Origin of the sequence: Ruminococcus sp. AF17-12, assembly GCF_003479245.1 — a bacterium.
Taxonomy (GTDB): Bacteria; Bacillota; Clostridia; order Lachnospirales; family Lachnospiraceae; genus Blautia_A; species Blautia_A fusiformis.
Map to the genome: position 1 here is coordinate 138946 of NZ_QUGY01000003.1, position 115343 is coordinate 254288.

The window sequence follows — 115343 nt, forward strand, 5'->3', positions numbered from 1 at the left end:
AGAAGAACCATACCTTTAACAACCTTCTGGATATTCTGGTCAATACCCATGATACTCATGCCAAGATTCAGAACACCCATCAGAAGTGCACCAATGATAACACCAGGAACTGTACCGGTACCACCATAAGCAGAAGCACCACCAATAAGTCAATCACAGTCCTTCTCCTGTATGTTTTTCCTTACTGCTCGAATCTGCCCTTCATCTTCACTTCCTGCTCCCACACAGCGACCTTGCCGCGGGCAAACAGGCTGTTGATGTTGAGATTCTCATCCAGTACCAGAAGGTCTGCGTCTGCGCCTTCCGCTACACAGCCCTTGATTCCTTCTTTGCCAAGGAGTACGGCCGGAGTGCTGGTCAGAAGCTGTAAGGCATCCTCCAGCGGCATGCCCTCTCTTACCAGGATCTGGATGGTACGGTGCAGATACTTCGGGGACGCGTAGGTCAGGCCAATGCACTCGCCCTCTTCGTTGAAGCGCGGCTGGCTTCCGAACGCGTCACTGGACATGGTTACATGATCCAGGCTCACATCTTCGCGGTGCAACAGCTCATAGAGCTTCAGAGCATCGGATTCGACCTCCACATCATCGGCGCCGGCGGTGCAGTCAATGTAGCCGCCACGGCGCACCAGATCCGCGCCGGCATCAATCAGTCCAGGATTGCGTAAGATGTGGGTCGGCAGCAGGTTCTTGGCTGGAACGTCGGAATGATCCAGCACATAGAAAATCGGATCCAGTCTTCCCTCTCCGTCACCCATGTGCATGGTTACCAGGCCAGGGGTATTGCTGAGTAAGCCGGCTCTGCGCGCTGCAGTAGCCAGCGCGATCAGCTCTTCTCCGCCTGGGTTGGAGCTTCTGTGGTCCGATACCGCTACCTTCACACCGATCATCGGTGGAACCAGGATGATATCGCGCTCTACACTTCCGGTCAGGGTGGTCGGCGGGTAACCATAGGAACTGGTCAGAGTGTACACGGTCATGCCCTCTTCGGTCAGGGCGCGAGCTTTTGCGACCAGATTTTCCACACTGCGGGTTACGCCATCGGTTCCCAGAAGTCCGACTACCGTGGTAATACCATTTTTGAAGAATTCACTGAGCTGGGATTCCGGTACACGGGATGCCGGCCCCTGCTCTCCGCCGCCGCCTGTGATATGCACGTGCATGTCAATGTAAGCCGGAACAACGGTCTTTCCCTCCAGATCATAGGTTTCCACTCCCGGAAGTCCCTCATATCCCTCAATAGTATCCTGCATCAGAAGGATTTTTTCCCCCTCAATAAGGATATCTTTCTTTCCCAGTTTCTCCGGTGCGTACACATTCGCGTTTTTCAGTAACTTGATCATAATGTCAATTCTCCTGTCTCTTTCTTTTCCGCTTTTCTATTTCAAAGCTTCTGTCAGTCTGTCTCAAAGGTGCCTTTTACCAGTGCTTTTCCATACTCCACCATTTTCTGTCCACGGACAAATACCGTATCTACCAGAAATTCCTCATCCAGGATCACAAGATCCGCGTCGCTGCCCGGACGGATGCAGCCCTTTTTCGGGAATAATCCGTTGGCTCTGGCCGGGTTCTCCCCGCAGATGCGGATGGCTTTTTCCACCGGAACCCCTGCCTTTACAGCATCACGCACTTCCTCATGCAGGGAAGAAAGCCGTGTAACCAGAAGCTTTGCGCCGCCCCCGCCAATCACATGAACATGCTGGTCCACATAACCAGGAATTACCATTTTTCCATCTGCAGAAACAACTTCCACCGGAGCAGAAAGTTCCGGTGGATCGATGTGTTCTGCCACAGAAAATACTTTTTCATCTACGATCAGGATATCACGGATTCCTTTTGGATCCGGATCATACAGATTCGCGTTTTTAATCAAAAGCACTCTGGACATCGTATTTAGTTCTCCTTTTTCTTCTCATCATCGAGCTTGGCAATACCAAATCCGGTAAAGCCCCAGATGATTGCAAAAATCCAGCCGGTGTAGCACAGGATTGCCCATGGAAGGTAATCCAAAGTCTCTACGCCAAGGGTGGAAGCCATGTAAGCACCTGCTGCGGACCACGGGATCAGCGGTACAACTACGGTACCGGCATCCTCAAGGGTTCTGGACAGGTTCTTTGCCGCAAGCCCGCGCTCTTTGTAAGCGTCACGGAACATCTCGCCCGGAATCAGAATGGCAAGGTAAGAGTTACCGGTGGTCAGTGCCATGGTAATGCAGGCTGCAACGGTTGCGGTGATCAGCGCACCGGTACTCTTTGCCACGCTTAAGATCTTCTGGAGTACCACATCCAGACAGCCAGCCCGGCTCATGATACCTGCGAAGCAGAATGCGCAGAATACCAGAAGTGTGGTGCTCATAATGCCGTTCATACCGCCGCGGTTTAACAGCTTGGTTACGGCCTCGGAACAGGTCTCGGTGTCAAATCCTGCACGGTGGATCATGGATACATCAAAACCGTTTACGGTTGCCTTTAACACATCTCCTAACGCTACGTGCTGAATGAAGACACTCTCCAAGCCTGCTACAAAAGTAGAAAGAAGCATAACCGGAATGGTTGGCTTCTGAAGCAGGGAGCCGCCCAGCACGATCACTACCGGAATGATGATCAGCAGGTTCCAGCTGTACATGGAAGAAAGCTGGCTTAATAAAGTAGTAACGGTGTCAGAAGTAATATCTGCGCTTACATCTGCGTTCATACCAACAATGGCATATACCACCAGGGAAACGATGGTTGCTGGGACAGTGGTGTAGAACATATGTCCGATATGCTCATACAGTGTGCTGCCTGCCGCGATCGGAGCCAGGTTTGTGGTATCGGACAGCGGAGACATCTTGTCACCAAAGTAGGAACCTGCGATGCAGGCGCCTGCAGTAGCCGGAAGGGATACGCCAAGGGCGCTTGCGATTCCCATCAGGGCAACACCCATGGTTGCAACGGAACCCCAGGAGGTACCGGTAACAACCGAAACCACTGCCTCGATCAGGAACGCGGTAACCAGCATGAATTTCGGGTTTACGATCTGGACGCCGTAATAAATCATCATCGGAATGGTACCGGATGCCATCCAGGTACCAACCATAGCGCCAACACATACAAGAATCAGGATGGCAGGCATGCCCTTTGCGATCTTGGTGCAGATCTCATCCATCATCTCATCCCAGGTAATGCCTACACGGAACGCGATAAATGCTGCGATTGCAGCTACCATGATCAGAAGCGGCTCTGTGCTGTAGCCGAATACGCCTTTTCCGATGGTAAGGATCAGGAGCATTGCGACGATCGGTGTGATCGATTCCGCAAAAGTGGGCAGACGTTTGGCCCGTTCTTTCTTTTCTTTCATTTGTAGTTTCTCCTTTTAGCCTCCTTCGTGACAGTTTCACATTTTATCACGGCAGAGTATTAAGATTTGGACTTATTATATCAGAAAAGATAACGGGCAACAACTAAAACTTTATATTTTTTTATTTTCTTGTTACACGGGAGTTTGACACATTGAAATTCAAAAAAGTACCGCAAAGCCTTGAAACAGGCTTATTTTTTTGTCAAATTTTTATTATATAGTAATATTTAGTGATATGTACTATAACAGTGGAAGCGGTAATTATTGTGCGTATAACAACATCAAAATCAAAAAATTCCGAGTCCTTTTATATCACTCAGTCCTATACAAATCCGGTTATTAAACCGCGCTTTGAAAGGAACTTATACTACAGAACAATTGCTCCATATTTTAAAAGACATAAAATTTGCAGATGTAGAAGAACAGGGTTTCATGCCGGTATATGAACGTCAGAAAATCACTGACGATCTCCACGAAACCTGTGGATTCAGAACAGACTATCAATTCATAACAAAACGGAAAATGAAAGGAATTCAGAAAAAAAGTAAGCGGAGATAAAACATTACTATGTTTCGTGTATGCAGATAAAAGTGCCACACCCCTTGTATTTGAAGGGCACTGAAAAACTTCCATTTCTTCTTAAGTGGAAGTTTTTCTTTTATATTATTTTCAAATCTTTACTTAGGAAAATCATAAAAAGCTATGGTTTACTCCATAGCCAGCTCATCTAATCTTACTATTCGTTTTACATTTGCTGTAAATGCCGTAAAATACATTTGCAGATGCATAGCAAATAAACCTCTCGAATCTGCTTTACGCAAACCGTGAGCTTCCTTTAGTTCTCCATTCTTTTCTTCTATCCTGTGCCGAATCTTCATTCGCTCCTGAAAATATTCGCTTTCTTCAAATTTAAGCCTTTCAAGATTTTTCTCGCTTGCTTGCGTGATACTGTAGCTTCTTGTTTTAGCGTTTGATCTTCCTACACGGCATTTTTCTCTTTGGGGACATTTCCGACACGTTACTTTGCTAAATATATATCTTAAATAAGTATTCCCATTTTTTGCCGTTCTTTTTTCTACACGCGTGGAAAGCTCTCCGGCAGGACACTGCAGCATCCCAGCATCTTTATTAAAGCAGAAACCTTCCTCAAGGTTCCCGTTTGCTGCAGCAGCTACTGCTGTATTGGTTCTGGCAATCAATGTAATCTCTTTTCCGCAGACTTCCAGATTGTCATCACTGACATATGCCATATCGCCTATAACTTCTGTAACTTTTATTCCATTTTCCTTCGCGTTTTCTATCAGTTTTGGTAATTCCTGCCCATCTGGTGCTCCTCCATCTGTTACAGTGATCCCCGCAATGAGACGTTCTTCAGTCATCGCAAGATGATTCTTATATCCATAGAACGTACTGGTTGCCGTTTTATGTCCAAACCGTGCATCTTTATCATCTTTGGATCGGATCTCTTTGAGCCGCTCATCTTCTAGTAGTTCTTTCATTTCATGAGAAAGTTTCTGTATCTTTTTATTTCCACAGGATTTTATTCCTTCCTCCAGAACCTGGAGTAGTTCCCTAGTATAGGCAATTTCTTCATCCAGTCCTGCTTCCAAAGAGGGTTTCTCAGGAAATCGCTCTGATAATTCAAAAGCTGTTTTATAAACCTCTTTCCGAAGTTGTTTGCTCATATCCCGCAGAATCTGCGTTGGAGATTTTGCCCAGACAGAAGCAATTGTATGGGTGGAATCAACGATAATGGTTCCCGATTTGATCAGATTTTTATCCAAAGCCTGTTGAATGGTTTCTTTTAACATTTCTTCCAGAATATCTTCTGTAATACGAGTTTTTCTGAATTTTGTGAGAAGACTGGGATCTATCATTTTTGCTTCTGGTTCCAGGTCAAGGAAAAATTTATATGCCATGTCCGTCTGGGCGCTGCTAATCAGGGCTTCGTCAGAAAGATCGTACAGTTTTTTCAGGAAAAGCAGTTTAAACATCATTTCTGGTTCCTTTGCCGGGCGACCGAAATTTTCACAAAAAAGCCCAATTCTTTTTTAGAATCAGACTTTTTCAGTGCCCTTTTAAATATGGTTTTGATTTGGTTTTGTAGCATAAAAAAATCTCCTTGTAGTTGTATTTGCATCGTGCAGATGCTTCTTTAACTACAAGGGCCGCTCTCACTACTTCTAAAAACCAATCAGTAGTGAGAGCGGCCGCACATTTGAGTTGAAGTGTCAACCCCTATTTAGGGAAAAACTAAAAAAGAGGTTAGACCTCATGTATAAGATCTAACCTTGAAAATTAACTAAATGACATTGACCAGTGAACAGTAACAAAATAACCTTACATAAAACAACAGTATATACACCCAAAAACAGCAGGTTCCGGATCACTCCGAAAACCTGCTGTCCTGATTCGCTGACTATTATTATTTTACGATAAAAGATTTTCTCTTGCTGACAACATCGAAGATAACCGCTGCCAGAAGAACCATACCTTTAACAACCTTCTGGATATTCTGGTCAATACCCATGATACTCATACCAAGGTTCAGAACACCCATAAGGAGGGCACCAATGATAACACCGGGAACTGTACCGGTACCGCCATAAGCAGAAGCACCACCGATGAAACATGCACCGATCGCATCCATCTCGAAGTTTGTACCTGCCTGTGGGTTGGATGAGTTCAGTCTGGCCATTGTCACCATACCTGCAATAGCTGCCAGAAGGCCCATGTTCAGGTAAGCAAGGAAATAAACCTTGTTTGTGTCAATACCGGAAAGCTTTGTTGCCTTCTCATTACCGCCAACTGCATAAAAATAACGACCTGTTGTAGTCTTGGAAGCAATGTATGTATAGATTGCGATGATCACTACAACCCAGAGAAGGGAATTCGGGATACCTTTGTACTGAGCAAGTCTGAACATGAATGCAAGAACAACTGCACAGATCAGAACCATCTTCACTGCAACACCACCGAAAGACTCAACACTGTAGCCTTTTTTTGCACGGTCTGCACGGTTTTTCATAACAAGTGCAACATAGACGATGCAGACAATAATGCCAACTACAAAACATGTTCTGTTAAATCCTTCACCTCCACCAAGGAAGTCCGGAATATAGTTATTGAACAGAGCCAGATAAGCATCCGGCATCGGGGCCAGGGTCTGTCCTTCCAGAACTACGTTGGAAAGGCCACGAAAAGCAAGCATACCTGCCAGAGTAACAATAAATGGAGGAATTCGTACATAAGCGATCCAGAATCCCTGCCATGCACCAATGGCAATACCCACAAGAAGCATCACGATCATAGTGAGATACGGGTTCATACTGTTGAGAACCATCATCTTACCACCGACAGCAGCAACAAAGCATACAACAGAACCAACTGACAGATCGATGTTACCACCTGTTAAAATACAGAACAGCATACCGGTTGCAAGAATAAATACATATGCATTCTGGGCTACCAGGTTATTTACATTCTGCGGAAGAAGCATAACGCCCTTTGTGTTCACAGAAAACATGATCACAACAAATACCAGAACAATGACCATGGTATATTTTTTTAATATTTCTGAAAAACTAATCTTTTTCTCCATCTTCTTACTCTCCTTTACCTGACTTCACGATCCTGGACATGATCAGCTCAGATGTAGCTTCCTCACCACTTACCTCACCTACGAATCTGCCCTCGTTCATGATATAGATTCTGTCTGACATTCCAAGCACTTCCGGAAGCTCAGAAGAGATCATGATCACAGATTTTCCTGCTGCGACCAGGTCATTGATGATACAGTAGATTTCATATTTGGCACCTACGTCAATACCTCTTGTAGGTTCATCCAAAATCAGAATATCCGGCTCTGCAAACATCCATTTTGCAAGAAGGACCTTCTGCTGATTACCACCGCTCAGGTTTCCGACATTCTGCTCAACTGTCGGACACTTGGTTTTCAGTTTCTTCCTATATTCCTCAGCAACTGCGTATTCTTTATCCGTATCGATCACTTTTCCATTACTGATACCGGACATGTTTGCAAGCGTAGTGTTCATCTTTATGGACTTGGAAAGGATCAATCCGTTTCCTTTTCGATCCTCTGTAACATAGGCGAGCTTGTTGTCAATAGCCTCCTGAACTGTATTCAGCTTCACTTCTTTTCCATTCATGAACACCTGGCCGGAAATCTTAGTTCCGTAGCTCTTGCCAAAAATACTCATGGCCAATTCTGTACGTCCTGCTCCCATCAGTCCTGAAATACCGACAACCTCTCCTTTATGTACTTTAAAGGATACGTTATTTACCACCTTACGTTCTGTATACAGAGGATGGTAAACATTCCAGTTCTTAACTTCCATGGAAACATCGCCGATCTTTACATTTGGACGTTTCGGGAACCGGTCTGTCATCTCACGTCCAACCATTCCCTGAATGATCCTCTGCTCAGAAAAATCGTCCTTCTTTTTATCCAGTGTTTCAATGGTAGATCCATCTCGGATAACTGTGATCTTATCTGCCACATAGGAAATCTCATTTAATTTATGGGAAATGATGATAGAGGTCATTCCCTGCTTCTTGAATTTCAGAAGAAGATCCAGAAGAGCTTTGGAGTCATCTTCGTTCAGTGATGCGGTAGGCTCATCCAGAATGAGCAGCTTTGCATTCTTTGCAAGTGCCTTTGCGATCTCAACCAGCTGCTGTTTACCTACACCAATATCCTTGATCAAAGTTCTGGAGGATTCCTCCAGTCCCACTATTTTCAAATATTTATCTGCTTCCCCATAAGTTTCATTCCAGTTAATGGAAAAGCTCCTGCCTCTTTCATTGCCCAGGTACATGTTTTCACCGATAGTCATATACGGGATCAGTGCCAGTTCCTGGTGAATGATCACAATTCCTTTATGTTCACTGTCTTTGATGGTGTTAAATTTACAGATCTCACCATCGTAAATAATATTTCCTTCATACGAGCCGTACGGATATATACCACTTAATACATTCATTAATGTAGATTTACCGGCACCGTTCTCACCTACCAGTGCGTGGATCTCGCCTTCCTCGACCTGGAGATTAACATTATCCAGTGCCTTTACACCTGGGAAAGTTTTGGTGATATTTTTCATTTCCAGAAGTATCTTAGCCAACTCAATTTCCCTCCCTTTCCACTGTTCATGCAGGCGGTTATATTCCCCGCCTGCATGTGATAAATTTCTTTCTTAAAAATTCTGATTATTTGATCTGATCCTCTGTGTAGTATCCGGAATCGATCAGGATTTCTTTGTAGTTATCTGTTGTAACAACAACCGGATCGCAAAGGTATGTCGGGATGACACCTGTTCCGTTATCATAGGATTTTGTATCGTTCACTTCCGGCTCCTCACCTTTCATGATGGAGTCAACCATTTTTACTACTGCAGATGCAAGAGCTCTTGTATCTTTAAATACGGACATTGCCTGTTTTCCTGCTACAAGGTTCTTAACGTTCGGTGTATCACAGTCCTGACCGGTGATGATCGGATATTCTCCTGTGTAGGAAGCTGCCAGTGCATTCTCAACACCAAGGGCTGTGGAATCGTTGGAGCAGAGAACTGCGTCAAGGTTTGTTCCGTCAGAGTAGTTACCTGCGATGATGGTATCCATTCTGTCCTGTGCTTTTGCACTATCCCAGTTTGCGGTAGCAACCTGCTCGAACTCTGTCTGTCCAGATTTTACTACCAGCTTACCGTCATCGATGTATTTCTGGAGAACATCCATTGCACCACCGAAGAAGAAGTTACAGTTATTATCACCAGGATCTCCTGTGAACAGCTCGATGTTAAACGGTCCATCCTGATTATCAAGATCCAGTGCGTCTACCAGGTACTCGCCCTGTTTCTGTCCTACTTTGTAGTTATCAAATGTTGCATAATAGGAAACTGCATCAGAATTCATAAGAAGACGGTCATAGGAGATAACCGGAATTCCTTTTTCTTTGGCCTGTTTTAATGGCTCGCCAAGGCTGCTTCCATCGATGGATGCCACAACCAGAAGGTCGCATCCGTTTGCTACCTGGTTCTCAAGCTGGGAAACCTGTGTGCTTACATCGTTGGATGCATACTGAAGGTCTACTTCATATCCTGCTGCCTCCAGCTCTTTCTTCATGTTCTCGCCATCCTGGTTCCATCTCTGGAGATCCTTGGTCGGCATGGTAACACCGATCAGTTTCTTGTCTGCTGCCTGTGCTGTTGCTGCCGGAACTACCACCATACCAGCTACCATTGTTGCGCAAAGAAGTGCAGATACCATTTTTCTTTTCATTGTAAAATCCTCCGTTTCATTATTTGTTTTTGGAATCACGTTTCCTTCGATGATGTTACTATAGCACAGGACTGTCTGGACATAGTTGGCAATGACAGAGACATTTTTTTGCAAAAGAAAAATGCCCTGCATCAGGCAAGACATTTTTGCACCAAAAATCTGCTATTGATTTTTGTCATAATTGTGTATTATTGCACATATGGCTACACTGCCACATTACTTGCAGAATTTCACCACCACATATATGCCGGTATGCAATCTGTTCTGCATTACTCTGTATCATAATCTGTATTGAGATATACTTCATCCCTTCTGTGGAAACCGCCGTCAATGATCACCTCATCAATATTATCCCTTGTAACGGCAACCGGTTCCAGCACCTTCGCCGGGATATCGTAGCTTCCATCGTTCATGGTATCTGTCACATCTGACGGAAGCTTTCCCTCTTCTGCCATCTTCACCGCATATTCAGCTGCCTGGCATGCCAGATCTTCGATAGATTTAAATGCTGTCATGTACTGGGTTCCTTCTACAATACGCTGACATGCAGCCAGATCACCATCCTGGCCTACCACGATCACCTGTCCGGCAAGCTGGTTTTCCGCAAGAACCTGTATCACCTGGCTGGCAATATCATCATTTCCACACATAATTCCCTTTACATCGGGGTACTCTTCCAGTGCCTCCTCCACATAATCTGCTGCCAGCTCCGCGACCCAGCCCTCACAGTTGGCTTCGTAAACCACCTTCAGATCACTGTTTTTCAGAGTGTCTTCAAATCCCTCTTTTACCATGTTCACATTGTTATCTGAAGCAGATCCCTGGACCATAAAAATCTTTCCGCCATTAGGGATCGCTTCCATCATTGACTGTGCCATGACCTCTCCGACTTTCCGGTTATCAAAGGAAATATACATGTCTGTATCCGCATCATTTACCATACGGTCATAGGAGATCACCCTAATCCCTACATTGTGGGCACGCTCCACAGCCTCAGATAATGCCTTGCAGTCTCTGGCAATGATCACGATCACATCCATATGCTTCTTGATAAAATAGTCGATCTGGCTGATCTGCTCTTTTGTATCTGCTCCCGCATCCTGAACATTCACTTCCGCTCCCAATTCCCTTGCGGTTGCCACGAATGCATCCCTGTCACGAATCCACCTCTCAATAACAAAGGAATCCACTGTAAGACCGATCTGAATTTTCTTTTCACCACTGTCTTCCTCTGTATCGTTTTCCTGTGCAGCTGTCTGCTTTGTTTTTTCGGAAGCGCAGCCATTCAGCATCAATGTCAACAGACACAGCAAGATCAACAGCTTCCTGATCATTTTCCCCCCGCTCATATTGTCTACCTCAACCTCTCTCTGAATTCACTTGGTGTCACGCCTTCGTATTTTTTGAATATCCTGCTGAAATAATTGGGGTCGCTGTATCCGGATTCCGCACAGATCTCCTTGATGGAAAGCCCTGAATCCTTGAGAAGTTCTCTTGCATTCCGAAGCCGCACTTCTGTAAGATACTCGATAAAATTTCCTCCGGTCTCCTGCTTAAAAAGCTTGCTGAAATAATAAGGGCTGATATCCACCTCCCGTGACACCTCATCCAGTGAAATATCTTTTTTGTAATTGTCCCGAATATAGGACTTTGCTTTTTCGATAATAGAAACCGCTTCTTTTTCCCTTGCACTTTCCATGTTACTGCAGATTTCTGATGTTTTGCCCAGGAACCATTTTTTCATTCCTTCTATATCTGTATATTCCTGGATCTCATGAATATAATTTCTGCGGCAGCTGATCGCATATTTCACGGTACCTGCAAAAAAGGCCTTTTTTTCCACTCCCATCACAAGCTCCAGGATCTTGATGCGCATGTCCTCCAGATCTACTCCCGGCTGCTTCTCCATCCACCGGATAAATTCCTCGGCACAGCTTAAAGCTCCTGCCACATCCTTATCCATCACCCGCTTTTCATAGCGACGTTCCAGATCTCTTGGATATTCGCCGTCATATTTCTGTGCAGCCGGAACATCCTCAATATGTATAACATGGCTGGTGCTTTCCCGAAGTGCGATCATAGCCTCCTTGAAGGATTCTTTCATGGTGCTTCCCATCTCCTTCACCCGGCCGATACCACAGCGAAATTTACTGTCGATCCTGCTTTCCAGCTTATGTACCATGTTTCTGGTTCTTGTTACAACCTCCACACGTTCCTCATAGGACTCCCTGGAATTACGGTACGGAACAAGCAGTACAATACGGTTTCCCATAATGGGTCCTACCAGACATTCAAAAAATCCTTGAGCGATTTCCCGGAATGTGGAATAAAATTTGTTTGCCTTCACACTGGCCCCCACCGCATTGGTAAGAACGCCATTTTCCGTGGAATCCCCGAATTCAGCCACGATCATATATCCATATTCTTCCCGGATATCCAGAAGCTCCCTGTAATTATCCTTATATGTCTGAAAATCATCCTGCAGAAGAATATTATTGATATATCCGCTTTCGATCATGGGCACAACTGTCTCCAGTTTTTCACGGATACGGAGATCATCGCTTCGCTTCTGTCTTGTGGAATCTACCTTTTCCATAGCTTTGGAGCATATTTCCAGAATCACCTTTTTGTTTACCGGCTTGGTAAGAAATTCCATAACTCCAAGATTTACCGCTTCCTTGGCATAATTAAATTTATCATAGGCTGTAATGATCACAAAGACCACAGATCTGTTAAATTTCTGAATTTCCCGGATTGCCTGGATTCCACTTAAGCCCGGCATCTGAATGTCCATAAAGCAGATATCCGGCGGATATTTCTCCGCCTCCTCCACAACCACACGGCCTGTCTTGGCTGTATGGATCTCACATTCATTTCCATAGTTGGAACTTATAATATTTTTCAGGGATTCCAGCATGATCCCCTCATCATCAGCAATCAGGATTCTGTACATTTTTTTCGCTCCTCTCCAGAGGAATATTGATCACTACCTCTGTTCCCATTCCTTCACCTTCACTGTATATTTCCATTAATCCATCCCGCTCATAATACAGTTCCAGACGGCTGATCACATTATTCATTCCGATTCCCGTGGAATCACCCTCGCCTGAACTGCTGTGGACTTTTTTTGACAGTACTCTTTGTATCTGTTCTCCGGTCATGCCCAGTCCGTTATCCCGAACACTGATCTCAATATGGTCGTTCCATCTCTCCACACTGAGATCAATATGTCCTTCCCAATCTATATTCCGGATTCCATGATTGACTGCGTTTTCCACAACCGGCTGCAGGATCATACTGGGAACACGTACATTTTCCACATCACATTCCACTTTTTTTGAAAAATGGATGTCCCCGGCAAACCGTACATTCAGAATATAAATGTAATTGTCCACAGCCTCCAGTTCTTCCTCCAGTGTGGCATCTTCCTCACCCTTCTTTACATTGTAGCGAAAAAAATCTGCCATCTTTTCCACAAAGATACTGGTTTTTTCTGCATCCTCCATCATTGCAAGCTGTACTCCTGCATTCAGGGAATTAAAAAGGAAATGCGGGTTGATCTGAGACTGGAGATACTTAAGCTGTGCCTCCTTGAGATGTGTTTCCATCAAAAGCTCCCTCTCTATCATCTGCTGTTCTTTTTCCATGCTGGCCTTTGTCCTGGCAATGTAAAGACCAAGATTATCCACCATGGTATTAAAGGCTCTTGTTACCGTTCCAAGCTCATCCCTGGAATCTGCTGGGGGCATCTTTACATTAAAATTCCCCTGACCTACCAGCTGTGCAGTTTCTGCCATATTAGTCAGCGGCAGGAACATCTCCCTTGTTGCCATGATCAGAAGGAACATTCCACAGATCACCACCAGAAGCATGATCATCATATTACTGATCTCCAGATATCTCATAACCGCCCGGAGAGCTGCATAAGTCTGGGAATTTTCTTTAAAAAGCTGCTTGTTCAGCTCATCCATAGAACTCTGGATATAACTGTAAAGCTCCAGACTTTCATCATATTCCTGCTTATATTTCTCCACATTCCTGCCTCTCTTGGCAGCTACAGTTCCTGCGGTACAGGAAAGATATGATTCCGACATCTTACGTATCTTCTTCTCCAGAAGTTTTACGGAATCATCAATATTCCGTTCATTTAACTTCTCCAGCTCCTGCCTGTATTTCGCCTCATTCTGATAATAATCCATCAGTGCCTGAGAGTTTTTTACCTTCAGATACTGGTACATACTGTCCTGCACATCGTCAAAAACCTGCCCAAGCTCTGTGATCTGGGCATTGCTGGCATACACATCATCCATCTCCTGCATGGAGTTGTTGATCCGCGCATAAAACAGCATGTTAATGCTGAACAGTAAAACTGCCAGCACGCCAACCTCGATCATGATCTTGCTTACAAGAGAAAAGTCACTCCAACGGATCTTTTTCATCTGTGACTGCCTCCCTCCTCATCTTCTTCACTGCTGTTCTGTCAAGAAAATTAATGTCTACGTTGTAGAAAGAATTGGTTCTTCCATCTTCTATATAGCTGGTAACTGCCTCCACACTGTACTGTCCCAGCTGGGTCGTGTCCACATCACAGGTAACTGAAATAACACCTTTTTCAACTGCCGCCAGAATATCCTCAGATGTATAATAACCAATGATCTTCACTTTTCCTGCAAGGTTGAAATCCAGAATTGCCTGTCTTGCACACTCCGTTGTCTCCTCATCCATACACACAAGGATATCCGGAACATTCCGCTTCTGCTGAAAAATATCAGTAACTGCCTCCTCTGTTTCAAAGGTTCCTGTTGACAGAAGATTCCTTCCCTTGATCTCAATATCCTCAGAACCAGCTGCCATCTTCACCGCATTGCTGATCTGAGTGTATATCTGACTTTCGTTCATATCATCAATGTCCCGTTTCTGCAGGATTAGGATCTTCTTCGTGTTCTCATCCACGTATTTGGCAACAATTTCCCCGTAAGCCATGCCAAGCTGATAATCGCTGACTCCCACAAAGCTCTGGCGGCGGCTGTGCACCGCATCACTCATGACTGTAACCACCGGTATTCCGTTTCTTACTGCAGTATTGATTGCTTCTTCCAGACCGGCTTCTCCATTATACTGCAAGATAATACCATCCGCCTTGGCCGCAATGCTCATATTCATATAATCAAGTTTATCATAGGATGTTTCTCTGTCCGGCCCCATGATCTCAATCAGTACATTATTGGGAGCTGCTTTTTTCTTCGCACTGTCATATACTGCCTGCCAGAACTGGGAATCGGGGCTGTCCACGATCATGTCGTACTGGTATTTATATATTTTCTCTTCCTGTTTATCCAACCCTGCTTTTTCACTGATTCCTCTGTAATAGGATTCTCCTGTCACATAAGTAAGTACTATCACGGCAGCAAAGATCAGCAGGATACAAACTGATTTTTTCTTCATAGTACACTCCGTTCTGTTTCACAAAATATTCAAAGTTTAGTTTATCATAATTCCACAGAAAAGTCACTGCTTAACATGGATTTTCTGTGCACTTTCATGTTATATTAATAACTATAACATTGCCAAAGGAGGCCGCAAGACATGACAAACGCAACCAAGCTTGCCCTGGAAGAATCCCTGAAACATCTGCTTCTTAAGAAGCCTTTAGATAAGATCACCATCAACGACCTGACTACGGACTGCGGGATCAGCCGCATGACTTTTTACTATCATTTCAAAGATATCTATGATCTTGTGGAGTGGTGCTGTCTGGAAGATGCCAGAATTGCCCTTCAGGGCAAAAAAACCTCTTCCACCTGGCATGAAGGGCTTCTGCAGATCTTTGATGCCGTGATGGAAAACAAGCCTTTCATCTTAAATGTATATCGGTGTGTGGGACGGGAACAGATCGAGAATTATCTGTTCCAGCTTACCTGCGATCTTCTTATGGGCGTGGTAACAGAAAAATCAAAAGATATCCCCATCACGGATGAACAGAAAATTTTTATCGCAGATCTGTATAAATACAGCTTTGTAGGGATCATGCTGGACTGGATCAAAAACGGCATGCGCGAAGATTATCGCGAAATCGCAGATGATATCGCAACCGCACTGTACGGAAGCATCGACAACGCCATCCGCAATTTTGCCGCCAGAAACAAAACAGCAGAAATGCATACAGAATAAAAACTTATCAAAACAGACATAATGATAAAAAACTGAACACTTTCGGTATTTTGTAAATAGAATCTTTTTTCCGGATGGGCTATCATAGCCTCAACAGCAACAAAGAACAGTTAATCCGATACAAACAGGTATCTCATTTACGAAAGGTGGATGTCATATGTCAGATAAAAAAGGATTCATGGGACTTGCAGCACTTGCGGCAGCCGGAGCCGGCGCAGCCATGCTGATGAAAAAAACAAGAGAGATCAACGAAGAGGAAAACCTCCATGTGAAAGAAACTACTGCAAACTACCGCAACACCGAGCGTGGAAAACATGACAAAAACAGCAAAGGGATTTATTATTCCAACGGTAACTACGAAGCCTTTGCCCGTCCGGAAAAACCGGAAGGTGTGGACGACAAGCATGCCTACATTGTAGGAAGCGGTCTTGCTTCCCTGGCTGCTGCATGCTTCCTGGTAAGAGACGCACAGATGCCAGGTGATCATATCCACATCCTGGAAGCCATGGATATTGCCGGCGGTGCCTGCGATGGAATCTTTGATCCGTCCAGAGGCTATATCATGCGTGGCGGTCGTGAGATGGAAAACCATTTCGAGTGCCTGTGGGATCTTTTCCGCAGTATTCCTTCTCTTGAAAAACCGGGTGCTTCTGTTCTGGACGAGTTCTACTGGCTGAACAAGCACGACCCGAACTATTCTCTCTGCCGTGCAACCGTCAACCGTGGACAGGATGCCCATACCGACGGAAAATTTAACCTGAGCCAGAAGGGCTGCATGGAGATCATGAAGCTGTTTATGACAAAGGATGAGGATCTTTACGATAAAACCATCGAAGATGTATTTGATGATGAAGTGTTTGATTCCACCTTCTGGCTGTACTGGAGAACCATGTTCGCATTTGAAAACTGGCACAGTGCTCTGGAGATGAAGCTTTACTTCCAGCGTTTTATCCACCACATTGCAGGTCTTCCGGATTTCAGCGCCCTGAAATTCACCAAGTACAACCAGTACGAATCCCTGATTCTTCCCATGAAAAAATATCTGGAGGATGCAGGTGTTGACTTCCAGTTTAATACTGAGGTCACAAACGTGATCTTTAATTTTAAAGATGGCAAAAAGATCGCCACTGCTATCGAGTGCAAGGTAAAAGATGTGGAGCAGGGCATCCTTCTTACAGAAAATGATTATGTTTTCGTCACTAACGGAAGCTGTACAGAGGGTACGATCTACGGCGACCAGAACCACGCGCCAAACGGCGATGCGGAGGTCCGTACCAGTGGCGTTTGGTCCCTGTGGAAAAATATCGCAGCTCAGGATCCGTCATTCGGACATCCGGAGAAATTCTGCTCAGACATTTCCAGAACAAACTGGGAATCCGCTACTGTCACCACTCTGGATGACCGTATCATCCCTTATATCACCAACATCTGCCAGCGTGACCCACGTACCGGCAAGGTTGTTACCGGTGGTATCGTAAGCTGCCAGGATTCCAAATGGCTCTTAAGCTGGACCATCAACCGTCAGGGACAGTTCAGGGAACAGGATCCGAAGAAGGTCTGTGTATGGGTTTACGGATTGTTCACAGATGTTCCCGGTGATTATATCAAGAAGCCGATGAAGGATTGTACCGGTAAGGAAATTACCGCCGAGTGGCTGTACCACCTGGGTGTTCCGGTAGATCAGATCGACGATATGGCAGAAAACAGCGCTGTCTGCGTTCCGACCATGATGCCGTACATCACCGCCTTCTTCATGCCGCGTACCAAAGGTGACCGCCCGGATGTTATCCCGGATGGCTGTGTAAACTTTGCATTCCTGGGCCAGTTTGCGGAAACTCCTCGTGATACCGTATTCACAACAGAATATTCCGTACGTACTGCAATGGAGGCTGTATACGGACTTTTCGGTGTAGACCGTGGGGTTCCGGAAGTATGGGGAAGCGTTTACGATATCCGTGAGCTTCTGGACAGCAGTGTGAAACTGATGGACGGAAAATCCCCGCTGGAGATCCAGCTGCCAGGGCCGCTAAATGCACTGAAGAAGCCACTTCTTAATGTTGTGAAGGGTACTGTGGTTGAGAAGGTACTGCGGGATCATGATGTGCTGAAGGATTATATGTAAGATATACAGCCTGCCAGACAGATATTCTCAATCCGAAAATTAAGATTTGAAAACAGTAACGGAGCCTCCGGTTCTATTCGTGCAGCAATCCCCCGGAAATACTTCTCGCGCGGTATTTCCGGGGGATTATTTTATTTTCTGATACTTATTTTCCCAGTGTTTCATTCATACTTCCGGAACGGAAGCCCTGAAGATCCAGAGTCACGTAAGAAAATCCCAATGTGCGGAATTTCTCTGTGATCTTTGTTCTTGTTTCATTATCTGCAATTTTCAGGATCTCTTCTTCCGGAACCTCGATCCTTGCCATGGTACCGTGGATGCGAACACGGAACTGATGGAATCCCAGATCCATCAGAAACTGCTCGGCCTGATCTACCATGTGAAGCTTCTCCTCGGTAATGGTCTCACCGTATACAAATCTGGAAGCAAGACAGGCAAAGGATGGCTTGTTCCAGGTTGGAAGATTCATGTCTTTTGACAGCTCCCGGATCTCTTCTTTATAGAGGCCTGCTTCCTGGAGCGGACTGCGGACCCCAAGCTCCTGGATAGCCCTTTTTCCCGGACGGTAGTCGCCCAGATCATCCATGTTGGAACCTTCCACGATCATGTTCATATGGCGCGCCTTTGCAACTTCCCAAAGTCTGGTAAAGATGGCTTTTTTACAGATATAGCAGCGGTCCGGCGGATTCTGACGGAACCCCGGGATGTCGAATTCGTTGATCTTGCATATCTCCTGGCAAATGTGATTTTCCTGGCAGAAATCTTGCGTTTCTTTCAGTTCTCTGTCGGTGAAGGAGCATGGACATGCGGTAATGGCCATAGCTTTGTCACCAAGTGTTTCCTGTGCAGCTTTCAGTAAAAATGTGGAGTCCACTCCACCGGAAAAAGCTACGGCTACACTTCCCAGGGAACGGAGGATTTCCTGGAGTTTTCTGTATTTTTTTTCAAGTGTGATGTTATCTGTTGCTGGCATATGTTCTGTCACCTCGTAATTTGTAAAATCTTATTTTTGCCGGATCCGAATCTGTAATTTTCAGATCTGTTCTTATTGACATGCTCTTGCAATGCTATGTGTGTATTCTTTATTGTAAACGATACCTTTTTGCCATACAAGTATTTTTCTACCTGACAGATGTACTATGAAATTTATTAGTATCCTCTCTGTTTCCAAACATAATAAGACCGGAAATACAGCATATGCCATACTTCCAGTCTTTCTTTTTACAGTTATTACATTTCGATCACATCAAGATCATCCGGAACAAACAAATTTCCGTGATAATACTCTCTGCCTTCTGCTCCGTAAAGCTCTTTACGTTTCTTAATGTTCTTATCCTCTGTGTGATACAGGACAAGATTCTTAACTCCAAGGTTCTCAGCCAGCTCACTGGCATCCTTAACTGTGGAGTGATGCTTCTCATATGGATTGAAGATATCACGCTGTCCATACAGGCAGAATACTTCGTGGAACATCCAGTCGCTGCCTTTTGCGTATTTCTCTTCACATTCATTGTATGGCTCGTCTCCGCAGCAGGTAAGCACCTTACCGCCGTCGTAGATCATCTGGAAACCGAACTGTTTCGCCTTGGTGGAACCGATATCAAAGAAGGTCACTTTCTTATTAAGAATTGTTTTTTCCTCGCCGTCTTTTACCTCGATCAGATGAAGTCTGTCACCGATGTACTGTGTCTCCTTCTTATTCAGAAGCTTAAATGCCATGTCTTTGAGAAGTCCGATCACTTCATCATGAGCATAGATGTTTGCCTCGCCCTGATAAGTGCCTTTTTTCATGTTCTGGCAAATGATGCGGATCACCCACACGATCCCCATGATATGGTCTACGTGCTTATGTGTAACAAAGATCTCATGAACATCCATCAGATCAACGCCAGCCTTCTTCAGCTGGGAAAGCACCGTATTTCCGCCGCCTCCGTCAACCAGAAAATGGCCGTACTCATCGCTGAGCACAAAACATGTATTGTAGCACTCTGTTACCAGTGCGTTACCTGTTCCAAGCATGGTTAATTTCATTCTGTTCTCCTCCTGTATAGCCCTGGTCATCAAACATTCAGCCACCCACCATTCTGCTCTCTGACACTCTGACCGGCTATCTCTGGTCATATTACAGACAAATATACAACCGTTTAATTTTTTGTTTTCTTATTTTTTCTGTGTTTTTCGTGTCCAATGATAACATTATGAAGAACTATTTTCAATAAGATCCATTCATTTTCATAGCAGAAAAATCAATCCACAAATCTTCATATATTTCTGTTTTCACAGAATCCAGTCCGGTGCTCCCTTGCATCCTCTGTCATCCAGTTTATCTGCATCGCAGATAACAGAAATATATAATATATGGATCCTGTACAAAAACAGGAGCAGTCACATGGCGTACCATGTCTACTCCTGTTTTATATTTTTGTTATTCCAGCATCTCTATCTCTGTCTCAAAATACTGTTCCTGAAACCGGACCTGTTCTTTGATCTCCTGAGCTGTCATGGTCATATCTTCCGGAACTGCCACCCATTTGTCTTCCACATCATTAAGGCGGTGGATGATGGCTATCACTTTTCCTGTAAATTCTTTTACCGGATGATCGATCCCCAGAACGTAAACATCCTGTTCCTCGCCGTCCGGAGCGATGATTCCTTCGATGTAGCCGTAATTTACCGGATAAAAAAGCTCTTTGTGTTCCGGATGATAACTGTTCATTGGACGGTCGATCATGATATGTACAAGCTGGCCCGGAGTCGGTTTCTTATTCTCATAAACCATCTGCTTCATTTATATTCCTCTTTAAGCACATACAAGAAATTAACAGATTTTTCTATTATGCCAGTAAATCGAAGATTTTTATTTCAATCTATTCTTCGTTTTACCAGATTTCAGACTCTACAGCCGCACGCTCAATGCCAAGACCTTTCATATAGCGATCCATAAATGCGTTGAATCCTTTCACACCTTCAGCTTCCGGCGCAAGTGTACTGCCTTCGTTTCCTTTGAAGACATTCTCATCCAGGAAGTCTGCAAGGTCTTCACCATCTTTTTTGTTGATCAGATAGGAAGCCAGAAGCGCGATTCCCCAGGCTCCGCCTTCTCCTGCTGTGGACATTACAGATACCGGTGCATTTACCGCATCTGCAAGGATCTGCTGGCCGACACCCTTTGTCTTAAAGAGGCCGCCATGGCCCAGAAGCTTATCAATCTTTACATGCTCCTGATTCAGAAGGATATCCAGACCTACACGCATGGCGCCGAGGCAGGTGTAAAGATTATTTCGCATAAAGTTTGCCAGTGTAAATTTACTCTCAGGAGAACGTACAAACAGTGGGCGTCCCTCTTCAAAACCAGTCATATGCTCACCGGAGAAATAGCAGTAGGAAAGAAGTCCGCCACAGTCCGGGTCGCCTTCCATGGCTTTGTTATAAAGAGTTCCGAACAGTTTGTTCATATCTACTTCCATGCCCATAGCTTCTGCAAATTCCTTAAACACATTTACCCATGCGTTCAGATCCGAAGTACAGTTGTTGGAATGTGCCATGGCAACCGGATCTCCTGCCGGAGTAGTAACCATGTCGATTTCTTTATACGGTTTGGAAAGTGCCTTCTCCAGGACGATCATGGCAAATACAGATGTTCCCGCAGAAACATTTCCGGTACGCCGGCGGACACTGTTTGTGGCAACCATACCGGTTCCTGCGTCTCCCTCAGGCGGACACATCGGGATTCCAGCTTTCAGCTTTCCACTTACATCCAGAAGCTTTGCGCCTTCCTCAGTAAGAACTCCTGCATCCTGACCTGCCACCAGAGCTTTCGGCATAATATCGCGAAGCTTCCATGGGAAACCATAAGGCGCAACCAGTTCATCGAACTTCTGAACCATCTCCTCGTTATAGTCCTTCGTTTCACTGTCGATTGGGAACATACCTGCCGCATCACCGATACCAAGAACTCTTTTTCCGGTGAGTTTCCAGTGCACATAGGCTTCCAGAGTGGTGATATAATCGATATCTTTTACATGCTCCTCACCGTTAAGGATCGCCTGATACAGGTGTGCGATGCTCCATCTCTGAGGGATATTGTAATGGAAAAGCTCTGCCAGCTTCTCAGAGGCTTCTCCTGTGATGTTGTTTCTCCAGGTACGGAACGGTACCATCAGCTCTCCCTCTTTATTAAACGGCATATAGCCATGCATCATGGCACTGACACCAAACGCACCTACGCTTGTAAGCTCCACTCCATATTTTTTCTGAACATCTTCTGCCATATCCTGGTAACTGCCCTGGAGACCTTTCCAGATCTCCTCCAGGCTGTATGTCCAGATACCATCCACATACTGGTTCTCCCATTCATAGGCTCCGGATGCGATGGGCTGGTTCTTATCGTCCACCAGAACTGCCTTGATCCTTGTGGAACCAAACTCAATACCAAGAGCCGTGCGATTCTCAAGAATTGCTGTTTTTGCCTCATTTACTCCCATTGTAAAAAACCTCCCATATTATTTGCTGAAATACATGCTGTTCCATCTCAGCTCATTCTGCAGATTCCGGATCGTTGTATCGCCATCAATATAAACCGCTTCAATACCCATAGCTGCTGCCCAGTCACCCATCTGCTCTGCAGTAAGGTCATAGGTAAATGCAGTGTGATGTGCGCCGCCGGCAAGGATCCATGCTTCTGCTGCTGTGGAAAGATCCGGCTTCGGTGTCCAGAATGCAGTACCTACCGGAAGTGCAGGCATCGGCTTCTCTGTTTTCTTACACTCAACCTCATTGATCAGCAGACGGAAACGGTCACCAAGGTCAACCAGGGATGTTGCGATTCCAGGACCTGTCTTAGAAGTAAATACCAGTCTTGCAGGATCTTCACGATCTCCCATGGAAAGCGGGCATACACGCATGCTGACCTTGCCATCAGCAACGGATGGGCAAACCTCCAGCATATGTGCCTCAAGGATTCCCTCTTTACCCGGTACCAGGTTATAAGTGTAGTCCTCCATAAAGGAAGTACCCCTGGCGTCCTTTTTTCCTGCTGCCATGATCTTCATCAGGCGAACCATAGCTGCTGTTTTCCAGTCACCCTCGCCACCGAAGCCATAGCCTTTTTCCATCAGTCGCTGGATCGCAAGTCCCGGAAGCTGTTTCAGGGAGCCCAGATCACCAAAGTGTGTTACGATAGCCTGATAATTTTTCTCCTCGAGGAAGCGCTCAAAACCGATCTCGATCCCTGCCTGGACTGCTACATGCTTCTTAAATTCCTCAGGGTCACGTCCATCCAGAATCATATCGTATTTATTATAATATTCTTCTACCAGAACATCAATATCTCCCTGGCTTACATCCTGAACATATTCTGCGATCTCATTAACCGGATAAGCATCGATCTCCCATCCGAATTTCATCTGAGCCTCAACCTTATCGCCCTCTGTTACGGCTACGTTTCTCATGTTATCCGCAACACGGCATACACGGATATGGCTGCTTTCCATGATACCAACTGCAGTACGCATCCAGGATGCCAGACGCTCCTGGACCTTTTTGTCTGCCCAGTGTCCTGCAATGACCTTACGCTCGATTCCCATTCGGGTTACCATATGGCCAAACTCACGGCCGCCATGTGCGGACTGGTTCTCATTCATAAAGTCCATATCAATGGTGTCATAGGGAATCTCCACATTGAACTGTGTATGAAGGTGACACAGCGGTTTACGATACTCTTTGAGACCAAGGATCCAGGATTTTGCCGGGGAAAATGTGTGCATCCATGCGATCACGCCGGCACAATTTTCATCTGCATTGGCATCATTAAAGGTTTTACGGATCAGCTCATTTGTGATCAGCGTTGGTTTCCATACAACCTCAAACGGAAGTACACCGGATTTATTCAGCTCCTCTACGATGATCTTGGAATGCTCGGCTACCTTGCGGAGACACTCATCTCCGTAAAGATCCTGTGAACCTGTGCAAAACCAGAATTTATAATCTCTTCCTGTTTTCATGTGAAAGATCCTCCTTAAAATAAAATTAATATCATATGCATAACATTCCTGAAAATCTGCAGTCCATTTCTGCTGCCAACATGCGTCCGATCTTCTGAAATGTTATAAGGCTCTCTGTAAGGTATATTGCTTCATTCTCTAATAAAACGATCTGATAAAACGGTTATGTATCTGTGCTCATGCCCCTGCTTTCACGCTGCTGCCCCGTATGATCAGTTCCGGACGGATCAGACGTTCTACGGTACTTTCTTCATCAGGCACACCGCCTAACTTTTCCAGGAGAAGCTTTGCCGCCATCTCTCCCAGTTTTTCCTGGGGATGGGTGATAGTGGTAATGCCCTGTCCCTGTCTTGCATATAGTGAATTATCATAGCCGGTTACCGCAACATCTTCCGGGATCTTTTTGCCCTGACGTTCCAGTTCTTCCATAACCTGGACAGCGATCTGGTCGTTGTAACATACAATTCCCTCCGGAAGGCTGTTCTGACGGATCATGTTCCGGACCATAAGAGCCGGCTTTTTTCGCCGGTCCTCGGTGTGAAACCAGACCACCTTATCCGGATCATAGGCAATTCCATGCTCCTGCAAAGCCTTCACATAACCCTTATGCCGTTCGATTCCCTGACGGTCATCTGCCTTGAAAAATCCTGCAATGTTACGTCTGCCAGAATCCAGGAGATGCTTTGTAACAAGATAACCACCACCTGCATCATCCATGAGGATATGGGGTTTTTCCTGCATCTCCGTATACAGTCCCTGGATAAAAATATATGGGATCTGATACTTGTCCAGTGTTTCATACAAGCTTACATGTCTGCACAACACCTCGCTTTTGCTTGGTTCAATGATCAATCCGTCAATTCCCTTACTGATCAGCTCTTCCAGGAATCTTGCCTCCTTCTGACGGCTGTTTCCTGTATTTTTGAGGATGATACTGTACCCATTATCGGACAGCACCTCATCGATCCCCTGGATCAGCCTGGGAAAAATATAATCCGAGATATATGTAGTCACCACTGCGATGTTTCCGGTCCCGTGGATCTGACGGAGCACATCCGCACAGAAGGTTCCCTTTCCCTGAAAGGATTCTATGTATCCATCTCCTGCCAGGATCCCCAGAGCCTTTCGCACCGTATGCCTGCTCAGCCCATATCGTACACTGAGCTGGTTTTCAGAGGGAAGCTTCTCACCCGGACGGATCTTTCCGGAAAGAATGTCTGTTTTCATTTCTTCCATCAGTGCATAATATTTTGCTTTTCCGTTTTCTGCCATAAGCTCCTCCCTTCGTTTGTATTTTGATCTGTATTTATTCTGTTCGTTTCATCTGTAATTATTTTATAACTTGTATATACATGCAAACAAGTTGTTTTTATTATTTATCAAAAGTTCCATATAAAGAAAGGCCGGAACACCCTCTACATTCTGGTGTTCCGGCCTTTCTATTCCGCCTTGCATATTTATTTCAAAGTTTTTGCTGCCTTCCGATCATTTCCTGCCTTAGCGGTACATCTTCATATAATCCCCATGTGCCTCGATCAGCTCATCACACATTGCCTGGATGTCTTTGATATTCAGCTCTGCACCTGTGTGCGGGTCCATCATGGCTGCCTGATAGATTTTCTGGCGGTCTTTGGTCACTGCTGCCTCAATAGCAAGGAGCTGCGGGCTGACATTGGATGAATTCATAGCTGCCAGCTGTGTAGGAAGCTTGCCCACTTTTACCGGATGTACACCGGTTCCGTCGATATAGCATGGAACCTCTACGCAAGCATCCGACGGAAGGTTATCAATGTAACCGTTGTTAAGAACATTTCCACCGATCTTGTACGGTGTGTTTGTAACAACAGCCTCCATGATATAAGAAGCATACTCTTTACTTCTCTCATGGCCGATCTTGCCATCCTTGAGGATATCCTCGCGCTCTTTTTCCCAGCCCTCGATCTGTTTGATACATCTTCTCGGATATTCGTCAAGCGGAATATTGAACTCCTCGATCATCTCCGGATATTTGGATTTAATGAAGAACGGATTATACTCTGCATTGTGCTCACTGGACTCTGTACAATAGTATCCAAGATGACGGATATACTCATAACGCACCATGTCCTCATGCTTCTCACCGGAGGTATTCTTCTCCTCGGCAATTCTGCGGATCTCCGGATACAGATCATTTCCGTCTTTGTCGTGGATCTCAAGGAGCCATGCCATGTGGTTGATACCTGCGATCAGCTCTGTACGTCCCTCAATCTTGTCTTCCATTCCCATTCCCTCAAGAAGCTTCTGGGAGCAGACCTGAACGCTGTGACAGAGGCCTACGGTACGGATCTTTGTAAAACGCTGCATATAGCCGGTAAGCATTGCCATAGGGTTGGAGTAGTTCAGGAACAGAGTGTTCGGGCAGACTTCTTCCATATCCCGGGCAAACTCTTCCAGAACCGGAATGGTACGAAGTGCACGCATGATTCCGCCGATTCCCAGGGTATCTGCGATAGTCTGTTTAATGCCGTATTTCTTCGGGATCTCAAAGTCTGTAACTGTGCATGGCTCATATCCGCCTACCTGAATGGCGTTGACTACGAAATCTGCATCTCGAAGTGCATCTTTACGGTTCTCGGCACCGAGATAAGTTTTGATCACTGCGCGGTCCTCGTTTACGTTGTGGTTGATGGCACTTAAGATAATTCTGGAATCCTCCAGTCTCTTCTCGTCAATATCATAAAGTGCGATCTCGCTCTCGCGAAGTGCCGGTGTGCACATACAATCGCCAAGTACATTTCTTGCGAAAACCGTGCTTCCTGCTCCCATGAATGTAATTTTGATCATGTTCGTTTCCTCCTGTTTCCTTTGTTGGGTCTCTTATCCGGAATTCTTGTATTTTTCTTTGAAATTCCTGATTTTCTGTTATTTTTGCGGTGCAGTCCCGCTTCGTTTTCTTTGTGATCTTATCATACTACCGGAAACTTGTTTAAAATATGTACTTTGATGTTAATAATTGTTGTTTTGTTGCATGAGATACCTGGAAATAATTTTCTATAACATTTCTTATGACATAAAAAGCTCTCTGCCCGATACCAGAATTTTATATATTCCGGACCAGACAGAGAGTTCTTTTTTCTTCGTGAAATATATCACAGAATCAGGACTCAGATTCCATATAATCGCCCTTCTTTCCCTTCACTACAAGTCTTCTCTTTTCTTCCTTGTATTCTCTCGGACTTCTTCCTGTTCTTGCCTTGAATACCTTGGAAAAAGCCAGCGGATCTCCATACCCTACTTTTGCAGCTACTTCACTGACCTGAATACCTCCATTTTTCAGAAGAGTCTTTGCCTTCTCGATACGAAGATTCATAAGATATTCCTGCGGCGAGCATCCGAGGCTTTTTTTAAACGAACTGGTAAGATAGCTCCGGTTGACGCCAATGCGGTCTGCCAGCTCATTGATCTTCAGCCGCTTGTCAAAGTTGGCTGCAATGTAATCCACTGCATGCTCCACATAAACGGAATTTGGATATCTGTGGGATGGGAGAAGCTTGCCTTCTCTCAGACATGCATCCCGGTTATCTGTGATCAGGTCAGAAAAAAGAAGCATCAGAAGTCCGTTCCGTTTCAGTTCATTTTCAAAAACGAGCTTGTTGGTCCGTACCATTGCATCAATATACTTCGCCGCATTTTCCATGCAGTGGATCCTTCGGACCGGATTTTCCCTGCTGAAGCCGCTTACATGGATCACTTCCTCTGCAGTCATTCCCTCAAATCCCACCCAGCGGTACGTCCAGGGATTATCCATGTCTGCCTCATACCAGGCCTCCACACTGGCTGGGATCAGAAATGCTTCTCCACCTGTCAGATGATACTGATGGCCATCCATCTCAAAAACTCCGCTTCCGGATTCCACGATATGAAGTACATGAGAGATCCTTTTATTTGGTCCAAATCGATGTCCCGGATCGCATTTTTCCCACCCACAATAAGTAAGACAGAGATCCACCGCACCTTTCTTTAAATTCTCCAGACATTTATAGCTGTCCGAGTTTGTAAAACCAACTGTATGAAGCAACTTGTCACCTCCCTGATGTCATATATTATGTTTCCGCCTGTGAGCTGCTTCGCCACCCAATAACAGGCCGCCATATCCGGCGGCCTGTTATTTTTCTGGTCAGGCGGATGTTTTTCTGCAGATAATTTTTATTCCATCATTTACAGAAATCAGTCCTCTGCTTCAATTGTATACAATACAGAATGGAAATCACCGTTTGTCTTATTGCAGTAGTCACGATCAACCGGGATTCCTGCATACATCAGCTCATTTCCGTAAGCTTTCAGGCACTTATCTTCCCATTTTACTTTGTAAAGCTGATCCTCGTCAAGACCCTTGAAGCGCAGACGCATCCAGGAAGCATTGACCTTGTTCAGTCTTTCATAGTATCCGGCAACTGCCTGTTTTTTGTCTCTGGAAACAACCATCCATGCAGTGTCATTTCCTTCGAACGGGCTTAAGATACGGTAGAAATCACCCTCCACCTGGATCAGGTCACGATGTTCCTTCATGAATTCCACCTGTGCCTTTACCTCTTCGATCTCTTTGGCACTTAAAAGGTTCAGATCCAGCTCATAGCCAAAGGTTCCGAAATATGCCACATTTGCTCTTGTAGAAAGCGGTGTGGTACGGTGCAGCTGATGATTCGGTACTGCTGATACATGAGATCCCATGCTGACGATCGGATAAACAAAGGAGGTACCGTACTGAATCTTTTCTCTCTCTGCTGCATCGGTATCATCACTGGTCCATGTCTGCGGTGCAAAATACAGCATTCCCGGATCAAATCTTGCTCCGCCGCTTGCGCAGGATTCAAAGAGGATGTCAGGGAATCTCTCTGTCAGTCTTGTATACAGCTCATATACACCAAGGATATATTTATGCATAGTCTTGCCCTGATCTGCTGCAGATGCGCCGCGGCTAAAAGGCTCGGACATGTAGCGGTTCATATCCCATTTAATGTAGGAAATGGAAGATTCCTCGATAACCTTGGAGATGGAATCATAAATAAAATCCACAACCTCAGATCTGGAAAAATCAAGAACGTGCTGATGTCTTGAGTGGGACTCAAAACGGTCCGGTGCTCCGATGAGCCAGTCCGGATGTGCTCTGTAACAGTCACTGTTCTTGTTTACCATCTCAAGCTCTACCCAGAGACCGAATTTCAGGCCCATCTCCTCGATCTTGCGGGAAAGTCCGGAAATTCCGTTTGGAAGCTTGTTCTTATTTACAAACCAGTCGCCAAGACCCTGGTAATCATCGTTTCTGGTTCCGAACCATCCGTCATCCAGAACGAAAAGCTCTACCCCAACCTCTTTGGCTTTTTTTGCAATATTGAGGATTTTTTCCTCATCAAAATCAAAATAGGTTGCCTCCCAGTTATTAAGAAGGATCGGGCGTGCATGATTTCTCCATTTTCCGCGCATCAGGCGGTCACGGTACAGTCTGTGGTAAGCCTGGCTCATTCCGTTTAAGCCCTTATCGCTGTATACCATAACAACCTCCGGAGTCTGGAATTCCTCATCTTTGGAAAGCTCCCAGGAAAATCCCTGTGGATTGATTCCCATCATAACTCGTGTCATCTCGTAGGTGGAAACCTCGACCTGTGCAAGGAAGTTGCCGCTGTACACAAAGCTGAAGCCGAAAACCTCGCCTGTATCTTCTGTTGTATGAGGACGCTTCAGCGCGATAAACGGATTCTGCTCAGAGCTGGAGCCGGTTCCTGCAAGACTCTGTACAGCCTGTGTACCCATCTCAAGTTTGCGTGTTTTTACATAGCGCTCACGTGCCCACGCACCGGAAAGATGGATCATCTCATAATCCATATCCGGGAACCCCACTGCTGCACTCATCACGTTCTCAAGACGGATCTTCTGATCCCCTTTCTGAACAAGGCGTGCACTTCTGGTGACCACCGGGTAATCCTCATATACGGAATATGTAAGAACAAGGTCTGTGTCCATCACAGAATCATGAAGTGTAATGTCCAGAGATGTTGCCTCTTCCTCGTTCTCTGTGTAGGTTGCCGGAAGACCGGCAAGCTTCTTCTTGCCGCCGTAAATCTCATGAGAAACATATTTGAAATCTACGATCTCGCTTCCGTTCTCCTGACGAACAGTAAGAGCGGGGCTTCTGAAATCACCGGTTCCGTAAACAGGATACTCCTGTTTGGTATACTGCATGGAAAGAAGTCCCGGCTCCGGAACGCATACAGCCATCAGGGAACGCATGATCTCCTCGTGAAGATAACTGAAATCCTCTTTATCGCGGATAGCTTTTCCATAGTACAGATTCTCCATCTGGCCATTTTCCATGATACAGGTGATGTAGCTTAAATGTTTGTTATAAATGTGGAATGTCTTTGATCCCTCGTGAAATTTGATCGGCATAATTTTCTCCTTTTTTCGTTTACTGCGGATAAAAATATCCGCCTCTTTCCTTAAGAATCATCAAATAACTGTGCATTTTGGCATTTGCTTCGATAAAAATACCGCTGACAACCTCAATAACCAAATCCTCAGTTATATACATTGTCAGCGGTCTTGTATTACCTTATGTAATATTTCTGATTACAGTTTTCCACCGCTGGTAGCAATACCTTCGATAAACTGTTTCTGGAAGATCATGTAGATCACGATCATCGGAATGCAGGCGATCAGAGATGCAGCCATCAGTTCCGGGAATTTGGATACATACTGGCCCTGCATCTTTGCAAGTGCGGAAGAAAGTACCAACATATCCTTATCTGTATTAACGATCATCGGCCACATCAGGTCTTTGAATGCGAATACAGCTGTGAAAATTCCAAGTGCGACCATACTGGATCTTGTAAGTGGTGCCATGATGTAAAGGAAGGTCTGACCGATGTTACATCCATCAAGTCTGGCAGCCTCCTCCAGATCCTTCGGCAGTCCCATGTATCCCTGTCTCAGAAGGAAGGTACCGAACGCAGTGACAATACCCGGGAATACAAGGGCAAAGATCGTATTCAGCATACCCATCTTGCTGACCATCAGGTACTGCGGGATGATGAAGATCTGTACCGGAACCATCATCTGGAACAGTACAAGACTGAAGCAGAGATCACGGCCCTTGAAGTTCAGTCGTCCAAATGCATAGCCTGCCATAGTTGCTGTAAGAACCGCACACACTACTCGGAAGAAGATCAGAAGCAGTGTATTCTTGTACAGAAGCAGGAAGTTCATGTTATTGATAACAGAAATAAATGCGTCTTTTCTCCATATTTTCGGGAAAATAGTGAAAGGATCTACAGATGTTGCTTCAGTTACAGTTTTAAAAGCTGTCAGGATCATCCAGATAAATGGCACAAGCATCGTTATGGACACAATGATCAGTATGACATGTATTAAAATAGTGGTTAATTTCTTTTTTGTTTCCATACTATCCATGGTTAATCCCCCTTTTTAGTTGTAGAATACCCATTTCTTCTGACCGATCATCTGGAATACTGTCAGGATCATGGTGATAATAAGAAGTACTACTACGATCGTAGCGCCGTATCCCATGTTCTTATTGATAAATGCATATTTATAGAACAGGTAAACCAGTGACTGAGTCTTGGTAAGTGCCGGGTTTGACTTGTCAATAACCATATAGATCAGGTCGAATACCTGAAGGGATCCGATCACACGGGTAACAAGTACGAAGAAAATGGTTGGTGAAAGAAGCGGGATCGTAATGCTGAAGAATGCATTCACACCTGTAGCTCCGTCAATCTCTGCCGCTTCATAATAATCTCTCGGAATTTCCTGAAGTCCTGCCAGAAAAAGAACCATATTGTAACCGATGATAGACCATACACCGATGATCGCAACTGCAAATACTGCAATTTTCGGATTAGAAACCCAGTTTACATGAACATGGAAAACGTTATTGATAAGACCATAATCAGAGTTGAACAGCCATCTCCATACCATGGCTACCGCTGCCGGAGCTGCTACCATCGGGAGGAAGATGATGGTTCTGTAAACAGAACGGCCCTTCATCTTTCTGTTAAGAAGTACTGCAAGAACAAGTGCGATGACAATGGAAAAAGGAACCTCCACGATCGCATATTTGAATGTGTTGATCAGTGCCTGCCAGATCTCTTTATCTGCAAAAACCTTCTGATAGTTCTGTAAACCGATAAAGATATTTCCTTTACCAAAATCTCCTGTTTTGAAAAAGCTCTGGTAAATAGTCTGGAAGATCGGAATGATGTTCAATACGATCAGTCCGATGGTTGTTGGGAGAATAAACAGCCAGCCCCAGAGGAACTCACTGCGCTCTCTCTTTGTCCGTGCCTGTGACTTGGTAGTTTTAGCCATAAGAATCACTCCTTCTATTCCTTCTATGTATGAGGCCGCTGCACCTGAGTGCGGCGGCCCCTCTCATTACTGCACTTAATTATCGGTGTTTCTTAATGCTTACTCCTCAGCCAGCTTCTCGTTCATCTGATCAGCCATCTGCTTGCAAGCCTCTTCCATTGTGATGTCGCCTGTGTATACGCCCTTAAGGATCTCGTTGTCCTCGTTCTCCCATGTTACAGTAGATTTGGAGTATGGACGGATCTCCATGTCATCCATCATGTTCAGATAAGCCTGAAGGTTAAAGTCTGCGGATTTAGCCCATGCATCAGATGTATCTTTGTATGCACTCATTGTAACACCAAGCTCAGCCTGTTTCTCCTGAGCCTCTTTGGATCCGAGGTACTCGATCAGCTGCCAAGCTTCGTCTGTGTGCTCACCGGAAGCAGATGCTGCCCATCCAAGTCCGTTATATAAGGAAGCTCTTCTGCCTGTCTCAGCGTTTTTAGGAAGCTCTACACAATCACAGTTAGCTGCTGTGTACTCGTTCTCTTTAAATGCTGCAAGCATCCAGGAGCCCTGGCATGTCATAGCGATCTTGCCAGCCTCGAAAAGTACGTCCTCGTTGTTCTCGGACATTGTCTCAAGAGACGGGATCACGCCATCCTTGATCCATCCTTCCAGTGTCTGCATAGCTGCGATCGTCTTCTCATCATCCCAGCCGGATTTTGTCTTGTCATCGCTAATGATGTATCCGCCGTTATCATAGATCAGGTTGTAGTATCCGGCCTGGTTGTTATCATTTCTCATTCCGAGACCGTACTGGGAACCATCATCCTTAGTAAGCTTCTTAGCTGCCTCTGTAACATCATCCCATGTCCAGTCAGCTGTCGGATAATCAAGTCCTGCCTCGTCAAATAATGTCTTGTTGTACCAGAGAGCGATTGTATCTACATCCTTCGGTACTGCATAATATTTATCATCGTATGTATACAGTCCCCAGATATCCTCCGGATAGTTCTCCGGATCGATCAGATCGCTGTCTTTGATCTTATCGGTCAGATCAAGAAGCATATCGTTGGACATGTATCTCTGACTCTCGTTGGAGTGCATCCAGAATACGTCCGGAAGGGAACCACCCTGTGCACCGGCCTCAAGCATTGTCCAGTACTCATCCCATTTAACAACGGAAATCTCTGTCTTGATTCCTGTCTTCTCTGTGAAGTCTGCGAGAATTTCTTTGATTCCCGGCTCCTGGTTGGTGTCCCAGATGGATACGGAAAGTGTAACATCGTCACCTTTTGCATATACCGGAACTGCTGTCATTACCATGGCACCTGCTAACAATAATGCTGCTACTCTTTTGAAATTCATAACTTCTTCCTCCTTTTAAATCTTTCTTATTTTCCCTCTTTCTTTGGTCAGTTTTTATATTTTTTCACGTCCCTGACCGTTGATATTATTATAATTGCACATGGAAAAATGATAAATGGATTATTGTCATTTCAATATGGAAAAATGTTGCTTTTTATTCATTTTATCCATTTTTTGTTCATACTTTGTTAATTATTCGTCATTTTTACATGTTTTCGTTTATTTCTTACATATATTTTCATATTTTTCACTATTTATGAGCATATTTTGGCACTCATTTATTTCCTTGTAGCAAAACCAACATTTTTACATATCTGTTTTTGTATGTTTTTACTAACTCAGCACATGTATAAATGTCATTTTCCGAAAAACACACTTTTCCTTTCCTAACATAATTCCATGCGTGCCATCATTTTCACATGTGCACGCAAAGTTCCATGTTTTTTTATACAGTCCCATAAACCGTGCTGATACTTATCTGCGTCCCCTCTCTTTACACACAATCAAAAACTATGCTAAGATTAGCTGTATCGGACTTTTCCCATATGGTCTGTTTTCATTTCTACATTTCTATATAAGGAGGTATTTCGTTATGAATCTTTTAAATGAAGATAATGTCGTCCATGTATTTCTCAACAAGCTGGGTGACATCGTGATCGCCAATCTTCTTTTTATTCTCTGCTGCATCCCCGTGATCACCATTGGGCCGTCACTAACTGCCCTTTATCACTGCATGATGCGTACAGTAAAAGGGAATAACAACGGCACAACGAAAACATTTTTCAGAGCTTTTAAGGAAAACTTCAAACAGTCACTGATCATATGGCTGCTGATCCTTGCTGCCGGAACCATGATCATCCTGAATATCCGCTTTCTGCTCCATGCAGAAGGAAGCGCTGCACATATGCTGTTTTATCTTTCTGTGGGGGTTCTGACTTTGCTGATAATTTTTACTTTATACATATTCCCGGTGATCGCAACCTTTGCCAATACACTGGGGGCACTTTGCAGAAATGCATTTCTGCTGGCATTTATGCATTTCCCCACAACGATCGCCATTGCGGTGATCACAATCTTTCCATTGTATATGACATATCTCGATGCAAAGCTGCAGCCACTTTACGCATGCTGCTGGTTTTTCTTTGGATTTGGACTTGTAGCTTTTATAAATTCGATGCTGTTGTATCGATTTTTTAAGAAGCTGCTTCCTCCGGAGGAGGATATTTCGCTTTTGTGATGAAAAGCTTGGGAAAATTGTTATTTATTTAGATATAGTATTTTTAGATATAGTATTTTCGCTTTTCAAAGCGGAGGAAATCTGCGAGGGGGAAAGCACTCAGAGTTGCGAAGCCCGTTTTTCCCCCTCGCGCTCCCCCTTTCCGGGCACGCTATATTGTCGTACACTGTGGGAATGTGTTAGTGTATTGGCACGGCGATGTATTCTACGGTATTGATGATGCTGCGCTATGCCGATGAGGATGCCGATGTATTCTACGGTATTGATAATGCTGCGCTATGCCGATGAGGATGCCGATGTATTCTACAATATCAATATCACATCTCGCCCCAGCGCCAATACATTACCACAACAACTCACCTCCAAGTCGACAGCGAAGCGCCTCGACCCATTCTTCCCCGGCAGGCCACAGGGAAACTCAGCCTTTCGTCCCAGTCATCCAGCGCAGCGCTGATGACCCATCCAACTCCCGGGAAACCACCTCACTTCCCACTCTGAACCAAATTCCCACTCCGTCTACTCATTTTCCTATCTGCTCTCTCCTTACTTGTAATCCCTCCGATAATCCAGAATTTTTACAGGAGGAATCAGATGCTATCTGCTCCCTCCTCACCTGTAATCCCTCCCGCCATCGCCACTCTATCCCTTCCGCCCTGAAAAGCCAGCCCGTGAGGCGTGTGCTGTCTGTCACCGGACTCTGCAGGAGGGGAGCTGCTTCTTAGGCGGCGGAAATCTGCGTTGCTTCAAAAATTCTCGCTGTCTGAGCGGCTTCAGACGCGAGTTCGAGAATTTTTGAAGCGGTTTTAGCAGAATTCCGGCGCCTTAGAAGCCAGCCCCCGACGAAGCCCCGGTGACAGACAGCACACGCCTCACGGGCGTCCCCTTTCCCCCTTTCCCATTGCCCTCCCCACCCCAATATTGTATAATCATCTCATACAACATCCACCCCATTTTGTAACCCAAAATTACATTTAGTTTTTGCTGCATAACAAAAAACAGGAGGCCCAACCAAATGAAAAAAGAACCCAACCCACAGCACACCCTCTCCGTCTACTTCTGCGGCCAGGAAGACTGCGGTCCGAACCACTCCTTCGGCCCGGCCATGCGCCCACACTACCTCCTCCACGTGATCTTCCACGGCAAAGGCATCTACCAGTGCAGCGGCCACACCTATCATCTGAAAGCAGGCGACGCCTTTCTCATCCGTCCAATGGACTCCATCTACTACCGCGCCGACACCTCCGACCCCTGGAGCTACGCCTGGGCAGGCTTTGACGGCTCCGCCTGCAAAGAAATCCTGAAACAAACCGTATTTTCCGACACCCCAATCTTCACCCCGGAAACACCCTCCCGGCAAAACAGCCTCCTCACCCACATGCAAAGCCTACTTGACACCTTTTCCGAAAACAACGGAAACGACCTTGCCTCCACAGGAAACCTCCTCCTGATACTATCCGCCATGCAAAAAAAGCCCTCCGAAAGCAGGACCGACATCTCAAACCTATACTTTCAGAAAGCCTCCGAATACATCAGAAACAACTATGCCTACCCCATCCAGATCTCAGACGTAGCACACTACGTAGGAATCGACCGTTCCTATCTTTACCGGATCTTCATGGAACACGAAAACACCTCCCCAAAACAATATCTCCTGAAACACCGCCTCCAGATGGCAGCCCAGCTTCTCTGCTCCTCCTCCTGCACTATCACAGAAGCAGCTCTCTCCTGCGGCTTTCGGGACGCGCCCTCCTTCTGCAACTACTTCCGCCAGGGAACCGGCTACACCCCAAAGGAATTCCGCAAAGCCTACAGCGGAACCATCTACACCTGACCAGACACCCGCACTCCGTCCTTTACCAGCCGGTCAGAAGATGATAGCTCCTAATCGCAGTTATAACAACAGACCGAAACAATTCCATAACAGCAAAAAAAGACGGAAACCATCCCGCAGACTCTGCAAATGATCTCCGTCTTTTATTTTCCGGAAAAGAAATGCTTGATAAACACATACAAAACAATAATAAAAGCAAACACATAACCAAAGGCGCCCAACGCCGGAATCCCCCACAGCTTTGGTTTCATATCCGTAGTACAGATAATGCTGGAACTGATCAGAAGTGCCATCACCCACAGCCCCATCACAATATTCCGCACCAGCCGCCGCAAAAGCCACGCCAGATCATCCGAGGCATGAAGATCCAGATTGATCTTTGTCTGCCCTTTCATACAGCCCTGAAGAAAATCTGCTGCCAGAGAAGGAATATCCACTGCACGTTTCAGGGACCAGGCAAGATTTTTTCCTTCTTTTTTTATCTCACGCTTCCAGTTCCCGTTGCTGAACAACTGCTCCTTGAGCCTTGCTGCGGCAATCTGTGTCATATTGATGTCCGGACATATCTCAGCCAGAACCCCCTCCACATGAGTCAGTCCTCTCGCAAGCATGGTCAGTCCGTGAGGCATCATGATCTTATTTTCTTTCATGACCTCCATCAGGTCCACCATTACCTCTGCCACATCAATATTTCCCATATCCGCAGTACCATATTTCTCCATAAGTCCGCGGATATCCTCATAAAGCTTGCTGGAATCCGGTTTGCCTTTAAACTCCCCAAGAGCCAGGACTGCATCCTGGATCTTGCCGATGTTGTTCATGGCAACCCCTTCAATAGCTTCTGCGATCAGCTGACGATCGTGCTCTGTAAGCCGTCCCATCATTCCCATATCGATCCAGACAATCTTTCCATCCTGGATCCGCACGTTTCCCGGATGTGGATCCGCATGGAAAAAGCCATCCTCCATCACCTGTTTGATGAAATTATCCACATATTTCGTTCCAACCTCATTAAGATCATAACCATTGGCCAGAAGCGCAGCCTTGTCATTGACAGCAAAACCGTCAATATATTCCATCACAAGAATATGCGGCGAAATATACTCACGGTAGAGAATCGGTACTTTAACGAAAGCCACATCTTTGTTCTTTTTTGCAAATTCCGCCATATTTGCAGCTTCCGTCAGGAAATTCATCTCCTCCTGAGTCACAGTCCACAGTTCACTTAAAACCATGTTCAGATCCACCATGCCCTTAATGCTCACCGGCGGCATCAGGCGCACTGCTTTATGCATCAGGCCGATATCCCTGGCCATGGTCTCATAGATTCCTTTTCGCTGAACCTTGATCACAACCTCTTCACCTGTTTTCAGCGTGGCCCGATGCACCTGGGCAATCGATGCTGCTCCCAGAGGTTTCTGCTCAATATACTGAAATTCTGCCTGCCACGGACAGCCCATGGACTCTTCCAGTACCTCGATTACCTGGGAAAAAGGCATCGGCGGTACCTCTGAGCAGAGCTTCATCAGCTCGTCACAGTAGCGTTTCGGCAGAATATCGGAACGAAGAGACATGATCTGACCCAACTTAATATAAGTTGGGCCCAGATCTTCCAGTATGAGCCGAAGCTTCTCAGGAGAAACACCACGGGTAATGGCATGCTTTTTCAAAACGGCTGTAATCTCTCTCAGCCGCTCTCCATATCCGCCTTTCTCTTTTTTCTCCTTTTCTTCTCTGCCCATAAATTTCTCCATTTACTGCTTCGTCTGCGTTGTCGTTTAGTCAAGCGGATATTTGCGATCCGCAGTCGGTTACTCTGCTGCCTGTTCTTCGCTCCCGGTATCTTCTGCATTTTCTGTTTCCGCAGAAGCTTCCTGTACAGCTTCCTCTGCCGGTTCTTCTGCTGTCTCGGCTTTCTCCTCAGCAGCCTCGGCCTGCATGCGCTCGATCTGCGCCTTCACAGCAGCCAGCTGCTCCGGTGTCAGCCTGGAAATCGTTGCCTTCAGTTCTTCCTGATCATTCTTTCTGGCTGCAGATTCCTTTACAGAATCAGCAGCTGTCTTAACTGTTGATTTGATGTTATGCTTCAGCTCCTGATTAAGAACCTTACCCTGTTCAACCGTAAGCTCACCCTTTTTTACCAGTTCATCCAGGATTTCTTTGGATTTCTCTGCTGTCACTGCTGCTGTACCAATACCCACCAGTAAAATTTTCTTCAGTCCTTCACCTAATTCCATAATATTTTCTCCTTTCCTGAAACCGGCAGCTGCCGGACCATCACACCACAGTCCGACACCAGACCCTATCCTGAAACAAAAGTTTTCTGTTCCTGTCATATTCCCAGAAAAGCAAGTCCCTTGGGAACAAAAATGATCAGTCCGACGATCGCTGCCATGATCGCTGCGATCAGTACTGCTCCGGCCGCTGTGTCCTTGGCGATCTTTGCCAATGGGTGACGTTCCTCTGTGACCAGATCCACAACAGCTTCCACTGCCGTATTCACCAGCTCAAGCGCCATCACCATTCCGAACAGCCCTAGGCAGATGCACCACTCTGTCACGGAAATCCCAAGGATCAGTCCTGCGATCACCACAAGCGCTGCCACCATACAGTGGATCTTCATATTTCTTTCCTTGCGGATGCAGGTAAAAATCCCCTGAAACGCATATCCGAAGCTTTTATACAGCGGATCCTTCTTTCTGCCTGCCATGTTCCTCACCTGATTTCCTGTTTGAATTATTCCCTCCAACGGGAAGTATGGGATTATTATAACAAGTTTGTAGTAATATTTCCAGTATTCCGGAAAATTTATGAATATTTAAGGAGTATATGTGGTTATTCACAGACAACTGTTCAAGCAGATAAAAGCATCCGCATTCAGTTAAACCACACATACTCCTGATCCTGTTGCATATTCTGTAAAATTTTCGGATATCCTGAATTATTTTTCCGGATATATATACAGATGTCACATATTATTCCACATTTTTCAGCGCTTCATCCATGGGCACATGACGGATCCTCCGGAATTCCAGCACTGCTACCACTGCATAGGCTGCGATTCCGATCGCTGTCATTTTCACATAGATCATGGGATCCACCCACATGGTGATCCATCCCGAAATACTGGAAAGCATCATCTCGCGGAACAGCACTTCCATGATCTGCCGTTCAACCGGAAGGCTTAACAGCAGGCAGAACACCACCACAAATGATGTGGAAAGTATATACAAACGGCTGATCTCACCATTTGTATAGCCCAGGATCTTGGTCATGGAAATCGACTGGGCATTTTTTTCGATGATGACCTTGGAAAGCAGATAGATCACCACCAGGAAAATGATCACGGAAAATCCATACATCATTCCCATCATATCTCCCATGGAGACATCCAGCTGCCTGGATATTTTTGTAAGAGCTTCCAGATCAATAACAGAGCCGATATATTTTGAAGGGATATCCCGGATCTCTGTATCAGAGAAATATCCTCCAAAATAATCATCTCCAAATATCTATATGCGCTGTACCGGTCCGGCTCTTGCCAAAATCCAGTAAAACGTATATAATGTGGGAGTATCTGTATATTTTTAACCAAATAATCTTATTTTTAAAGGAGTGAATATTGAAAGTGGACCCCAGCGACACTTACCAGATAATCATATTACTTATTCTGCTGGCATTGTCAGCCTTTTTCTCATCTAACGAAACCGCGCTGATGTCGGTAAACAAGATCCGTCTCCGCTCTCTTGCAGACGAGGGAAACAAGCGTGCAGCCATGGCTCTCGATATCCTGGAGAACCAGACGCCCAAGCTTCTCAGTGCGATTCTCATCGGAAACAACATTGTGAACATTTCAGCTTCTTCCCTTGCAACCACACTTGCATACAGCTTTGGCGGCTATATGGTCAGCATCGTGACGGTGATTCTGACGGTTCTGATCCTGATCTTCGGTGAGATCACCCCCAAGAACTACGCAACCATTAACTCTGAAAAGATCACCCTCCGCTATATCCCGGTCTTTAAATTTCTTATGACCATCATGACACCGGTGATCTTCATCATCAATCTCTTTTCAAGAGGTGTGATGCGCCTGATGCGTGTGGATCCGGATGCAGCCAGCAAGGCCATGACCGAGGAGGAGCTTCGTACTATCGTGGACGTCAGCCATGAGGACGGTGTCATTGAATCCGACGAAAAAGAAATGATCTACAATGTGTTTGATCTTGGAGATGCCACAGCCAAGGATATCATGGTTCCAAGAGTACATGTTACCTTTGCGGATGTGGAATCCACCTATGATGAACTGATCGATATTTTCCGCGAGGATAAGTTCACACGTCTGCCGGTTTATAAGGACAGCCAGAACAACATTGTGGGAATCATCAACATGAAGGATCTTCTTCTTTACGACAAAAATGAGGAATTTGTTATCGATCATTTCCTCCGAAAGCCGCATTTCACTTACGAAACAAAAAGCATTTCCGATCTTCTTGTGGAAATGAAGGACTCCACCTTCAACATTGCCATTGTACTGGATGAATACGGTGATATGGCCGGACTGATCACACTGGAGGATATCCTGGAGGAGATCGTGGGTGAGATCCATGACGAATACGATGAGAAGGAGGACGAGCTTGTCCAGAAGATTTCCGACCGGGAATATATCATCGAAGGTTCCATGCATCTGGATGACGTAAATGATCATCTGGATACGGAACTGGATTCCGAGGATTATGATTCCCTGGGTGGATTTATCATCGAACATCTGGATCGTCTGCCTGTTGCCGGTGACGAAGTGATCACAGAGGACGGAATCCGTCTGATCGTAGAAAAGCTGGATAAAAACCGTATCGAGAAAGTGCATGTCTACCTTCCGGAAAAAGATCCTGAAACACTGGATAATACCGAATCCTGAGTAAGCAGGCTCCAGCTCCGTAACAATAAACAGCTGATGTACTGAAAAAATATTTAATACTTAATATCATCCATATCGGAACTGTTATCGTAATCCCCGGCTCACCCGTTGAGCCATCAGGATTTTTGATTGACAGTTCCGATATTTTATATTATAATGATAGAAAATTTTTATCCATATTTACTAAATGCAATGACAGGGAGTAGTACACAGTCTCCGGATGCACAGAGAGAAGATGGCCGGTGAGAATCTTCGTGACTGAACTGTGGAAGTAGCCCTCGAGCAGTGGACTGAACCATGGATCTTCATGCAGTAGGCTTCATCGTCATTCCCACGTTACAGGGAGGCAGTATAATTTTGTACTGGCAGAGAGCAGAGTTTTACCTCTGAAAACAGGTGGTACCGCGGAATCATCCGTCCTGAGCATATTTTATCCGATATGCCGGGACTTTTTTATTGGAAAAATTTCTCGCGGCAGCCCTTATCTGCTTAACTTTTCACATCATCAAAGGAGGGAACCAATTCATGAAACAGATTTCCGGAAACAAATTGCTTGTAAAAGCCTTAAAAGAAGAAGGCGTTGATGTTCTGTTCGGCTATCCTGGTGCCTGCACCATCGATATCAGCGATGAATTATATAAACAGAGCGGCATTGACATCATTCTGCCACGTCACGAGCAGGCCCTTGTACACGAAGCAGATGCCTATGCCAGAACTACCGGAAAGGTTGGCGTATGTCTCGTTACCAGCGGTCCCGGAGCTACCAACCTTGTTACAGGTCTTGCAACTGCCAACTATGACAGTGTTCCGCTTGTATGCTTTACCGGACAGGTTGCCCGTCACCTCATCGGAAACGATGCGTTCCAGGAGGTTGATATTGTCGGGATCACCAGAAGCATCACAAAATACGGTGTTACCGTCCGCAACCGTGAGGATCTTGGACGTATCATCAAGGAAGCTTTCTATATCGCACGCACCGGACGCCCAGGCCCGGTTCTCATCGACCTTCCAAAGGATGTAATGGCCGAGCTGGGAAGTGCTGAGTATCCGAAGACTGTCAATATCCGTGGCTACAAGCCTAACACCAGCGTGCATATCGGACAGCTGAAGCGTGCCCTCAAAATGCTGCAGAAGGCCAAAAAACCTCTGTTTCTTGCTGGCGGCGGTGTGATCATTTCCCGCGCACAGGAGATTTTTACCCAGGTTGTTGAGAAAACTCAGATCCCGGTTGTCACAACCGTCATGGGACGTGGCGCCATTTCCACAAAGAACCCTCTGTTTATCGGAAATCTCGGTATGCACGGCGCTTATGCCGCAAATATGGCCGTGAATGAATGCGATCTTCTGTTTTCCATCGGAACCCGTTTTAACGACCGTATCACAGGCAAGCTCCATGAATTTGCCCCACATGCACAGATCGTCCACATCGATATTGACACCGCTTCCATTTCCAGAAATATCCATGTAGACATCCCCATCGTTGCCGATGCAAAAGAGGCAATAACAAAAATGAATGAATATGTACAGGACTGTAATACCGGCAAATGGCTGAAGCAGATCCAGGAATGGAAGGAAGAGCATCCTCTTACCATGAAAGACCGTGGTATTATGGGACCGCTGGATATCATCGGCGAAATCAACCGCCAGTTTGACAAGGCCATTCTTGTTACCGATGTAGGTCAGCATCAGATGCTGGTGAGCCAGTATGCAGACATCACCGAGAACCGTCAGCTGATCATGTCCGGCGGACTTGGAACCATGGGTTACGGCCTTCCAGGTGCCATCGGTGCCAAGATCGGTAATCCGGATACACCGGTCATCTCCGTTTCCGGTGACGGCGGCATGCAGATGAACATTCAGGAGCTGGCTACCGCAGTTCTGGAGGAGCTTCCGATCATCTGCTGTATCTTTAATAATGAATATCTCGGAATGGTCCGCCAGTGGCAGAAGCTTTTCTACGGAAAACGTTACGCCATGACAAATCTGAAGGCCGGTGCACTCTCCCGCCGCACAGACGGTCAGGAATATCCGGAATACACACCGGATTTCATCCGTCTCGCAGAGAGCTATGGGGCAAAGGGTATCCGCGTAACTGAGAAGGATCAGATCGCGGCTGCTTTCGAAGAGGCTAAAAAGAATACAAAAACTCCTACGATCATCGAATTTATCATTGATCCGGAGGAAATGGTTTACCCGATGGTCAAGCCGGGCGGCACCCTGGCTGATCTGATCATGGATTGTTAGGAGGAATGAATGATGGATAAAGGAATGAAAAAAAGATGGATCTCTCTCTACGTTGAAAACCAGGTCGGTGTTCTTTCCAAGATTTCCGGTCTTTTCTCCGGAAAGTCCTATAACCTGGACAGTCTTACTGTTGGAACCACCGAGGACCCCACAGTTTCCAGAATGACCATCGCCACAGTCAGCGATGATGAGACTTTTGAGCAGATCAAAAAACAGCTGAACCGTATGATCGAGGTGATCAAGGTTATTGATTTTACAGACGTGTTCGTTCGAATGAAGGAGATCCTTTACATCAAGGTAAAGGGCTGCTCCCCGGAAGATAAAGTAGAACTTTTCCAGATTGCTGAGACTTTCAAGGCACGTGTCATCGACTATGGAAAAGACAGCCTCCTTCTGGAATTCGTCCAGACCGCAACCAAAAATGACGCGGTCATCAAGCTTATCAAAGAAGAGTTCAAGCATATCGAAGTTGTCCGCGGCGGAAGTGTCGGAATTGAGTCTATCAGTATGATGGAGCGGTAAAAGCTGAATAATACCACGATATAGAAACAACGGGAAGATGATCTCTTCCGCAAACAGCGCTAGCTGCTGCGGAGGGATTTCTTCCGGCACAAGACTTCCACCTGTTGCCCATGCAATATGTATGGCATTTTCCATTTTTTTCAACAAGTCCCTGGGCTTTCAGGTATTCTTTTACGTTTTCTTCCTGATTCAGCCTGATCGGTCCCTGGAAAGCTGCACATGCACTTGGTTCCAGGAAAATATCTTCTGTATGCTTCAGTACTTCATAAATACCTCCTCTTGCTTTGACTGCGCCCGCAATAGCAAGGTGACTGTCCTGCTTCGGAAGAAGCCCTATGTTCATAATATTACGTCCTTTTCCAAAATAAACATACCCTGAAACACCAGAAGTCCCGGGTACTCTTATGTCAGCACCCATTTCCACATGTTTCAAAGTATTTTCTTACATTTCTATCTCACACGCTGCCAGTATTCCTGCCGGAAGAAGTAAACTTCCCACCATTTTTCCAAGTCGTATATTCACAGCCTCCAGTTCTTTTCCTTTGTTCAGCAGAATCAGGACAATTCTGCCATCTGGAGTTCGATATGCCACTGTGTCTATCTGTTCTGTAAATTTTGTAGTCTGAACACGTACTGATCCCGGACAGATAAAATGTGAAAACATCTCATACTGTTCCTGTGTTTTCTGCGGAAGCAGTTTCTTCTTTTCAACGTCGTATAAAAACGGAGCATGACAGTAATTTCCTACATGGTTCGGTCCACCCTTTTCGTCCAGCAGAAGATTCCAGTCATAGAAAGCACACATTCCATGATTCAGATCTCCGATAATTTCATGGCATAATTTATTTGTTACACTTTCGATATTTTTCTCATCGAAAATACTATATTCCAGGCAGCTCTCTGACATGATAAGCTTCAGTTCCGGATACAGGCGACGTACCAGTTCCAGACCCTCAAAGTGATCTCCGCTGTACCAGTGAAAAGCAGCTCCGCTTACCATTTCTCTGGTCTCTTCATCCACAGTATCTCTGACCCTCTCATAAATTCTCTCTTTATTATGATCCCAGATAAACACTTCTATGTTCTCAAATCCATGAGATTTCATTGTCGGATAAAGGAAATCCCGAAGAAAACTCTTTTCTTCTTCTGCAGTAAACAGACAAGAATCCCATGTCTGTACTGCCTTTGGTTCATTCTGAATAGAAATGCGCTGCACCTCAAATCCTCTGTTCTGGAATTCCCTTATATACCGGCAAATATATTCAGCCCAGAGTTTCCGGTATTCTGGTTTCAGTTTTCCGCCTCCTGTACGTTTTCCATTTGTTTTCATAAAAGCAGGCGGTGACCATGGAGTCAGCATCAGTTTCAGATTTTCTCCTGCTGTTTTCTTCGCATCTTCAAGCATTGGAAGAATATATTTTTCTGTCCGCTCAAAAGAGAAACTTTTCAGTTCCGTATCCTCCGAATTTGACATTGCTTCATAAAGACCAAGCGAAAAATCACAACTGTCCATGTGCACACGTACCAGACGATAGTTCATTTTTTCCGGAGAGAAATACGTTTCTATTACTTTCTTTTTCTGTTCATCATTCATCAGCGAATAGATATATCCTGCTGCTTCTGTGACTGCACCTCCAAATCCCTCAAACGTTTCATAGCTCAGCTCAGGATAAATATTCACTACCTGACTCTCAATACCACGAATATCTTCAGTCATTTCAATCGTCTGCTCAAAATTTCTCTCTCTGCCAAACACAGGTGATTTTGCATAATATTTCAGTTTCATTCCTGTACCTCCATCTCTTTTTCTACTTTTCCTTCGGACGTTTCCAGCTTTATATGAATTTCTTTATTCTCTCTGTACCATTCTACATTAACCATTCCTTTCGGAGTGATCACCTGTCCTCTGGCTGATTTCAGATATCCAGGCACCGGTTTTACTTCCATCTTTTCATATCCCGGTGCTGACGGGCGAATTCCAAGAATCACCGATGGAAGTTCATACAGGATCAGTGCACCCCACGCATGGCATTCACTTCGTTCCTGTACTTCATCTTCTACGCAAGTTGTTGTATACTTATCAATCATCCTCTGCCAGATATTCCAGTAAGATTCTGTCAATTCATACATTCCTGTTTTTTCCAGTGCTCTAAATAAATAGTATACCATAGCAACAGAACACTGTGAATATTTTTCCTTATAAAGAATTGTCTTTCTGAGATTCTCTTTCGCCTGCTCACCTGCAACCGTGTCTGTCAGAACAGCAAACACCTGTGTGTGCTGGCTGTACTCCTCAATTCCCGGTCCATCCTGTAACATTCCATCTTTTCCTGTGCAGAATGTTCTCACCGCCTCCTGCACCTGTTCTGCTCTTTGCATCAAAAGTGCACTTTGTTCTTTTCGGTCCAGATACTCCGCTATCTTCGCAGCTTTCTGAAGTCCCAGAATGTACAGAAGACTCTCCATCGTTACAGGTCCTTTCAGTACTGCAGGTGGTATTCCAGTTGTATTTTCCCACTCCACAGCCCAGTCAATAAAAGACCAGAAGCGTGCCTTTCCATTAAGTCCTCCAATTTTTTCCACATATCCTTTTGAATTCCTGTTTCGATGGAAGAACTGCAGAATCCCTTCCACCGTCGGCATATGGTTCTCCAGTAATTCCTTATCTCCAAAGTACATCATATGGTCATACAGCATCAGGATATAGTAAATAGAAAATCCCGGTATTACACTGGCATCGTACCTTGGTGCAGCACAGTTTAACAAACCATCATACCTCTGTGACCTTCTGAAATCTTCCATACATTTTCTGGCAAGTCGGTCATCAGCAGAAATTGCATAAGTATACAGAATCTGTGCTCTTATATCCATAGCATACTGCAGCTGTTCATAAAACGGGCAGTCTTCATAAGTTTCATGCATACAGCAGCGTAATGTCCTTTCACTGATCTCCCAGATTTTTTTGAAGCGTTCATCCGATGCATCTGCTTTTGTCTGAACGTTCAAAGAATATCCTGTTTCCGTGTAAGTAAAGTTTCTTAATACCAGTGGTTCTTCATAAGTTTTCATTTCAAACCGTATAAAACGAAATGTCCGAAACCAGAATGGTTCATAAACTTCCGGACTTTCTTTTGTTCCGAATCCGGCACATATATAGTGGTCTGTAAATCCTGCAAGAAATCCTGCTTTGTAATCTTCTCGGTTTCCCTTTACAGGAACTTTCAGATCACCTCGTTCTCCTCCAAGTACATATCCTTCTGACTGAAGAATAGAAATCTGCGCCTTTGCACCCTGTTCTAATGCCAGATGCAGATATGCGGTTCTCTCTACACCTGCACTGATTTCAACTGACACTTTTGCATTCGGCGGAATCAGAATACTCTGTTCACCGTTCAGAAATTTCTGCCATTCTTCTTTTGAGATAATTTTATCCTGCGTCTGTACAACGTCTCCAAACCTGCTTTCTTTTCGAAACAGAAACGGTATGGGTCTTTTTTGCAGATTTCCCGGACTAACTGCCTGATTCATATCTGAATATCTGTAAGGTGCTTCCCAGCCTTCTGTATCATATCCCGGATTCATCCATCCTGCCTGCCAGAGTGCACCCCTGGTATTTTCCAGGATCTGAAGTGGTGCAAACAGTTCCGACTCCGATACAATGTGAAAGTTTTCATCTTTTCTTACTTTCCATCCGTCTCTGGCATCCAGACTGTACTCTTTTCCTTCATCATCCAGAATTTTTCCTTCTGCAAAAAATCCCGGGAATTCCGTCCGGTAAATTCCGAAGCAGCCCTTATTCTGAACCGTTGGATATCTCAACACACGAACAGCCAGCACGTTTTTTCCTTTTTTCAGATAAGGCATCAGATTTACCTTGTCTGCAAACCAGATCTGTCTGTCTCCTTTGCATGGTCCGATTTCTGCCAGTTGTCCATTCACATATAATTTATATCTTGAATCTGCTGAAACCTGAATAATTCCCTTCTGTGGCATCCTCTGGATATCAATTTCTTTTCGAAACAGAACAAGTGCCGCTTCTTCTTTATCCTCTGCTGTCCAGTTTCTCATCCAGATCCAGTTTGTTTTTGTCTCCGCCATAGTTCTTGTTCTCCTGTTTCTTAAACTATATTTACCAGTTAAAGTAAATGGGCAATGCCCATTCTGCACTGCCCATTTTCATTATCAGCCTTTTACAGCTCCACCTGTCAGTCCTTCTACAATCTGTGAAGAGAACAGGAAATATAATATAATAATTGGAATCAACGTAATTACTACTGCTACCATGGATTCACTCATATATCGTGTAAACTGACCGATATATCTGTAAATCGCAAGAGTCAGAGTTGTTACTTTTTTGTCTCCCAACAATACCATTGGCATATAGAAATCATTCCACTGTCCGATTGCAGTTATTAAGGCCATAGTAAACATGACCGGTTTGCAGATTGGAAGAATGATTTTGAAAAATACTACCAGGTCATGACAGCCGTCCAGTCTTGCAGACTCTTCGATTGCCGTCGGAATTGTCCGGAAAAACTTCTGAAAGATCAGACAGGACATTGAAATTCCGGAAATATATATCAGTATCATTCCCAGAAGGTTGTTCAGCAGCCCAATCTTTCTCAGGATCAGAAACAGCGGCAGAATACTTACCTGAACAGGAACCATCATACCAATCATAAAATAACTGGACAGAAGTCTCTTTCCTTTAAACTCATATCTGCAATGCCGTAAGCGGCCATAGAGGAAAGAAGGATACAGCCTGCAGTTCCACATACCGTCAAAATCATACTGTTCATAAAATATCTGAGAAAATCATTGTTGAACACTGCCGCATAGCTGGAAAAAGAAATTTTCTTCGGCAGCCCGATAAAGTTTGTAACAAAATCCGTCTGACTTTTGAGAGAATCTATTACCGTTACTCCAATTACAAAAATTGTAAAAAATGTAAATAAGATCAGAATCAGGCTGACTATATAGCGTATTATTTTTCCGCTAGTAGAAAGCACTCCTGAGCTGGAGGAAACTTCCTGTGCTTTTGCTTTTTTGCCATTATATTTTCCTCCTTAATTGTCATACTCAAATTTCGAAAGTACTTTGTTCTGTATAAAGGTTACAAGCAGCATGATCAGGAACATCATAATACAGATTGCCGCACCAAATCCCAGGTCTGATTTTCCATTCAGTCCACTTCCAAAGGTATATCGGTAGAATACTGTATTTGCAAAATCCAAACATCCACTTACACCTCCGTTGGTTCCTCCCAAAATAAACGGAAAGTCAAACACTGCCAGTGCCCAGATGGTACTCATGGTAATAATCGATGCACAGGATGGCAGAGACAGCGGCAGAAGTACATAGAGGAATCTCTGCCACTCTTTGCAGCCGTCCACACGGCACGCTTCCATAACATCCTGAGAAATATCCATAAAGTTTGAATAAAAGATCATAATACCAGATCCAGAACCTTGCCAGAGTACCCTAAGCATCAACAGTTTAAATGCCCAGTGGGTGTCTCCAAACCATGCTCCCGCACTCATTCCCATTTTTGCAAGAATGTTATTCAGGAATCCCAGGTTCGGGTCAAATATCAGTGTTGCAAAAAATCCAACGATCGTGGAGCTGATAACGTATGGTAAGAATACCATAAACTTAATATACTTCCATGCTGGAATCTACGCCTCCCCAGAATGAATCACCTGCCCCAGTCGTGTCGACCGCATGTGTCTGAAATGCTTTGATGATTTCTTTTCTGCTTTTTGTCGCCATAAGAACGCCCTGTTCTCTCAATATAATGGCAACCAGCTTTGGTCCCATGGCAAGGAGTTGATCTGTAGCCTGCTCATAACTTTTCGCCTCTGTCAACAGAGTACTCTCTTCATCTGATACCTTCATAACATCTACCAATTCTATGACAGATCTCATTTTTTTCACTGCATACTCTTTGCTCTTCCAAAGAGACGAGCGATAATTTGGATCATAGGAAGCAACTCTCCCAATGCCACGATATCAACTTTTTCTTCCATTTTTTAGTTCCTCTACAATCTCGTTATAACGTTTTTTATTTAACCGGTAGAAAAATAATACAACCGCAGTCACAATCCACAGTACACCCGGAATCGTCGTAAATGCATGTTTCATAATTGAAAGTACAATTGCATTTTGTGTCTGATTTGCAATATAACCATATTTTCCAAGTAATCCTGCTAAAAGTGCTGTTCCAACTGCCATTCCGATTTTATTTCCAAGTGAAATAAATGCATACTGAAAACCGTCATTTCTAAGTCCTGTTTTCCACTCCCCATATTCCACACAGTCTGGAATAATTGCATAGATTGCGGTATTAAATCCAGAGAAGAAAAACTGTGTGAGACCAGATAATGCATAAAAAATAGCTGGTGATTCTTTGGCATTGAAGAAAAACATAAACAACATGGAAATTCCTGTAAATAAAGCAAAGAGAGATGCTGTTCTTCCTTTGTTATTCAACTTGCGGAATAATGGTTGAAAACAGGCTGCCCCGATGATAGAAGGAATAATAATGCACATCGAATAAGTTGTGTAGTAGGAGGCATTCCCTTCCACATATGTAAAATAATACAGAATATCTGCGTTTCTACCATACAATGTAAATCCAAATAATATCTGTCCTGCCAATGCAAGAAGATATGGTCTGTTCTGCATAACTGCTTTCAACTGTATCTTTACAGAAATTTTTTCTTTTTCCGGAGTAATCACTGCCTCTTTCGTCTTCGCAAAGCAGAAGAAATGACAGGCTGTAAAAATACATCCATATATGACCGCCACCGTCAGATATCCTGTCTTTGCACTGTGACTGCCGAATTTGCTGAGCAGTGGAACTGTGATAATATTTAACACACCAATTGCAATCATCGCTGCAACCGAACGGGATGTATTTATTTTTGCACGTTCATCAATATCCTGTGTCATAGCACCACACAAGGTTCCATATGGAATATTCACACAGGTATACCCCAAAACCAGCAGACAATATGTAATTACCATATAAATGATCTTTCCATTCTGCGGCCAGTCGGGTCTTGCCCAGAATGTCATAACAAGAAGAATCGCTGTAATTGGTGCCGCTACTAACAGCCATGGACGGTACCGTCCCCATCTCGATTTTGTTTTATCCGTAAGTCCCCCGACGATTGGATCATTGATCGCATCCCAAAATCTTGAAAAAAGCATAAGTGCTGACACAGCCGCCATACTGATTCCGAACACGTCTGTATAAAATATCATCAGAAAATTACTGACGAACATCCAGCTGAAATTACATCCGACATCACCAAACCCATATGCAATCTTACTGATCAGCGGTACTTTTCCATTTTTGTTTTCGCTTCCCATATGTCCCTCCTATTTTTATCAGAGTTTCTGACAGAACTCTATTCTTTCCTCATTTGGTCCCTTGATCATAAAAAACTTCACACCATTTTCCCAAAATGGCAGTTCTTCGATTCCGTCTGTAATAATTGTGTATTTTTCATTGCAGATTTTCTGATACATACTTTCAATGTCTTCCACATCAAGTGCAACATGTTGGTACGCACCGTCTGACATTGCCGCCTGCCCATTTTCAAAAGTCTCTATACAGTAATTTTTTATCTGTAAAAATGCCACTTTTTCCCCTGCTTTTTCATTATAAGACTGCATAATTACTTCAAATCCAAGACTCTTATAAAACTCAACTGTTTTCTGCAAATCGTTTGTCGGAAGCCCGACATGGGCAACTCCGACAATTCCATATTTATTTTCCATACGAACTCCTTACTTTTCACTGACGTTGATAATTACTTTCATCGTTGTCTCGCGGTTATCATCAATATACTGGTATGCCTTCAGATAATCTTTAAAAGCAAATGTCTTTGAGATGAGCGGTTTCAAATGAACTTTACCCTCATTTACCAGTCTGATTCCATCTATGTAATCATCATGGCGGTACATCATCGTGCTCTTAATGTCAAGTTCGTGGTCATTTGCCACTGCAAGATCTACTTCTGCCATTCCTGCAAAAACAGCCACCAGTACGATCGTGCTTCCTTTTCTTGCATATTTAATTGCCTGTCCCATTGTGATATTGTTTCCGGCACAGTCGTAGATCACATCTGCCTTATCCGATCCAAATGCTTCGATCATTGCCTCACCGAAGTCTTTATTTTGGGTATTCACACACACATCAATTCCACATTCTTTTGCCTTTGCCAGTCTAAGATCACTGATATCTGTGATCATCACTTTCGCTGCCCCCATTCCTTTTGCTGCCTGTGCCACGAGATTTCCAATCGGTCCTGCTCCAAGGACTGCAATATTCATGCCAGCCACATCGCCCATCTGTTTTACACCATGGACTGCCACAGCAAGAGGTTCGATCATAGCTCCTTCTTCATAGGACATATCTTCTGGAATAGGTGTTACTTTAGATGCATCCACTGCAAAATACTCAGATGCTGTTCCTGTCGTCTGAAATCCCATTACTTTTAATTCCTCACAGAGATTATACTTTCCATGACGACATGGATAGCAATGTCCACAATATACCTGAGGCTCTATCGTCACCTTCTGTCCCACATGAAACTCTGTGACATTTTTTCCAAGTTCTGTAATCTCACCGGAAACCTCATGTCCCTGTGTTACCGGATATTTTGTAAACGGATGTTTTCCATGATAAACATGAATATCTGATCCACAAACACCAATATTCATAATCTTTACCAACACCTGATTTTCCTTTACCTCCGGAACCGGAACCTCTCTGAAAATAATTTCTCCTGGATTTGTCATTACCTGCTGTAACATAACTGTTTTCTCCTTTTTTATCATAATTGTTTCCTCCTTATTTATATTGTTTTATTTGGTCTTTTATAAATTGTTTTATTAAAGTAATTACATTATTATCCTGTAAACACGATTTGTCAATATGTTTTTCATAATTTTATATATTTCATAATTTCAAAATATATTTTTTGTGTATTTTTCACAATCAACACGAAAAAAACGGAAAGGAAACCGTAGTTACTGTTTTCTTTCCGTTTTTTACTATAATATCTTTTTCTAATTTTACACAACTTCTCGTTTTTCACACATATAAAGCGGACATCTGCATTCACTTTGCAACCTGTCAGTGGGAGCTTTTAACTCCAACAGAGTGAACATCCCCTTACCCAACGCTTGATGCCCTGCGCACCAGATGCGGTGGACTGCTTATCTGCGTTCAAAAAATTTACAATTCTGCCATATGTTTTGTAAAAAAGTATTTCGCGGCTCCAACAGCCGACGCTTCTTTCTTATACGAACAATTTTTTAAGTATGAAACATCATGCTCAAAGCCATTATATGCCATCACTTTTTCTCCCAGTGGTATCATATAATCTGACAATACACCTCCCACATCACCTCCTAGTATGATATCCATATCATATGCCATCCGCAGATTTGATATCAAAACAGCAAGATGATCCAGATACTCATTCCATGTCTGCAAAATTTTTTCATCACCACTTTCAATTTTTTCCATAAATGCATCCAGTGACTGCCTGTTATCTTGTGTCAGTACACTTGCAGCACAATATGCATCTGCACATCCTGCTTTACCACAATAACACTTTCTTCCACCGGGAACGAGTATCATGTGACCAAACTCACCTGCTTTCTGGTTCTGCCCTCGAAACAGCTTTCCATCTATGCAGAATGCGCCTCCTAAGGTGTGGTTCAAAGACAGATATATCGCATTTGGATACTTTTGCTTTTTTTCTGCAAGCATTGCAGCATTAGCATCGTTTTCAAAATATACTGGAATTTCCAAAGCCTGCTCTAAAAAGCGCAGACTATAATTCTCTATACCTAAAGCATGGGATTTTAAAACGATCCGTTCTTTCTGATCAATAATTCCCGGAATCGCCACTCCAATCCCAAGTAGCGTATCCTTCGCTAATTCGCCTTCAAGAAAAGTTTTGACCTTTTGTGCCACTTCTGTACAATAGGATAATTCTGCCGTAAATTTTAAACGGATGCGATCTTTTTTTATAATCTCATCTCCAAGATTTACTAATACCATTTCTATATGATTCGCTGTAATCAAAATTCCCATTGCATGACAGTATGACTTATTAATCCCTATACTTTTTGCCTTTCTTCCACCGGTCGAAGCATATTCCCCAGTTTCTTCCAACACCATTTTTTCTAACAAGTCATTCACATTTGCTAACACAGTCGGCATACTCAAATTTAAATCTTTTGCGATTCCCGCCTTGGATGTAACATGATTGTTCAGCACATAATTAATTATTCTTTTTCTTGTTATATTTTTTTTATCTTTATTTTCCGTTTTCTTACCCTCTTTTATTAAATATATTATAAAAGAATTATATGCTTTTTTATTCTTCTTGTAAAGCAATGTTTTATAATAAATCTCCGACAGAATTTATCTTATAAACAGCAAAAAGCTCCCGAAGGAGCTTTCCACGCTTTAGAACACCAATTCTTTTAACACAATCTCTTCTGCCATATTACGAATACCATTTACCAATCTGACCCATTCCATCTAATCACGAGCTTTCAACTCAGCACTGGTTGCATCCAACTCATCTAAGTCTAAGTCGCTCTCTATCGTGTCATCTGGTTTTTGCGCGAGCAACGAGGCAAGCCGAGATGCTTGCATCTCGATTTGCCGACTGCCGCGTTCATCGAGACAAAAGAACAACCGTCTCAACATGAACGCCCTGGCAGAACTGATCCACTGCACAGGCGTGGGTCATCTCATATCCTGCCTCATAAAATGCCGGGAGGTCTCTCACAAGACTTGTAACCTTGCAGGAAATGTATACGATCTGGTCTACGCCGTAAGCCAGGATCTTTGGAAGGGCTTTGGGGTGAACGCCATCTCTGGGCGGATCAAGGATGATCATATCCGGTTTCTCCGGCACATCATCCAGAACCTTCAGCACATCCCCGGCAATAAAACGGCAGTTATCAATGCCGTTAAGTGCAGCGTTTTCTCTGGCGGCTTTTACCGCGTCTTCCACGATCTCCACACCGATCACCTCGCTGGCAACGGACGCCGCGAGCTGTGCAATAGTTCCTGTTCCGCTGTAAAGATCAAACACTACCTTATCTCTGGTATCTCCTACATATTCCCGCACCTTGGAATACAGGATCTCTGCAGCCAGGGAATTTGGCTGGAAAAAGGAAAAGGTGCTGATCTTAAATTTCAGTCCAAGGAGTTCTTCATAGAAATAATCCTTTCCATAAAGGATCTTCGTCTCGTCGCTCTGTACCACGTCGGATAAAGAATCATTTAAAATGTGCATGATCCCCACGATCTTCCCTTCCAGCGGAAGTGCAAGAAGCTGTTCTTTCAGAGGCTCCAGATCATATTCTTCCTGGGTAGTGGTTACCACATGGACCAGGATTTCACCACTTGTGACGCCTCTTCGAAGAAGAAGATGTCGAAGATACCCCACATGCTGCAGCTTTTTATAGAAGCTGGCATTACGCTCCAGGAAAAATTCCCGCACGCAGACCAGGATCTTCGTCATATCCGGATGGACCAGTTTACAATCATCCGTATTCAGGATATCGTAAGTGCTTCCCTTCTTGTGAAGTCCAAGGGACAGCGGCCCATCCTTATACTCATCCCCAAAGGAAAACTCCATCTTATTGCGGTACCCGAACTCAATAGGACTGCCGTAGATTCCATCCCAGTGATATAAACGATCTGCAGCCTCAGTTTCTTCTGTCCCATCACCGTTCTTCCCGATCTTAGCCAGGCTCTCTCTTACTGCCCCATCCAGAAGTTCCCTCACCTGATGTTCCTTCATATCCTTCTGTGCCTCATAGCTCATGGTCTGGTACATGCAGCCGCCGCATGCCGGAAACTCCTGACAGGCAGGTTCTCTTGTCTCCAGCGGAGATTTCTCCAGGACCTCCAGAAGACGTCCTTCCGCCCGGCCGGAACGTTTCTTATTGATCATAAACCGGACTTTCTGTCCCGGGATTCCGTTTTTTACAATTACTTTCTGGTCATCAACCCAAACAAAACCTTTGTTTGGAAATTCCACTTTTTCTATAATACCTTCGTAAATTTCACCTTTTTTCATAAATCCTCTTTCTGTTTTATAACCAGCAGACAATAGTTCGAACATTCAGGATCCTCTTTACTGTCTGCTCATGAACGCCAGCGTTTCACGGTCCGTTTTCAAAAATCAAGCCCCGGTATCGCGCCGGGGCTTCAATTATCCGCTTCTCATATTCATACATAACAGACAGCCATTCTGATCTGTTCAAAACAACCTCTGCAGTGAAAGTTCTTACTCTTCCTCATCCTCGAAATAATCATCGAAGTCATCATCAAAATCTTCTTCAAAATCTTCCAGGTAATCCGGAGCGAAGAAACGATATACTGCAAATGCGATTCCTGCAACAGCTGCAACTGCGCCGATGATCGCCAGTACCCAAAGGACTGTGTTCTTATCTTTCTCTTCTTCTTTTTTCTTCAGTGTTGCAAGCAGTTCTTCAAGCTTTGTTGTATTTAAATTCATAACACTGCACCATCCTTTCTTTCTGTTCGGCTGTACTGTCTGACAGTAAACCGGCAGCACAGCAAAAATATTCTATCACTGTACCGACCTTTCCTAAGTGTTCTTATTATACCACCATATGTCTGATTTTACCATAACTTACGCAAATTTTAACAGGAACATTCCGGAACAATGTTATTTGCAGCTGCTTCGAAATATTTTCACAAAATATATGCAAAACGGCCATTTCATTTTCAGATCTTCTTCAGCTTGGCAAAACCGGCGAACATTTTTTTCACGCCGACTTTGTCAAAGTCTACCGTCACTTCGTAGTCTCTGCCGCCGTCTGCGATATTTTTTACGATACCGACTCCGAATTTCACATGGCGCACGGTATCACCGACTCCGTAATCCAGCTTCGATGCCTTGGTAACGGTGAAATCCTTCTTCTGAAGGCTTGTTTTTGCCTGGAAATTCATTTTCATCTGGGCATAGGCGCTTTTCGGAGATACGATATCATCTACCCTGGGCTTTTTCTCCTGAATGGTATGTCCAAGATCTACCAGCTCCCGTGGAACCTCCCTTACAAAACGTGACACACGGTTATACTGAGTCTCCCCACGGATCATCCGCTGTTTTGCACAGGTTAAGGTCAGCTCCTTCATGGCACGGGTGATCCCCACATAACAGAGCCTTCGCTCCTCCTCGATATCCGACGGATCACCGGACCAGATGGAAGCATATCCCGGAAAAACACCGTCCTCCATTCCCACGATAAATACATTTGGGAATTCCAGTCCCTTGGCACTGTGAAGGGTCATCAGCAGCACATAATCCTGATCCGGATCAACAGAATCGATATCTGCCACCAGTGCGATCTCCTCCAGAAATGCAGAAAGTGTTGCCGGCTGTCCGGCCTCCTCCATGGCTTCCTGGAAGGATTCTGTCTTGGAGATCAGCTCATCGATATTTTCGATCCTCGCCTGGGCCTCCTCCGTTTTCTCTGCCTCCAGTTCCTTCACATAACCGGTAAGCTCAATGACCTCTTCCAGGGTTTCACGGACTGTATAGGCCTCTGCCTTACTTTTCAGTCCCTGGATAAAGGATACAAAATCATTGATCTTTCCTGCTGCCCTGCCAATGGATGGTACCTCCTCCACCACGCGGAGCGCATCGTAAAAGCTCAGGTTCATCATATCCGCATAGTCCTGGACACGGCCGATGCTGGTGAGTCCGATCCCTCTTTTTGGCACATTTAAGATCCTGCGCACAGCCAGATCATCACTGGCATTGTCAATGGTCTTCAGATAGCTTAACAGATCCTTAATCTCTTTGCGGGCATAAAAGTTCACGCCGCCGACAATCTTATAAGGAACATTTGCCAGGAGAAATTTCTCCTCAAAGAGACGAGACTGGGCATTGGTCCGATAAAGTACTGCACAGTCCTTGTACTGGAATTTCCCGTTGCGGCGCCCCTGGATGATCTCTCCTGCAACATACTCCGCTTCCTCAAATCCGTTGTTGAACTGACGGAAATGTACTTTATCGCCCTCTTCGTTCTCTGTCCAGAGGCGTTTTTCCTTACGCTCTGTGTTGTTGACGATCACCTCATTGGCTGCATTGAGGATGTTCTGGGTAGAACGGTAATTCTGTTCCAGGCGCACCACCTTAGCCTCAGGAAAAACCTTCTCAAAGCCTAAGATATTCCCGATATTTGCTCCACGAAAACGATAGATGGACTGATCATCATCACCAACCACACAGAGATTCTTGTATTTCTCAGCAAGAAGACTTACAAATTTAAACTGGGCAGTATTGGTATCCTGATACTCATCCACCATAATATATTTGAAACGTTCCTGATAATAGTCCAGGATATCCGGATTATGCTGAAAAAGCTCCACAGTCTTCACGATCAGGTCATCAAAATCCAGTGCATTGTTTCCCCGGAGGATAGACTGATATTCCTTATACATACCGGCAATCTTCCGTGCGTCCGGGTCGCCGCCTGCATTCAGCTCCATCTCTTCCGGTGTGATCAGTTCATCCTTGGCATGGGAAATCTCAGCAAGAACGCCTCGTTCCTTGTAAATCTTGGTATTGATATCAAACTTCCGGAAGATTTCCTTCATGACTGTTTTTTGGTCGTCGGCATCATAAATGGTAAAATTACTGCCAAAGCCCAGCACCTCAATATGTCTGCGCAGGATCCTCACGCAGGCGGAATGGAAGGTGGAGACCCATACGCTCTCCGCACCCATTCCCGCCATTTTATTCACACGTTCCCGCATCTCACTGGCGGCCTTGTTGGTAAAGGTGATCGCCAGGATATTCCATGGGTTTACACCCTTTTCTTCCATTAAATAGGCGATCCTGTGGGTCAGCACTCTTGTTTTTCCGGAACCGGCTCCTGCGAGGATCAGAAGTGGTCCCTCTGTATGTACGGCAGCTTCCCGCTGCATAGGATTCAATGTGTCCAAAGCATCATGTATACTCATTTTGATCTCCATTTCTTTTTCCATATGAACAGTATCTTTATATACTATCATGACTTTACTTTCCGGTAAACCCACCTCTCTGAAAAAAAGTTTCTTTACAAGTAGTATTTAAAACTATATAATAAGGAGCAGAGGTGATAATGCGATGACAGAAAACGAAAAAGAAATGATGAACAGCATTTTTGCAAAAATTGCTGAGCTTGATTATATAAAACCCGATGAAATTCCCAATATTGCTCTTTACATGGATCAGGTCACAACCTTTATGGAAGATAATCTCGCTTCCACCAAGCGTCATGATGATGACAAGATCCTGACCAAGACCATGATCAACAATTACGCAAAGAACAAGCTCCTTCCCCCGCCGGAAAAGAAGCGCTATTCCCGGGAGCATCTGCTGATGCTGATCTTTATCTACTATTTTAAAAATATCCTCTCCATCAGTGATATCCAGACCCTTCTGGGACCGATCACCGAGAAATACTTCAAGTCCGTTACAGAAAAGGACATGACTTACATCTACCAGGAGGTTTTCAGTATGGAGCAGTCACAGATCCGTTACCTGGAAAAGGATCTTATGCGCCGTTTCAAAAGTGCCGGAGAAATTTTTGAGGACGCCGACCCGGAGGATAAGGAATTCCTTCACCAGTTTTCCTTTATCTGTCTTCTTAGCTTCGACGTATACATGAAAAAAATGATCATCGAAAACATGATCGACCACATGAATTCCTCAAAAGATACGGATTCCTCAAAAAAAGACAAATAATATCCGGAGCTCACATCCGGTCATAAACGTGCGTCGCCGGGCGCACCGAAAAAAAAGAGACAGACGCACGATCGCCTGTCTCTTTTTCGTTACAGTATTATCCGTTATCATCACGGTATGGACGTAAGCCTTATTCTGCTTCGCCGCCCTGCTCCCCGTTATCCTTCTTCATACGTGCAAATACCATCTCATAACCATCATTTCCATAGTTCAGGGAACGGTTCACACGGCTGATCGTAGCTGTGGAAGCTCCTGTTTTCTCGGAAATATCAAGGTATGTACGCTTATCAGTAAGCATCTTGGCTACCTCGAAGCGCTGAGATAAAGAAAGCAGCTCATTGATGGTGCACACATCCTCAAAAAATGTATAACACTCTTCCTTGTCCTTCAGGCACAGGATCGCTTCAAAAAGATGATCCACAGCCTCCGTCCTGATTTTTTTGCTCATTGTTACGCTCCTTTAAAATACATAAATTTCGTCTAATACAATACTGATATTTTAACACTCTAATTCGTGATAAGCAAGCCTTTTAGGGAAATTTAATAAACTATTTCACTATTTTGTCTTTCTATGGCGGACACATGATTTTCCTGCTTCCACAGTCTCGGAAAACATTTGGGATTTGCTTTTTCTGCTGTGATTGGGTATACTTAAAATAATATCCAAAAGAAAAGGAGACTTATCAAATGAATCGTTTTTTCAACATGGACAACAAATTCTTCGTGTTCATGGGACGCGTAGCAGATCTGCTTCTTCTGAATTTTCTGTGCATCCTCTGCTGTATTCCGGTTGTCACCGCAGGCGCCTCCATAACAGCTCTCTACTATGTCACACTGAAGATGGCAAGAGACGAAGAATCTTATATTGCCCGCAGCTTTTTCCGCTCATTCAAACAGAATTTCAAACAGGCGACCATCATCAATATCATCATGCTCCTCACCGCTGCTGTTCTGTTTATCGATCTTCGGATCGCCAGAGCCGGAAGCGGAGCTATGTACAAAGGACTTTTCAGTCTGTTCATTGCATTTGCACTGATCTATGCGATGATCCTTCTGTACATTTATCCGATCCTTTCCAAATTTTTTAATTCCGTCAAGAATACCTTTGTAAATGCATTCCTGATGTCCGTCCGCCATCTTCCGCTGACACTTTTGATGCTTGTGATCTCTGCGTCTCCGCTCCTACTGATGTGGCTTTTTGCTTATGTGAGCTACGCACAATTTACATCCATCCTGATCATGCTTTTTATTCTGATGGGATTTTCCACGCTGGCCTACTGGAAATCAAAGATCTTTGTAAAGATCTTCGATAACTATATACCGAAAGATGAAAACGAAGAAAACGGCGAAGAGAAAAACGAACCGAAAGAGGCATAATGAAGCGCTGGAACGACAAGCCTTATCACTCTCTGGATTATATGCTCCGGGAACGGTACGGCGAAAAGGTCTACCGGGTTGCATTAAACGGCGGCATGTCCTGTCCCAACCGTGACGGCACCCTGGGCAAAAAAGGCTGCATCTTCTGCAGCCAGGGCGGAAGCGGAGATTTTGCAGCAAACGCTGCTCTTTCCATTACAGAGCAGATCAACACACAGATCAAAAGTCTCTCTTCCAAACGCCCGATTCATAAATATATCGCCTATTTTCAGGCATATACAAACACATACGCTCCTGTGGAACACCTGCATAAGATCTTCACAGAAGCCATCTCCCATCCGGATATCGTGGCACTGTCCATTGGTACCAGACCGGACTGTCTGGGAGATGATGTACTGGAGCTTCTTGATTCCCTGAACCAGATCAAACCGGTGTGGGTGGAGCTGGGACTCCAGACTATCCATGAAGATACCGCCAGATATATACGGCGCGGCTATCCACTGTCCTGTTTTGATACCGCAGTAAAAAATCTCCGCGCAGGCGGCATCGAAGTGATCGTCCACACCATCCTGGGGCTTCCCGGCGAAAGCCGGAAGGATATCCTGGAAACAATGGCTTATCTGAACGCCATGGATATCCAGGGGATCAAGCTGCAGCTTCTTCATGTACTGCGTGGTACAGATCTTGCCGCTGATCATGAAGCCGGTCTTTTCCGCACTTATGAACGGGACGAGTATCTGAACCTTGTCATTGACTGTCTGGAACATCTCAGACCGGATATCGTGATCCACCGGGTCACCGGCGACGGACCGAAGGATCTGCTGATCGCACCTTTATGGGCCAGCCGCAAACGAGAAGTTTTAAACCTTCTTCATCACCGGATGAAAGAAAGAGCAAGTTTTCAGGGAAAAGCTCTCGAAGCCCTTTCCCGCAGCCAGTAAAAAGGAGGATTCTTATGGCATCACCTTTTACAACCTATAAGCTTATTATTTTATATATGCTGCAGAATTCCGATGGGGATCTCACAAATTCCCAGATCACCGATTTTATCCTGGACCGGAAATACACCAATTATTTTCAGCTCCAGCAGGCAGTTTCCGAACTTGTGGAGGCAGATCTGGTGGAAATGTCTTCACAGTCCAACCGCAGTTACTATCGATTGACCTCCGAGGGAAAAAACACTCTGAAATATTTTTCCAAAGAACTTTCCTCTGACATCAAGAAAGAAGTGGAAGAATATCTCAATTCCCTCCACTGCAAGATCGAAGAACATCTCCTGACTCCTGCAGATTACTATCCCACCAAAGAGGGCAGCTACTCGGTACGTCTGCGGATCATCGAAAGCGGCGTCAGCATCGTTGATCTCAGCATCAATGTGCCAAATCTTGCTGCTGCACAGTCTGTATGTGAAAGCTGGCCTTATAAATACCAGAATGTTTATGACAAAATAATGGAGGAGCTTCTCTGAGAGGCTCCTCCGTTTTACTTATATTCATTTATTTCGCTTCTTCGTGGATCTTCTTCATATGCTCTTTCAGTTTCTTTTCATATCCCATATCACTGAGCTCGTAAAAATGTTCTCCTTCGATTTCTGATGGCAGATACTGCTGTTTTACATAGTGATTCGGATAATCATGGGCATATTTATATCCGATACCATGACCCAGACTTTCGTGGCCACCATAATGGGCATCCTGCAGATGCACCGGAACGGTTGTCTTCTTCGCCTTCACGCAGCGCATGGCTTCCTGTATAGCATTTACTGCAGAATTGCTCTTGGGTGCACAGGCCATGTATGTAACTGCCTGGGAAAGAATGATCTGGGACTCCGGCATTCCCACACGTTCCACTGCCTGTGCTGCTGCCGTTGCCACGCAGAGGGCCTGTGGATCTGCGTTTCCGATATCTTCGGAAGCAAGGATCATGATCCTTCTTGCGATAAATTTCACATCTTCTCCTGCATAGAGCATTTTTGCCAGATAATAGACTGCCGCATCCGGGTCGGAGCCTCGCATGCTCTTGATAAAGGCAGAAATGATATCATAATGATTGTCCCCGTTCTTATCGTAGCGCACCACACGCTTCTGGATACACTCAGAAGCCACCTCAAGGGTCAGATGGATCTTACCGTCTGTATCACGAGGTGTGGTGAGGATTCCCAGTTCTATGGCGTTTAAGGCGCTTCTGGCGTCTCCTCCTGCCATATCTGCCAGAAATTCCAGAGCATCCTCCTCGATCACCGCCCCATAGCTTCCCATTCCACGTTCCGGATCGTTAACCGCACGCAGGATCAGTTCCTTTATCTCCGGTATCTCCAGGGACTTCAATTCAAAGATGATCGATCTTGAAAGAAGCGCTCCGTTTACCTCAAAATATGGATTCTCTGTTGTGGCCCCGATAAGAATGATGGTCCCGTCCTCCACAAAGGGAAGAAGATAATCCTGCTGTCCCTTGTTGAAACGGTGGATCTCATCAATGAACAGAATGGTCTTTTTTCCATACATGCCGAGATCGTCCTGTGCCTGCTTTACAACTGCTTCCATATCTTTCTTCCCTGCTACAGTTGCATTAATCTGGGTAAAGCTGGCGCTTGTGGTATTGGCGATGACTTTTGCCAGGGTGGTCTTTCCGGTTCCCGGAGGGCCGTAAAAAATAACAGATGTCAGCTTATCCGCCTTTATGGCACGATACAGCAATTTATCTTTTCCTACGATGTGCTGCTGTCCCACCACCTCATCCAGTGTTCGCGGACGCAGCCTGGATGCAAGAGGTGACTCCTGATCCAGCGTTTTTGACTTTGCGTATTCAAATAAATCCATGGCTTTCACTCCTGTATTTTCTGTAAAAAGCGGATATTCACGATCCGTATTCTTTTCATAGATTTGTATCCGGCAACGATCGTTTCATTTGTTTCCGGCATACGGACAGATTCCTTATTTTTATAATTTTACCTGTTTGCACATAAAAAAGCAATCGTTTCTGCCTTTTCGGCAAATCACAGTTACATCACCAGCAGCTGATCTGCAGTTACCAGGTCATATCCTTCTTCCGTAAGCATATCCGCGATCTCCAGGGCCGCTTCCACGGAGGTAGAAAAGCTGTCATGCATCAGGATAATGGAGCCATCCTTCACTTGTCTTTTTACGATATTTTCCACAGAACGGACATTTTTTGATTTCCAGTCCAGGGTATCCACATCCCAGAATACCGGCAACATGGTCACACAGAGCTCCAGATCCTTCGGCCAGGCACCGTAGGGCGGGCGAAGATACATGGGATATTCTCCGGTGATCTCGTAGATCTCATTATTCGTCTTTATGATCTGCTGACAGGCCTGATCACCAGGAATCTTATCAAGCTGCACGTGATCATACGTGTGATTACCGATGAGATGACCGTCTCTCTGCATCTGCGTTACGATCTCCTCATTTCCCCGGATATTTTTTCCCATAAGAAAAAATGTGGCATGGATTCCACGCTTCCGCAGGCCATCCAGAAGCAGAGGTGTATATGTTGCATGTGGTCCATCATCAAAGGTAAGAGCCACACGTGGACGATCCTCTTTTTCGCTTCTGTCAGAGGCTGTCTCAGCCACCGGTTCTGCTGCTTTTTGTCCGTACTGCGCCGCCACCAGCCGGAGCATCCCCTCACCGGCGATCATTCTGGTCACCCGCATCCGAAATGCACTGTCTGAGATTTTTCCATATCCGCTGAGCAGGATCAATACCATTGCCACTACACAGAAATATTTTTTTCGCTTATCCATATTTCCCGCCGGATCAAATATACTTTTCCACAATATATGAAAAAATCCCCGGGAAAAGACTTTTGGCTTTTCTTTCCCGGGGAATATTCTCTGATATATGTCTTATTTTTTCAGGATCTCAAGTGCACTCTCGATCTCCTCCACGCATTTCTCATAACCAAGGGTACCGTTATCCAGGCACAGATTGTATTTCGTCATGTCTGCCCAGTCAACACCCATGAAACGTTTGCAGAAATCTTCTTTGCGTTTGTCATCCTTCTGCATAAATTTCTCAATATCCTTTGTAGTTCCGCTGAGCTTCTTACTTGCCTCACGGATACGGAAATCCCAGTCTCCGTAAACAAACACACGAAGAACATTGGAATAATCCTTCAGGATCATATTTGCACAACGTCCGATGATCACACAGGACTCTGTTTCTGCCAGCTGCCGGATCACCTTTGCCTGATAATTAAACAGGTTCTCATCGGATGTAAAATCCTTGCTCTGAGGCGGGATCAGCTCACCCTTGTAGATTCCGGACTTTGCAAAAAATCTCTGCTTTGTGCTGACATTTTCATCTGCCCTTCCAAAAAGCTGCTCATGAATGCCACTCTCCTCGGATGCCATACGGATGATATCCTTATCATAGTAAGAAATCCCTAATTTCTTTGCAAGCTCCTCTCCGATGGTACGTCCACCGCTTCCATACTGTCTTGCAATGGTAATTACGAAATTATCCATGTCTTTCCCCCTACTCTCCAAGATATGCCTTCTGAACGGCCTCGTCATTCAGAAGATCCTCTGCCTTTCCATCCATAGTAATGCTTCCTGTTTCCAGAACGTACGCTCTGTCCGCAATGGAAAGAGCCTTCTTCGCATTCTGCTCAACCAGAAGCACTGTAGTTCCGCTCTCACTTACCTCGCGGATAATGTCAAAAATCTCATTTACAAAAATCGGCGACAGACCCATAGACGGCTCATCCATCAAAATGATCCTTGGTCTGCTCATCAGTGCACGTCCCATGGCAAGCATCTGCTGCTCACCACCGGAAAGTGTTCCGGCACGCTGTCCTTTACGTTCTTCCAGACGCGGAAATCTCTTGTATACACCAGCAAGGCTCTCTGCGATCTCTGCCTTGTCTTTTCTTGTGTAAGCTCCAAGAAGAAGATTCTCATAAACGGACATATCCGCAAATACTCGTCTTCCTTCCGGAACGTGTGCCATTCCCATTTCTACGATCTTATGGGCTGGTGTTCTTGTGAGGTCTTTTCCCTCAAACACAATGCTTCCGGACTTCGGAGAAAGAATTCCGGTAAGTGTCTGAAGTGTGGTTGTCTTTCCGGCACCGTTGGCACCGATCAGCGCAATAACCTCTCCCTGATTTACATGAAAAGAAATTCCCTTCAGGGCCTGGATCACACCATAGTAGACCTGGAGGTCCTTTACTTCCAACATTGCCATTGTCTCGTTCCTCCTTATTCTCCCAGATATGCAGTGATAACCGTCGGGTCTTTCAGCACTGCAGATGTCTCACCCTGGATCAGTACCTGACCGAAGTTCAGAACTGTAAGTTCCTCACAGATACCGCCCACCAGTTTCATGTCGTGCTCGATCAGAAGAACAGTCATATCAAAATGCTCCCGCACAAAACGGATAGTATCCATCAGTTCCTGTGTCTCATTCGGGTTCATACCAGCCGCCGGCTCATCCAGGAGAAGAAGCTTCGGCTCTGTGGCAAGAGCTCTGGCAATCTCCAGCTTACGCTGTTTACCATAAGGCAGGTTACCTGCCAGAGTGTCTGCTTCCTTATCCAGATCAAACACCCTCAGTATCTCCATGGCACGTTCGTTCATCTCTTTTTCTACCTTGTAATACTTCGGCAGCCTTAAGATTCCGGTCAGTGTGGAGTATGGATGATGATTGTGAAGTCCTACTTTTACATTGTCAAGAACCGGCATATCCTTGAAAAGACGGATATTCTGGAAGGTTCTTGCGATTCCGGCCTTGTTGATCTCAATGGTGCTTTTTCCTGTGATGTCCTGGCCGTCCAGTTTAATGATTCCCTCTGTAGGCTTGTACACGCCTGTAAGAAGGTTGAATACAGTTGTCTTACCGGCACCGTTAGGTCCGATCAGTCCATAGAGCTGTCCCTTCTCAATGGTCATATTAAAGCCGTCAACAGCACGAAGACCGCCGAACTGGATAGACAGATTATTTACTTCCAGCATTGCCATGATCAGGCCACCTCCTTTTTCTCTTTTTTGCCTTTAAATTTCTCTACCATGCGTGCTCTCCAGTCTCTCGCCGCCGGTGCCCAGTTAAAGAGCATCATGATGATCAGTACGATAGCATAGATCAGCATACGGTAGTTTGCGAATCCACGGAGAAGCTCAGGCAGTGCATAGAGGATAATGGTTGCAATGATAGATCCTCTGATATTTCCGATTCCTCCAAGTACTACATACACAAGTACCAGAATGGACATATTGTAATCGAATACAGAAACCTTAAGAAGAGAAAGGTTATGTGCATACAGCACACCTGCAACTCCTGCAAGGGCTGCAGAAATGGTAAATGCCAGCAGCTTATATCTGGTGATATTGATTCCTACAGACTCCGCTGCAATACGGTTGTCCCTGGTTGACATAATAGCACGTCCGCTTCTGGAATTTACAAGGTTCTGTACAATAAACAATGTGAGAAGAAGCAGGATCACGCCGATCAGGAAAAAGTAATTCTTGATATCTTTATAAAGAGTTGCTGTTCCCGAAATACCAAGGGCACCTTTGAGAATCTGCTTTCCGCCGGCTTCCAGATGAAGACCTGCTGCACTTGTTGCAACGTGAAGTCCCTTGTCATCCACGCCAATGTAAAGTACATTGATCAGGTTCTTGATGATCTCACCAAAAGCCAGTGTAACAATAGCCAGGTAGTCACCGCGGAGACGAAGTACCGGAATACCGATGATCACACCAAACAGTGCTGCAACTGCCGCACCTACAAGGATTGCAAGGATAAAGCGAGGAACCTGCGGAATGGAGTCTGCAGCAACCTGTGAAAACAGGGCACTGGAAAAAGCTCCCACGCACATGAAGCCCGCATGTCCAAGGCTCAGCTCACCGGAAAAACCGACTACCAGGTTCAGGGAAACTGATGCAATGGTATAAACACAAAGGGGAACAAGAAGTCCCATAAGAAGTCTGGAAAGATTTCCAGTTGAGGAAAGTGCCTGTACGATCACAAAAAGCACAATGACAATTCCATAGTTGATCATGTTATTTTTTGTTGTTTTGTTTTTCATATTCTTCATATCGGCCACCTTACACTTTCTCCTGGATGTTCTTGCCGAACAGTCCGGTAGGTTTTACAAGAAGCACGACGATCAGGACTGCAAATACGATCGCATCTGCAACCTGGGAAGAAATATAAGCTTTTCCGAAGATCTCGATGATTCCCAGAAGGATGCCGCCGACCATAGCTCCCGGAATCGAACCGATTCCACCGAATACAGCAGCTACGAAAGCTTTGATACCAGGCATGGCTCCTGTGTACGGAGTCAGCGTCGGATAAGTCTGACAGAGCAGAAGGCCTGCGATCGCTGCAAGTCCGGAACCGATGGCAAATGTGAGGGAAATTGTCGCATTGACGTTAACTCCCATCAGCTGTGCCGCATCTCTGTCCTCGGAAACCGCCTGCATGGCACGGCCAGGTTTTGTCTTTTTTACAAAGAGGGAAAGTCCCACCATGATAATGATACATGCAAGGATGGTTACGATGGTGATTCCCTTGATGGTAAGCTCACCGTCAAACAGTGTGATGGACGGAACTTTGACAACAGCTACGAAACTCTTGGCATCTGCGCCGAAGATCAGAAGTGCCAGGTTCTGAAGCAGATAACTGACACCGATAGCCGTGATAAGAACGGCCAGGTTTGAGGAAGCTTTTCTAAGTGGACTGTAAGCTACCTTCTCAATGACAACACCAAGCAGTGTACAGATCACAACGGAAAGGATCACAGCAAGGATCGGTGACATGCCGCCTCTTGTGATACAGGTAAGGATGATATAAGCTCCCACCATGATAACATCTCCGTGTGCAAAGTTCAGCATCTTGGCAATACCATAAACCATGGTATATCCAAGTGCGATGATTGCATAGATACTGCCAAGACTGATGCCGTCTTTTAAATAAGATATAAAACTCATAACGCACCTCTTTTAATTGTTTATTGATAAGGGAAAAAGGGGACGGTTCCCACTAAAGGTGACCGTCCCCTGACCCCTAACGTTAACAGAAATTACTTATTTCATCTCTACATAAGCACCGTCTTTGATCTCGAATGCTTTCGGCTCTTTATCACACTCGCCATCCTCGGTCCATTTTGCTTTTCCGGTAAGTCCGTCAAGCTCGATGTTTGCCATGGATGCGCTCATTGCTGCACTGATGTCTGCATTTTCCATATCTGGTGTGATCTTTGCATCGTCAGCTGCAAGCTGCATTGCGTAAAGTACATCATATGTATCTGCCGCAAACTGGTTCGGGATCTCACCGTTGTGAGCATCGCCGTATGCTTTTACGAAGTTCTGGCTCTTCTCATCTGTAGCTGTTGCGGAGAATGGTGTCAGAAGCATAACACCCTCTGCAAGGGATTTATCGAAGTTCTCTACATTGAGGATACCATCCATGCCATCTACACCAAAGAATTTAATGTCAAGTCCTGCCTCAGATGCCTGCTGAAGGATCAGCGCATTGTCGGAATAGTAGTTCGGAAGGAAAAGAAGCTCAGCGCCGCTCTTCTTGATCTTTGCAAGCTGTACAGAATAGTCTGTGTTGCTGTCTGTTGTGTAAGCCTCATCTGCAACTACTTCAAGTCCGTCATCAGCAGCTGCTGCAACGAATGCGTCATGTACACCGGAGTTGTAGTCAGCAGCGGAATCATAAAGTACTGCTACTTTCGTTGCAAGTTTGTGCTCGGAAATGTACTGAGCAGATTTGGTTCCCTGTGCCGGGTCTGTGAAGCACATACGGAACTCGTTTGTTCCTGCTGTGATACAGTCAAGTGCTGTTGCGGATGGTGTGAAGAGGAATGTATCCTCAGCTGCCTCAGCTCCTACTGCGATACAGGAACCGGATGTTACAGTTCCACAGAGCATCTGCATTCCTTTATCGATCAGGTCATTGTATGCGTTAACAGCCTTCTCCGGATCTCCCTGGTCATCACCTGCGTCAAGAATCTCTACTTTATATCCGTTGAATCCACCGTTCTCGTTGATCTCATCAGCTGCGATCTTGGCTGCGTTGTATACGTTGGTACCGTACTGTGCGTAATCACCTGTCATCGGTCCGATCACACCGATCTTAAATGTCTCATCTGCTGCAAAAACTGATGTAGGCATCATCATCGCTGCTGTCATCGCTGCTGCTGATGCAACGCCGATTACTTTCTTCCAATTCTTCATAATAATCTCTCCTCCTGCGCTTTGTCGCGTTACTAATGTTTAATGGTAAAATTATAGCATCGCATATTTTTTATTTCAAGGGCAAATTTAGTTATCTGTTGTTTTTCGTCTGATTGCACAACGCGGACACTTGTCCGCTGTACAGCTTGTGTCGTTTTTCGGCAAATTGTCTGAATTTTTTTACAAAAAAATCCAGGGAAAAATTCCCTGGACTCCTTCGTCTCTTAATACTTTACTTATGCGATTGCTTTCTTAGCGATCTCAGCAAGAGCTGTGAAGCCTGCTGCATCGTTAACAGCCATCTCTGCAAGCATCTTTCTGTTGATGTCGATGTTTGCAACCTTAAGGCCGTGCATCATTTTGCTGTAAGAAAGTCCGTTCATTCTTGCTGCTGCGTTGATACGAGCGATCCAGAGCTGTCTGAACTGACGTTTCTTCTGTTTTCTTCCTGCATAGGAGCTTGTAAGAGCTCTCATTACAGACTGTTTTGCTACTCTATACTGTTTGGAACGGGCTCCTCTGTAGCCTTTTGCCAGTTTTAATGTACGGTTATGTCTTTTCTTTGCGTTTAATCCGCCTTTAATTCTTGCCATTTCTTAATTCTCCTCCTGTTCGTCTTCTCTATCTTATAAATATGGTAATACTTTCTTCATGCTCTTTACATTAGTAGAATCAACAACAGTAGATTTTCTCAGATTTCTCTTTCTCTTCTGAGATTTCTTTGTAAGGATATGGCTCTTGTAGGCTTTATTTCTTACTAATTTTCCTGTACCTGTTTTTTTAAAGCGCTTTGCTGCTGCTCTGCAAGTTTTAATTTTTGGCATTATGAATTCCTCCTTGATTTGGTACTTCTAAATTTTATATAGCATCCCGTTCTGCCCGGCTGTTGCCGTGAAGACTGAGATATCTACCGTTTCTCAGTCAGAAACATAGTCATGCTTCTGCCTTCTACCTTCGGAGCCTTCTCTACAGTCGCTATATCGGACAGAAGATCTGCGAAGTCATCAAGCACATGCCTACTGCTGGACATATGTGCCATCTCTCTTCCGCGGAAACGAAGTGTAACCTTAACTCTGTCGCCCTTGCTAAGGAACTTTCTTGCTGCATTTACCTTCGTCTTCAAATCATTCGTATCAATGTTCGGGGAAAGACGCACTTCTTTGACATCGATGGTTTTCTGCTTTTTTCTGGCCTCTTTTTCTTTTCTTGCAAGCTCGTAACGGTATTTACCGTAATCGATGATCTTGCATACCGGCGGTTTCGCCTGTGGGGCAATCTTTACAAGGTCAAGTCCTGCCTCCTGCGCTTTCGCCATCGCTTCTCTGGCGGACACGATTCCAAGCTGAGCTCCGTCCGGACCAATCAAGCGTACCTCTCTGTCTCTGATCTGTTCGTTAATCATTAAACCGCTAATTGTTGTACACCTCCATGAACATGATAGAATTATTTTTTTCTTTCTCATTAATGTAGCTTAAGCCGCACAAAAAAAGCGCAGACAGATGTCCACACTTCAAATAATTACACCTGCGCACTGATGGTTGATCCGTTCGCAGTACTGTGCAATATTAACCTGAGTCGCTTATCTTCAGCGCTGAGGTGAGAGTGAACTCTGCTTTCTTTTCGCTACGTACTTTAAGAGGATACCATGGTGTCTGCTATTTGTCAACTGTTTTTTATATTATTATGTATTTATTTTTTGAGTATAAATTTTTCTTCTTCCGGACATACTATGCAACATCGGAATCTGTCAAGCCTTACCGCAGTGCTGACGATCAGACAGGATGCGCATTCCGACAGGCTGACGGTTTCCGGTAAAATCATAATTATCAGGAGGACACTTTTATGACAAGTCTTAAATGCTCCGCACACAACTGCTGCTATAACAAAAATTCTCTCTGCTCCAGGGGATCCATCAGTGTCGAAGGTGCAGATGCTCGTTATGCGGACGACACCGCCTGTGAAAGCTTCCGTGACCAGGAAGAGTGTGCTGTAAAAAATTCCGCAGATCCCTGCTGTGGGTGTGAGACCATTAACATCGACTGCAAAGCACACAACTGCACCTACAATGAGCACTGCAAATGCACCGCAGCTTCCATCAATGTATCCGGTACCAATGCACATCGCTGCTGTGATACAAAATGTGATACTTTCAGCTGCGAATGCTGATATCCTGAACAGAAATCCTGTTTCCATACAGAGCAGACATTCCTGTTTCTTTTGATCAGAAAGTCAAAAAGATCCGGCAGCGTTCCAGATGGAGTCTCTGCCGGATCTTATCATGTTCATTTATTATCTGTTCTTAAGAAAATCCGGGATCTGGATGTCCTTTTTCTGAACAGTGCTTGTAGGAGCCTTTGTTCCAAACTGTGTGGAATTCATAGTCGGCAGGCTGAAGCTTGGCATGTTAAGGTTCATACCGCCTGGCTGTGACTGGCTTGTTTTTTTGGTGTTTCCGAATACAGAATTGGAAGCTCTGTTTCCAAATGGTGTGTTCTGAAGGTTATTGTCTGTAAGACCTGTAGCAATAACTGTAATTCTCGCATAATCTGCAACAGAATCATCATACATAGCACCAAAGATGATGTTTGCATCCTCACCTGTAAGCTCCTGTACATAGCTTGCAGCATCGTTGGCATCCATAAGAGAAATATCTCCGGAAATGTTGATGATCACATGAGTAGCGCCCTTGATGGTTGTCTCAAGAAGCGGAGAAGATACCGCCTGCTGTACAGCCTCCATAGCCTTGTCATCACCTCTTGCCTCACCGATACCGATATGAGCGATTCCCTTGTCTGTCATGACTGTCTGCACATCTGCAAAGTCAAGGTTGATCAGAGCCGGCAGATTGATCAGGTCTGTAATACCCTGTACTGCCTGCTGAAGAACCTCATCAGCCTTACGCAGTGCTTCCGGCATGGTTGTTCTTCTGTCAACGATCTCAAGTAATTTGTCATTGGGGATGACAATCAAAGTGTCAACTGCTTTCTTCAGATTTTCGATTCCCGCAAGTGCATTGTTCATACGGGTCTTTGCTTCAAAACGGAAAGGCTTGGTAACAACACCGACAGTCAGGATACCCATCTCTTTTGCCGCACCGGCGATCACAGGAGCAGCTCCGGTTCCGGTTCCGCCTCCCATACCACAGGTAACGAAAACCATGTCCGCTCCCTCGATGATCTTCTTAACTTCCTCAATGCTCTCCTCAGCTGCCTTCTGTCCAACCTCCGGCTGTGCACCGGCGCCGAGACCTTTCGTAATTTTCTCACCAATCTGAAGTACAGTCGGAGCTTTACACAGTGTCAGAGCCTGTTTATCGGTATTAACACCTACAAACTCAACTCCGCCAATGGCCTCTTCCACCATTCTGTTTACCGCATTATTACCTGCGCCGCCTACTCCAATTACAATAATTTTCGCAGAAGACTCAGCCTCATTCGTCATTATCTCTAACAATGTACTTCCTCCTTTATTTCTACCTGATATCCGATTCAGTGTAATAATCTATTCCAAGCTACATATACACATAGTTATATCATATATTTTTTTCGGTAATTAATCAACCACTAATTTTGTTTTTTTATACTTTTTTCACTAAATTTCGGCACTGTTTCTATTAACCGGAACATTTACAAAACAATCTCTGGCAAAATGTCCAAATACTGGTACTATATATTAAGAAAGCTTTTTTATCTTTACTCATAATCGGACTCATCACTGTAATCGCTGTACGAATTTTCATCATAATCCTCAGCTCCCTCTTCCTGATCACTGCTGTAATCAGCCTCTTCCTCGGTGCTGTCCGTACTGCTGTCTGAAGAGTCTTCTTCATTTTCTGTATCTTCGGTATCCGTACTCTGAGCATCTGGATTTTCGGAGTCTGTTCCGTCTCCGGAGCTTTCTGCCGAAGCCTGATAATCCTCCAGAGTGCCTACGTAATTGCCATCACGGTCATATTCACTGACTCCGTCATAGCCTCCGTCTTCCCGGTAACCGCCCTTCCAGTTTCCTTTTTCTGCCATGGTTTCTTCTGTGGGGGCTTCGCCTACATAGGTCATGTTGGCATCGTACTCACCACTGCCTGTGTAATCTCCCTCTTCATCATAGCCACCTACCCAGTTTTCCTGCGCATACTCCAGATCCGTCTGCGGTTTCGGTCCTACACAGTTGCCATTTTCATCGTATTCGCCTTCTCCGGTGTAATTTCCTTCCTCATCATAGCCTCCGGTCCAGTTTTCTGCGGAAGTCTGGCTCTCATCCTGTTCCTGCTCCAGGGTAATGTTCTTGGAATTATCATTTACATTTTCTGCATGGAGAATTCCTTTTTTTCCGGAAATCATCGGAAGGATAGCCAGAACTCTGGTCATTTTGTCTTCCAGATATTCATCCTTTCCAAGTTTAACTGTGATATCCCCGTAAACAAGACTGATCTGTCCGTCGTCTTCAAATTCAATGTGATCCGGAACCTTATCATTTTTTGCAAAAATAGTAGAAAGAGCAACTGCCGTGTTCATCACCGTTTCATCCTTGATGGGGAGTTTCTCGTTCTGGATCACTTTTTTGACTTTGATCCCGTCAAAAAACGGGATTTTTTCGTTACGTTCCGTGGATCCTTCCACAAAAATACCGTTTCTGTCAAAATAAATATAACTGTCCAGATAAGGGATACAGCCAACGATATCCTTCTCCTTCACACTGACACAAATGGTGTGCCGGTTCAGCCTTGTTACGGTATAGCCTTCTATAAAGGGAACATCCTTTGTGTTCTGCTTAGTATAAAGAAGCGGTGCAAGAACAGAATTGGATGCCAGCGGCCCCCTAAGCACCATCTTCCTGATCTGTTTTTCAGAATAATGGCTGCTGCCCATCACCTGCACTTCATCTACCTGATAATACGTAAAAAAGAAAATAATTCCTGCCAGCAGCAGGACAAGAAGTCCGCCAACTGCTTTCAGTGGCTTTTTTTTTGATGTTTTCATAAAGTTCCTCTGTCCTTTATCAGCAGACCGCCCAGTGCGGTCAGATCCTCACAGATATGTTCATAGCCTCTTTCTATGAAACAACAGCCCCGGATCCTGGTAATCCCCTGCGCGGCAAGTGCTGCGATCACAAGTGCTGCACCACCGCGAAGTTCCTCTGCTTCCACAGTACAACCGGTCAGGGGCTGCCCTCCGTATATCACAGCAACTCCATCCCGGATCTGGATCTGTGCTCCCATTTTACAGAGCCATGAAGCTGTTTTATATCTGTCTTCAAAAATCTTCTCGCGGATCCTGCTCACTCCCGGGATCGTGGCCAGTACCGCCATCGCAGGAGACTGCAGGTCTGTAGGAAATCCCGGATAAACTTCTGTTTCCAGAAGCTCCAGGGGAAAACCTGTATTTTTTCCGTTGACTATTAGTTTACCACCTACCCTGCGGCATTGTCCACCCATTTTCCGATATACGTCCAGGATTCCATCCATTTCCTCCAGAGGCGGATTTTCCAGGATGATCTCTCCTCTGGTTGCCGCCGCTGCCATGAGATAGGTTCCGGCGACAATACGGTCTGGTGGAATGCAGCCATCGCCAGCTTCAAGCTTCTCCACCCCTTCAATACAGATACAGCCATTTTCACGAATCCGGATCCTTGCCCCCATTCCGGTAAGATAATGGCAAAGCCAATAAATTTCCGGTTCACAGGCGCAGCCGTTAAGGACTGTTTTCCCCTCTGCAAGGACCGCTGCCAGAATGCCCTGTTCTGTAGCACCTACACTTCTTTTTTGAAAAAACACCTCTGCGCCTCGGAGTTTTCCACAGGATGCCCGGATCATCCCGCCGTTTTCCACCACAGTTGCCCCAAGGCGGCGCAAAACCTGGATATGAAGATCCACCGGCCGCTTCCCGATCACACAGCCGCCGGGATATCCTGTCTGTGCCTTTTTGCTCCGCCCCAGCATTGCTCCCATTAAGATCACGGAAGAACGCATTTTTCCGGAATAACACTCCGGTATCATAGTGCCGTCCGCATGGCTGCAGTCCAGATAAAGATCTTGACCTTCCCACCAGGTTTCTGCACCCAGATATTTCAGGATCTTTTCCATCAAATATACATCACTGATTCTCGGGCATCCCCGCAGTACACTGGTCCCGGTGCTTAAGAGTGCTGCTGCCATAACCGGAAGTGCCGCATTTTTTGACCCCTGGATCCGGACGCTTCCATGCAGCGGCCTGCCTCCGGTCACGATGATCTCATCGATCTCATTCAAGTATTCCACTCCTAAAAGGGCCTCTTACTTGTTATTCTATGTGATCCTTCCATGTCTGTGACTGCTGACACTTAAGGCCAGCCCCATTTCCCCCAGAAGAAAAACAACAGAAGTTCCGCCATAGCTTACAAAGGGCAGAGTGATCCCAGTGTTGGGAATCGTATTCGTTACTACTGCAACATTCAGAACTACCTGGATCGCCATATGTGCCATGATCCCGGCGCACAGCAGCGTTCCCTGCAGATCCCGGCAGTTTAATGCCAGAATACAAAGCCTCCAGATCAGAATACCAAACAGAAAAAGTGTCAGAAAGGCTCCCAGTATCCCCGTTTCCTCACACACAATAGAAAATATCATATCATTCTGGGCTTCCGGGACAAATCCCAGCTTCTGCAGACTGTTCCCGAACCCCTTGCCGAAGATCCCTCCGCTTCCGATCGCATACAGGCCCTGTATGGTCTGAAATCCTTTTTCATATTTTTCCGGATTCCGCCAGATTGCCAGGCGTTCCAGACGATAACTCTCCGCGGCAAGAAAAACCGCAATAAATCCTATCCCCGCACCTCCAAGTGCGAGAAACTGCAGATACCTGGGATTGGCCACAAAGATCAGCAGCACACCGATCCCCAGAATGATCACCGCTGTGCTTAAGTTATTGGAGCCCACCAGACCTGCTACCGGAAGCAAAGTCATCATAGTCCTGCAGATAAACCAGAATCCGGTTGTTTTGCTTTTTGTATTGCTGATCTGCCACACCAGAAACAATATCACTGCCACCTTGGAAAACTCCGACGGCTGAAAGGAAAGCGGCCCCAGGTTCAGCCACCTCTTCGATCCATTGATCTCCTGTCCGAAAAGCAGGACTGCAGCAGACAGAAAAAGCGAAAAAATATAGGCAGCCGGCGCCAGCTTTACAGACAGCCGGTAATCTACCCGTGATGCCAGATACATAACAAGCAGCCCCAGTGCCGTGGCAAAGAGCTGCTTTTTAAAATAATAGGCAGAGTCGTGGAAACGTACTCTGCCATTATATTCACTTGCCGAAAAAAGCGCCCCGAGTCCCAATACCACCAGAATCAGAACCAGTACCCAGAGAACGGTATCTGTCTTTCCGGTCTGTTTCTGTCCTGCCTTCATGCATGGCCTCCACAGTGGTCTTTATTTCAGCTTATGTATGTATTTTTCGGATTATTACAGTGCTTTCACGTATTCCTTGAACATGTCACCGCGCTGCTCATAATTATCAAACTGTCCCCAGCTCGCACATGCCGGTGAAAGCAGAACTGCATCTCCGGGATTGGCTTTTTCCGCACAGACCTGGACAGCTTCCTTCAGATCCTCGCAGAGGATGATATCTGTAAATCCAAAACGTTCTGCTGCTGCTTTGATCTTCTCTTTCGTCTGACCGATGAGAACAAGATAACGGACTTTTCCGTCGAAGGATTCTATCCACTCATCATAGCTGGATTCCTTGTCATAGCCACCGCCGATCAGAAGAGTCGGACGGTTCATTGCCTGAATCCCCTTGATGGCCGCATCCGGATTGGTTCCCTTGGAATCGTTGTAATATGCAACACCGTTTTTCTCTGTCACATACTCGATTCTGTGTGGAACTGCCACAAACTCACAGACACTCTTGCGGATACTCTCCACAGAAACGCCCGCATAATATGCCATGGCTGCTGCTGCCATTACATTCTCGTGATTATGACGTCCCAGGATCTTAAGCTCTCCGGTTTTTACGATCGGGATCTCTTCTTTTTCTGTTTTGAGAATGATCTGGTCTCCGTCCAGATAGATTCCCTGATCCAGTTTGCGAAGACTTGAGAAATATACCACCTTCGGAACGATATTTTCACCGAATTTACGAAGGACTTCATCCTCGTAATTCAGAACACATACATCTTCCGGTCCCTGATTTTTGGTGATCAGCTCTTTTACACGGATGTATTCCTCCATGGTATGATGACGGTTCAGATGGTCCTCTGTGATGTTGAGGATCGCACTTACCTTCGGGCGGAACTGGTCAATAGTCTCCAGCTGAAAGCTGCTGATCTCCGCAACAGTTACGGAATCCTCCCTCATCTCCAATGATTTGGATGTATATGCAGTTCCGATATTTCCTACAACAAATACAGATTCACGGGCATCTCCCATGATCTTTCCGAGAAGTGCTGTTGTTGTTGTCTTACCGTTGGTTCCTGTGATCGCAAGAACCTCTCCCTTGCCTGTACGGTAGGCAAGCTCCACCTCGCTCCATACCGGAAGGCCCTTTTCATAGAAGCTCTTTACCAGCGGCAGGTCTGTGGGAACTCCCGGACTTAGCACTACAAGATCAAGACTGTCCAGCGCTCTCTCCGGAAAATCTCCGGCCCAGATCTCCGGGGTGTATTTTCCGTTTGTTTTATGTAAAACTGTCTCTTTATCAAGATCTGCGTTTCCGTCATAGATCACCGGCTGTGCTCCTGCACTTCCAAGCAGATCAGCTGCTCCGATGCCGCTTTTTCCGGCTCCGAAAACGAGAACTTTTTTTCCTTTTAAATCCATTTTTCTGTTCCTCCTTATAATGCCAGGAGAGCGATCAGGCACATAATAGCAGTTACAACAGAGAACACTGCAACAACTCGTGTCTCGGACCACCCACAAAGCTCAAAATGATGGTGGATAGGCGCCATCTTGAAGATTCTTTTTCCGTGTGTTGCCTTGAAATAGGATACCTGGAGCATAACAGACAATACCTCCACAAGGTAGATCAGTCCGACCAGGATGATAAACAGCGGCATCTGCATGGCATAAGCCACACCAGCCACAAAGCCACCCAATGCCAGAGAACCGGTGTCTCCCATAAATACCTTGGCAGGATATACATTAAACAGAAGGAATCCCATCAGACTGCCCACAACTGCACAGGTGATCGGTTCCACACCACTGTTCATTCCAAGGGAAACCACCGTAAAGAATACTGCCACGATCAGGGTAACACTGGAAGCCAGTCCGTCAAGTCCATCCGTAAAATTGACTCCGTTTACTGTACCGATCACCGCAAAGAACAGTACCGGAACTGCAAACCATCCCAGGTTCAGATAATGTCCGCTCCAGAACGGGATCTTCATAGTCAGGGATACGTTGGAATAATTTACAAGATAAAAAGCAAATACAGCTGTCACAACGATCTGCAGTGCCATTTTCTGCCATGGCAGAAGTCCGTCAGAACGCTTCAGAACTACCTTCAGATAATCATCCAGAAATCCGATCAGTCCAAATCCCAGTGTCAGGAAAAGTACCGGGATGATCATCGGATAATCTCTGATATAAAACAGTGATGTTACAGTTGTTGCAATGAGAAAGATCACTCCACCCATAGTAGGGGTACCGTTCTTTTTCAGGTGGGACTGCACACCCAGCTCTCTCTCTGTCTGTCCCATTTTAAGTCTTCTTAAAAAAGGGATAACAATCGGTCCTAATACAAGGCTGATCGCAAATGAGATCAGCACAGGGATCACAACATGAAACTCCATCCTCACACCTCTAATTCTTTCGTTTTTTTATACTTCTTCAACAGTATAAGGCTTTTATCCTCATTAATCAACCCCATCTGCCCGGTTTTCCCCGGATGGAGTTTCCGTAACTGTCCTCTCGATCCCAAGATAGGGAAGTACATTTTCAAAAATACTGCGTACCACCGGTGCGGCAATGATCCCACCATAATACATACCCTGGGGTGCATAGATGATACAAAGAGCCAGGACCTTCGGAGCCTCTGCCGGGGCAAACCCCAGGAATGAAGAAATATATCTGCCGGAGCCTCTGGGCAGTGTCTGAGAGGTAGCTGTTTTTCCCCCAATGGAAAACCCCTGGATCCCGGCATTTTTTCCGGAGCCTTCTGAAACTACAGTTTCCAGGATCGTACGTACTGTCCGGGAAGTCTCACCGGACACGATCCCGCTTTCCACCGGATATTCCAGTGTCCGCACCTTTGTCCCGTCCGCACTTTCCACGCTGATCCCAAAATGAGGTGTGATCCGGTTTCCGCCATTGATGATCCCACTGACGGTTGTTGCAAGCTGGATCGGTGTGATCTGAAACGACTGGCCAAAGGATACCGTGGCAAGCTCCACCTCTCCCATATTTTTGGGGTTATGCATGATCGTTCCTGCCTCTCCCGGAAGATCTATTCCTGTTTTTTTCAAAAGTCCGAACTGTTTAAAATATTTGTAATAACGGTCTGCTCCAAGCCGCAGACCCACCTCAATAAATACCGGGTTACAGGAGTTCTGGGCACCTTCTACAAAACTCTGCGCACCATGTCCTGTTCTCTTTGCACAGTGGATCCGCCGGTCCTCCACCACCTTATAGCCCGGACAGAAAAAACGATCCTCTGTTGACACCACTCCTTCCTCCAGCCCTGCTGCCATAGTGATGATCTTAAAAGTCGAGCCAGGTTCATAGGTATCATTCAGGCAGGGGTTTCTCCACATCCGGTTCAGAAGATCCTGCTTCTTTTCTCCCTCTGCTGCTGTTTCTTCTGTATTCAGAGTAAACGGATCGTTCAGATCAAATTCAGGCACATTGACACAGGCATAGATTTCTCCGTTCTGAGGGTTCATAAGCAGTATGGAAACTCTCTCGGCCTGTTTTTCTTCCATGACTTTACCGGCTGCCTGCTGCACATATTCCTGGATATTAACATCCAGACTGGTACGCAGAGTATTTCCTGACACCGGTTCCTTCCTCCGTTCTCCGGTTCCGTCGATCTCCACACCACGTGCATCCGTAACTGTGAGGATCTTTCCAGGCTCTCCTTTCAGTATCTCATCGTATTTCACTTCAAGACCAATGATCCCCTGATTATCACCTCCGGTAAATCCCAGTACTTTTGAAGCGAGAGATCCATAAGGATAATATCTCCGATAATCCTCATCTACCTTCACTCCCTCAAGGTCATATTCCCGGATCCTGTCTCCAATGCTTTTTTCCACGTTTGTCTGTATTCTTTCAATAGAAGAAACTTTTTCAACTTTTTTCCGGATTTCCTCTTCTTTTACAGACAATGCTCCGGACAGTACACGGATCACTTTTTCAGGATCTTTGATCTGGCTGTGTATCACCGATACTGTGCAGACTGTCCGGTTATCTGCCAGAATATTTCCCCTGATGTCCAGGATCTTTCCCCTGGCTGCTTTTATGTCACGTTCCCTCTCATGAAGATCCTCCGCCTTTTTTGAATAATATTCTGCCCGGACGTTCATAAGATACCAGAGTCTTCCCACAAGTCCCAGAAGAAGCATTATGCAGATCAGAAAAACCATCCATATTTTTTTCCTGTGATAAACCATGGTCCGGATCATAAAAAAATCCCTCTCAGAGGTCGTCACTGTAATATATGACGTTCCCCTGAGAGGGTATTCTTTTTATCTATTCCAGACCGGCCTCCTCGTTGGTAAGACCTTCGCTCTGCATATCGTTATTATCTTCGGTATCACTGTCCTCCGACTCATCTTCCGGCGGACTTGGTACATTCTCATCGGAAATTGCCTCCTTCTGCCCGTCTGCGCCGGTTCCTGTTGCAGAATCGCTGATTCCCTTAAAAAGTTCCCACAGCTCTGTAGTCGGAACTTCTCCATCCTCTGCCTCATCCGGCTGTACATTCAGATACGGAAGTGCTTCGGAAAGGATTCCCTGTGCAATGTACTGTGCGTACGTACTGCTTGCCTGATCATCTACCTTCGGCTCATCCACGACTACATAGATCACAAGTGCCGGATCATCTACCGGTGCAAATCCGATAAAGGATACCAGATACTTGCCATTGCCTCGCGGAAGCTTCTCGGCAGTACCGGTTTTACCACCGGAGCTGTAGCCCTGCACCTTGGATGTACGGCTGGTACCATGGTCTACGCTGGCAGCCATGTAAGAGCGGATATCTGCAGATATCTTCTCGGAAATCGTCTGCTTCATCAGTGTCGGAGAGATCGTTTTTACGATTCCGCCGCTGCTGTCCTTGATCTTCGTCACCAGATGAGGCTGATAGTAGTATCCTCCATTGATCACAGAACACATTGCATTGATCTCCTGTATCATGGTCAGTGTATAGCCCTGTCCGAAAGCAGAGCATGCAAGCTCCGTTTCTCCCATGGTATCGCTGGTATGGATCACACCGCTTCCCTCATTGGGAAGATCGATACCGGTTCTTGTTCCGAAATTGAAAACGCTCTGTGTCTTAAGGAAATTATCTTTTCCCATCTTTGCTGCGATCTGCATCATACCATCGTTGCAGGAATTGGCAATGACATCGGAAAGAGCTTCTGTCCCGTGAGCATCCGGCCATACCGCACATTTGATAAAAGTAGTCGCACCTTCCGCTCCAAAAGACTGTCCGCCGTCACAGACAAAATTATCGCTCTCGGAAATCGCTCCCATTTCAAGTGCGGAGCCCATAACGATAGGCTTTACAACCGATCCAGGCTCGTAGGCATCTGTCACACAGAAATTACTCCACATTCCGTTCAGCGCTTCCACGGTTTCCTCATCGTTCATGGCAGCGATCTCACTCTGGGAATACACATTTGAAAGATCTCTCGGGTTATTTAGGTCATAACGGTCACCGCCGTCCATTGCCAGGATCTCTCCTGTTTTCGGATCCTCGATGATCACGCCTACATTTTTGGCTCCCATCTTTTCTTCAAAGGTATTTACGTATTTTTCCACGATCTGCTGAAGTCCCAGATCCAGCGAAGTCTCAATGCTTTTGCCATCCGTCGGTTCGATAATCGTCTGTTCTACGTCGGAATTGTTGTTGATGTATCCGTATTGTCTTCCATCCACGCCGGTAAGTGTCGCATTGTAATATCCTTCCAGTCCGGCATCCGCCACATCTCTGGAAAGTGTAAATCCAATGGTATCACAGGCAGTCTCATTAAACGGATAAGATCTGAGATAATCTTCTTCAAACCATACACCTGTGATCTTGGAACGTTCTTTCAGCTGCGTGGCAGTCAGTTCACTGTCGTCTCCCGGATCTTCGTATTTTTCGAAGGCTTTTTTGTCGTCCATGGAGATCTGTTTCTTTACGATCTGATACTGACTTTCCTTTGTACCGCTGTCGGTGAGAAGCTTCCGCATCTCATCTTCATCAAGTCCCAGAACTTCTACAAGCGCCTTGATGGTAGGCTCCACGGAATCCTGATCCTTATTGACCTCCAGACAGTCAAGAATCACATTATAGACCTTGTTGCTGGTTGCCAGGATATTCCCGTTCCGGTCATAGATATCTCCTCTTTTTGCCGGGAGTGTCTGATTTTCATATTTCTGCTGAGCCTGACTCAGCACCTGCTTTCGATATTTGCTTCCGCTGGTGGCATTGATATAGGTAATTCTTGCCACCAAACCGACTAAAGCCAGCAACACTAAGGAAAATAGTACTGCCAGCTTTTTCTTCATACTGTAATTTATTTTTTTTACCGGCCTGCGCCTTCTTGTACTCAATCGATCACCTGCTTAAAAACTGTACTTCTGTTACTTGTGTGTGTCCACATCCTGATACTGTCTCACATAACTGTTTCCTTCCGTGGTATAGGTCTGTATCTGATCCTCCGAAGGATATTTCATTCCAAGCTCGCCGATAGCTTTTTTCTTGATCTCGCTGATATCCACTGCAGAAGTGACCTGACTGTAATATGCATCGTTATCTTCTTTCAGCTGTGCAAGCTCAGATTCCAGATTTGCAACATTTTTCATACTCGCCGTGATTTCGGATTTTACCTGAAGATAATTGATACAGGTAAAAAGTACCGCGATGGAAACTGCTGTAAGAAACAGAACGAACCCCTTGTTCATGGCCATTGCCTTTTCCCGGTTCCGCTGTGCCTGTCTGCTTACCACCTGTTTTGCCGGTGTCACAGGTACTGCGGATTTCTGTTTTCTTTTCTGAGCCAGCCGTCGTCTTTCCTGTATCTCGGGCAGATCAGTCCTCTGAGGAACTTCCTGCAGCCGTTTTACCGCATTTCCCTGAACATACATTTCTCTGCTGTTCCTGACGGTATTTCGATTTCTTCTGGCTGTAGTCCCTCTTCCTGTCTTCGCCATTTGCCTACCTTCCATCTCTTAACTACATTTTCCGTTCAAAAATACGAAGCTTCGCACTTTTGGATCTCGGATTCTCTTCCATTTCCTCTTTTCCCGGTAAGATCGGTTTTCTTGTGATCACCTTACCCTTGGATTTCTTTCCGCATACACAGACCGGAAAATCCGGCGGGCAGGTACAGGGATTTTCATTTTTTCGGAAAATGGTCTTGACAATCCTGTCTTCCAGAGAATGGAATGTAATGATACAGATCCTTCCTCCGTCATTCAGGAGATCGATCATGCCGTCCAGGGAATCCCTGAGCACGTCAAGCTCCCGGTTGAGCTCAATACGTATTGCCTGAAAAGTCCTCTTGGCCGGATGTCCTCCTGTAGCCTGTATTTTCATGGGGATCGCACCCCGTATGATCTCTGTCAGTTCTCCGGTTGTCCGGATCGGTGCCTGCTCTCTGGCAGCCACAATGTGTTTCGCTATATTTTTGGCAAATTTATCTTCGCCGTAATCGCGGATAATCCGATACAGCTCCCGTTCCTCATAACCGTTGACTATATCACCGGCTGTACGGCTCTGTCTTCTGTCCATTCGCATGTCCAGAGGAGAATCGTACCGATAGGAAAAACCTCTCTCTTCATTATCCAGCTGATAAGATGACACTCCCAAATCCAGCAGGATCCCGTCCACCTTCTCAATGCCACGGGATCTCAGCTCATCTGCCATGTAACAATAATTGCTGCGAATGATTGTCACCTGATTAAAGGCTGACAGCCGTTCACTCGCAGCAATTATCGCATCCTGGTCTTGATCTATGCCAATAAATCTCCCCTTGGCAGAAAGTTTCTTACACACCTCTGTGGCGTGTCCCGCTCCTCCTAAAGTGCCATCCACATAGATTCCATCCGGCTTTACCCTTAAGCCGTCAATGGTCTCATTGAGTAATACAGATTTATGCTTAAATTCCATATCCGTCTCCTGTGGGATTTCTACCTGCGTTATGCTCAAATGACGATTCCTATGTTCTGCATGCTTTCCGCAATGCTGTCCATATCATCATAATTGCAGTTCTCGCTCCACTTCTCTTTGCTCCAAACCTCGATCCGGTTCAGATTACCCGTAAGCACCACATCCTTATCCAGACCAGCGAACTGGCGCAACGTCTGCGGCACCAGGATTCTTCCCTGCTTATCCAGCTGACATGTTGTAGCTCCGGCTACAAAGAAACGTGAAAAGGTTCTTGCGTCTTTATTTGTAAGTGGTAATGCTCGGAGTTTCTCTTCAAAAGCAACCCATTCATCCATCGGATAAATAGAAAGGCAACCATCCAACCCTCTTGTCAGTACGAACTCTTCCCCTAAGAGTTCCCTGAACCTGGAAGGGATGATCAGACGCCCCTTCGCGTCGATCGTATGATTATACTCGCCCATGAACATGAAACCCACCTACTCTCGTGAAACACGATTCTCCCCTTCGTGCTTCCAGGGTGCAAATGGTGTGTTCTGCCACTCATCCCCATTCGCTACCACTATTCACCACTTTCTACCACTTATGTAATCATTCTAAACTATTTACTATGAAAAAACAAGTGCATATCCAAGTTTTTTTTCATTTCATGAAATATCCACAGGTTTTTTTTCAACCTGTTTATTTTCTGTGCATTATTATGAAATGAAAAAGCTTCCGGACAGTCGCCGGAAGCTTTTTTCTGACTTTATGTTCTGTTATTTTATGACATTTTAAAGGCCTTTGAACGCAAAGGAAAATTTCATCTTTCCATTAGTATCCAGAAGGTATTCCGGATGGGTGCGGGCACCCCAGCTGTCATCTCCTCCAACACCCATCTGCGCCTTTGCGGCACGGACAACGGTATAATGGATTGCCGGAAGCTCATAGGGATGCATGGCATTTTCCATTTCATGAGGAGTATATGGAAGTGCCGAGAACATCATCGGACCGTTTTCTTTATCCATCTCAAAGAGCATTCCTCTGCCCTTTCTGTCTGTGATCTTTGCCCAGCGTACTTCCTCTTTATTTCCGCATTCCTGCGGCACAAGATAGCGTGCCATATTGTCTGTCACGAGATTCTCATAAATGCCTAGCTTTGCGCCATGCTTCCGGTCTGCATAAGTCTCTGCCGGTCCCAGGCCGTACCACTGAACATGATCATAATCCGCATTGAATTTAAAGAGTACTCCGAACTCCGGCATATCGCCCAGCTCTTTTACAGGATCATAGGTCAGCGTTGTCTTTACTCTTCCATCTCCGGTTACCTCATAGGCAAGACGGCATTCACTGGCAGGCGTAGTTGGCAGGATGTAGGTAAAAGCAACCTCCACGCTGTTTTCGTGAACCGTTGTCTCCGGAGCATTGGCCGGACCATACATGCCTTTTCGGTAATCCTTATGACTTGCGTACATACTGGCGATCTTCCACTGTGCATAGCGCATCTGCATCAGACTTCCGCAATCATTATCTGTAGGTGCTCTCCAGAAGTTAGGCTTCGGAATCGCTTCGATCATTTCTCTTCCTGCATATTTATACGAAACCAGGCCACCATTGAGAACGGAAAACAGCACTTCGAAATTTTCCCCGCGGACACCGATGTTATGAAGGCTTCTCACAAGCTCCACGCCACACGCAGGAGCTTCCGGTGTTCCTTCCACCTGATAAACATACTGGCCGAAAGCAACCTCATGTCCTGCCTCTGCCCAAAGTGTTTTTTCTCTGAGAAGGAAGGCTACGGTTACCGTATATTCGCCCGGGCGCTGCTGTTTTCCAAATGGAAGTCTGTAGGTCTGTTGGCTTAAAGGCTCCACCGCTGTATCCAGTGTCTCTGTGCGGAGAACATGACCGTTCTTTGCAAGAGTCACTTCACATCGGAATGTGTCCGTATTTACAAAAAGATTTTTATTGATGATCTTAACAGAATCCTCACTTACCTGCGCAGTGATATTCTGGTAGTTGAATTTTACCTCCTGCATCTTTGGTGAAGCATCTCTGTCTCCGCCGTATGCGATACCGTTTCCACTGAAATTATAATCTGTAGGACGTTCACCGAAGTCTCCGCCGTATGCCTGGAATTCTTTACCGTAACGGTCTTTTTTGTAAATAGACTGATCAATGTAATCCCAGATAAAGCCACCCTGATATTTCGGTTCTGTATCTGTAAGATCTGTATATTTATGCATTGCACCGCAGGAATTTCCCATTGCATGGGTATACTCACAGCAAATAAACGGCTTGCTGTCATCCTTTGCAAGGAACTCCCGGATTGCTTCTACGGAAGGATACATCTGGCTTTCCATGTCACTGGTGGCATTGTAGCTGCGGTCATGGAAAACCCCCTCATAATGTACCAGTCTTGTAGGATCATTCTTGTGGTAGAACTCAGACATCTCAAAGATATCTTTTCCGCCAAAGGATTCATTTCCACAGGACCAGATCAGGATCGCCGGGTGGTTCTTGTCACGCTGATACATGGAATTTACACGGTCCAGCATCATACCCAGCCATTCCGGTTTGTTGTGCGGAACGATATCCGTGTAATCTCCGGTAAATTCTGCTATATCCCAGGTTCCGTGAGACTCCAGATTGTTTTCTGCGATCATGTAAATACCATATTCATCGCAGAGACGGTAGATCGGAGATGCATCCGGATAATGACAGGTACGGATCGCATTGATGTTGTTCTGTTTCATGATCACGATGTCTTTGAGCAGTTCCTCCCGGGACACATGTCTTCCTGTGACGGAGCTGAACTCATGGCGGTTCACACCCTTGAATACGATACGTTTTCCGTTAAGGGTCATGATACCATCCTTCATTTCAAAACGGCGGAAACCGACTTTCTCCGGGATGATCTCCTGGAGCTTTCCGCTTTCATCACTGATCTCCAGCTCCAGATCATAGAGATTCGGCTCTTCTGCACTCCAGAGAAGGGGATCCTGAATCTCCCAGGTACAGGTATCCTCTCCGTTCAGAGTTCTTTCCTCCTGCAAAAGAACCTCTCCCTTTCCGGAAAGTGTAAGCTTCATTTTTCCTTTTCCCCAGGTACTGGTCACGATCTCAAGCTCGGCTTTTTTGAGAGTTTCATCCGGAATGGCACGGATCCTGAGATCATATACATGGACATCCGGTACCGTAAACAGATAAACATCTCTGTAAATTCCGGAAAAACGGTAAAAATCCTGATCCTCGCACCAGCTGCTGGCTGTCCATTTAAACACCTGTGCCGCCAGCTTGTTCTCGCCGTCCTTCAGATATTCCGTAAGCTCGAATTCTGACGGAGTAAAAGAATCTTCACTGTATCCCACAAATTTTCCATTGAGCCACAAAGCCAGGCCGCTCTCTGCTCCCTGGAATGAAACAAATACTCTTTTTCCTTTCATGCTCTCCGGCACATGGAAATATCTCACATAGCTTGCCACCGGGTTAAAACGTTCCGGGATCTGTCCCGGATGAAGTTCTTCATGGCCTTCCCACGGATACTGGACATTGGCATACTGCGGTGCATCATATCCTTCCATCTGGATATGTGCCGGCACATAAATGTCCTCCCAGTCCTTACAGGAATATGCTTCTTCCTCAAAGCCTGGGATAGCAGATGCATAATTCCGTGCATAATGGAACTTCCAGAGACCATTCAGACTGTGACGGAAAGAAGTTTTCCCATCTTCTCTCTCTTCCTCACAGCGATAATATGTATGATCTGAGTGGGCATCCATTCTTCCGTCGCTGAAATACCGGGGATCTTTTAACAGAGAATGATCAAATTTTTTCATTTTTTCCTCCTGCCCGGCAGATTCTGTTTTTTCTGCCGGATCCTTCGTTTTTTATGCTATGATCATTATAGTATAATCCACCGGATTATGGTATAATATGTTTCGCCAAAATATATAACATTTAGAAACAGGTGAATATCATGTCGATCTATTTCAGAAACACTCCGGTCAGTGCTCCCTTCATGTTTGAATCTCTTGGGAACCACTGGAATCAGGTTAATATCTTCCGTCCGGACGGATATCCGTATTATCATTACCTCCAGACTGAAAAGGGTACCGGACGCATTGAAGTCCGTGGAAAATTTTATACTCTCGGAGCCAACGAGGGCATCCTCATCGCCCCCGGTGTCCCTCATTCCTATCACAGGGAGTCTACTTCCTGGACCACGATGTTTGCCACCTTCACAGGAACACTGGCAGGCAGCATTCCTTCCATGACAGACAACCAGGAAGTGATCCTTATCGAAAAGGAACAAGGGGCCAGTATCCGGAAAATGATTTCTTCTACCTTGCGTAAATATCATCAGCCCACACCGGATATGAAATCTCTTTCTTCCGACTGCTATAATTTTCTTATGAATTTTACAGACTGTGCAGCTTCTCCGAAGATACAGGATAATCCTCTCTACCAGAGATATGTGATCCCGGTAATAAAAGAAATCGAAACCGGTTATCAGCAGGATATCACTGCAGCGCAGCTGAGCCGGAGCGTTTTTGTCTCTCCGCAGTATCTTTCCCGTCTGTTCCGCCGTTTTATGGGCTGCTCGGTTTACGAGTACGTTACCATGTACCGCATCAGCCGCGCACGTGAGCTTCTACTTTCCAGACCGGATATGAAGATCCAGGATGTTGCCGGCGCTTCCGGATTTTCCGATGCCAGCCACTTTATCGCCATGTTCCGTAAAGTCACAGGCACAACTCCTCTGGATTTCCGAAAGATGTACTGATATATTCCTACTGCACAGCACAAAAACTGCCCTGCCGGAAACGTCGTAGAAGACGTTTTCCTGCAGGGCAGTTTTCTGCTGCTCTTATCAGCCAAATGCCGGTATCCTATCCTATATTCTGATCCATCAGACAAAAGCATCTGTATCCTATATCTGTTTGCTCTCAGTTTCCGTAATATAATTCCAGAATACGGTCAACTCTTTGGCTGGCCTCCAGATTCTTCAGAAGATCGCTCCTGCTCCTGATCTGGCTGTCCAGCTTCTTCCGTTCCTCCTGCAGCTGCTGCAAAAGTGACGCTTTCCGAAGAGCTTCCTCTTTCTTCTGTATCTCGTTCTGATCCATTTTTTTCTCCCTGTACAGTCTCTGTTTCCAGATTCTCTGCTACATTTTCCCGTTGCTGTTCCGCTTCTTTCTCTGCCTGCTGATCTTTCTCGATCCTTCTCATCCGTACTTTTGCCCGCTTTCTGGACATCACGCGCTTCACGGCAACTACCACGGTGCAAAGAACAAAAAGTATTACCGAGATCACCAGTGAAACATCCACGCCGGTTCCCGGAAACAGTATTTTATCTGTGCGGAACCACTGGAGCACTGCTCTTCCCAGACCATAGCCTGCCAGATATCTCAGAAAGATCTCTCCCTGAAATACTTTTTTGCGAAGCAGCATCATAAGCACCAAAAGCACAAGCAGACACCAGAGACTTTCATAGAAAAACAAGGGCTGTACCAAAATCCAGGTACCACCGTCCACGGTTTGAAGCTTTTCACGCATAGCCGTGGTGACCTCTCCTGCCCGTACCGCAGTCAGCGGCAGCTGCATGGAAAAAATGTTGTCTGCATATTCCCCGAAAGATTCTCTGTTAAAAAAGCTTCCCCACTTTCCTATTATCTGCCCGATCAGAAGTCCCATGCATGCAAGATCTGCCATCTGCCAGAAGGATTTCTTTCGGATCCTGCAGTAGGCCGCACCACCCAGCACACCGCCCAGAAGTCCGCCATAAAACATAAGTCCTCCGGACCGTATATTCAGAAGCTGTCCCGGATCATTTTTATAAAGGCTCCAGGAAAAAGCCGCATAAAGCAGCCTTGCCCCTGCCACACCGGAAAGCAGCGTTATGATGGCCAGATCCAGATATGCATCCGGATCTTCATGATTTCTTCTGGCTTCCAGTACCACAAAAAAGATTCCCAGAAGCATTCCTATCGCGATCAGTACGCCATAGATCGTGATCTCAAAGCCAAAGATCTCAAAGGATCTCGGCACATGATCCAAAACCAGATTTAATCCGGGAAACCGAATTGACATATCCATAAAATCACCTGTTATAATTTTTCAGCTTACAGCCGGTATTTCACAGACGTTGGTGATCACACGTTAAATCTGAATAAGATCACATCTCCGTCCTGTACAACGTACTCTTTTCCTTCCATACGTACAAGGCCCTTCTCTCTGGCACCTGCATAGGAACCGCAATCCAGAAGATCCTGATAATTCACAACCTCTGCTTTGATAAATCCACGTTCAAAGTCTGTGTGGATCTTACCTGCTGCCTGCGGTGCCTTGGTTCCGATCTTGATAGTCCATGCTCTTGTCTCATCCTCTCCTGCTGTCAGGAAGCTCATAAGGCCAAGAAGGTGATAGCTTGCGCGCACCAGCTTCTCCAGGCCGGATTCTGTCAGTCCCAGATCCTCAAGGAACATCTTTCTCTCATCCTCATCCAGCTCGGAGATCTCCTCCTCGATCTGCGCACAGATCACAAATACCTCGCTGTTCTGTTTGGCAGCGTATTCACGTACTGCCTGTACATACTGATTGTTCGCCCCATCATCTGCGATATCATCCTCTGCAACGTTAGCCGCATAGATCACCGGTTTTGCAGTAAGAAGATTATAGGTTGCAAGCCATGCATCCTCATCTTCGTTCTCTGTTTCCAGAGTAATGGCAAGCTGTCCCTCTTCCAGATGCGCCTTTACTTTTTCAAGGAATGTAAGCTCTTTGGCAGCTTCCTTATCCATACGTGCAGTCTTGGTAACCTTGGCAATTCTTCTCTCGAGGATCTCAAGATCAGAGAAAACAAGCTCCAGATTAATAGTCTCGATATCGCGGAGCGGATCAATGCTTCCATCTACATGAACAACATTGGAATCCTCAAAGCAGCGTACCACGTGAACGATAGCATCTACCTCACGGATATTTGCAAGGAACTGGTTTCCAAGTCCCTCTCCCTTAGATGCGCCTTTTACAAGACCTGCAATGTCGACGAATTCGATCACTGCCGGTGTTACTTTTTTTGATTTATAAAAATCTCCGAGAAGATTTAGTCTCTCATCCGGAACGGTTACAACACCCACATTGGGGTCGATAGTACAGAACGGATAGTTTGCGGATTCTGCTCCGGCTTTTGTCAGTGAATTGAATAATGTACTTTTTCCTACGTTAGGAAGACCTACGATTCCTAATTTCATCTCTCTATATACGTCCTTTCGATATATTTATTTACAGTATTTTTCAGATACTCTTTAAACAGGCCTTTCCGTTTTTCAGGCCATCCCTGTCCCATATTACCATACACAGCCTGAAATCGCAACTGTGAGGCATTTATTGTTACTGTCAGTCCCTGGACATGATCATCAGAAGCTGCCCGCTTTCATACAGGATCTCTGCGGTTTCTTCCGAAATCTCATTGCTGACGGTCAGGCCACTGTCTTCTACTGTCAGATGATATCCGTTCAGCGGATACTTAAATCCTCTCAGAGTGAGGCCTGTCACATCACCTCCCACAGTAAAGAATGAAACATATTTTCCAAACTGCTCCTCTCTGTGCAGTATGGTTCCGCTTTCTGCAAGTGTGATATAATTCCACTGATCTGCGATCGCAACACGAACGCCCTGTTCCTTACCCATGGAAAGCAGTCCCAGATTCGCCAGCACATGATCCAGCCTTGTGCCGGTAGCTCCCAGGATCAGGATATCCTTTGCACCCTTGCGGATCATCTGGTTTACCGCAGACTGTGTATCCGAATCATCCTTCTCTGGCTTCAGCCTGATGATCTCCGGTCCCTTCAGGCTTTCCATATATTTTTGGCCTTCTTCGGAAAGACTGTCAAAATCCCCAATTGCAAGATCCGGAATAAATTCCCGGTTTTTCATGAACCATTCCATCCCCTTATCTGCAGCAACAAGAGTGATTTTCTCTCCTCGGTTTTCTTCTATTCTTTTTTTTAAAAAATCGAGGGCAAAACCATTCTGGATATTGCCCCCGCTGATTATTATTGTATCGATCATTTTCAGTCCAGCTCTTTTTTGATATTGTGGATTTTTTCTGTAATGTGTCTTACATTGGCTGCCACATCGCCCTTAAATACCCAGGAACCTGCGACCATGAGATTTGCACCGGCACGCATAACCGTCTCCAGTGTATCATCATTGATACCACCATCTACCTGGATATCAACATCCAGCTCTTCTTCATCAATAAGCTCACGAAGCTCCTGAATCTTCTCCGTGCATTCGTCCATGTATTTCTGTCCGCCAAATCCTGGCTGAACAGTCATTATCAGCACCATATCCACATCTTCAAGAAGATGGCTGATGTCATTTACCGGTGTGGATGGCTTGATCGAAACTGCCGCCTTTACCCCTGCTGCCCTGATCTGCTCCAGTGTACGCTCCAGATCCTCACATGCCTCCGCATGTACAGTAATGGAATCTGCTCCGCATTCTACAAAATCGCGGATATATCTTTCCGGTTCTGTTACCATCAAATGTACGTCGAAAAACATGTTGGATTCTTTCCGGATCGATTTGATCACCGGCATTCCAAAAGAAATGCTGGGAACAAAATCTCCATCCATAACATCAATATGCAGATATTCAACGCCTTCCTTTTCCAGAATTTTGATCTGTTCTCCCAGTCTGTTAAAATCTGCTGATAAGATCGACGGGCACAATCGGTATTCCATGACTCAGTATCTCCTTTTCTCTTTTAATTCCTGGTGCAGCTCCAGATAATCTTCATATCGGAGTCTGCTGATCTCATTGTTCTCAAGGGCTTCCTTAACAGCGCAGCCCGGTTCATGTATGTGACGGCACCCCTGAAAGCGGCACTGTCCTTCATATCTTCGGAACTCCGGAAAGTAATCCTTCAGTTCCTGCTCCTCCATATTTTCAATATATAAGGAGGAAAATCCCGGCGTATCCACAAGGAATGTATCCTGTGCCACCGGTATGATCTGTGCATGGCGCGTGGTATGTTTTCCCCGTTTCAGCTTACGGCTGATCTCACCGGTTTCCATCTCCACTTCTTCCTGAAGGGAATTTGTAAGAGAAGATTTTCCCACGCCGGATGGGCCGGCAACCACAGTTGTCCTGCCCTGAAGCACTTCTTCGATCTCGTCGAGTCCTTCTCCCTTCAGGGCACTTGACAGGATCACCTGATAGCCGCAGCTCTGGTATGTTTCATAGAGAAATTCCAGCTCTTCCGTTGTTGCCAGATCTTTTTTGTTAAAACAGATGACTGCCGGAACACCTTCCCTCTCCATCATAATGAGGAAACGATCCAAAAGCATGAAGTTCGGCTTCGGATTATCCATGGCAAAGATCACCAGTGCCTGATCTACATTGGCCACAGCCGGACGGATCAGAGAATTCTTCCGCTTGTGGATCTCCGTCACACTTCCCTCCAGTTCCTTTTCATCCAGAACTGTAATGTCCACATTGTCACCTACCAGAGGCTTGAATTTATCCTTACGGAAAATTCCCTTGGCTCTGCATTCATATGTATTGCCGTCTTCTGCATATACGTAGTAGAATCCGGCAATACCTTTGATTATCTTTCCCTGCATGATCACTCAGCTTTCTTGAATGTAACCGTGTAGGTTCCAAGCTGCTGATAATCTCCGTCCTTCTCTTCATAGAGATAGATAGTTCCTGAGGTAACGCCCTCAGCACCTGAGATATCAAGCTGATACGGGAAGCTGATATTCTGTCCATCAATGATAGTGGATGCCTTAGGCTCACCGTTTACGTCCTGGATCAGTTCCAGACGGATTGCGCCTCCCTTGTAGCCGGACGGGGTATCCAGTGTCTGTGTACATTTCCAGCCTGTGTTTGCATTGACATCTGCTGTAGATGTAGTTGTGGATACTGTGCTGTCCGCAGATGCTGTACTGTCTGTGGATGCTGTACTGTCTGTAGATGCTGTACTATCTGCAGATGCTGCGCTGTCTGTGGATGGAGCCTTGTCACCGGAGCTGATAGTAATGCTGATCGGCTGATCCGGGTCTGCTGCCGCATAGGCTTCCGGATCCTGTGCGATAACTGTACCTGCAGCTTCTGTACTCTGCTGTTCTGTTATCTGGATATCAATAAATTTACCTAAAGTAGTAAGCGCATCATCCTTGGTCATTCCTACAACACTCGGAACCTCAGCATTATCGCCATAATCAACCCCTCGACTGACTGTCAGTGTTACAGAAGAGCCTGCCTGCACAGAAGTACCTGCTGCCGGCTCGACATTGTAAACATATCCCGGATCTACCAGTGCATATCCGTTGTCATCTGTGTCGCTGTATTCTTTCTGGACATTTACCTGAAGTCCAAGATCTTCCAGAGTCTGCTGTGCATCGATTCCTGTACGTCCATCCAGATCTGGGATCGTAATCTGTGCTGTTCCGGTGCTTACCCAGTATTTCACAGTTGTATTGGCTTCAACCTGTGTTCCCGCCGCTGTCTCCTGACGGGAGATCCTGCCTTTTTCCTGATCGGATGCCTCCTCACCGGCCATCTGGACACCCAGATGTGCATCGTTTGCAAGTGTTTTAGCCTCTTCCTCTGTCTTGCCTACAAGATCAGGAACAGTTGCCAGACCGTCAGCTGCTGATTCCTGCTTCGCTTCTGCCTTGCTGCTGTCTGCAGCTCCGCTGCTGCCGGTTCCAAACAGTCCTGCGGCACGTCCAAGCACTACCACAAGAACGATCAGAAGGACTGCACCTCCGATCAGTGCCGCAATCGTCAGGCCTCTTCCGGAACCATGATGCTTCTTTTTCTTTCCGGATCTATGCTCGGATCTCGGTCTGTATTCTTCCTCTGCATCATCGTAATCGTTATCGTCGTATTTTTCTTCCTCAAGTGCGGTGATCTCCGGTTTTGTGATCTGCTTCGGTGTATGTTTGATCTCACCAAGCTCTTCTTCTGAGATCACAACCGTCTTGGCATCGTTGTCAACTGTAGTAAGCTTTACAAAATCACCCTGGGGATCGATCAGAGAATGCTTCAGGTCTGCGATCACATCCTCCATACGGCTGTAACGACGATCTACACTTTTCTGTGTACATTTCAGAATGATCTGCTCCAGACTGTACGGAAGGTCCGGTGTATAAACACTTGGCGGAACCATCTCTTCCTGCAGATGCTTGATAGCGATCGCCACAGTGGTATCTCCGTCAAAAGGAACTCTTCCTGTAACCATCTCATACAGTGTGATTCCAAGAGAATAGATATCGCTCTTCTCATCGCTGTATCCGCCTCTCACCTGCTCAGGTGAGCTGTAATGTACAGATCCCATTACATTGGAGCTGATCGTATTGGAAGATGCAGCTCTGGCAATTCCAAAGTCTGTCACCTTTACTTTACCATCTGTGGAGATAATGATATTCTGGGGTTTCACATCTCTGTGAACGATACCATGGCTGTGTGCCGCCTCCAGACCCATAGAAACCTGGATTGCGATACTTGTAGCCTCTTTAATGGAAAGCTTTCCCTTCTTGGAGATGTATTCCTTCAGAGTGATACCCTCGATCAGTTCCATAACAATGTAATAAACACCGCCGTCATCTCCTACGTCAAATACATTGACGATATTCGGATGTGTAAGACCAGCTGCCGCCTGGGCCTCACTTCTGAATTTCTTTATAAACGTGGTGTCTTCCCGAAACTCCGGTTTCAGGACCTTCACGGCAACAAAACGGTTCAGCTTATGGTCCATAGCCTTATAGACATCTGCCATTCCGCCAGTTCCGATTTTTCCTACGATCTCATAGCGCTCGGCTATGATCATTCCCGTCTTCAACATGCTTCCACCTCATTCGTGAATGGCTCTACCAGTACGACTGCAATATTATCCTTACCACCATTCTGATTTGCTTCCCGAAGGAGCGCACTGCCCTTCTGATCAATATCTGCTTCCGGATCGGATATGATCTCCTGGATCTTCTCATCTTCAACCATATTGCTGAGACCGTCTGAACACATCAGGATCGTACATCCTTTTTCAAGTTTCAGATCAAAGAAATCCACATCCACCGTTTTCTCCGCGCCAAGTGCCCTTGTAATGATGTTCTTATCCGGATGATTCCGTGCTTCCGCTTCGCTGATCTCGCCCATTCTCACCATTTCCTGTACTAGGGAATGATCTCTGGTGACCTGGCGGATCCCGTCCTGGATCACATATAAACGGCTGTCACCCACATTGGCTACATAGGCATACTGATCTACAATAGTCGCCACCACCATAGTGGTTCCCATGCCCCGGAGGTTTTCGTCTTCCTGCGCACGGTTTCTGATCTCCGTGTTCGCAGCTTCGATCGCATGACGAATAACCTTCACAGGATTGTAATCCGCATCTTCACGGATTTCATCCACAAGGATCCGTACTGCATGTGAGGATGCATAGTCACCGGCGTTATGTCCGCCCATTCCGTCCGCGACTGTGAAAAGATTAGGCAGATTTCCAACCGGACCTTCAGATGCAAACACGTAATCCTGATTCATCTTCCGCTTCTGCCCTACATCAGTAGCTGAGTATATCCTCATGTCACTTCTCGCTTTCTGTTTTTTCCATGTAACTTTTTCTTAGCTGTCCACAGGCACCGTCGATATCGCTGCCCATTTCCCTTCTAATAGTAACATTAATTCCGTATTTTTCAAGTTTTATTTTGAAATTCTCCACAGCCTGTCGAGTAGACCTCACATAGGAGCGTTCCTTGATGGGATTGACCGGAATCAGATTTACATGGCAATTGATGCCTTTTATACGGCCTGCCAGCTGTCTCGCATCTTCTTCACTGTCGTTGACGCCGGCTACAAGACTGTACTCAAAGGTGATCCTTCGGCCTGTTTTGTCAAAATAATTTCTGCAGGCATCCAGAACCTCATCCATGGAATACTTATTCGCGATCGGCATCAGTTCCTGTCGTTTTTCATCATTTGGAGCATGAAGGGAAAGTGCCAGAGTGATCTGAAGCTTTTCTTCAGCCAGATCATACATCTTCGGCACGATCCCACAGGTAGAAACCGTCACATTTCTCTGACTGATCCCAAGACCGTTTTCGTCGGTAAGGATCCGGACAAAACGGACAAGATTGTCATAATTATCCATCGGCTCACCGGTTCCCATCACAACTACATTGGCCACACGTTCACCGGTATCTGCCTGGATACGGTAAATCTGATCCAGCATCTCGGACGGTTTCAGGCATCTGGTCAGTCCTCCGATGGTAGATGCACAGAATCTGCATCCCATACGGCAGCCCACCTGAGAAGAAATGCACACAGAATTTCCGTGATGATACCGCATGAGAACACTCTCGATCACATTTCCATCTTCCAGCCGGAACAGATATTTTCTGGTTCCGTCAATTTTTGAGATCCTTACATCTGCCTGGGTCAGCGCTGTGATCGGATAAGCCGAAAGCTTTTCCCTGAGGCTTTTGGAAAGATTTGTCATTTCATCCCAGGAGGTAACCAGCTGCTGGTGAAGCCATGCATAGATCTGTTTCGCCCTGAAAGGCTTTTCACCGATCTTTGTCATGAATTCCTTCAATTCCTCCATGGTCATGGATTTTACATCTGTCATTTTCTGTTATTTCCTTCTGAATCTGGCAATAAAGAATCCATCCGTCTTATGTATTCCCGGCAGAAGCTGCAGATAGCCAAGCTTCGTGGATTTACAGTGCAGTTCCTCCGGAATATACGGATCCAGGCTTTCCAGCCGGTACGGATAGTTCTTTAAAAACCATAATACATTTTCTTCGTTTTCTTCCCGGGCAATGGTACATGTGCTGAAGATCAGCGTTCCATCCGGTTTCACATACTTTGCAGCCTTATCCAGGATCATTCTCTGGAGCATTACGATCTCTTCCTGTTTCTGCGGAGTTGCCCGGTATTTGATTTCCGGTTTCTTGCCGATAACACCATAACCGGAGCACGGTACATCCGCGATCACAATATCCGCAGCCTGTTCGGAATCCGGATCATATACCGTTGCATCTTGAACTCTGGCTTCCACGTTGATCACTCCGGTCCTGTGGATGTTTTCTTCGATAAGATCTGCCTTATACTGACTTACATCTCTGGCATCCACATTTCCGTAATCCCCCATTTTGTCTGCCGCATGGATGCTTTTTCCACCTGGCGCAGCGCACATGTCGATGATATGGTCGCCTTTTTTCGGACTTGCAGCTTCCGCTACAAGCATAGAGCTTACATCCTGCACCAGGATCTTTCCCTGAAGGAATGTCTCTAGTGTCAGAATATGATTGTAATCGGAAATCTTCAGTGCATAGGGAAGATAAGGAGCCTGTTCTACTGTCACTCCCTGAGACTTCAGACTGGTGACGATTTCTCTCAGAGACGCCTTATGAGTACGGCACCGTACTGTGATCGGTCTTTCTGTCAGAAAATCCTCCAGGATCCTCTCCGTAGTCTTCACTCCGTAGGCTGCTTTCCATTTTTCTACCAGATATTCCGGCATGGAATATTTCACGGAAAGATAACGGACTTCGTTTTCTTCCCTGGAAGGAAGCTCCAGATCACCGATCTCTCTTGCGATCGTACGGAGCACCCCGTTGACAAAGGGCTTTAGATTATAAAAGCCTTTTCGCTGTGCCAGCTTTACCGCTTCATTGCATACTGCACTGTCCGGAACACTGTCCATAAATTTCAACTGATATACCGCACTTCTCAGGATCTCGCGGATCTGCGGTTTCATCTTGTTTACAGAAACCTTGGAAAAAGAATCGATGACATAATCAATATAGATCCTGTATTCCAGGGTTCCCTCACATACTCTTGTAATAAAGCTACGTTCCTGTTTCGGAAGAAACTGATATTTGGAAAGCGCATTCCGAATCGCAATATGGCTGTGCTCACCCTCCTCCTCGATCTGTAACAGGATCTCAAGGATCAGTTCTCTGGTATTTACTCCGCTGCTAATCACGATCTCTACCTCCTGCAAGGATAATCAGTCTCAGAAGCTGCAGAATAGATGCCGCCAGAGCTGCCACATAGGTAAGCGCCGCCGCTGTAAGTACTTTTCTTGCACCCCTTTTTTCATCTGCACCTAAGATACCTGTACTTTCCAGCATTTTAAGCGCTCTGGAAGACGCATTGATCTCAACCGGAAGTGTCACCAGCTGAAACAGTACTGCCAGTGAAAACAAAACAATTCCCAGAGTTACCAGCGGATCAATGGAAAAGATCAGCCCTGCGATAAACAGCGGCCATGAAAGCTGGGAACCAATATTTGCGGCAGGTACAATGGCTGAACGGATATTGAGTGGTGCATAATTGATCGCATCCTGGATCGCATGGCCACATTCATGTGCTGCCACCCCCACAGCCGCCAGAGAATTTCTTCCATAAATATCTTCTGAAAGGGAAACCGTTTTCGTTCTCGGATCATAGTGATCCGTAAGACTTCCGCGGATTGGAACCACCTGTACGTCTGTGATCCCAGCCGCTCTCAGGATCCTCTGTGCAGCTTCCGCACCGGTGATACCTGAATGGCTCCGGACCTTTTTATAGACTGCAAAGGTACTGCGCAGCTTCGCGGATGCCGCAAGAGAAAGAAGCATTCCGATCACAAGTAAAAGAATCGTGGGGTCCATTCCCCATCCGTAATAACCATATCCGTACATAACTCATCACTCCCTGGAATCTCTGAACATGTCTCCTGGTTTCAACTGATATCCCCGAAGGAACGCATCCGCTTCCATGCGTTTTTTGCCTTCCAGCTGCACTTCATGGAACACGAGTACCTTCTGGCCGCATGCTACCTGGATTCCTCCTTTGTCAGCGGCTATCACAGTTCCCGGTGCTTCCTGTGCCTGTTTTTCCAGAACAGAGCTCTTCCAGACCTTCAATGTTTTTCCATTGATAAAGGTAAAAGCGCTTGGCCATGGATCAAGGCCTCTTACCAGACGCTCCAGTTCTTCCGCATTTTTGCTGAAATCCAGAAGCCCCATTTTTTTGGAGATCATGGCAGCATATGGTGTTGGACTCTCCTCCGGCTGTTTCTCGCGGGTTGCAGTTCCGTCAAAAATGGACGGTAAAGTCTGTACCAGAAGCTCTGCACCTGCCTGTGCGAGCTTATCAAACAAGCTTCCACCTGTCTCATCTTTGGCAAGCGGAACCACGATCCTGGAAATCATATCACCGGTATCCAGACCGGTTCCCATCTGCATAATGGTAACGCCGGATTCTTTTTCACCGTCGATCACCGCCTGCTGGATCGGTGCAGCTCCACGATATTTAGGAAGCAGAGACGCATGGATATTGATACATCCGAATCTCGGCATATCCAGGATGCTCTTTGGAATGATCTGCCCGAATGCCGCAACAATGATGATGTCCGGTGCAAGATTTTTCAGTTCTTCCACAAATTCAGGATCTCTTACCTTCACCGGCTGCAGTACCGGGATCCCGTGTTTCAGTGCTTCTTCTTTTACAGGAGTAGGCATCATAGTTTTGCCTCTGCCCTTCGGTTTGTCCGGCTGTGTGATCACAGCCTCCACTTCATATCCGTTCTCTGCCAGTGCTACAAGAGGCGCCACCGCAAAGTCCGGAGTTCCCATATAAATAATCTTCATAGTATCCCGCCTTTAGTCTTCTTCATCATAAGTTACCTTGTGAAGTTCTCCCTCCACAAGTTCTGTATACATTTTTCCATCCAGATGGTCAATCTCATGACAGAACGCTCTTGCCAGAAGGCCCTCTCCCTCGTAGATCTGTTCATCCATATTTACATCAAGTGCTTTTACCTTCACATAGTTCGGACGTGTTACCTGTCCTGCCATTCCCGGAACGCTCAGGCATCCCTCGTCACCGGTCTGCTCGCCGCTTGTCTCAAGGATCTCCGGATTGATCAGCACGATCGGGCCCTCACCTACATCGATGACAACGATACGTTTCAGGATTCCTACCTGTGGTGCAGCGAGGCCAACACCCATTGCATCATACATGGTATCCAGCATATCTGTGATCAGTTCCCCGATCCTCGGTGTCATTTTGTCTACTGTCCGGGATTTTTTTGTCAGTACAGAATCCCCCTGTACACGGATTGTTCTAAGTGCCATTTTTCTTCTCCTTTAATTCATATCAAATTGAATGTATATTTTCCGGAATCCGGAATTTATCTCTATATATTTCTCCAGCTTCTCTCTGACTGCTGTGAGAAAACAGATATCCCTGTGCTTCAGATGGATCACCTGACGATAAACATCCTTTACCTTACCTACCGATGCAGCTGCAGGTCCGATCATGTGAAGCTCTTCCTTCGGACTTACCCTGCGGATAAAAACTTCTATATAATACATGGCATTTTTCAGAAGTTCTTCATCCTGGCAGGCGCCAAAAACAGTCATCATATGGGCTGCCGGCGGATAGTCCAGAAGCATCCGATACCCCATTTCTTCTTTATAAAATTTCTCATAATCCTGAATAGCCGCAGCCTGGATACTGTAATGCTCCGGCTGATATGTCTGGATCACCGCCTGCCCCGGCCGATTCCCTCTGCCGGAACGTCCAACTGCCTGAGTCAGAAGCTGGAATGTACGCTCCCCGCAGTGATAGTCATCCATATTCAGCGAAAGATCTGCTGCGATCACTCCTACCAGGGTCACATTCGGAAAATCATGTCCCTTGACGATCATCTGGGTCCCCACCAGAATATCTGCCTCATGCTTTGCAAAAGAAGCCAGGATCTTCTCATAGCTGTCCTTGGTCCTTGTGGTATCAAAATCCATTCGAAGTACCCTGGCTTTCGGGAATTCTTTTTCAATGACCTTCTCGATCTGCTGGGTTCCTGCCTTAAATCCACCAATGTGCGGTGAACCACAGGACGGACAGATTTCCGGTTTCACAGTCTCATAGCCGCAGTAATGACAAATCAGACGATTGCCATTGTGTTCACTTAGAGATACATCACAGTGGGGACATTTCATAACGTGACCGCAGGCTCTGCAGGAAACAAAGCCCGCATATCCTCTCCGGTTCAGAAACAGCATGGCCTGTTCTCTTCTTTCAAGGACCTGCTCCAGATCCCTCTTCAGCTCCAGACTCAGTACCGAGCGGTTTCCTTTCTTTAATTCTTCCCGAAGATCCACGATTGATACCTGTGGAAGAGGCCTTTCCTCATAACGTGCATTTAACTTTACCAGAAGATATTCTCCGTCACAGGCATGACTGTAGGCTTCCAATGACGGAGTGGCTGATCCCATGACCACACGGGCATGTTCCATTCGTGCCCTCTCAATGGCAGTCTCACGTGCATGGTACCTTGGCGTATTCTCACTTTTGTAGGTGAGTTCATGCTCTTCGTCGATAACGATCAGTCCCAGATCTGAAAACGGTGTGAACAGTGCGGATCTGGGTCCTACCATCACCTGGATCTCACCACGTTTTGCTCTTTTGAACTGATCATAACGTTCTCCCTGGGAAAGTCTGGAGTTCAGAACCGAAACCTTATCTCCGAACATGGCATAAAAGCGCCTGACTGTCTGATAAGTAAGCGCGATCTCAGGGATCAGCACGATTGCCTGTTTTCCCTCCTCCAGTACCTTCTGGATCAGGCGCATATAAACCTGGGTCTTTCCGCTTCCGGTCACTCCGAAAAGAAGTGCAGGCCTTGGGTCCGGCTCCTGCCATTCCCGAAAAATCTGCTCTGCCGCCAAGAGCTGTTCCTGGTTCAGACTCAGTTCCATGTTCTCCTTCACCAGGCCGAGCCCCTCGGGAATGCGATACATTTCCTGACTTTCAATAGTTATCAGACCTTTTTTTTCAAAAAAATCAAGAACGGAAATGCCTGCCCCAAGCTCTTTGGAGGCATAGGTATAATCCAGGCTCCCGGCCTCCAGGATTGCCCGAAGGAACCGCTCACGTGCTTTAAAGCGGCTGCCTTCCAGCTTGCCAAGAAGTGCCTGCCCCTCTTCCTTTTTCCCTGTAAAAAGGATCAGTCTTTTCTCTTTTGCACGGACCTTGTCTTTTACAGGCAGAACTGTTTTCAGTGCCTGGATCATGGTGGAGCCATAGGTCTCCTTCATCCAGGCCGCAAGTGCGATCAGCCGGGATTCTGTTGTCTCACTGTCTGTGGACACTCCCCGGATCTCCTTGAGCTTTGACGCATCATATTTTGCCGTTCCGGAGATCCCGGTCACATAGCCTTTCCGAAGGGTATTTCCCTTTCCGAAGGGCACTGTGACCACAACTCCGGGTTTTATTGCCTGCACCAGCTCCTCAGGTACACGATACTGAAAATCCCGGTCCAGCTTTTCATGAGAAATATCAATGATCACATCTGCATAGATCATCCATTTACGCTTTCTGATCTTCTTCCAGGATCTCCCGGATCAGTACACGCTCATCCATGGGATATTTCTTACCCTTGATCTCCTGATAATCCTCATGGCCCTTTCCGGCAAGGACGATGATATCTCCCGGCTCACCATGATGGATCGCGTAGGCGATCGCCTCTTTACGATCCGGGATCTCTACATATTTTCCATCTGTTTTTGCCATTCCGATCTTGATATCATCGATGATGGCCTGTGGATCCTCATCTCGCGGATTATCTGAAGTAATGATGGTCAGATCTGCCATCTTTCCTGAAACCTCACCCATCTCATAACGGCGCAGCTTGGAACGGTTTCCGCCACAGCCAAACAGGCATACCAGTCTGTGCGGATCATATTCCTTCAGTGTTCCGAGAAGGCTCTCCAGCGCCATGGCATTATGTGCGTAATCGATCATCAGTGTGAATTCGTCAGATACCTTGATCATCTCAATACGGCCTTTGACCCTGGCCACCTTCAGAGCTTTGATGATATTCTCCTCGGATACTTTAAAATGACGGCAGATGGCAATGGCAGTCAGAGAATTGTAAATGCTGAACTTACCTGGAATATCGATCTCCACAGGAAAATCCATAAGTCCCTTAACATGATAGGAAATTCCCAGATAGCCCTTTCTTCCAACGAGTCTGGCATCCTCTGCACGGAGATCTGCTTTTTCGGAAAATCCATAGGTTTCAAGTTTACAGGTATGGCCTTCGATAATGCGGTCAAAGTGTTCATCGTCACGATTTACGATACCAACCTTACACTGTCTGAGAAGCATGGATTTGCAGTGCAGATAATCATCAAAGTCCTTGTGCTCATTCGGTCCGATATGATCTGGTTCAATATTTGTGAAAATTCCAAAATCAAACACAAATCCCTGGGTCCTGTGAAGCATCAGTCCCTGTGAGGAAACCTCCATAACGACCGCATCGCAGCCTGCTTCTACCATATCATGAAAATATTTCTGTACCATATAGGATTCCGGTGTCGTGTTGGCTGCCGGGATATGCTTCTCCCCGATAACAGCCTCGATGGTTCCGATCAGACCAACCTTATATCCGGCATTCTCAAGGATTGATTTCACCATATAGGTTGTAGTTGTTTTTCCTTTGGTTCCGGTGATACCGATGGTTTTGAGCTTTTCTGCCGGATGTCCGAACCATGCTGCTGAAATAAAGGCCATGGCGTAACGGGTATCCTCTACCTGGATCACTGTCACATCCTCCGGTGCCTCCACCGCTTCTTCCACGATTAGTGTCTTCGCACCCTTTGCCACAACATCAGGTATAAATTTATGTCCATCCACGACCGCACCTCTGATGCAGATAAAAAGGCTCCCTTCTTCTACTTTGCGGGAATCATATACAACAGAAGAAACCTCCTGCTCTGTACTTCCCTGAAGGCATTTGTATTCAAGATGTTCCAATAAGGATAAAAGATTCATTTTTCTCCTCCATTTTCCCTTTTTCCGTTCTGACGGGCAGCACACCGGAGGCGGGAAATATACTATTTTTGTTTTCTGTACATACCATATAGAATAGCACACCTCCCCCCTGTTTTCAACGTTTCTTTGAGGCACGGCCGCCTTGTAAAATGTCAGCTTGTTACCGTTCACTCCGTTCTCAGTAACATCAGCTTTTCTCATAAATATCCGCATATTTTTTCCGGAGCCAGATACCGCCCAGCACAGTCACCAAAGCTGTCACTGCCAGAAGCGTCCACAAATCCCTCCTGGTATCATCTTCTGTCTTCGGATGTGTAGACGCTGCTCTTGCCATCTGTGTCTGACCGGAAGCCGGATCCTGATCATCACTTTGCAGAAAAAGCCTTTCTTCCGGCGTAACGGTTACCTTTCCTTTTACTATGACAGAAGCGGAGGCCTCCATCGATCGCTCTCCAGTTTCCTGGCTTGTGACCGTCACCTGGTTAAAAAGCTTCTGATCCGCTGTTCTTTCCGGGATCTTCACCACGGCCTGAAGAGAAACTGCCTCTCCCGGCGGGATCTGTTGGATCATTGCCTTTGTACGGCTGCTGTTGAGCGTTACACCTTCCTGCTCCAGAAACTGTGCATGGATCCCAGCCGCCTGAAAGCGCTCCGTTCCCACAACCGAATGAAGCGTTTTTTCACCAGTATTCACGATACAGATCTGATAGGTCACAGTCTCACCCGGTGCAGCGGTTTCTTTGTCTGCAGTTTTCTTTACAGAAAGATCCGCCTTCAGTGCCTCCAGACTATTTATAGTGGTGGCGTTCTTCCGGATCACCTCCGCTGCTCTGCCCTTTACCCTGGCCTCTGCTTCCACCTGGTGCTCCAGATCTTTTTCCTGTTCATCCAGAAGCGGCGCCTGTACATAAAAGCTCCTGCTCTCTCCGGCTTTTAATTCCGCAAATTCCGCCACTGCCCCTTCTGTCAGAAGGCCTTCTGCATCTTCCCACATCTGCCGGATCTTAGGGCAGGAAAGGCTGCTGAATAGACGGATATCTGCAAGATCCAGTTTTCCGGTATTAGCGATCTCCACCTGATAACGGATGGTCTGCCCTGCTTTCATTTTTTCATTCTGTGCAATTACCGACAATTCCATATCAGCCTCAGCAGCCTCCACGTCCAGCATAGGCGAGATCCCCTCTGCGATCACCAGCTCTTCCCCGTTTTCTTCTGTCATGAGAAAGGTTCCCGCACCGGTACAGTCCTTCTGAAGCGGTTCCTCCTGAGTCACAGGATAACTGCTTTTCTCTGCCGGAAAACGGTATTCCTGCCGCAGGATCAGCGGGATACGGAAAAAGATCTCATCCTGCCCGTTCTGCTCCACGTTCAGCACGCTTTCCAGCTTTGTGATCTCTGTAGCTTCACCGCTCTGGCTCCTTACAGAAATCTGCTGTGCAGCCATATTTTTCGGGACAGAATCCGTTTCCGGAACAAAATACTCCGAAATATACGTGACCAGCGTCAGCTTTTGCGTCTCCTCAGACTCATCTTCCTCTTCATTCCCTACATTTTCCCCTCCGGTCGACGTTCCTTCCGGTGTGAGCGGACCCGTTTTCTCCTGCTCTTCATCCTCCGGCTGTACTGTTTCCCCGGATGCCAGCTGCTCCACGTGCTCATATCCTTCCTCCATTTCTATTCCGATTCCTTCCACAACCTTATCCACCGGCAATTCCTGTTCTGCCTTCTCTTCCTGCTGCAAGTCATCCTCATCCTTTGGAAGTTCCTGTTCTGGCTCTTCTTCCTGCTGCAAGTCATCCTCCGGCAGCTCCTGTTCTGGCTCTTCTTCCTGCTGCAAGTCATCCTCCGGCAGCTCCGGTTCTATCTCTTCTTCCTGCTCCACCGATGGATCTTCAATCTTCTGAAGTTCATCGTCCCACTTCTCATTTTTCTCCTTATCCTCCGAAAACCTTCTCCCGGACAGCCATTCATTCAGGCCGCGAATCCGGATCCCAAGCTCCGCCTGTCCGGATTCTATGTTTTTCCAGAACACACTCTGATCGATAAACGGTGCCTGTCCCGGCAAAAAATCTGCTCCCAGGATCAGCTTCGGTTCTATTGTTCCTCCCAGCATGACTCCTGTCAGCACTGTCACAATTCCGACTTTCTTCATCTGTTTCCATATTCTGTTTTTCATGGCTCTTCCTCATTTCTGCCTGATCTGGCATTTCTTATACACATGTTTTTTTTACAGAAACTTACTTTTCCACAGACAAAGGCATCCCTCCCCGGCAAATGGTGCATGATCAGTGTTTTTTCGATAAAATAAAATGGATTTCTGCATCGAAACGATGCGTGAACAGATCCCGCAGAATGCAGGATCAAGACTTTTTCAATGTATCACATTCCCAGACCATGTGCAACCGGATATAAAAATTATAAAGTTTGTTTAAACTTTCTTTATAAATTTTCCATTTCTTTTAGATTAACGACATATTTTAAACATATTTTCTCTATATAATAGGTGTTGGATAGATGAAAAACCACTCTCTATCTCCCCCCTCAAAAAATAGTAGGAATCAAACCGTCTGACTGGATCAGGCGGTTTTTCCTGTCTCGGAAAACACTCGATTTTCTATTGCATTTCCCACATAGGTCTTTTATAATAAAATATAATACTCGTGCATCGTTTTCGATGTACTCGTTACTGAATACAGTAACTGATTTCATTCCAATTTTTAAGAGAAACGAGGTATTTCCTATGAGCGAAAAAACCGTAGTAGTTGCATTAGGCCACCGGGCACTTGGCACCACACTTCCAGAGCAAAAAACAGCTACAAAACTCGCAGCGAAGGTAATCGCAGATCTGGTAGAGGAGGGAACCCGCGTAGTGATCTCCCACAGCAACGGTCCGCAGGTAGGGATGATCCACACCGCAATGAATGAATTCGGTAAGGCACATCCTGATTATACATTTGCACCAATGTCCGTATGTTCCGCCATGAGCCAGGGTTATATCGGCTATGACCTTCAGAACGCCATCCGTGCCGAGCTTATCTCCAGAGGGATCTACAAACCGGTCAGCACAGTTCTGACACAGGTTGTCATCGATCCATACGATGAAGCATTTGCAGAGCCGGAGAAGATCATTGGACGTGTTCTTAACGCAGAAGAGGCCGAAGCTGAAGAAGAAAAAGGAAACTTTGTCACAAAGGTGGGCGAGGGCCAGTACAGACGTATCCTTGCAGCACCGAAGCCACAGAAGATCGTAGAGATTGAAACCGTAAAGGTCCTCTCTGCAGCAGAGCAGATCGTCATTGCTGCAGGCGGTGGCGGAATCCCGGTTCTTGAGCAGGGAACTCAGCTGAATGGTGCCAGCGCCATCATCGAGAAAGACCTGGCAGCAGGACTTCTTGCAGAAGAACTGAACGCTGACACTCTGATGATCCTTACAAGCGTCGAGAAAGTAAGCCTTGACCATAATACGGATCACGAATCTTATCTGGATACTATTTCCACAGAAGATGCCAAGAAATATATTGCCGGCAAACAGTTTGCGGCAGGCTCCATGCTTCCTAAGATCGAAGCAGGTGTTTCCTTCGTGGAGAAGGGAACCGGACGCCGTACCATCATCACAGACATGGCCCATGCAAAAGACGGCTACCGTGAGAAAACCGGAACTATCATTAAATGATCATTTTACGGACTCAGAATACAAAGTGAACTATAAAACTTCACTTTACATAAAAATATCCCGCAGACGGCTGCTGGTCTTACCGGCAGCTCTGCGGGATATTTTTATACTGTCTGGCTGTCCGATCACTGTTCCACAGTTGATCGGGCAGCCAGTATTTACATAGATTTTCGCTCAGCGATCTCAGCCATCTTCGCCTCATTCAGGCGGGTATCTCCATGGACACGGCTGTAGGAAAGATATCCGTTCATACGGTCGATCTTGGTCAGGTTTCTAGAACCGCAGACAGGGCATACATCCATCTCCAGTTCCTCATGACCACAATCGTCACAGTATGCAAGAGAAAGGTTCACTCCCTCATAATATCCCAGATCCATGGCTCTGCGGATCAGTGTACGGATAGCTTCCTTATTGTAGCCGATCGGATAACGTACATACTGAATCTTACCTCCATTGCAGAGTTCCCAGAAACGTCCCTCCAGATCCTGTTTCTCGATCGGAGTTACATCCTCTGTTACATGGCAGTGGAAGCTGTTGCTCACATATGGTCTGTCAGAAACGCCCTCAATGATTCCATACATCTTACGGAACTGCTCTACCTGCAGGCCACAAAGACTCTCTGCCGGTGTTCCGTAGATCGCATAAAGATAACCATCTTCCTTCTTGTACTGATTTACCTTGTCATTGATATATTTCAGGACCTCCAGAGCAAACGCCCCATCCTCGGCAATGGATTTGCCATTGTAAAGTTCCTGAAGCTCATTTAACGCTGTGATACCGAAGGAAGCTGTCATAGGCTTCAGGATCTTGCCAATCTTTTCATTCGGTTTCAGATGTCCGCCGTAGAAACCGCCTTCACAGTATGCAAGCGGGTTGGTGGATGCACGCATCTGTCCCAGATATTCGTAAGTGCGGATATGCAGGTTACGGATCATTTCCAGATAGAAATCCAGAACCTCATAGAAATCTCTGCTCTCTGCTCTGGCCTTGGCAAGTATCATCGGAAGATGAAGACTTACCGCACCAATGTTAAAACGTCCCACAAAAACAGGCGTATCATTCTCATCCGCCGGCTCCATACCGCCACGCTCATACCACGGACTTAAGAAAGCACGGCATCCCATCGGGCTGATGACCTTCTTGTATTTCCTGTACATACTGGAAATGTATCCCGCACCGGACATAGACAGCCAGTCCGGATACATGGTCTTGGAGGAACACTCCACACCAGCCTCAAAAATATCCTCACAGCACTTTCCGGGACCATGGATCTCCTTGTCATAAAGGAATACGATTTTCGGGAAAAGTACCGGTTTCTTATGTCCGGCCTTCCCCTGTCCTCCCTGATGGACCTCAAGAAGGGAAATCGTGCACATCTTCTCAAACTGCTCGGTTCCGAGACCAAGTGTCACCGTAACAAACGGATAATCTCCTCTGGAAGAACCGACGGTATTCAGCTTGTACTCAATTCCCTGCCATCCCTGGTCATAATCCCTGCGGACCTTATCAAGAGCATATTCAATAGCTCGCTCCTCGCGGCCACTCCAGCTCTCATCCGAGTATTTCATAAATTCGGAAATATATTTATCATAGCTTTTCTTTGCATACGGTGCCAGGATCTTATCAACCTCCGGCACTGTAAAGCCACCATACTGCTGTGCTGCTGTACTGAGAATGATATCCCCCATAACATCAAAGGCTGTATCCAGAGTCTTCGGCTCGTTATACCAGACATTGCCCATCTCAAAACCACCACTTAAAACAGCTGCCACATCGAACAGACAGCAATTCATGGTATCCAGACGTGCAGACTGGTCATGAATATAAATGTAGCCGTCCTTACATGCCTGAAGCTCATTACGGTTCATAAAAAACTTCCGGTAGAGTTCCTTGTTCAGCTCATTAAAGATCAAACTTCGTTTCGTGGCAACAAGGGCACTGTCTGTATTGGCATTACTTTTATCACCGATATAACGGATTGCCTGACTCTTGGTATAGACATCATCCATCATATGGATAAAATCCAGCTTGTAATTCCGATAATCACGGTAGCTCTTGGCAACTGCCGGATTCACACGCTCCAGAGCCCCCTCCACGATGTTATGCATCTCCTGGATCTCGATCTCATTCTTTCCAAGGGAATCCGCATGCTCCTGGGCAAAACGGCAGATAAAATCCTTCTCCTCGTCTGAAAAAGTATAAAGAATACGCTCTGCGGATTTGTTCACGGCAGCCACGATCTTCTGCGGATTAAACTCCTCTCTTGTCCCATCTTTTTTGATCACATATAACATTGCTCATCCCTCCCTGTGCTATATATAAGCCGCTATGCTAAAATACTATATATAGTACCTATGTCCTCTATATATTGTTTTTCATCTATATGTTGTGCTAGGCATGAGTATAACACAGCTGAGAAGAAAAGAAAAGGGATATTTCTGTATACACGAAAATACAGACACTTAGCACTGCCTGATCTCACTGCAGAAATATTCTCACAAATTCGTTCCGATCCAGTCTGCAAGAAAATCCCATAATTTCGGAAGCAGAATGGCCAGTGTCACTATAAACCATATGATCCAGCCTGCCCCGCTGCTTTTCTGCTCTTTTTTTTGCTGTTTTTTTCCCTGATCTAAAACTTCTGCACGATTTCTGCCCACCGTTGTTTTATTCCTGGTATTAACCGCCGCTGCAGTCTTACGTCCGGCTGCTGCACCTGTATTCCGGCTTCCGGTTAGATTCCGATTCAAATCGGTATTGCGGCTTGCATTTGTATTCCGGTTTATGTTTGTATTCCGGTTTGCGTTCGTATTCCGGTTTGCGTTCGTATTCCGGTTTGCGTTCGTATTCCGGTTTACGTTCGTATTCCGGTTTACGTTTCCGTTACGTTGTGTTGTTTGATCAGCATCCTGTCCATACTGCCGCATCATATCCCGCACTTTGGCGGAAGCATGTTTATAATGTATCTCCCGGGGCTCATTCAGATGATATAACGCCTCATCATTTCTGTAAGGCATCCCGCATAATGAACACCTGCCATTTACAACCTTACCCCCACAAACCTGACACCTTTGACCTGCCATAAGCTCCCTCCATTCTATCCGTCAAAACGGATATTTATATTTCCGTCGTAAACATAAGCATTTTTTTCAGTATATCACACCAGGCATTTAATACCCAGTATTTTTCTACGATACCTCAAAAGACTTCCCCTCTCATTATATTGCCACTCCACCCATTTTCTGCTATAATACCCCACAGAGCAATAAGCCTAAAAATCATCAGGAGGAGCCGATAATGAATACAATCACAATCCCCGCAACCTATCATGCAGACCTGAACCTCCATGACACACAGATTGCGATCAAAACAGTAAAAGATTTCTTCCAGCAGACACTCTCCCAGAAGCTGAACCTTCTTCGAGTATCCGCTCCAACATTTGTAGCACCGGAATCCGGCCTTAACGACAACCTTAATGGTGTAGAGCGCCCGGTAAGCTTTGATATCAAGGCTATCGAAGGAAGCAACGCCGAGATCGTACACTCCCTTGCCAAATGGAAACGCTACGCACTGAAAAAATACGGATTTTCTCACGGAGAAGGTCTTTACACAGATATGGTAGCCATCCGCCGGGATGAAGATCTGGACAATATCCACTCCGTTTACGTAGACCAGTGGGACTGGGAAAAGATCATCTCAAAAGAAGAGCGTTCCATTGAGACTCTCAAGGAAACCGTACGCACCATTTACAGTGTCCTTCGTAAAACCGAGAAATACATGGCTGTACAGTATGACTACATCGAGGAGATCCTTCCAAAGGATATCTTCTTTATCACAACTCAGGAGCTTCTTGACATGTATCCGGACTGCACACCGAAGGAACGTGAATATCGAATCACCCGTGAAAAGGGCGCTGTCTTCCTTATGAAAGTCGGCAAAACCCTCACCAACGGCGAACGCCACGACGGACGTGCTCCGGACTATGATGACTGGGAACTGAACGGTGATATCCTCGTGTACTATCCGGTACTTGACATTGCCCTTGAGCTTTCCTCAATGGGAATCCGTGTTGACGAGGACGCACTTGACCGCCAGCTCACCGAAGCAGGCTGTGATGACCGAAGAGAACTTCCATTCCAGAAGGCTATCCTGAACAAAGAGCTTCCGTACACCATCGGCGGTGGTATCGGACAGTCCAGGATCTGTATGTTCTTCCTTCGTAAAGCACACATCGGAGAAGTACATGTCTCTCTCTGGCCGAAGGAGATCACAGATGTTGCAGAGACACACGGACTTCAGCTTCTCTAAAAACAGCTTACAGATTTATTTATAATTTTTGCGGAAATGAGGTAATAACGTGAACATTCTGTTTTTTCTGATTCCCAAAAGCGAAGTAGCCTACATCTTTGAGGATGAAACTCTTCGCCAGACCCTCGAAAAAATGGAGCACCGCAAGTACTCCTGCATTCCTATCCTCACCATGGACGGCAAATATCTCGGCACTATCTCAGAGGGAGATCTCCTCTGGGGCATGCGCCGTGCAGATATTCACGACATCAAGGAAACAGAGGGAATCCCGATCATGGCGCTCCCACGCCGTGCCACCTACAAACCAGTCCATGCAGCTTCTAATATGGAAGACCTCCTGGATCGCGCCATTAATCAGAACTTCGTGCCGGTGGTAGATGACCAGGGTTCCTTCATCGGGATCATAACCAGAAAATCTATCATCAAATACTGTTACAACGAAATAAAAACCGCACAGAAAACTGCCGG

At 45.7% G+C, this 115343-nt stretch carries 97 protein-coding genes, 1 pseudogene and 1 other annotated feature (1 of these 99 running past the window's edge); of the genes and pseudogenes, 16 read left to right on the top strand and 82 right to left on the bottom strand.

Going from position 1 to position 115343, the window contains the following annotated elements; all coding sequences use genetic code 11:
• The 12 genes and pseudogenes from DWW77_RS18245 to DWW77_RS04375 form a co-directional block, all read right to left on the bottom strand.
• Positions 1-146 (bottom strand): annotated as a pseudogene (locus DWW77_RS18245) (sugar ABC transporter permease); the annotation flags it as partial.
• Positions 147-181: 35 nt separating this feature from the next.
• Positions 182-1342 (bottom strand): beta-aspartyl-peptidase, encoded by a 1161-nt coding sequence (gene iadA, locus DWW77_RS04320; RefSeq protein ID WP_015526031.1) that lies wholly within the window; start codon positions 1340-1342, stop codon positions 182-184.
• A 53-nt stretch (positions 1343-1395) separates the two neighbouring features.
• The gene (locus tag DWW77_RS04325; RefSeq protein WP_015526032.1) at positions 1396-1887 is read right to left on the bottom strand and encodes an amidohydrolase family protein; all 492 of its coding nucleotides are present in this window, start codon (positions 1885-1887) and stop codon (positions 1396-1398) included.
• Positions 1888-1892: 5 nt separating this feature from the next.
• Positions 1893-3338 (bottom strand): Na+/H+ antiporter NhaC, encoded by a 1446-nt coding sequence (nhaC, locus tag DWW77_RS04330; protein ID WP_015526033.1) that lies wholly within the window; start codon positions 3336-3338, stop codon positions 1893-1895.
• 707 nt (positions 3339-4045) lie between these two features.
• On the bottom strand, positions 4046-5383 hold the full coding sequence (locus DWW77_RS04340; RefSeq protein WP_227574384.1) for an IS1182 family transposase: 1338 nt from the start codon (positions 5381-5383) through the stop codon (positions 4046-4048).
• Between the two features lie 380 nt (positions 5384-5763).
• Positions 5764-6939 carry a multiple monosaccharide ABC transporter permease gene (gene mmsB / locus DWW77_RS04345; RefSeq protein ID WP_059086778.1) on the bottom strand — a complete coding sequence of 392 codons (1176 nt, stop codon included), beginning with the start codon at positions 6937-6939 and terminating at the stop codon, positions 5764-5766.
• 4 nt (positions 6940-6943) lie between these two features.
• Positions 6944-8482, bottom strand: coding sequence for a multiple monosaccharide ABC transporter ATP-binding protein (mmsA, locus tag DWW77_RS04350; RefSeq protein ID WP_022426669.1), 1539 nt, complete (start codon positions 8480-8482; stop codon positions 6944-6946).
• An 85-nt stretch (positions 8483-8567) separates the two neighbouring features.
• On the bottom strand, positions 8568-9635 hold the full coding sequence (gene chvE / locus DWW77_RS04355; protein WP_022426668.1) for a multiple monosaccharide ABC transporter substrate-binding protein: 1068 nt from the start codon (positions 9633-9635) through the stop codon (positions 8568-8570).
• 269 nt (positions 9636-9904) lie between these two features.
• The gene (locus DWW77_RS04360) at positions 9905-10984 is read right to left on the bottom strand and encodes a sugar ABC transporter substrate-binding protein (RefSeq protein WP_286187984.1); all 1080 of its coding nucleotides are present in this window, start codon (positions 10982-10984) and stop codon (positions 9905-9907) included.
• Positions 10985-10989: 5 nt separating this feature from the next.
• A complete protein-coding gene (locus DWW77_RS04365; RefSeq protein ID WP_118608108.1) occupies positions 10990-12588 on the bottom strand; it encodes a response regulator transcription factor in 1599 nt (532 codons plus the stop codon).
• Positions 12566-14074, bottom strand: coding sequence for a sensor histidine kinase (locus tag DWW77_RS04370; protein WP_021650429.1), 1509 nt, complete (start codon positions 14072-14074; stop codon positions 12566-12568). The genes DWW77_RS04365 and DWW77_RS04370 overlap by 23 nt, the downstream gene beginning before the upstream one ends.
• Positions 14052-15080, bottom strand: a complete 1029-nt coding sequence (locus DWW77_RS04375; RefSeq protein WP_022426664.1) for a sugar ABC transporter substrate-binding protein — start codon at positions 15078-15080, stop codon at positions 14052-14054. Before DWW77_RS04375 ends, DWW77_RS04370 begins: the two co-directional genes overlap by 23 nt.
• 141 nt (positions 15081-15221) lie before the next feature.
• Between DWW77_RS04375 and DWW77_RS04380 the strand changes: the two genes are divergently transcribed.
• A complete protein-coding gene (locus DWW77_RS04380; RefSeq protein WP_118608109.1) occupies positions 15222-15806 on the top strand; it encodes a TetR/AcrR family transcriptional regulator in 585 nt (194 codons plus the stop codon).
• A gap of 157 nt (positions 15807-15963) precedes the next feature.
• On the top strand, positions 15964-17928 hold the full coding sequence (locus DWW77_RS04385; RefSeq protein ID WP_118608110.1) for an oleate hydratase: 1965 nt from the start codon (positions 15964-15966) through the stop codon (positions 17926-17928).
• A 145-nt stretch (positions 17929-18073) separates the two neighbouring features.
• Here the strand turns inward: DWW77_RS04385 and larE are convergent, their stop codons facing one another.
• The 12 genes from larE to DWW77_RS04450 all read right to left on the bottom strand — a co-directional run bounded on the left by larE (position 18074) and on the right by DWW77_RS04450 (position 33647).
• Positions 18074-18901: an ATP-dependent sacrificial sulfur transferase LarE gene (larE, locus tag DWW77_RS04390; RefSeq protein ID WP_059086776.1), complete on the bottom strand. Its 828-nt coding sequence runs from the start codon at positions 18899-18901 to the stop codon at positions 18074-18076.
• A gap of 257 nt (positions 18902-19158) precedes the next feature.
• The gene (locus tag DWW77_RS04395) at positions 19159-19959 is read right to left on the bottom strand and encodes an MBL fold metallo-hydrolase (RefSeq protein ID WP_118608111.1); all 801 of its coding nucleotides are present in this window, start codon (positions 19957-19959) and stop codon (positions 19159-19161) included.
• A 394-nt stretch (positions 19960-20353) separates the two neighbouring features.
• Positions 20354-20716 (bottom strand): inorganic diphosphatase, encoded by a 363-nt coding sequence (locus DWW77_RS04405; protein ID WP_286187985.1) that lies wholly within the window; start codon positions 20714-20716, stop codon positions 20354-20356.
• A 91-nt stretch (positions 20717-20807) separates the two neighbouring features.
• Complete coding sequence (locus tag DWW77_RS04410) at positions 20808-22412, bottom strand: xylulokinase (RefSeq protein ID WP_118608112.1); 1605 nt, start codon at positions 22410-22412, stop codon at positions 20808-20810.
• A gap of 18 nt (positions 22413-22430) precedes the next feature.
• A complete protein-coding gene (gene araA, locus DWW77_RS04415) occupies positions 22431-23930 on the bottom strand; it encodes an L-arabinose isomerase (protein ID WP_118608113.1) in 1500 nt (499 codons plus the stop codon).
• Positions 23931-24107: 177 nt separating this feature from the next.
• Positions 24108-25202: a GntR family transcriptional regulator gene (locus DWW77_RS04420; RefSeq protein ID WP_118608114.1), complete on the bottom strand. Its 1095-nt coding sequence runs from the start codon at positions 25200-25202 to the stop codon at positions 24108-24110.
• A 225-nt stretch (positions 25203-25427) separates the two neighbouring features.
• The gene (locus tag DWW77_RS04425; RefSeq protein ID WP_022426688.1) at positions 25428-26753 is read right to left on the bottom strand and encodes an alpha-glucosidase/alpha-galactosidase; all 1326 of its coding nucleotides are present in this window, start codon (positions 26751-26753) and stop codon (positions 25428-25430) included.
• Positions 26754-27066: 313 nt separating this feature from the next.
• The gene (locus tag DWW77_RS04430; protein ID WP_118608115.1) at positions 27067-27987 is read right to left on the bottom strand and encodes an AraC family transcriptional regulator; all 921 of its coding nucleotides are present in this window, start codon (positions 27985-27987) and stop codon (positions 27067-27069) included.
• A gap of 149 nt (positions 27988-28136) precedes the next feature.
• The gene (locus tag DWW77_RS04435; protein WP_118608116.1) at positions 28137-30356 is read right to left on the bottom strand and encodes an alpha-galactosidase; all 2220 of its coding nucleotides are present in this window, start codon (positions 30354-30356) and stop codon (positions 28137-28139) included.
• A gap of 180 nt (positions 30357-30536) precedes the next feature.
• Positions 30537-31367, bottom strand: coding sequence for a carbohydrate ABC transporter permease (locus DWW77_RS04440; RefSeq protein WP_353615808.1), 831 nt, complete (start codon positions 31365-31367; stop codon positions 30537-30539).
• Positions 31368-31391: 24 nt separating this feature from the next.
• The gene (locus DWW77_RS04445; protein WP_118608117.1) at positions 31392-32294 is read right to left on the bottom strand and encodes a carbohydrate ABC transporter permease; all 903 of its coding nucleotides are present in this window, start codon (positions 32292-32294) and stop codon (positions 31392-31394) included.
• Positions 32295-32393: 99 nt separating this feature from the next.
• Positions 32394-33647 carry an ABC transporter substrate-binding protein gene (locus DWW77_RS04450; protein WP_118608118.1) on the bottom strand — a complete coding sequence of 418 codons (1254 nt, stop codon included), beginning with the start codon at positions 33645-33647 and terminating at the stop codon, positions 32394-32396.
• A gap of 592 nt (positions 33648-34239) precedes the next feature.
• Here DWW77_RS04450 and DWW77_RS04455 point away from each other — a divergent pair.
• Both DWW77_RS04455 and DWW77_RS04465 read left to right on the top strand, forming a co-directional pair.
• Entirely contained in the window at positions 34240-34884 is a 645-nt protein-coding gene (locus DWW77_RS04455; RefSeq protein WP_059086770.1) for a YesL family protein, read from the top strand.
• 1012 nt (positions 34885-35896) lie between these two features.
• Positions 35897-36715 (top strand): AraC family transcriptional regulator, encoded by an 819-nt coding sequence (locus DWW77_RS04465; protein ID WP_118608120.1) that lies wholly within the window; start codon positions 35897-35899, stop codon positions 36713-36715.
• A gap of 143 nt (positions 36716-36858) precedes the next feature.
• Here DWW77_RS04465 and DWW77_RS04470 read toward each other — a convergent pair whose 3' ends face one another.
• From DWW77_RS04470 to DWW77_RS04485, 4 genes are all read right to left on the bottom strand, one after another.
• Positions 36859-38457, bottom strand: a complete 1599-nt coding sequence (locus DWW77_RS04470; protein ID WP_044962114.1) for an ABC1 kinase family protein — start codon at positions 38455-38457, stop codon at positions 36859-36861.
• A gap of 69 nt (positions 38458-38526) precedes the next feature.
• Positions 38527-38952 carry a hypothetical protein gene (locus DWW77_RS04475; protein WP_180211336.1) on the bottom strand — a complete coding sequence of 142 codons (426 nt, stop codon included), beginning with the start codon at positions 38950-38952 and terminating at the stop codon, positions 38527-38529.
• 95 nt (positions 38953-39047) lie between these two features.
• Positions 39048-39425, bottom strand: coding sequence for a diacylglycerol kinase family protein (locus DWW77_RS04480; RefSeq protein WP_021652500.1), 378 nt, complete (start codon positions 39423-39425; stop codon positions 39048-39050).
• A 265-nt stretch (positions 39426-39690) separates the two neighbouring features.
• Positions 39691-40098, bottom strand: coding sequence for an FtsX-like permease family protein (locus tag DWW77_RS04485; RefSeq protein ID WP_353616913.1), 408 nt, complete (start codon positions 40096-40098; stop codon positions 39691-39693).
• A gap of 245 nt (positions 40099-40343) precedes the next feature.
• On the opposite strand from DWW77_RS04485, the gene DWW77_RS04490 reads away from it, so the two are divergent.
• The 3 genes from DWW77_RS04490 (at position 40344) to ilvN (ending at position 44396) form a co-directional block, all read left to right on the top strand.
• Positions 40344-41630 (top strand): HlyC/CorC family transporter, encoded by a 1287-nt coding sequence (locus DWW77_RS04490; RefSeq protein WP_021652503.1) that lies wholly within the window; start codon positions 40344-40346, stop codon positions 41628-41630.
• A 183-nt stretch (positions 41631-41813) separates the two neighbouring features.
• Positions 41814-42055: a binding site (T-box leader), on the top strand.
• A gap of 100 nt (positions 42056-42155) precedes the next feature.
• Positions 42156-43874 carry a biosynthetic-type acetolactate synthase large subunit gene (gene ilvB / locus DWW77_RS04495; RefSeq protein ID WP_015526064.1) on the top strand — a complete coding sequence of 573 codons (1719 nt, stop codon included), beginning with the start codon at positions 42156-42158 and terminating at the stop codon, positions 43872-43874.
• Between the two features lie 9 nt (positions 43875-43883).
• Complete coding sequence (gene ilvN / locus DWW77_RS04500) at positions 43884-44396, top strand: acetolactate synthase small subunit (RefSeq protein WP_021652505.1); 513 nt, start codon at positions 43884-43886, stop codon at positions 44394-44396.
• Here the strand turns inward: ilvN and DWW77_RS04505 are convergent.
• The 13 genes from DWW77_RS04505 to pcrA form a co-directional block, all read right to left on the bottom strand.
• Complete coding sequence (locus tag DWW77_RS04505; protein ID WP_147419581.1) at positions 44377-44739, bottom strand: hypothetical protein; 363 nt, start codon at positions 44737-44739, stop codon at positions 44377-44379. The genes ilvN and DWW77_RS04505 overlap by 20 nt on opposite strands.
• 99 nt (positions 44740-44838) lie before the next feature.
• Positions 44839-46182 (bottom strand): glycoside hydrolase family 30 protein, encoded by a 1344-nt coding sequence (locus DWW77_RS04510; protein ID WP_118608123.1) that lies wholly within the window; start codon positions 46180-46182, stop codon positions 44839-44841.
• Positions 46179-48494, bottom strand: coding sequence for an alpha-L-rhamnosidase-related protein (locus DWW77_RS04515; RefSeq protein WP_118608124.1), 2316 nt, complete (start codon positions 48492-48494; stop codon positions 46179-46181). The genes DWW77_RS04510 and DWW77_RS04515 overlap by 4 nt, the downstream gene beginning before the upstream one ends.
• Positions 48495-48578: 84 nt before the next feature.
• Positions 48579-49172 (bottom strand): carbohydrate ABC transporter permease, encoded by a 594-nt coding sequence (locus tag DWW77_RS04520; RefSeq protein WP_118608125.1) that lies wholly within the window; start codon positions 49170-49172, stop codon positions 48579-48581.
• A 290-nt stretch (positions 49173-49462) separates the two neighbouring features.
• Entirely contained in the window at positions 49463-50044 is a 582-nt protein-coding gene (locus DWW77_RS04525) for a carbohydrate ABC transporter permease (RefSeq protein ID WP_118608126.1), read from the bottom strand.
• A 4-nt stretch (positions 50045-50048) separates the two neighbouring features.
• Positions 50049-50396 carry a carbohydrate kinase family protein gene (locus DWW77_RS04530; RefSeq protein WP_286187989.1) on the bottom strand — a complete coding sequence of 116 codons (348 nt, stop codon included), beginning with the start codon at positions 50394-50396 and terminating at the stop codon, positions 50049-50051.
• 9 nt (positions 50397-50405) lie between these two features.
• Positions 50406-51770 carry an MFS transporter gene (locus tag DWW77_RS04535; protein ID WP_015526067.1) on the bottom strand — a complete coding sequence of 455 codons (1365 nt, stop codon included), beginning with the start codon at positions 51768-51770 and terminating at the stop codon, positions 50406-50408.
• Between the two features lie 18 nt (positions 51771-51788).
• Positions 51789-52181: a VOC family protein gene (locus tag DWW77_RS04540; protein ID WP_008369413.1), complete on the bottom strand. Its 393-nt coding sequence runs from the start codon at positions 52179-52181 to the stop codon at positions 51789-51791.
• Positions 52182-52190: 9 nt separating this feature from the next.
• On the bottom strand, positions 52191-53219 hold the full coding sequence (locus DWW77_RS04545) for a zinc-dependent alcohol dehydrogenase (protein WP_118608176.1): 1029 nt from the start codon (positions 53217-53219) through the stop codon (positions 52191-52193).
• 424 nt (positions 53220-53643) lie between these two features.
• Complete coding sequence (locus tag DWW77_RS04550) at positions 53644-54816, bottom strand: ROK family protein (RefSeq protein ID WP_021652511.1); 1173 nt, start codon at positions 54814-54816, stop codon at positions 53644-53646.
• A gap of 286 nt (positions 54817-55102) precedes the next feature.
• A complete protein-coding gene (gene rlmD / locus DWW77_RS04560; RefSeq protein WP_118608177.1) occupies positions 55103-56518 on the bottom strand; it encodes a 23S rRNA (uracil(1939)-C(5))-methyltransferase RlmD in 1416 nt (471 codons plus the stop codon).
• 210 nt (positions 56519-56728) lie between these two features.
• Positions 56729-56959 (bottom strand): hypothetical protein, encoded by a 231-nt coding sequence (locus DWW77_RS04565; RefSeq protein ID WP_015526073.1) that lies wholly within the window; start codon positions 56957-56959, stop codon positions 56729-56731.
• Positions 56960-57192: 233 nt separating this feature from the next.
• Complete coding sequence (gene pcrA / locus DWW77_RS04570; RefSeq protein WP_118608178.1) at positions 57193-59436, bottom strand: DNA helicase PcrA; 2244 nt, start codon at positions 59434-59436, stop codon at positions 57193-57195.
• A gap of 145 nt (positions 59437-59581) precedes the next feature.
• On the opposite strand from pcrA, the gene DWW77_RS04575 reads away from it, so the two are divergent.
• On the top strand, positions 59582-60202 hold the full coding sequence (locus DWW77_RS04575; protein WP_021651658.1) for a DUF1836 domain-containing protein: 621 nt from the start codon (positions 59582-59584) through the stop codon (positions 60200-60202).
• Between the two features lie 130 nt (positions 60203-60332).
• Here the strand turns inward: DWW77_RS04575 and DWW77_RS04580 are convergent, their stop codons facing one another.
• Positions 60333-60650 (bottom strand): YerC/YecD family TrpR-related protein, encoded by a 318-nt coding sequence (locus DWW77_RS04580; protein ID WP_015526079.1) that lies wholly within the window; start codon positions 60648-60650, stop codon positions 60333-60335.
• A gap of 239 nt (positions 60651-60889) precedes the next feature.
• Between DWW77_RS04580 and DWW77_RS04585 the strand changes: the two genes are divergently transcribed.
• Genes DWW77_RS04585 through DWW77_RS04595 form a run of 3 tightly spaced genes read left to right on the top strand, consistent with a single transcriptional unit; the run spans position 60890 to position 63047 of the window.
• Positions 60890-61579, top strand: a complete 690-nt coding sequence (locus DWW77_RS04585) for a YesL family protein (RefSeq protein WP_021651657.1) — start codon at positions 60890-60892, stop codon at positions 61577-61579.
• On the top strand, positions 61579-62520 hold the full coding sequence (gene mnmL, locus DWW77_RS04590) for a tRNA modification radical SAM protein MnmL/YtqA (RefSeq protein WP_118608127.1): 942 nt from the start codon (positions 61579-61581) through the stop codon (positions 62518-62520). The genes DWW77_RS04585 and mnmL overlap by 1 nt, the downstream gene beginning before the upstream one ends.
• A gap of 14 nt (positions 62521-62534) precedes the next feature.
• A complete protein-coding gene (locus tag DWW77_RS04595; protein WP_059086750.1) occupies positions 62535-63047 on the top strand; it encodes a DUF4364 family protein in 513 nt (170 codons plus the stop codon).
• 28 nt (positions 63048-63075) lie between these two features.
• On the opposite strand, the gene DWW77_RS04600 is transcribed toward DWW77_RS04595, so the two are convergent.
• From DWW77_RS04600 to infC, 11 genes are all read right to left on the bottom strand, one after another.
• Complete coding sequence (locus tag DWW77_RS04600) at positions 63076-64398, bottom strand: replication-associated recombination protein A (RefSeq protein WP_059086749.1); 1323 nt, start codon at positions 64396-64398, stop codon at positions 63076-63078.
• Between the two features lie 182 nt (positions 64399-64580).
• The gene (locus DWW77_RS04605; RefSeq protein ID WP_118608179.1) at positions 64581-65345 is read right to left on the bottom strand and encodes a polysaccharide deacetylase family protein; all 765 of its coding nucleotides are present in this window, start codon (positions 65343-65345) and stop codon (positions 64581-64583) included.
• Between the two features lie 102 nt (positions 65346-65447).
• Positions 65448-66068 carry a cytidylate kinase-like family protein gene (locus tag DWW77_RS04610; RefSeq protein WP_059086748.1) on the bottom strand — a complete coding sequence of 207 codons (621 nt, stop codon included), beginning with the start codon at positions 66066-66068 and terminating at the stop codon, positions 65448-65450.
• A 10-nt stretch (positions 66069-66078) separates the two neighbouring features.
• Positions 66079-66789, bottom strand: a complete 711-nt coding sequence (locus DWW77_RS04615; protein WP_015526086.1) for an ABC transporter ATP-binding protein — start codon at positions 66787-66789, stop codon at positions 66079-66081.
• Between the two features lie 14 nt (positions 66790-66803).
• Complete coding sequence (locus tag DWW77_RS04620; RefSeq protein WP_021651650.1) at positions 66804-67562, bottom strand: ABC transporter ATP-binding protein; 759 nt, start codon at positions 67560-67562, stop codon at positions 66804-66806.
• 2 nt (positions 67563-67564) lie between these two features.
• On the bottom strand, positions 67565-68638 hold the full coding sequence (locus tag DWW77_RS04625) for a branched-chain amino acid ABC transporter permease (protein WP_173722504.1): 1074 nt from the start codon (positions 68636-68638) through the stop codon (positions 67565-67567).
• A gap of 10 nt (positions 68639-68648) precedes the next feature.
• Positions 68649-69533: a branched-chain amino acid ABC transporter permease gene (locus DWW77_RS04630; protein ID WP_118063755.1), complete on the bottom strand. Its 885-nt coding sequence runs from the start codon at positions 69531-69533 to the stop codon at positions 68649-68651.
• 96 nt (positions 69534-69629) lie between these two features.
• Positions 69630-70787 (bottom strand): ABC transporter substrate-binding protein, encoded by a 1158-nt coding sequence (locus DWW77_RS04635; protein ID WP_015526089.1) that lies wholly within the window; start codon positions 70785-70787, stop codon positions 69630-69632.
• Positions 70788-71023: 236 nt separating this feature from the next.
• Positions 71024-71380, bottom strand: coding sequence for a 50S ribosomal protein L20 (gene rplT, locus DWW77_RS04640; protein WP_015526090.1), 357 nt, complete (start codon positions 71378-71380; stop codon positions 71024-71026).
• Positions 71381-71413: 33 nt separating this feature from the next.
• Positions 71414-71611, bottom strand: a complete 198-nt coding sequence (gene rpmI / locus DWW77_RS04645) for a 50S ribosomal protein L35 (protein WP_021651646.1) — start codon at positions 71609-71611, stop codon at positions 71414-71416.
• Between the two features lie 83 nt (positions 71612-71694).
• Positions 71695-72189 carry a translation initiation factor IF-3 gene (gene infC, locus DWW77_RS04650; protein ID WP_015526092.1) on the bottom strand — a complete coding sequence of 165 codons (495 nt, stop codon included), beginning with the start codon at positions 72187-72189 and terminating at the stop codon, positions 71695-71697.
• A gap of 440 nt (positions 72190-72629) precedes the next feature.
• Here infC and DWW77_RS04655 point away from each other — a divergent pair, with 440 nt between their 5' ends.
• Positions 72630-72953 carry a DUF1540 domain-containing protein gene (locus tag DWW77_RS04655; protein ID WP_118608128.1) on the top strand — a complete coding sequence of 108 codons (324 nt, stop codon included), beginning with the start codon at positions 72630-72632 and terminating at the stop codon, positions 72951-72953.
• Between the two features lie 123 nt (positions 72954-73076).
• Here DWW77_RS04655 and ftsZ read toward each other — a convergent pair whose 3' ends face one another.
• The 12 genes from ftsZ to lacZ all read right to left on the bottom strand — a co-directional run bounded on the left by ftsZ (position 73077) and on the right by lacZ (position 89889).
• On the bottom strand, positions 73077-74240 hold the full coding sequence (gene ftsZ, locus DWW77_RS04660; protein WP_330364150.1) for a cell division protein FtsZ: 1164 nt from the start codon (positions 74238-74240) through the stop codon (positions 73077-73079).
• A 239-nt stretch (positions 74241-74479) separates the two neighbouring features.
• On the bottom strand, positions 74480-75763 hold the full coding sequence (locus tag DWW77_RS04665; RefSeq protein ID WP_118608129.1) for a cell division protein FtsQ/DivIB: 1284 nt from the start codon (positions 75761-75763) through the stop codon (positions 74480-74482).
• Positions 75760-77040, bottom strand: coding sequence for a UDP-N-acetylglucosamine 1-carboxyvinyltransferase (murA, locus tag DWW77_RS04670; protein WP_286187986.1), 1281 nt, complete (start codon positions 77038-77040; stop codon positions 75760-75762). The genes DWW77_RS04665 and murA overlap by 4 nt, the downstream gene beginning before the upstream one ends.
• A 27-nt stretch (positions 77041-77067) precedes the next feature.
• Positions 77068-78168, bottom strand: a complete 1101-nt coding sequence (locus DWW77_RS04675) for an FtsW/RodA/SpoVE family cell cycle protein (protein ID WP_114002112.1) — start codon at positions 78166-78168, stop codon at positions 77068-77070.
• A gap of 54 nt (positions 78169-78222) precedes the next feature.
• Positions 78223-79578, bottom strand: a complete 1356-nt coding sequence (murD, locus tag DWW77_RS04680; protein WP_118608131.1) for a UDP-N-acetylmuramoyl-L-alanine--D-glutamate ligase — start codon at positions 79576-79578, stop codon at positions 78223-78225.
• 14 nt (positions 79579-79592) lie between these two features.
• Positions 79593-80549: a phospho-N-acetylmuramoyl-pentapeptide-transferase gene (mraY, locus tag DWW77_RS04685; RefSeq protein ID WP_015526100.1), complete on the bottom strand. Its 957-nt coding sequence runs from the start codon at positions 80547-80549 to the stop codon at positions 79593-79595.
• 63 nt (positions 80550-80612) lie between these two features.
• Positions 80613-82379: a peptidoglycan D,D-transpeptidase FtsI family protein gene (locus DWW77_RS04690; protein ID WP_182431188.1), complete on the bottom strand. Its 1767-nt coding sequence runs from the start codon at positions 82377-82379 to the stop codon at positions 80613-80615.
• A 67-nt stretch (positions 82380-82446) separates the two neighbouring features.
• Positions 82447-84516 carry a peptidoglycan D,D-transpeptidase FtsI family protein gene (locus tag DWW77_RS04695; RefSeq protein WP_286187987.1) on the bottom strand — a complete coding sequence of 690 codons (2070 nt, stop codon included), beginning with the start codon at positions 84514-84516 and terminating at the stop codon, positions 82447-82449.
• A gap of 30 nt (positions 84517-84546) precedes the next feature.
• Positions 84547-85116, bottom strand: coding sequence for a hypothetical protein (locus DWW77_RS04700; RefSeq protein WP_015526105.1), 570 nt, complete (start codon positions 85114-85116; stop codon positions 84547-84549).
• 22 nt (positions 85117-85138) lie between these two features.
• Complete coding sequence (rsmH, locus tag DWW77_RS04705) at positions 85139-86074, bottom strand: 16S rRNA (cytosine(1402)-N(4))-methyltransferase RsmH (protein ID WP_118608132.1); 936 nt, start codon at positions 86072-86074, stop codon at positions 85139-85141.
• A gap of 35 nt (positions 86075-86109) precedes the next feature.
• Positions 86110-86541: a division/cell wall cluster transcriptional repressor MraZ gene (gene mraZ / locus DWW77_RS04710; RefSeq protein ID WP_021651636.1), complete on the bottom strand. Its 432-nt coding sequence runs from the start codon at positions 86539-86541 to the stop codon at positions 86110-86112.
• 303 nt (positions 86542-86844) lie between these two features.
• Positions 86845-89889, bottom strand: a complete 3045-nt coding sequence (gene lacZ, locus DWW77_RS04715; RefSeq protein WP_118608133.1) for a beta-galactosidase, LacZ type — start codon at positions 89887-89889, stop codon at positions 86845-86847.
• Between the two features lie 140 nt (positions 89890-90029).
• Here lacZ and DWW77_RS04720 point away from each other — a divergent pair, with 140 nt between their 5' ends.
• The gene (locus DWW77_RS04720) at positions 90030-90836 is read left to right on the top strand and encodes a helix-turn-helix domain-containing protein (protein ID WP_015526109.1); all 807 of its coding nucleotides are present in this window, start codon (positions 90030-90032) and stop codon (positions 90834-90836) included.
• 194 nt (positions 90837-91030) lie between these two features.
• On the opposite strand, the gene lgt is transcribed toward DWW77_RS04720, so the two are convergent.
• From lgt to DWW77_RS04795, 15 genes are all read right to left on the bottom strand, one after another.
• Positions 91031-92149: a prolipoprotein diacylglyceryl transferase gene (lgt, locus tag DWW77_RS04725; protein ID WP_118608134.1), complete on the bottom strand. Its 1119-nt coding sequence runs from the start codon at positions 92147-92149 to the stop codon at positions 91031-91033.
• Between the two features lie 56 nt (positions 92150-92205).
• Positions 92206-93303 (bottom strand): redox-regulated ATPase YchF, encoded by a 1098-nt coding sequence (gene ychF, locus DWW77_RS04730; protein ID WP_022426886.1) that lies wholly within the window; start codon positions 93301-93303, stop codon positions 92206-92208.
• 145 nt (positions 93304-93448) lie between these two features.
• Positions 93449-94123 carry a thiamine diphosphokinase gene (locus DWW77_RS04735; protein ID WP_182431189.1) on the bottom strand — a complete coding sequence of 225 codons (675 nt, stop codon included), beginning with the start codon at positions 94121-94123 and terminating at the stop codon, positions 93449-93451.
• A gap of 2 nt (positions 94124-94125) precedes the next feature.
• On the bottom strand, positions 94126-94800 hold the full coding sequence (gene rpe, locus DWW77_RS04740) for a ribulose-phosphate 3-epimerase (RefSeq protein ID WP_015526113.1): 675 nt from the start codon (positions 94798-94800) through the stop codon (positions 94126-94128).
• A 3-nt stretch (positions 94801-94803) separates the two neighbouring features.
• Positions 94804-95682, bottom strand: a complete 879-nt coding sequence (gene rsgA / locus DWW77_RS04745; protein WP_021651619.1) for a ribosome small subunit-dependent GTPase A — start codon at positions 95680-95682, stop codon at positions 94804-94806.
• A 2-nt stretch (positions 95683-95684) separates the two neighbouring features.
• Positions 95685-97910 carry a Stk1 family PASTA domain-containing Ser/Thr kinase gene (gene pknB, locus DWW77_RS04750; RefSeq protein WP_118608135.1) on the bottom strand — a complete coding sequence of 742 codons (2226 nt, stop codon included), beginning with the start codon at positions 97908-97910 and terminating at the stop codon, positions 95685-95687.
• Complete coding sequence (locus tag DWW77_RS04755) at positions 97904-98650, bottom strand: Stp1/IreP family PP2C-type Ser/Thr phosphatase (RefSeq protein WP_021651617.1); 747 nt, start codon at positions 98648-98650, stop codon at positions 97904-97906. Before DWW77_RS04755 ends, pknB begins: the two co-directional genes overlap by 7 nt.
• 1 nt (position 98651) lies before the next feature.
• On the bottom strand, positions 98652-99692 hold the full coding sequence (gene rlmN, locus DWW77_RS04760) for a dual-specificity RNA methyltransferase RlmN (protein ID WP_118368809.1): 1041 nt from the start codon (positions 99690-99692) through the stop codon (positions 98652-98654).
• Positions 99693-99698: 6 nt separating this feature from the next.
• The gene (rsmB, locus tag DWW77_RS04765; RefSeq protein WP_330575414.1) at positions 99699-101054 is read right to left on the bottom strand and encodes a 16S rRNA (cytosine(967)-C(5))-methyltransferase RsmB; all 1356 of its coding nucleotides are present in this window, start codon (positions 101052-101054) and stop codon (positions 99699-99701) included.
• On the bottom strand, positions 101047-101754 hold the full coding sequence (locus tag DWW77_RS04770; RefSeq protein WP_118608136.1) for a zinc metallopeptidase: 708 nt from the start codon (positions 101752-101754) through the stop codon (positions 101047-101049). Before DWW77_RS04770 ends, rsmB begins: the two co-directional genes overlap by 8 nt.
• Before the next feature lie 6 nt (positions 101755-101760).
• Complete coding sequence (gene fmt, locus DWW77_RS04775) at positions 101761-102705, bottom strand: methionyl-tRNA formyltransferase (RefSeq protein ID WP_118608137.1); 945 nt, start codon at positions 102703-102705, stop codon at positions 101761-101763.
• Between the two features lie 12 nt (positions 102706-102717).
• Positions 102718-103191: a peptide deformylase gene (def, locus tag DWW77_RS04780; RefSeq protein ID WP_022426881.1), complete on the bottom strand. Its 474-nt coding sequence runs from the start codon at positions 103189-103191 to the stop codon at positions 102718-102720.
• A 12-nt stretch (positions 103192-103203) separates the two neighbouring features.
• Positions 103204-105423, bottom strand: a complete 2220-nt coding sequence (gene priA, locus DWW77_RS04785) for a replication restart helicase PriA (RefSeq protein WP_118608138.1) — start codon at positions 105421-105423, stop codon at positions 103204-103206.
• Positions 105424-105427: 4 nt separating this feature from the next.
• Positions 105428-106894, bottom strand: a complete 1467-nt coding sequence (locus tag DWW77_RS04790; RefSeq protein ID WP_044961562.1) for a UDP-N-acetylmuramoyl-L-alanyl-D-glutamate--2,6-diaminopimelate ligase — start codon at positions 106892-106894, stop codon at positions 105428-105430.
• A gap of 187 nt (positions 106895-107081) precedes the next feature.
• Complete coding sequence (locus DWW77_RS04795; RefSeq protein WP_118608139.1) at positions 107082-109070, bottom strand: CLIPPER-2 domain-containing protein; 1989 nt, start codon at positions 109068-109070, stop codon at positions 107082-107084.
• Between the two features lie 564 nt (positions 109071-109634).
• On the opposite strand from DWW77_RS04795, the gene arcC reads away from it, so the two are divergent.
• Positions 109635-110567 carry a carbamate kinase gene (arcC, locus tag DWW77_RS04800; RefSeq protein ID WP_015526125.1) on the top strand — a complete coding sequence of 311 codons (933 nt, stop codon included), beginning with the start codon at positions 109635-109637 and terminating at the stop codon, positions 110565-110567.
• Positions 110568-110725: 158 nt separating this feature from the next.
• Here arcC and nrdD read toward each other — a convergent pair whose 3' ends face one another.
• Together nrdD and DWW77_RS04810 are read right to left on the bottom strand one after the other, a co-directional pair.
• Complete coding sequence (gene nrdD, locus DWW77_RS04805) at positions 110726-112861, bottom strand: anaerobic ribonucleoside-triphosphate reductase (RefSeq protein ID WP_015526126.1); 2136 nt, start codon at positions 112859-112861, stop codon at positions 110726-110728.
• Positions 112862-113062: 201 nt separating this feature from the next.
• On the bottom strand, positions 113063-113650 hold the full coding sequence (locus tag DWW77_RS04810) for a hypothetical protein (RefSeq protein WP_147419582.1): 588 nt from the start codon (positions 113648-113650) through the stop codon (positions 113063-113065).
• A 214-nt stretch (positions 113651-113864) separates the two neighbouring features.
• Here DWW77_RS04810 and asnA point away from each other — a divergent pair, with 214 nt between their 5' ends.
• On the top strand, positions 113865-114875 hold the full coding sequence (gene asnA, locus DWW77_RS04815; protein WP_118608141.1) for an aspartate--ammonia ligase: 1011 nt from the start codon (positions 113865-113867) through the stop codon (positions 114873-114875).
• 49 nt (positions 114876-114924) lie between these two features.
• Positions 114925-115343, top strand: partial view of a CBS domain-containing protein gene (locus DWW77_RS04820; protein ID WP_118608142.1) — the 5' portion only. The gene runs 16 nt beyond the window's last position; only the first 419 of its 435 coding nucleotides appear in the window; its start codon is at positions 114925-114927; the stop codon falls past the right edge of the window.

Excerpts from the sequence above, each read along its gene's own strand:
- iadA (WP_015526031.1), bottom strand. The coding sequence starts at position 1,342 with ATGATCAAGTTACTGAAAAACGCGAATGTGTACGCACCGGAGAAACTG.
- DWW77_RS04325 (WP_015526032.1), bottom strand. The coding sequence starts at position 1,887 with ATGTCCAGAGTGCTTTTGATTAAAAACGCGAATCTGTATGATCCGGAT.
- nhaC (WP_015526033.1), bottom strand. The coding sequence starts at position 3,338 with ATGAAAGAAAAGAAAGAACGGGCCAAACGTCTGCCCACTTTTGCGGAA.
- mmsB (WP_059086778.1), bottom strand. The coding sequence starts at position 6,939 with ATGGAGAAAAAGATTAGTTTTTCAGAAATATTAAAAAAATATACCATG.
- chvE (WP_022426668.1), bottom strand. The coding sequence starts at position 9,635 with ATGAAAAGAAAAATGGTATCTGCACTTCTTTGCGCAACAATGGTAGCT.
- DWW77_RS04360 (WP_286187984.1), bottom strand. The coding sequence starts at position 10,984 with ATGAGCGGGGGGAAAATGATCAGGAAGCTGTTGATCTTGCTGTGTCTG.
- DWW77_RS04365 (WP_118608108.1), bottom strand. The coding sequence starts at position 12,588 with ATGTACAGAATCCTGATTGCTGATGATGAGGGGATCATGCTGGAATCC.
- DWW77_RS04370 (WP_021650429.1), bottom strand. The coding sequence starts at position 14,074 with ATGAAAAAGATCCGTTGGAGTGACTTTTCTCTTGTAAGCAAGATCATG.
- DWW77_RS04375 (WP_022426664.1), bottom strand. The coding sequence starts at position 15,080 with ATGAAGAAAAAATCAGTTTGTATCCTGCTGATCTTTGCTGCCGTGATA.
- DWW77_RS04380 (WP_118608109.1), top strand. The coding sequence starts at position 15,222 with ATGACAAACGCAACCAAGCTTGCCCTGGAAGAATCCCTGAAACATCTG.
- DWW77_RS04385 (WP_118608110.1), top strand. The coding sequence starts at position 15,964 with ATGTCAGATAAAAAAGGATTCATGGGACTTGCAGCACTTGCGGCAGCC.
- larE (WP_059086776.1), bottom strand. The coding sequence starts at position 18,901 with ATGCCAGCAACAGATAACATCACACTTGAAAAAAAATACAGAAAACTC.
- DWW77_RS04395 (WP_118608111.1), bottom strand. The coding sequence starts at position 19,959 with ATGAAATTAACCATGCTTGGAACAGGTAACGCACTGGTAACAGAGTGC.
- DWW77_RS04405 (WP_286187985.1), bottom strand. The coding sequence starts at position 20,716 with ATGAAGCAGATGGTTTATGAGAATAAGAAACCGACTCCGGGCCAGCTT.
- DWW77_RS04410 (WP_118608112.1), bottom strand. The coding sequence starts at position 22,412 with ATGGGAGTAAATGAGGCAAAAACAGCAATTCTTGAGAATCGCACGGCT.
- araA (WP_118608113.1), bottom strand. The coding sequence starts at position 23,930 with ATGAAAACAGGAAGAGATTATAAATTCTGGTTTTGCACAGGTTCACAG.
- DWW77_RS04420 (WP_118608114.1), bottom strand. The coding sequence starts at position 25,202 with ATGGCAGAAAACGGAAAAGCAAAATATTATGCACTGATGGAAGAAATG.
- DWW77_RS04425 (WP_022426688.1), bottom strand. The coding sequence starts at position 26,753 with ATGATCAAAATTACATTCATGGGAGCAGGAAGCACGGTTTTCGCAAGA.
- DWW77_RS04435 (WP_118608116.1), bottom strand. The coding sequence starts at position 30,356 with ATGCCGATCAAATTTCACGAGGGATCAAAGACATTCCACATTTATAAC.
- DWW77_RS04440 (WP_353615808.1), bottom strand. The coding sequence starts at position 31,367 with ATGGAAACAAAAAAGAAATTAACCACTATTTTAATACATGTCATACTG.
- DWW77_RS04445 (WP_118608117.1), bottom strand. The coding sequence starts at position 32,294 with ATGGCTAAAACTACCAAGTCACAGGCACGGACAAAGAGAGAGCGCAGT.
- DWW77_RS04450 (WP_118608118.1), bottom strand. The coding sequence starts at position 33,647 with ATGAATTTCAAAAGAGTAGCAGCATTATTGTTAGCAGGTGCCATGGTA.
- DWW77_RS04455 (WP_059086770.1), top strand. The coding sequence starts at position 34,240 with ATGAATCTTTTAAATGAAGATAATGTCGTCCATGTATTTCTCAACAAG.
- DWW77_RS04465 (WP_118608120.1), top strand. The coding sequence starts at position 35,897 with ATGAAAAAAGAACCCAACCCACAGCACACCCTCTCCGTCTACTTCTGC.
- DWW77_RS04470 (WP_044962114.1), bottom strand. The coding sequence starts at position 38,457 with ATGGGCAGAGAAGAAAAGGAGAAAAAAGAGAAAGGCGGATATGGAGAG.
- DWW77_RS04475 (WP_180211336.1), bottom strand. The coding sequence starts at position 38,952 with ATGGAATTAGGTGAAGGACTGAAGAAAATTTTACTGGTGGGTATTGGT.
- DWW77_RS04480 (WP_021652500.1), bottom strand. The coding sequence starts at position 39,425 with ATGGCAGGCAGAAAGAAGGATCCGCTGTATAAAAGCTTCGGATATGCG.
- DWW77_RS04485 (WP_353616913.1), bottom strand. The coding sequence starts at position 40,098 with ATGGGAGATATGATGGGAATGATGTATGGATTTTCCGTGATCATTTTC.
- ilvB (WP_015526064.1), top strand. The coding sequence starts at position 42,156 with ATGAAACAGATTTCCGGAAACAAATTGCTTGTAAAAGCCTTAAAAGAA.
- ilvN (WP_021652505.1), top strand. The coding sequence starts at position 43,884 with ATGATGGATAAAGGAATGAAAAAAAGATGGATCTCTCTCTACGTTGAA.
- DWW77_RS04505 (WP_147419581.1), bottom strand. The coding sequence starts at position 44,739 with ATGAACATAGGGCTTCTTCCGAAGCAGGACAGTCACCTTGCTATTGCG.
- DWW77_RS04510 (WP_118608123.1), bottom strand. The coding sequence starts at position 46,182 with ATGAAACTGAAATATTATGCAAAATCACCTGTGTTTGGCAGAGAGAGA.
- DWW77_RS04515 (WP_118608124.1), bottom strand. The coding sequence starts at position 48,494 with ATGGCGGAGACAAAAACAAACTGGATCTGGATGAGAAACTGGACAGCA.
- DWW77_RS04520 (WP_118608125.1), bottom strand. The coding sequence starts at position 49,172 with ATGTGGAACTGCAGGCTGTATCCTTCTTTCCTCTATGGCCGCTTACGG.
- DWW77_RS04525 (WP_118608126.1), bottom strand. The coding sequence starts at position 50,044 with ATGGTATTCTTACCATACGTTATCAGCTCCACGATCGTTGGATTTTTT.
- DWW77_RS04535 (WP_015526067.1), bottom strand. The coding sequence starts at position 51,770 with ATGGGAAGCGAAAACAAAAATGGAAAAGTACCGCTGATCAGTAAGATT.
- DWW77_RS04540 (WP_008369413.1), bottom strand. The coding sequence starts at position 52,181 with ATGGAAAATAAATATGGAATTGTCGGAGTTGCCCATGTCGGGCTTCCG.
- DWW77_RS04545 (WP_118608176.1), bottom strand. The coding sequence starts at position 53,219 with ATGTTACAGCAGGTAATGACAAATCCAGGAGAAATTATTTTCAGAGAG.
- rlmD (WP_118608177.1), bottom strand. The coding sequence starts at position 56,518 with ATGAAAAAAGGTGAAATTTACGAAGGTATTATAGAAAAAGTGGAATTT.
- DWW77_RS04565 (WP_015526073.1), bottom strand. The coding sequence starts at position 56,959 with ATGAATTTAAATACAACAAAGCTTGAAGAACTGCTTGCAACACTGAAG.
- pcrA (WP_118608178.1), bottom strand. The coding sequence starts at position 59,436 with ATGAGTATACATGATGCTTTGGACACATTGAATCCTATGCAGCGGGAA.
- DWW77_RS04575 (WP_021651658.1), top strand. The coding sequence starts at position 59,582 with ATGACAGAAAACGAAAAAGAAATGATGAACAGCATTTTTGCAAAAATT.
- DWW77_RS04580 (WP_015526079.1), bottom strand. The coding sequence starts at position 60,650 with ATGAGCAAAAAAATCAGGACGGAGGCTGTGGATCATCTTTTTGAAGCG.
- DWW77_RS04585 (WP_021651657.1), top strand. The coding sequence starts at position 60,890 with ATGAATCGTTTTTTCAACATGGACAACAAATTCTTCGTGTTCATGGGA.
- mnmL (WP_118608127.1), top strand. The coding sequence starts at position 61,579 with ATGAAGCGCTGGAACGACAAGCCTTATCACTCTCTGGATTATATGCTC.
- DWW77_RS04595 (WP_059086750.1), top strand. The coding sequence starts at position 62,535 with ATGGCATCACCTTTTACAACCTATAAGCTTATTATTTTATATATGCTG.
- DWW77_RS04600 (WP_059086749.1), bottom strand. The coding sequence starts at position 64,398 with ATGGATTTATTTGAATACGCAAAGTCAAAAACGCTGGATCAGGAGTCA.
- DWW77_RS04605 (WP_118608179.1), bottom strand. The coding sequence starts at position 65,345 with ATGGATAAGCGAAAAAAATATTTCTGTGTAGTGGCAATGGTATTGATC.
- DWW77_RS04610 (WP_059086748.1), bottom strand. The coding sequence starts at position 66,068 with ATGGATAATTTCGTAATTACCATTGCAAGACAGTATGGAAGCGGTGGA.
- DWW77_RS04615 (WP_015526086.1), bottom strand. The coding sequence starts at position 66,789 with ATGGCAATGTTGGAAGTAAAGGACCTCCAGGTCTACTATGGTGTGATC.
- DWW77_RS04620 (WP_021651650.1), bottom strand. The coding sequence starts at position 67,562 with ATGGCAATGCTGGAAGTAAATAATCTGTCTATCCAGTTCGGCGGTCTT.
- DWW77_RS04625 (WP_173722504.1), bottom strand. The coding sequence starts at position 68,638 with ATGAAGAATATGAAAAACAAAACAACAAAAAATAACATGATCAACTAT.
- DWW77_RS04630 (WP_118063755.1), bottom strand. The coding sequence starts at position 69,533 with ATGAGTTTTATATCTTATTTAAAAGACGGCATCAGTCTTGGCAGTATC.
- DWW77_RS04635 (WP_015526089.1), bottom strand. The coding sequence starts at position 70,787 with ATGAAGAATTGGAAGAAAGTAATCGGCGTTGCATCAGCAGCAGCGATG.
- rplT (WP_015526090.1), bottom strand. The coding sequence starts at position 71,380 with ATGGCAAGAATTAAAGGCGGATTAAACGCAAAGAAAAGACATAACCGT.
- rpmI (WP_021651646.1), bottom strand. The coding sequence starts at position 71,611 with ATGCCAAAAATTAAAACTTGCAGAGCAGCAGCAAAGCGCTTTAAAAAA.
- infC (WP_015526092.1), bottom strand. The coding sequence starts at position 72,189 with ATGATTAACGAACAGATCAGAGACAGAGAGGTACGCTTGATTGGTCCG.
- DWW77_RS04655 (WP_118608128.1), top strand. The coding sequence starts at position 72,630 with ATGACAAGTCTTAAATGCTCCGCACACAACTGCTGCTATAACAAAAAT.
- DWW77_RS04665 (WP_118608129.1), bottom strand. The coding sequence starts at position 75,763 with ATGAAAACATCAAAAAAAAAGCCACTGAAAGCAGTTGGCGGACTTCTT.
- DWW77_RS04675 (WP_114002112.1), bottom strand. The coding sequence starts at position 78,168 with ATGAAGGCAGGACAGAAACAGACCGGAAAGACAGATACCGTTCTCTGG.
- murD (WP_118608131.1), bottom strand. The coding sequence starts at position 79,578 with ATGGATTTAAAAGGAAAAAAAGTTCTCGTTTTCGGAGCCGGAAAAAGC.
- mraY (WP_015526100.1), bottom strand. The coding sequence starts at position 80,549 with ATGGAGTTTCATGTTGTGATCCCTGTGCTGATCTCATTTGCGATCAGC.
- DWW77_RS04690 (WP_182431188.1), bottom strand. The coding sequence starts at position 82,379 with ATGATCCGGACCATGGTTTATCACAGGAAAAAAATATGGATGGTTTTT.
- DWW77_RS04700 (WP_015526105.1), bottom strand. The coding sequence starts at position 85,116 with ATGGCGAAGACAGGAAGAGGGACTACAGCCAGAAGAAATCGAAATACC.
- rsmH (WP_118608132.1), bottom strand. The coding sequence starts at position 86,074 with ATGGAATTTAAGCATAAATCTGTATTACTCAATGAGACCATTGACGGC.
- mraZ (WP_021651636.1), bottom strand. The coding sequence starts at position 86,541 with ATGTTCATGGGCGAGTATAATCATACGATCGACGCGAAGGGGCGTCTG.
- lacZ (WP_118608133.1), bottom strand. The coding sequence starts at position 89,889 with ATGAAAAAATTTGATCATTCTCTGTTAAAAGATCCCCGGTATTTCAGC.
- DWW77_RS04720 (WP_015526109.1), top strand. The coding sequence starts at position 90,030 with ATGTCGATCTATTTCAGAAACACTCCGGTCAGTGCTCCCTTCATGTTT.
- lgt (WP_118608134.1), bottom strand. The coding sequence starts at position 92,149 with ATGGATATGTCAATTCGGTTTCCCGGATTAAATCTGGTTTTGGATCAT.
- ychF (WP_022426886.1), bottom strand. The coding sequence starts at position 93,303 with ATGAAATTAGGAATCGTAGGTCTTCCTAACGTAGGAAAAAGTACATTA.
- DWW77_RS04735 (WP_182431189.1), bottom strand. The coding sequence starts at position 94,123 with ATGATCGATACAATAATAATCAGCGGGGGCAATATCCAGAATGGTTTT.
- rpe (WP_015526113.1), bottom strand. The coding sequence starts at position 94,800 with ATGGAATACCGATTGTGCCCGTCGATCTTATCAGCAGATTTTAACAGA.
- rsgA (WP_021651619.1), bottom strand. The coding sequence starts at position 95,682 with ATGCAGGGAAAGATAATCAAAGGTATTGCCGGATTCTACTACGTATAT.
- pknB (WP_118608135.1), bottom strand. The coding sequence starts at position 97,910 with ATGTTGAAGACGGGAATGATCATAGCCGAGCGCTATGAGATCGTAGGA.
- DWW77_RS04755 (WP_021651617.1), bottom strand. The coding sequence starts at position 98,650 with ATGAGGATATACTCAGCTACTGATGTAGGGCAGAAGCGGAAGATGAAT.
- rlmN (WP_118368809.1), bottom strand. The coding sequence starts at position 99,692 with ATGACAGATGTAAAATCCATGACCATGGAGGAATTGAAGGAATTCATG.
- DWW77_RS04770 (WP_118608136.1), bottom strand. The coding sequence starts at position 101,754 with ATGTACGGATATGGTTATTACGGATGGGGAATGGACCCCACGATTCTT.
- fmt (WP_118608137.1), bottom strand. The coding sequence starts at position 102,705 with ATGAAGATTATTTATATGGGAACTCCGGACTTTGCGGTGGCGCCTCTT.
- def (WP_022426881.1), bottom strand. The coding sequence starts at position 103,191 with ATGGCACTTAGAACAATCCGTGTACAGGGGGATTCTGTACTGACAAAA.
- priA (WP_118608138.1), bottom strand. The coding sequence starts at position 105,423 with ATGATCTATGCAGATGTGATCATTGATATTTCTCATGAAAAGCTGGAC.
- DWW77_RS04790 (WP_044961562.1), bottom strand. The coding sequence starts at position 106,894 with ATGAATCTTTTATCCTTATTGGAACATCTTGAATACAAATGCCTTCAG.
- DWW77_RS04795 (WP_118608139.1), bottom strand. The coding sequence starts at position 109,070 with ATGAAAAACAGAATATGGAAACAGATGAAGAAAGTCGGAATTGTGACA.
- arcC (WP_015526125.1), top strand. The coding sequence starts at position 109,635 with ATGAGCGAAAAAACCGTAGTAGTTGCATTAGGCCACCGGGCACTTGGC.
- nrdD (WP_015526126.1), bottom strand. The coding sequence starts at position 112,861 with ATGTTATATGTGATCAAAAAAGATGGGACAAGAGAGGAGTTTAATCCG.
- DWW77_RS04810 (WP_147419582.1), bottom strand. The coding sequence starts at position 113,650 with ATGGCAGGTCAAAGGTGTCAGGTTTGTGGGGGTAAGGTTGTAAATGGC.
- asnA (WP_118608141.1), top strand. The coding sequence starts at position 113,865 with ATGAATACAATCACAATCCCCGCAACCTATCATGCAGACCTGAACCTC.